This is a genomic window from Anoxybacillus flavithermus (assembly GCF_002742685.1).
GTDB classification, from domain to species: domain Bacteria; phylum Bacillota; class Bacilli; order Bacillales; family Anoxybacillaceae; genus Anoxybacillus; species Anoxybacillus flavithermus_E.
Genome location: NZ_PEDM01000008.1, coordinates 1 through 83,760, shown reverse-complemented (window position 1 = coordinate 83,760; position 83,760 = coordinate 1). Strand labels below are relative to the sequence as shown.

Here is an 83,760-nt window from a genome sequence, read left to right as displayed (position 1 = left end):
GCCTTCGCAGTTCGGGACTTTCACCCTATAGATTGCACCCATGCCGAGCACACCATAAAAAGCTAACGGAAAAACCGTTAGCTTTTTTAGTAAAGGCTCATATATTGCTCACGTTCCCACGGATGTACTGCCGTGCGGAACATATCCCATTCAATTTCTTTCGCTTCAACGAAGTGTTCGAATAAATGTTTACCAAGCGCATTGACAATCACTTCATCCGATTTTAAGTTTTCGAGCGCTTCTGCTAATGTTGCAGGCAAATCAACAATACCTTCTTCTAAGCGTTCCTCTTTTGTCATCACATAAATGTTGCGATCGACTGGTGCAGGCGGTGTTAGTTTATTTTTAATTCCATCTAGTCCGGCTGCCAATAATACAGCCATGGCCAAATATGGATTAGCTGCAGGATCCACACTGCGCACTTCAATTCGTGTGCTCATGCCGCGTGATGCCGGAATGCGGATGAGCGGGCTACGGTTACGTGCCGACCACGCAACGTAACAAGGTGCCTCATATCCTGGAACGAGACGTTTATATGAATTTACTGTTGGGTTCGTTACCGCTGTAAAGTTTGGCGCGTGTTTTAACACACCTGCAATAAACTGCAATGCTGTTTCGCTTAATTGCAATTGGCCGTTTGGATCAAAGAAGGCATTTTCACCATTTTTAAAGAGCGATAAATTACAATGCATACCCGAACCGTTCACACCAAAGAGTGGTTTTGGCATAAATGTTGCGTGTAAACCGTGTTTGCGCGCGACCGTTTTGACAACGAGTTTAAACGTTTGAATGTCGTCACACGCTTTTACCGCATTCGCATACTTAAAGTCAATTTCATGTTGCCCTGGCGCAACTTCATGATGAGATGCTTCAATTTCAAAGCCCATCTCTTCTAGCTCTAATACGATATCACGGCGGCAGTTTTCACCTAAATCCGTTGGTGCTAAGTCAAAGTAACCACCATTATCGTTTAATTCTAACGTCGGCTCTCCTTTTTCATCTAACTTAAATAAGAAAAACTCCGGCTCTGGACCTAAGTTAAACTCAGTAAATCCAAGCTCCTCCATTTCTTTCAATACACGTTTTAAGTTATAACGCGGACATCCTTCAAATGGTGTACCATCTGGGTTGTAAATGTCACAAATAAAACGTGCCACTTTTCCTTTTTCAGCTGTCCACGGGAAAATAACAAATGTATCTAAGTCTGGATATAAATACATATCCGATTCTTCGATGCGAACAAACCCCTCGATCGATGAACCATCGAACATCATTTTATTATCGAGCGCTTTTTGTAACTGACTTACTGGAATTTCCACGTTTTTAATGGTGCCGAGAATATCGGTAAACTGCAAGCGAATATACTTTACATTCTCTTCCTTTACAATACGAAAAATGTCTTCTTTTGTGTACTTACCCATACATATTCCTCCCCCAAAATGAAAAAGATCATTTATGTTAAAAAACATAAATTTTTAGTGAAAAAAGCGAGCGATATCTCCTTGACGAAGCGAGGCGCGATTAAAACGGCCTGCTTCCATTAACTCGGCACGCAGCAATTTACGCAACTCCTCTTCTGACAAATCTTGCTTCATTACTTTCGGTGCAACAGATGGCGTTGTTTCCGTATGCTGTTGTTGGCGTGCGGCAAAAATTTGTTTAATACCTGCCAAATTAACACCTTGCTCGATTAGATCTTTAATTTCAAGCAACCGATCCACGTCATTAAACGAGAACAACCGACGATTGCCTTCTGTTCGCGCAGGTGAAACGAGACCGTGTTCTTCATAGTAACGAATTTGTCGCGCTGATAAATCAGTTAACTGCATAACAATACCGATAGGAAATAGCGGCATGGAGCGACGAATGTGACTATTCATGTCGACCCCTCCTCACATAATACGTATTTTCATTTTATTCTATGTTATTTTATATGTCAATGATATGTTATATTTCATCACATATTTTTTTCTGAAATATTTTATAATTGAATCAAACGCTTTTCAAGTAACTGATCAATCGCCATACAAACAGCGATTTTGACGTGCGAATACGTTAATCCTCCTTGCACGTAAGCGACATACGGTGGGCGAATCGGTCCATCAGCAGATAACTCGATACTTGCCCCTTGCACAAACGTCCCTGCTGCCATAATGACATCATCTTCATATCCTGGCATGTAGTTTGGGTATGGGGTAAAGTGCGCATTGACTGGTGATGCAAATTGAATCGCCTGGCAAAATGCAATCATTTGTTCTGCATCATCGAATTGGACCGATTGAATTAAATCTGTACGTGTTGCGTTCCATGTCGGATACGTATTCATCCCGATACGTTCAAGCATGGCCGCGGTAAAAACCGCGCCTTTCAACGCTTGTCCAACAACATGTGGCGCTAAGAAAAAGCCTTGGTACATCTCCTGCAAACTGTACAGCGAAGCCCCCGCTTCCGCCCCAATTCCCGGCGATGTCATCCGATACGCACACATTTCGATATATTCGCGTTTACCGACGAGATATCCTCCCGTTTTCACCAATCCACCACCTGGATTTTTAATAAGCGAACCAGCGATGATATCTGCCCCGACATGGCACGGCTCTTTCTCTTCGACAAATTCCCCGTAACAGTTATCGACAAACACAACGACGTCTTGTTTGATCGCTTTGACAAAATCAATCATTTTTTTGATTTCCTCAATCGTAAACGACGGACGCGGGTCGTACCCTTTCGAGCGTTGAATGCCGATCATTTTCGTTCGTTCGTTAATCGCTTGTTTAACCGCTGCAAAATCGACTTTTCCTTCCGAGGTGAGCGACACGCTGTTATAGCCAATATGAAACTCTTTTAACGAGCCAATTCCTTTGCCGCGAATACCGACGATTTCTTCGAGCGTATCGTACGGTTTGCCGGTAATGTACAAAAGCTCATCACCTGGACGTAAAATGCCGAATAAAGCAATTGTAATGGCGTGCGTACCAGAAATAATTTGTGGACGAACGAGCGCCGCTTCCCCACCAAATACGTCCGCATACACTTTTTCAAGCGTGTCGCGTCCTAAGTCATCATAGCCATATCCTGTCGATGGAATAAAATGTGCGTCACTGACTTGATGACGACGAAAGCTTTGTAATACGCGATATTGATTATAGTCAATGCGCTCGTCAATCGCCCGATGAATCGGTGCAATTTGTGCTTCAATTTCTTTAACGAGTGCAGAAATCATTTCTCCATGTGTTAAATGTTGAAACATAAAAAAACCCTTTCTATTTTTGATATGTTGTTAGTTGTAACAAAAGTGGATGTTCTCGCAATAAATAGCCGCTGCATTCATACATGCCACTTTGTTCGTTGTAGTGCATGCGTCGCACAATCGTTTCTGCTTTTAGCTGTGCAAGCAATTTTCCTTCAAACGCTGGAATTGTCACGTTGTAATGCTCCATTGCTTCAGTTATTTTTTCTTCGATAAATTGGCACAAGTTTTGAACGTCTTGTTCATAGAACGCACTCACTAACATATAATCGGTTTTCGGGCTTGGGACAAAACTTGGAAGGACAATGTCACGTTTGTTATAAACCGTTGCAATCGGAATCGTTGTCGCCTCCAACTCCTCAAGCAAGCGATAAACGGTTTGTTCATGTTGAATATAATCCGGATTCGATGAATCGACAATATGCAAAATAAAATCAGCTTCTTTTACTTCTTCTAGCGTCGAGCGGAACGCTGCGACGAGCGTTGTCGGCAAGTCTTGAATAAAGCCGACCGTGTCCGTCAACAGCACGGTATAACCGCTTGGCAGCACAAGTTTTCTTGTGAGCGGATCTAGTGTAGCAAACAGTAAATTTTCTTCAAATGCATCCGCGTTCGTTAGACGGTTAAAAAGCGTTGATTTACCGGCGTTCGTATAGCCGACAAGCGCAATTTGAAACACCGCGTTTTTCTTCCTCCGCTCGCGGTATCGTTCGCGATGTTCAACAATGACTTTTAGTTGCGCTTTAATTTCATCGATACGACGGCGAATATGACGGCGGTCTGTTTCGAGCTTCGTTTCTCCCGGTCCTCTCGTTCCAATTCCACCGCCTAATCGAGAAAGTTCTGCGCCTTGTCCACTTAAGCGCGGCAAAATGTACTGCAGTTGGGCAAGTTCGACTTGCAATTTTCCCTCTTTGGAGCGCGCGCGGCTTGCGAAAATGTCTAAAATAAGCTGCGTTCGGTCAATGACGCGTACGTTTAACAACTTTGTTAAGTTACGGTTTTGGCTTGGCGAAAGTTCGTCATTAAAAATGACGACATCTGGCTCAAATTGTTCGACAAGACGCACTAGCTCGTCGACTTTTCCTTTTCCGATATATGTAGCCGGGTGAATCGTGTCCCGTTTTTGCGTAAGGGTAATGACTACCTCGCCATTTGCTGTATGAACGAGCGAAGCAAGCTCTTCTAGCGAATACGAAAATCGTTCATCATCCACATGTGGCAATTGGCATCCAACAATAATGACTCGTTCCTTTTCCATATTTCCCCTCTTTCCTATTGAACATCTGTTCTCATCATAACAAATCTAATTTAAAAGCGCTATGTCTGAAAAATGATCATTGATTTTTTTATATTTTATACATAAAATTTTAACGTAATGTTACATAACAGAAAGGATTGCGATGATGACTTGGGAAGTATTAAGTATGATCGGTACGATTGCTTTTGCGATTAGCGGAGCGATTGTCGCTATGGAAGAGGAGTACGATATTTTAGGTGTATACATTCTCGGAATTGTAACTGCATTCGGAGGCGGTGCTGTGCGAAACGTATTAATTGGTGTACCGGTATCTGTTCTTTGGCAACAACAAACTCTTTTTTTCATCGCGTTTCTAGCGATGACTATTGTCTATTTGTTCCCACACAAAATGCTACCACATTGGCAACGTTGGGGAAACTTTTTTGATGCTCTCGGGTTGTCAGCCTTCGCCATTCAAGGAGCATTATATGCTGTTCAAATGAATCGCCCGTTAAGTGCAGTCATTGTTGCTGCTGTATTGACTGGAAGTGGAGGCGGAATGATTCGCGATGTATTAGCAGGAAGAAAACCTCTCGTATTGCGTGATGAAATTTATGCCGTTTGGGCGATTTTAGCGGGCGTTGCGGTCGGAACCGGCATCGCACATTCTCCAATTAGCTTGTATGTATTGTTTATTGTCGTTGCGGCATTGCGCATTTTATCGTATACATACAACTGGAAATTGCCAAATAAATCGTTAAAAACAAACAACTAAAGCAGGAGACCTCAAAGGAGGTTCCTGCTTTTTATCCTTCCCCTCTTTCCACAATGGTCGCTGTTGCCATACCGTGTCCGATGCAAATGGTTAACAAGCCGTAGCGCCCCTTTCGTCGTTCGAGTTCGTGAACGAGCGATGTCATGAGTTTGACTCCCGTTGCGCCAAGCGGGTGACCTAAGGCGATGGCACCGCCGTTGACGTTTACTTTCGAAAGCGGTGCACCGATTTCTTTTTGCCAGGCGAGAACGACAGATGCGAACGCTTCGTTAATTTCGACAAGGTCGATATCGCCAATGGTGAGGTTCGCTTGTTGCAATACTTTTTTCGTCGCTGGAATGACGCCGTCCAACATGTATGTCGGGTCGGAGCCGACGACTGTTTGGGCGACGATTTTTGCTTTCGGCTTCAAGCCGAGGCGAAGAGCTGTTTTTCGCTCCATCAATAGCACCGCGGCCGCACCATCGCTCATTTGGCTCGCATTTCCAGCGGTAATTTTCCCATTTTGTTTAAAAACAGGCTTCAACGCCGCTAGCGCTTCAAGCGATGTATCTTGGCGCGGCCCTTCATCGGCTGTTACGATGATATCGTTGCCGTCTTTATCAAGCCCGTTGACGGGTATGATTTCTTCGGTGAAACGACCTTCCGCTTGCGCCCGAAGCGCCCGTTGATGGCTTTCATACGCATATTCATCTAACTGTTCTCTTGTCAATCCGTATTTTTCGGCAATCAGTTCGGCAGAAACGCCTTGGTGGACGAATTCGTATTTTTCATGGAGCGACGGTGGAATCGTTCGCTCGTTTCCGTCGCTTAAAATTGGCACTTTCGTCATGCTTTCGACACCAGCCGCAATCGTAATATTCATATCGCCTGATTTAATTTCTTGAGCGGCGAAATGGATCGCTTGCTGGCCCGAACCGCACATCCGGTTGATTTGCACCGCCGGCACTTCCACTGGAAAGCCTGCCTCTAATGCCGCTAATCTCCCGATATTGTAGCCTTGTTCGCCAATCGGCGTTACACATCCCATCACAATATCTTCGATCATCTGTTTTTCAATCCCCGCTCGTCTGACAACTTCATCGAGCACCACAGCTGCTAAGTGAACAGGATGTTTGTCGCGAAATACCCCGTTTCGCTTGCCGACAGGAGTGCGTACCGCTTCGACAATCACCACTTCGCGCATATCTTTCCCTTCTTTCATTGATATGTGTAAAATCCTTTGCCTGTTTTTCGTCCAAGATGCCCCGCCTCGACAAGTTTACGAAGCGTTTGCGGCGGACGGAATCGGTCGCCATATGCTTCTGTCATATTTTCACTGACAAATAGCATCGTATCTAACCCAACTAAATCGGCAAGTTCAAGCGGTCCCATCGGGTAATTCAGCCCGAGGCGAATCGCTTTGTCAATATGTTCAGCGGAAGCGACTCCTTCTTCATACATGCGAATGCATTCAATCATATGCGCCGCAATCGCTCTTGTTGTCACAAATCCTTGCATATCTTTTACGATAACCGTTTCTTTGCCAATTTCTTCGGACAGTTGCTGGATCGCTTCGATCGTTTGTTCGGATGTTGCCACTCCTTTGACGATCTCAATGAGCTTCATGACTGGCGCTGGGTTAAACCAATGCATGCCGACGACTTGGCTCGGACGTTTGGTCGCTGCAGCAATCGCCGTAACACTTAATTCCGACGTATTCGTTGCTAAAATGGCTTCTTGTTTCGCATAACGGTCAAGCTGTTCAAACACTTGTTTTTTGAGCGGCAAATGTTCTGGCACCGCTTCGATGACAACGTCCGCTTCTTTTACTGCTTCTTGCAAGTTCGTTTCGGTTTGAATGCGAGCAAGGACAGCCGTTGCCTCTTGTTCTTGTAGTTTGCCAGCCTTTACAAAACGAGAAAGGCTTTTTTGAATGGACTGCATTCCTTTTTCAAGCGCCGCTTCGGAAATATCGTATAAATAAACCGTTTTTCCGCCCATCGCTAGCGACTGGGCGATGCCGCTTCCCATTAAGCCAGCACCGATGACAGCCATTATTTGCATCGTTACTCCCCCTATTGAACGTTTGTAAAATAATCGCGCAATTGTTCACGTAATTTCATTTTCAAAAATTTTCCGACACTTGTTTTCGGAATTTCGTTCATAAAGACGATTTCATCTGGCAGCCACCATTTCGCAAATTGCGGACGTAAAAAGTCGTATAGTTCCTCTTTTGTCACATGTTTTCCTTCCTTCACTACCACGCAAGCGATCGGTCGCTCTTGCCATTGCGGGTGCGGCACGGCAACAACCGCCGCTTCAAACACCGCTTCATGCGCCATCAATGCATTTTCTAAGTCGACAGACGAAATCCATTCCCCGCCGCTTTTAATGACGTCTTTTGTCCGGTCGACGATTTTAATAAACCCTTCTTCGTCTACTGTCACGACATCGCCTGTATATAGCCATCCATCGCGAAACGCGTCTTTGCTTCGCTCGTCGTTATAATATTCATCGGCAATCCACGGGCCGCGCAAGCATAGTTCACCCATTTCCGTTCCGTCCCACGCCACTTCGCCGTCTTTGCCGATCACTTTCATTTCTACCCCTGGGACAAGAAAGCCTTGTTTCGCACGAATGTCCAATTTTTCTTCGTTCGATACGTGCTGCTGGTAGCTTTTTAGACGCGACAAGACGACAAGCGGGCTCGTTTCTGTCATGCCGTAGGCGTGCACGAACGGGATGCCGTATTTTTCTTCAAAGGCGCGAATCATTCCTTTCGGCGCTGCTGAACCGCCACATAAAATGCGCGTTACGCTGCGTAAATCGTACGTGCCTTTTTCCAACTGGTTCAATAAGCCAAGCCAAACGGTCGGCACACCAGCAGCAAGCGTCACTTTTTCTTGCTCCATCAGTTCGGCCAATATTTTCGGTGTAAATGCCGCCCCTGGCATGACAAGCGTCGTCCCGAACCAAACCGCCGCAAACGGCAAGCCCCACGCATTCGCATGAAACATCGGCACGACTGGCAGCGCCACATCCGATTCCGATAGCGCCGCACTATCGGCAAGCCCTAACGCCATGCTATGGAGAACGATGCCGCGATGGGAGTATAATACGCCCTTCGGATTCCCAGTTGTCGCGGACGTATAGCACATGCCAGCAGGATGATGCTCGTCGATATCTTTGACAAATGAAATCGGCTCGGCTTGTTGTAACAATTCCTCATAATGATAAACGGGCGCAAGCGTCGTCTTCGGAAGCGTCGGTTCATCGGTCATAATGATAAACGCCTCGACGTTTATTTCGTCTTTCACCCGTTCAATGAGCGGCAATAAGTCGTCGTCAATCAATAGCACCCGGTCGTTGGCGTGGTTAATAATATACGCGATATGTTGCGGCGACAGGCGAATGTTAATCGTATGCAACACCGCCCCAATGCCTGGAATGGCAAAATACGCTTCTAAATGGCGATGATGGTTCCACGCAAATGTACCGACTCGGTCTCCTGTATGGACGCCAAGCGTTCGTAGTGCACTCGCAAGCTTTCTCGTCCGTTCGCCAATTTCTTTATACGTATAGCGGACAAGCCCGTTCTTCATCCGCGAAATGACTTGTTTTTTCGGAAAAAACATTTCTGCCCGTTCAAGCATTGTCGCAATATTTAATGGAACGTTCATCATATGCATGCACTCCCCCATGTTCATTTAACTTTGGTGCTCGTGTACGTTTCGTAAAAAACTGCTCATCGTAACGGGTCGCTACTTCGATTTGGTCGTTATCGATATGAATCATGTTTCGGTGCGTATCACTTGCAAACCACGTTTTCGCTTCATCCGTTTCTAATACCGGCGTTAAGCAACAATCGACTTGTTGCGAAAAATCGATCCATTGTTGGAACGTTTTCGTGCGAAACAACTGCTTTATTTCTAGAAAGAGAGGATTGTCATCACAGGCTGCCGATAGATGTCCTTCATACCATTCTGGCTTTTCGACTGCGTCGCAAAAATTGCGCCAAAAATGCCCTTCCAGCGCGGCAAGCGCCATATACCGCCCGTCTTTCGTTTCATACAGATGATACGACACAACCGTGCCAGCTAATACAGGAATCCCGTTTTTTTGCCCCGTATAGTGTTCTACTACAAAATGGTTTGTCATCATCGAAAGCAAACCGTCAACAAGGGCAACGTCTATATAACGCCCTTTCCCCGTCCGTTCGCGTGCATACAAGGCAGCGGTAATTTGTTCGACGACATGCATGCTGCCGATAAGATCGGCGAACGTTATCGTCGGGTGAATCGGACGGTCGCCCGCTTTTAGCTGGGCTAAAACACCGGCAAGCGCCATATAATTTAAGTCATGGCTTCCGAACGGCGCATATCGGCTATGTTGGCCATACCCGCTAATCGAGCAATACACAATCGATGGATTCAGAGCCACTGCTTCTTCATAGCCAAGTCCAAGCTTTTTCATGACACCGGGGCGGAAACTTTCGATGATGACATCGGCTTGGCGGATGAGGTGTTGCGCTGTTTGAACATCTCGGGTATTTTTCAAATCTAGCGCGATGCTTTTTTTGTTTTTATTGTTCGCGTCAAAAAGGCAGCCAGCAGCTAGCCCCCGCATCCGGTCACCTGTTTTCGGCTCGATTTTAATTACTTCCGCTCCTAAATCCGCTAAGCGAAGGCTAGCAAACGGCCCGGGGAGATAATGGGAAAAATCAATCACTTTAATTCCATCCAGCAATAAAATCCCCCCTACAATCCAAGATGTTTGGCAATGATCATTTTCATTACTTCATTCGTTCCGGCATAAATGGCGCTTACCGGAATGTCGCGGTAACGTCTAGCAATTTCGTATTCTTCCATATAGCCATAGCCGCCATGAAGCTGCATTCCTTCCGCAGCGACACGCTTTGCCATTTCCGTCATCCACCATTTCGCCATTGATACGTTTGCCACGACGTCTTTGCCTGCGATATGTTGTTCGATGACATCATCAAGAAACGCACGCCCGATCGCAATTTCCGTCGCCATTTCTGCGAGCCGGAATTGAACCGTTTGAAATTGGCTAATCGTTTTCCCAAACGCCGTACGCTCTTTCACATACCGTTTCGTTAAGTCAAACATCACTTCTGCCGCTGTTTGCGCAGCAATCGCAACGATGAGCCGCTCTTGCTGCAATTTCTCCATTAAATAGTAAAACCCTTTTCCTTCTTCCCCAAGCAAGTTTTCCGCCGGGACTTTTGCATCGCTGAAAAATAGTTCGGTGGTATCTTGGGCATGCAATCCCACCTTTTCTAGCTTCCGGCCTCGTGTAAATCCTGGCGTTCCTCTTTCGACGACAAGGAGGCTCATGCCTTTATGCGGTGGGTTCGCACTCGGGTTCGTTTTGCAAACGACGATGACTAAATCGGCATGAATGCCGTTTGTAATAAACGTTTTTTGCCCGTTGACAATATAATGGTCGCCTTGTTTTACCGCTGTTGTTTGGATACTTGCTAAATCAGAACCTGCTCCTGGTTCGGTCATCGCAATGGCGGTAATGATTTCTCCAGATACACACTTTGGCAACCATTTTTTCTTCTGCTCTTCCGTTCCATATGAGGCGATATATGGAACGACAATATCGTTATGCAAGCCGATGCCGACAAGGCTTGACCCTACTTTTTCTAACTCTTCATTGATGACGACTGAATAGCCAAAATCGGCACCAAATCCACCATATGTTTCATCTACCCACGGACAAAGAAACCCGTTTGCCCCCATTTTCCACCAAAACTCGCGCGGGATAATCCCTTGTTTTTCCCAGTCGGCATAAAATGGATACGCTTCTTTTTGCAAAAACTTTCGGAACGCCTCACGAAAGATATGATGCTCTTCGTGCAAATACGTCGCTGCCATTTTCCCACCGTCCTATGATTGTGCCATTTTTTTCATTTGCTCTCGCAACAAAAACTTTTGAATTTTTCCGCTCGCATTGCGTGGCAGTGCTTCGACAAAATAGTACGCACGCGGTCGTTTGTACGGGGCGAGTTTGTCGCTTTGTTTGCAAAACGCCTCTAATTGTTCTGCGGTAAGCTGTTGGTCTTTTTTGACGATGAAAGCAACGACTTTTTCTCCCCATAGCGCATCCGGCTCGCCAAGCACCGCAACATCAAGTACTCCTTCATGCTCGTAAAGCACGTCTTCTACTTCGCGCGGATAGACGTTTTCGCCGCCGCTAATAATCATGTCGTCGACGCGGTCAGCTACGTATAAATAGCCGTCTTCATCCATGTAGCCTAGATCGCCAGAATGATACCAGCCTTTATACATCGCTTTTTCCGTCGCATCTTCGCGATTGTAGTAGCCGACCATCATGCATGGACCTTTGACGATAATTTCGCCAACTTGTCCCGGAGGTAAGATGTCGTCTGGATCGGATGGGCCGTCTTCGCGCGGTTTGACGATGCGAATTTCGTGGTTTAAGCATGCGCGTCCGGCAGATCCTGCTTTCGTTAACTGCTCATCTTCGTATAAAAACGTTACCGCTGGACCCATTTCCGTCATGCCGTACGCTTGGATGAAATCAATGCCTAACCGCTCTTTGCATTCTTTTACAAGCACTGGCGCCATCGGAGCGGCTCCATACAAACCGATGCGAAGTGAGGATAAATCGTAATCTGACAATTTTTCTTGCAAAAGCATATTCCACATCGTCGGTGCAGCAAATAACACGGTAATTCGTTCTTGTTCGATGACGGTTAATACTTGTTTCGGGTCGAAATGATGAACAATGACGTTCGTTGCGCCAGCATGGACGCGTGGGAGGAAACAACAATGCAATTCCGCGCAATGAAACATCGGTGCGGTGACAAGCCCCCGCTCTGTTTCGCGAATGCGCATCACCGAATTGCAAATTAAACTTTGTTCGATCATGTCGCGGTGTCGATGCATCACTCCTTTTGGCCGTCCTGTCGTTCCGCTTGTATACATGATCGCATACAAATCATTTTCGGAAACGTCGATGGCTGGAAGTTCATCGCTTGCACGCTCGATTTGTTCGTGATAAGAAACAGCATACGTTGGTGATTGTCCGTCAATCATCCAAAAAGAAATGTGTGGAAATTCATGATGAATGGCTGTGATTTGTGGTTCGACTGCTTGTTCAAACAACACGATTTTTGGGGTAGCATCCGTTAAAATGTAAGCGATTTCTTTTGGTCGTAAACGAAAATTAATCGGGTTGAAGACAGCGCCGATTTTTGCGCACGCAAAAAAAGCAGTCGCAAGCTCTGCCGTATTAAATAACACGGTCGATACACGATCTCCTTTTCGCACCCCTGCTGTTAAGAAAGCGTTTGCAAGTTTCCCCACTTCTTTTGCCCATTGTTCGTACGTATAGCGAAGTCCTGTACGAACATCAACGAGCGCTTCTTTTTTCGGGAACTTTCTTACTGTCTGTTCGAACACTTCACCAATCGCTAAATACAAAACAACCTCCTCCTTATCTATTTGTATTAATATAAATAATATTTTTTATTTTCAGATTATATTCTACAAATAAAAAAGAAACCCTTCCTTACTCACATAAAAAATAGGAAAGGTTCCCCTTCCCTATTCATTCAACAACTAAATCGCGTTCTCGTATAATCATCAATTCTTTTTTATCATAGCGCCCTTCATGCAACAAACGTACCGCTTGTTTCCGAATTGCTTTTTCAATCAAATTTCGAATGTAGCGACCGTTACTAAACTTTCTTTGATATCCCCCAGCTAGTAGTTGTTCAATATGTTCGCGCAACTTTCGCTCCGCTTCAGAAGTAAGTTCGTATTCTCTTATATGGAGCATTTGTTTTGCGATTTGTACAAGCTCTTCCGTTGTGTAATCAGGAAATTCGAGCATTAACGGAAAACGTGATGGCAAGCCTGGGTTCAATGATAAAAAATAGTCCATTTCAGCCGGATATCCTGCTAAAATAACGACTAAATCGTCAGAAAAATCTTCAATTCCTTTTACTAACGTATCAATTGCTTCTTTTCCAAAATCTTTTTCTCCTCCACGCGCCAACGAATATGCTTCATCAATAAATAAAATGCCTCCCCGTGCTTTTTTAATTAAATCGCGCGTTTTATTCGCCGTATGACCAATATATTCACCAACTAAATCAGCACGTTCTGCTTCAATAAAATGCCCTTTAGATAAAACGTTCATTTCTAAAAATAACTTTCCAAGAATACGAGCTACTGTCGTTTTTCCTGTGCCGGGATTCCCTTTAAAAATCATGTGAAGAGATTGTTTATTTCCTTTTAATCCGTTCGCTTGACGCGCTTTATTAATGTATAGCCACGCGTAAATTTCTTTAATTAATTTTTTCACTTCACTTAGTCCAACTAATTCATCTAGCTCTTTTTGAATCTCTTTCAACACCGCATGTTGATGATAATCAATTCGATTTGTCGTTTCTTCTTTTGGTAAGTAATTGACGTTTTTTGCGTTAAGGACGATGTTAATCTGACTTTTTGTTTGCTTCATTGTCAACTCTGACAAGGCTCCGTCACCTCTCCTTCGTCGTTGCTTCTTTTATCAATATACGCTGTTAGCGCCCATTTCGTGACAAATGCCTAACGAAAAAATCGCCCACCGACATGGTGAGCGATTTAGCTTACTCGATCTCGATTTTCACATTTTTTTGTGGTGCAAATGTGGAAATCGCATGTTTATAAATTAATTGTTGTCTTCCGTCCACTTCTAGTAACACTGTAAAGTTGTCAAATCCTTTCACTAGTCCTCGCAATTGAAATCCATTTAGTAAAAATACAGTAACCGTTGTTTCTTCCTTCCGCAATTGGTTTAAAAACTGGTCTTGAATGTTTATTGTGTTTTTCATTGCTCTGTCCTCCTCTTTTCTCTCTACATTACGTCTACATATTCGACTGAAAGTGAAACTTTCCTTCTATGTAATGCAAAATTTCATTTACTCGCCTTTCAAATATTGTATCATCGGTCATGTCAAACCATTGAACAGGCATTTGATTACGAAACCATGTAAACTGACGTTTTGCATAGCGACGAGAATTTTGCTTCAACTGCTCAATAGCTTCTTCAAGCGAAATTGCCCGAGCGAAGTACGCATATAATTCTTTATAACCGATCGCTTGAATAGATTGGCAGTTCCGCAAGCCTTGTTCATACAATCGCTTCACTTCTTCAATCAACCCTTGATCAATCATTTGATCTACTCGTTGGTTGATGCGTTCATACAGTTTCTCTCGTTCCATTGTCAGTCCAATGAGCGCTACGTTGTATACAAGTTGTCGTTTTTGTTCTTTTAGCCATTCTGTCATTGTTTTTCCTGTGCAATGGTAAATTTCTAACGCACGAATGACGCGACGAATGTTATTCGGATGAATACGTTCCGCACTTAAAGGATCAACACGTTTCAGTTGTTCATACAACTCATCAGACGAACAACGTTCAAGCGACTGACGATACACGTCATTAGAAGGTGCGTCGGAAAATTGGTAGTCGTAAATAACCGATTGGATATATAATCCTGTACCACCAACGATGATTGGAAGTTTTCCCCGTTTCGTTATATCTGTAATAAGTGAGCGAGCAAGCGTCTGAAACTCTGCAACAGAAAAAGATTCATGTGGCTCTTTTATGTCTAGTAAATGATGCGGGATACCTTCCATCTCTTCTTGACGAATTTTAGCCGTCCCGATATCTAATCCTTTATATACTTGCATCGAATCTCCATTAATGATTTCACCGTTTAAACGCTTGGCGAGCTCTATGCTCATCTTTGTTTTCCCTACAGCCGTTGGCCCAATTAACACAACGACTTTCTCTCCCATAAAACACCACTACTTTCTGCTCTAATTCACATTCATTTATTATAGACAAACGATGTACATTTTATCATCTCATTTTGAAAAATTTCATTTGAAAGCGGACAAAAAATACCCGCTTTCTACATGACGCGTTTAAACATTTTTTCTAATTCATAAGTAGAAAAATGAATAATAATTGGACGACCGTGCGGACATGTAAACGGATCACTTGTTTTACGCAACGACTCGAGCAACGCAAATATTTCATCGTTGCGCAAAAATTGATTCGCTTTAATCGACTGTTTACAACTCATCATAATTGCTGCTTTTTCCCGAAGTTGCTTGATATCTACTTTTTTCATCGTTAACACTTGCTTAATCATTTCCTCAATAATTTCTACTTCTTCCCCTTTCGGAAACCATTGAGGATGGGAGCGAACAATAAAACTGTTATGACCAAACGGCTCTAAAAACACGCCACACGCAGCTAATTGGTCGCGGTAACTCTCGATCAGTACATACTCACTTGATGAATAAGTAAGCGTCAGTGGAATAAGTAAGGGCTGTAACTCATTTGTAACGGTTGCTAGTTTGTCACGAAAGTATTCGTATTTAATTCGTTCTTGGGCAGCATGTTGATCAATAATATACAGCCCGTTTTCATTTTGAGCTAAAATATATGTCCCGTGCATTTGGCCAATCGGATATAATGGCGGAATGCGTTCTTGATCCATCTCTTCTATTACATGTTCACTTGGAACAACAGGTTCTACATTAAGCGGCTTGATTTCGTTACTTCTCTCTAACACGATTTGCTCTTCTGTTTTCTTTTCTTCATCACGATGTATCTCCATTACACGAGGTGACATCACATTCGATTCCTTCACGATATGTTCAAACGAAAACGTTTGTTGTTCTGTTTTCGGCTTTTCCAGTCGCGGTGCCGTTACCTCAGGAATTAACGTCTTTTTTTGAAATACTTGGCGAATTGTTTGTTGGACAAGCTCGTTTAACTCGGCTTCTTTACTAAAACGCACTTCCAATTTTGCTGGATGAACGTTCACATCTACAAGAAGCGGATCCATGACGATATTTAAAAATGCAATCGGATGCCGTCCAATCGGAAGAAGCGTATGGTATCCTTCTTCAATCGCTTTATATAGCGGATAGTTTTTAATATATCGTCCATTTACAATCGTTGTCATATAGTTACGGGAAGCACGCGTCACTTCAGGTAAAGCAACGTAGCCGTCAATCGTAAAATCAAGCGTTTCTGCACGAATCGCAACCATTTTTTTTGCAACATCAAATCCGTAAATAGCTGCTAATACTTGCCGCACATCCCCATTTCCGTTCGTATAAAACAGTTGTTTTCCATTATGTGTTAATCGAAACGAAATATGTGGATGAGCAAGCGCTAAACGATTCATCACATCCACAACATGTCCAAGTTCCGTATGAATCGTTTTCATATATTTTAAGCGAGCGGGCGTATTGAAAAATAAATGAGAAACGGTAATATCTGTTCCTTTTCGACTGCTCGTCCGACCATGTTGCACAAGTTCTCCGCCCTTTAAAACGAGCCACGTCCCTGGTCCTTCGCCGGTACTCGTCTTCAATTCTAAATGGGAAACGGAAGCAATGCTAGGCAACGCCTCTCCTCGAAAGCCGAGCGTACGAATGCGAAACAAATCTGTTTCTTCTTTAATTTTACTTGTTGCATGTCGTTCAAAAGCTAAAAAACAATCTTCCTCCTCTAAGCCATCACCATTATCCACGACGCGAATTTTCGCTAATCCCGCTTCTTCTAACGCTACTTCAATGATCGTGCTATGAGCATCAATCGCATTTTCCACAAGTTCCTTGACGACAGAAGCTGGACGCTCCACAACTTCCCCTGCTGCAATTTTATTCGCTAACGCATCATCAAGCTTACGAATTTTCCCCACGATCTCCCTCCTTTCATTTTATTAGCTTTTGAATTTCATATAATTTATTCATCGCCTCAAGCGGCGTCATATCAAGTAGATCGAGCGACTGAATACGCTTAATCACTTCTTTTTCTTTTTTCGATATATCCGAGCGCACTTTTTCATGTTGTTCTTCAAACATGCTTAACTGCTCAAATTTTTCTTTTCTCTCTTTTATGATTGGTGTCGAATTTGATTCAAATTCAAGTAAAATTTGTTCAGCCCGTCGAATCAAATCTGATGGCAACTTAGCTAATTGGGCTACATGAATGCCGTAACTTTTATCCGCTGGACCTTCTTTAATTTGATGCAAAAAGATAACTTTACCGTTTTCTTCAATTGCACTCACATGAACATTTTTTAGGCGCAGCAATTGTTGTTCAAGTGCTGTTAATTCGTGATAATGAGTACTAAATAGCGTTTTGGCACCGATGCGATCATGAATGTATTCGATCATGGCTTGAGCAAGCGCCATACCGTCGTATGTGGATGTTCCACGACCAATTTCATCAAATAAAATAAGGCTATTTTGCGTTGCGTGAACGATCGCATGACGTGCTTCTAGCATTTCTACCATAAATGTACTTTGACCTGCAACTAAATCGTCAGCCGCCCCAATGCGCGTAAATACTTGATCAAAGATCGGTAATATCGCTTCTTCCGCTGGAACAAAACAACCGATTTGTGCCATGATCGCCGTTAATGCGATTTGACGCATATATGTGCTTTTTCCAGACATATTCGGACCTGTAATAAGTAGCATTTCTCGTTCATCATCCATATAACAATCGTTTGGAACATAAACATTGGCTCCTAACACTTTTTCTACCACAGGATGTCGCCCCTGCCGCACTACAAGACGACGATCAGAAGAAAACTGCGGTTTACAGTAATTATATTTTTCGCTGACAGTAGCAAAACATTGTAAAACATCTAATTGGCTTATGTTCTTCGCTAATTTTTGTAAACGTACAATATATTGTTTTACTTGTTCACGTATAGAAACAAACAATTCATATTCTAGCTCTACGCTTTTTTCTTCTGCCTCTAAAATAAGTGCTTCTTTTTCTTTCAACTCTTTCGTCACAAAACGCTCAGCATTCGCTAGTGTTTGTTTACGCTCATACCGCCCTTCTGGTAATAAGTGTAAATTAGCTTTTGTTACTTCGATATAATATCCAAACACTCGATTATAACCAATCTTTAATGATTTAATTCCGGTTAATTCTCTCTCTTTCGCTTCTAACTGCGCAATCCATGTTTTTCCGTTTCGACTAGCATCTCGAAATCGATCTAACGTTTGGTTGTAACCATCTTTAATGATTCCACCCTCCTTCACAGAAAGCGGTGGATTTTCTTCAATTGCTTCTTCTAGCAATTGAACAAGTTCTTCGCATGCATCTAACTGTTGTGCAAATGATTGAATGTGATCATCATCAAATTGCATAAGAAGCGCGGAAATGAAAGGCACTTGTTTTAACGACTTTTTCAATTGAATTAAATCACGCGCGTTTACATTTCCAAACGCCACACGTCCAGCTAACCGCTCTAAATCATATACACTGCGAAGATATTCACGTAATTCTTGTCTTTCAAAATAATGTATCAAAAATTGTTCAACGAAATGCAATCGCTGTTCGATTGTTTCACGATCTAATAACGGACGATCAATCCATTGTTTGAGTAGACGCCCGCCCATTGCGGTCATCGTCTCATCCAGAAGCCAAAAAAGGGACCCTGCTTTTCCTTTTGTTCGCATCGTTTCCGTTAACTCTAAATTCCGTTTGGAATACATATCAATTTTCATATGTGAATTAACCTCGTACAGATCGACTGGCTGCAAATGAGTCAAATTTCGCTTCTGTGTTTTGATTAAGTAATTTAATAATCTTCCAAACGTCACAAGTAACTTTTCTTGTTTCAAATGTGAAACAACAGGTGCACAATTAGGTGGGATGGTCGTTTCATCCTCACATGAAATCGTAAGGGCATATCTTTCTTGTAAGGATTTCCATTGTTCTTTAGACGTCGTGGCAACAACAATTTCTTTCGTGCCAATGGAATAAATTTCATTGAACACATCTTCAAACGAATGAAGAATCGTGATGCGACTTTCTCCGGTTGTTAAATCTGTATACGCCAATCCGTACGTACCATCTTCAAATGACGTCAATGAGGCTAAATAGTTGTTTGCTTTCTCTTCAAGCTGCTTTCCCTCCATAACCGTTCCTGGTGTAATAAGCTGAACAACTTCTCGGCGCACTACCCCTTTAGCTGTTTTTGGATCTTCAACTTGTTCACAAATTGCAACTTTATATCCTTTCTCAATTAAACGTTCGATGTACATAGCAGCCGAATGATAAGGTACACCGCACATCGGTACGCGTTCTTCTCCTCCACCATCTCGGCTTGTAAGCGTAATTTCTAATTCTTGTGATGCTTTAATTGCATCTTCAAAAAACATTTCATAAAAATCACCGAGACGAAAAAATAAAAAAGCGTCTTTATATTGTGACTTGATCGCTAAATATTGTTGAATCATTGGTGTATAAGTCATAATCTTTCCTCCAACGCCCGAAATATTGACTTCAATTATTATAACAAAAATAAAAACTAGGAAGAACAAACTTCCTAGTTTTTATTGCTCCCTTCTTGAAGAAGCTCTTCATCTAACTGTTCTAATTCCGCTTCAATATCTTCCTCTACTTCATCTGATGATGTATCAACGACCGCAATCCGTACCTTTGTTTCCCCGATGACCTCGGCGATGAACTCCCGCTCTACTTCCACAGTTACCTTATTTCCAGTTGAAGCAATCGTACATTCTAAACAATTTGGCTGCTGAACAACACGCGCAATCACTTCTTGTTCTTCACTAATAAGCTCTTCGTTACGATACTTTAACGGGATGACATCTGTGTACGATACTGTCTCTGTGAGTACTTCTGTTTTTGTATTATCGTTGTACGAATACCAAACGTTCACATCATACTTACCATGAATTTCAACACTGCGATCTACCTTTTTTGCTTCGTACCGATGATTAATAATCCAACAACCGAGCACGCTCGTTGGACGATGTTGAGCGGAAACAGTATGCGTCGATTGGGTAAACTTTCGGCCTTTTCCCACAACCGCCTTTGTAATAATTTCTCTGTATTGGGACATAAAACAAACCCTCCTCAAAAATGCATTGTTCATTTTATCCTATGCGCGAAAAAACTAAAAGTGTACATAAAAAAACAATCATTCCGTATAGTTCATTGTATGCAGCTTCTTCGAAATATGTACGAAAAATAAAAAAGAGCCCATATGAAATGGACTCTTTAATGACAATGACCGCAATGGCTATGTTTCACTTGTGCACCTGTTTCTCCTCGCAACACATCTCCGCCCGTCGATGTAATAATTTCATCTGTGACTGTTTTTGAAATGGTGGATGCAACGAGTTGCAATAAATCATTAATTTCTACTTGAGATTGTTTAAATTGTTCCACAATCGGAATTTCTGATAGTTGTTCATAAATGTCATCAATTTCCGTTTCTACTTTTTTTAATGCTTCAACCTTGCCGTAATGTTGCAAGTTTACAGCTTGTTTTTGTAACGATTTAATTTTAGCAATCATCGTGCGCACTTTTTCATTTTCATGAATTTTTGCTTCTGCTTGTTTAAAAATTTCCACTTCTTCTGTTTCAGCAATCATTTTAGCTAATTCTTTTGCCTTCTGTACGATGTCATCTTTCGTATATTTCGCCACGTTATTTCACCTCGATCGTTTCTTCTACCATTTCTCCGTTTAACGTCCACGTTTTCGCCTCTGTAATTCGCACTTTCACAAGTTGACCGATCGCAGACTTTGGTCCGACGAAATTAACAAGCTTGTTTTTGCGTGTGTATCCAGCGAGAACATCCGGGTTGTTTTTACTTTCCCCTTCTACTAATACTTCGACAACTTGTCCCTCGTATTCCTTCATTTTTCTTGCAGAAAATTCGTTTACTAATGCATTTAATCGTTGTAAACGCTCTTTTTTCACTTCCATTGGCACGTTGTCAACCATTTTTGCTGCCGGCGTTCCTTCACGTGGCGAGTAAATGAACGTAAATGCTGAATCAAATTCGACTTCGCGATAAAGCGACAACGTTTCTTCAAATTGCTCATCTGTTTCATTTGGGAACCCGACAATGATGTCCGTTGTAAGCGCGACACCTGGAATGGCTTCTTTAATTTTACGAACAAGCTCCAAATATTGTTCACTCGTATATTTACGCGCCATCATTTTTAACACTTCACTACTTCCCGACTGTACAGGCAAGTGAATGTGCTCAACTAAATTTCCGCCTTTCGCCAACACTTCGATTAAACGGTCATCAAAATCACGTGGATGGCTTGTCGTAAAGCGAATGCGTGGAATATCAATTTTGCGCAATTCGTCCATTAAATCACCAAGACCATATTTCATATCATTAAAGTCTTTTCCATATGCATTCACGTTTTGTCCTAAAAGCGTAATTTCTTTATATCCTTGTGCGGCTAAGTGGCGTACTTCTTGAATGATATCTTCTGGACGGCGGCTGCGCTCTTTGCCACGCGTATACGGAACAATACAGTACGTACAAAACTTATCGCAACCGTACATAATATTAACCCATGCTTTAATATTTCCTTTGCGCACTTTCGGTAAGTTTTCGATGACATCGCCTTCTTTTGACCATACTTCAACAACCATTTCTTTTGACATGTAGGCTTCTTTCAAAATATACGGAAGACGATGAATATTGTGCGTGCCAAAGATCATATCAACGTATTGGAATTGCTTTAAAATTTTATTGACGACTGATTCTTCTTGCGACATACAGCCACATACACCAAGCAATAAATCAGGGTTGTTTTGCTTCAATGGCTTTAAGTGCCCAATTTCTCCAAACACTTTGTTCTCTGCATTTTCACGAATTGCACACGTATTTAACAAAATGACGTTCGCATCTTCGGGGCGATCTGTTGGTTCATAGCCGAGCGCCATAAAAATACCAGCCATCACTTCTGTATCGTGTTCATTCATTTGACAGCCGTACGTACGAATATAAAATTTACGACCGTTCCCCATACCACGAAACTCTTCAGGGATCGAGAAATCTTTATGATATTTCACTTCCTCTTTTCCACGTTTTTTCGCTTCTTTTAAAGATGGGGGAACAAATACAGTTGAAAAATATTTTTCATAGTCTTGACTCGTTTTTTGTTTGAGACGTTGCAAATTTTCATCCAAAGCGGATTTTTTGTCCGTTGGATGATCTGTTTCAATTTGTGCTGTGTACTGTAAACGTTGTTTTTCGTTCATCATGATTCTCCTTTCTTTTGTTCATAGACGCACACTAACATAGTATATTATTTTCTAGGCTTTTAAACAATGTTTTTTCCATGAAAAAGAGGATGGCCTCTACCACCCTCTTTTCTATCTTACATAAACTCTGCAACGAGTTGATCAAATTTTTCTTTACTAATTGTTAAATCCGCTTCAGTTAGTGGTTTTTCGCTATAACCAGGCACAAGATCTTGATATGATTTGCGCTCTTTATTTTGATAAATGAGCCCTGTAACAAGCCCTTTATGTTTCATTAATGTTTGCATCGCCATTTCGCGGTTAGATGGATCATATCCTTCAATGGTGCTTAAGCTCGTTAAATTGTCTTTAAACCAGTCGTATGTGTTTACTTTATTGTACGTAACACACGGGCTAAATACGTTAATGAGCGAGAATCCTTTATGCTTCATGCCCTCTTCAATTAATTGCGTCAACTCTTTTAAATCGCTAGAAAAGCTTTGAGCGACGAATGTTGCCCCTGCTGTTAATGCCATTTCCATGATCGACAACGCTGGCTCAACTGACCCTTGTGGCGTACTCTTCGTTTTAAATCCAACTTCACTGCGCGGTGATGTTTGACCTTTTGTCAATCCGTAAATTTGGTTATCCATGACGATGTACGTAATGTCGATGTTACGTCGAATAGCATGAATTGTATGTCCCATTCCGATCGCAAATCCGTCACCGTCACCACCAGCAGCAATAACCGTCAAATCGCGATTTGCCATTTTTACCCCTTGGGCAATTGGAAGCGCTCGGCCGTGAACACCATGGAAGCCATATGAGTTAATGTAACCAGAAATACGACCTGAACAACCAATTCCAGAGACAACAACAAGTTCATGTGGTTCAAGTCCAACGTTGGCAGCCGCGCGCTGAATGGCTGCTTGCACAGAAAAGTCGCCACAACCTGGACACCAGTTCGGTTTAATACTATTACGGAAATCTTTAAATGTCGCCATGTTTAAAACAACTCCTTGCATTTTGTATAAACTTCGTGCGGTAAGAACGGGTTGCCATCATACTTCAACACGTTAAATACTTTCTCAGCATGTCCAACGTTCATTTTTAAAATGTTGGCAAGTTGTCCTGTTGCGTTATTTTCAACAACAACAACTTTTTTCGCTGACTGCACAAGCGGCAACATTTCTTCCGTCGGGAACGGATGAATGAGACGAACGTGAGCATGGTTTACTTTAATACCATCGCGTTCTAATCGTTCCATCGCCTCTTCAATCGCCCCGCGCGTCGAGTTAAATCCGACAATTAATATATCTGCTTCTTCATGCTTCACATGTTTATGAACTGGTGTCGGGAATTGAATATGTTTTAACTTGCGTAAACGCTTATCCATTTGTGCAATACGGTTCGCTGCTACTTCAGAAGGACGGCCTGTTTCATCGTGCTCAACACCTGTCACATGGTGAATACCGTTTTTCATTCCCGGCAATACGCGTGGTGACACACCGTCTTCAGTCACCTCATATCGTTTGAAGCAACCTTTGTCTGGAATTTCAGGAAGTTCCCCTGTAACAAGCTTGCCGCGACGAATTTCAATTTTGTCATACTCTAGCGGCTCAACAGTTTGCTTTCCTAACGAAAGTTGCAAGTCTGTTAAAACGATGACTGGGCATTGATATTCTTCTGCAATATTAAACGCTTCAACCATATCGTAAAACGCTTCTTGTACAGTACTTGGCGCCATGACCACTTTCGGAATCTCTCCATGCGTACCGTAAATCATAGCCATTAAATCTGACTGCTCTTGTTTTGTTGGAAGACCTGTGCTTGGGCCACCGCGTTGCGTATCAACAATAACAATTGGTGTTTCTGTAATTCCGGCTAATCCGATCGCTTCCATCATAAGCGAAAGACCAGGTCCAGCGGAAGCTGTCAATGTGCGCACACCCGCATAGTTTGCGCCAATAGCCATCGTACAAGCTGCGATTTCATCTTCTGTTTGAATGACCGTGCCACCGAACTGTGGAAGCTTTTTAATTAAATATTCCATAATTTCGGATGCTGGCGTAATTGGGTAAGCCGCCATAAAACGAGCGCCACCAGCAAGTGCGCCAAGCGCAATTGCATCGTTTCCAATCATAAACATTCTCTTTTTGCCATCTGCCTTATCAAGTTGCATTAATTGAATGTTGTCACCAAGTTGTTCACGCATAAACTGAGCGCCCGCTCTGATCGCTTCCATGTTTTTAGCAACGACTTGTTCACCTTTGCGACCGAAAATCTCCTGAACGACCCCTTCATATACGCTAATATCGAGACCGAGTACTGCGCTAGAAGCTCCGACTGCAACCATGTTTTTCATTAATGCTGTTCCTAATTCTGTTGCAATATCCGTAAATGGAACCGCATACAACGTAGCTTTTGACTCATCTGGAATCGTCGGATTAAACTTCGCGTCTGCAATGACGATCCCACCCTGACGCAACTCGTGAAAGTTAAAATCAATCGTCTCTTGGTCAAAAGCTACTAATATATCAAGATCATCGGCAATCGAACGAACTTGTGTTGTGCTAACACGAATTTTATTGTTCGTGTGACCACCTTTAATTCGAGATGAAAAGTGGCGATAACCGTATAAATAGTAGCCTAGTCGGTTGAGCGCAATGGAGAATATCTCCCCCGTACTTTCAATACCTTCCCCTTGTTGTCCTCCAACTTTCCATGAAAGTTGACTAATCATGTCTTACACCCCTTTAAAGTTCCATCAATTGTGACGTAACATTGTACGATTATAAGTGTAGCACTTTTCCAAAAAAAGCTCTACCATTTCGCTTAATAAATTTTTTGAAAAATTTCATATACTAAACGCTTTCATTCTAGCCCTATTGAAAAAAAATTGCAACATATTTGTTACAAAAATGTGAATTTTTCTTCCGGTTTTTTATTGCGGGATTCGCTCGTAAAAATTACAAAACAAAAATTTTCTCACTTGTTCTTCTTTAAAATGTTTTAGCAACTCGTCAATAAAATGAGTATAATGAGAAACATTCGCCAATTGATCAACCGTTTCAAAAATACCATCAAAATCAGATCCGAAGCCAATATGATTTTCTCCGCCTAATGAACAAATATAGTCGATATGACTCAATACATCTGCTACCGTTGTCGTTTGTGCATCATGCCGTAAAAACTGGGGAACAAACGTCACACCAATGACCCCATTTTTCTTAATCAACGCTTCAATTTGATCATCACGCAAATTGCGAGGATGTGGACAAAGGGTATATGCATTCGAATGTGAAGCGATCGGATAGCGAGCTAATTCCATAACATCCCAAAACGCTCGTTCACTTAAATGAGATACATCCGTCCAACATTGTTGTTCGTTTAATAAGTGAACGACTTCTTTACCGAATTTTGTTAATCCTCCCCCGCGTTGCTCGAGTGCCCCATCCGCTACCATATTGGCGTCATTCCACGTTAAGCCAACAGAGCGAACACCGAGGCGAAGAAGTGTGCGCAATTGCGTTAAACTTTCTCCTATGGCTTCACATCCTTCTAATGTCAGCATCGCTCCAATTTCATGTGGTTGTAGTTGATCGATTTCTTTTTTTGAGCGAACAACTTTCATATTTGGCTGTGACACAACTTTCTCATAAAAATAATCAATCATCTCTAAAGCTACAAAAAAGCGCGACTCAGGTCTTACATGTTTCGGAATATAAATGGCAAATCCTTGTACAGTTACACCGGCCTGCTTTAATCCATCGTATGTTACATGTAGCGACGGACTGCGTTCAAACGATACATCTTGGTCACAAAATAGTTGATATAAAACATCACAATGAGCGTCAAATATACGCACAACGATCCCTCCGTTAAAAAAAATGAGGCTTCACTTTTTTATAACTGATAAATGCTCAAACTACAAAAATAACCTGTTTGCTTAACAAGCAAACAGGCTTATGTGTATTAACGCGGCTCAACAATGAGTTTAATTGCCGTCCGCTCTTCTCCATCAATTTGAATGTCCGTAAATGCAGGAATACAAATGAGATCAACTCCGCTTGGTGCTACGAATCCTCGCGCGATTGCTACTGCCTTAACGGCTTGATTTAATGCACCTGCGCCAATTGCTTGAATTTCGGCTGCACCGCGCTCTCTTAACACGCCTGCAAGTGCACCAGCTACGGAATTAGGATTAGACTTTGCTGAAACTTTTAATATTTCCATTTCTAGCTCCTCCTCGTTTCTAACAATTGCTTGTAAAAAAGTTGTACTGTTTATTATATATTCATCCCTGTTTTCCTGTATTCCTGCTACAATATATATTTTTTCTGAAAAATCTTAAAAGAGGAACTAGTCAAAATATGGGTGGTCGTCATTAATCATAATCCGTTGAATCGACTTTGTTTTTCCGCTTTTTTCATCTACCTCAATGAGCACAGCATTCAACTGCGCACGACCTGTCGTGACTTCAAAACGAACAGGTAAGCCCGTTAAAAATTTGCGCAATACCGCCTCACGATCCACTCCCAAAATCCCGTCATAAGGTCCTGTCATACCGACATCGGTAATATAACCCGTTCCATTTGGCAAAATACGAGAGTCAGCTGTTTGAACATGTGTATGCGTACCAACGACAGCGCTTACTCGTCCGTCTAAATACCATCCCATCGCTTGTTTTTCACTCGTTGCTTCCGCATGAAAATCTACAAGAATGACAGGAGTCCGTGCGAGCGCCGTTTCTACTAATTCATCTGCTTTTTTAAACGGACAATCAATCGCTGGCAAAAACGTTCTTCCTTGCAAACTAATTACCGCGGCTTCGTATCCCTCTATTTGAATAAATGCAATTCCTTTTCCAGGTGTACCTGCTGGAAAATTCCCTGGACGAATAAGTACTTTCGCTTGATCAATAAATTCAAAAATTTCCCGATTATCCCACGAGTGATTTCCAAGTGTTACTGCATGTACTCCCATCTCTAAAAAACGCCGATATATTTTTTCGGTAATTCCTTTCCCACCAGCGGCATTTTCACCGTTGACAACAATTACATGTGGCTTATATTTTGCTTTTAGCTTCGGTACGTATTCATCAACCATTTTTCTTCCCGGTTGCCCTACGACATCACCGATAAATAATATTTTCATCGTATTACCCTTTCTATACTCATGATTTCTATTTTTCAGTTTCGCATAAAATAAAGCGTTTATCAATACGAAAAAGCTACTCCAAACGAGGAGTAGCTTTACTTTGCATATTCAACAGCTCGCGTTTCACGAATGACTGTAACTTTAATATGACCTGGATAATCAAGTTCTTCTTCAATACGCTTGCGAATATCGCGTGCTAAACGATGTGCTTCCAAGTCATCGATCATATCTGGCTTCACCATAATACGAATCTCACGTCCAGCTTGAATCGCATACGATTTTTCAACACCTTCATACGACTCAGCGATTTCTTCCAGCTTTTCAAGGCGACGAATATAATTTTCCAATGTTTCGCTACGAGCACCTGGTCGAGCAGCAGATAAAGCGTCTGCAGCAGCGACAAGAACAGCGATAATCGACGTCGGTTCCGTATCGCCATGATGGGAAGCGATACTGTTAATGACAACTGGATGCTCTTTATATTTCGTTGCTAGCTCTACACCAATTTCAACATGGCTTCCTTCTACTTCATGGTCAACAGCTTTTCCAATGTCATGAAGAAGACCTGCTCGTCTTGCAAGCATCTCATCTTCTCCTAACTCAGCTGCCATTAAGCCAGCTAAGTATGCGACTTCCATCGAATGTTTAAGGACATTTTGTCCATAGCTTGTACGGAACTTCAATCGTCCTAAAATCTTAATTAAATCTGGATGCAATCCGTGAACACCAACTTCGAACGTTGTTTGTTCTCCCACTTCACGAATATGCTCATCTACTTCTCTTCTCGCTTTTTCGACCATTTCTTCAATTCGCGCCGGATGAATACGCCCGTCTTGAACAAGCTTATCTAACGCAATTCGTGCCGTCTCACGACGAATCGGATCAAAACCAGATAAAATGACTGCTTCCGGCGTGTCATCAATGATGAGATCAATACCTGTTAACGTTTCTAACGTACGGATGTTACGTCCTTCACGTCCGATAATTCGTCCCTTCATTTCGTCATTTGGCAAGTTCACAACAGATACAGTCGTTTCTGCTACATGATCAGCCGCACAGCGTTGAATAGCAAGCGACAAAATTTCTTTTGCTTTTTTATCAGCTTCTTCTTTCACTTTTGTCTCTGCTTCTTTGACCATGAGTGCGATTTCATGAGAAAGTTCTTTCTCTACACGCTCTAAAATGATTTGCCGTGCTTCTTCACGCGTCAAGCTAGAAATGCGCTCAAGTTCCGCTTGTTCTTTTCGAACGAGTTCTTCCACTTTGCTTTCCATCTCTTCAATATGCTGTTGTCTTTCATTGAGAGAATTCTCTTTCTTCTCAAGCAACGCTTCTCGCTTGTTTAAAGATTCGTCCTTTCGATCGAGATTCTCTTCCTTTTGTAACAAACGATTTTCCTGTTTTTGCAATTCACTTCTTCGTTCGCGAATTTCTCGCTCTGCTTCCACACGAAGTTTGTGAATTTCATCCTTTGCTTCAAGGAGAGCCTCTTTTTTCAATGCGTCTGCTTCTCGTTTCGCTTCTTCGATCATTTGCTTGGCAGCTGCTTGTGCACCACCAATTTTTGCCTCGGCAATGGATTTACGAACAAAAAAGCCAACAACTGCACCGACGACTAGGGCAAGCAAAGCGGAGATGATCGTTTCACCCATTATCCTCACCTCCTCTTGCTATAAATTCGTTACTTCATCAATGTCGGCATGTACATTGCAACCATTCAACATACACTTCAAAATTGTCAAATATACATGTACATTTTAAAGGTGACCTTCCATATTGTCAAGGCTTGTCATTGCGGGAAAGCGCTTCATATGGTTGAATTTTCTAAAACAAAGAGAAAAAGAGACACAACGTGCCTCTTTTTACTCTAAGAAGTCTAAATCATCTTCGCGCACAGATGTCGTCGATGCCCCTGCTGTAATGCCATAATGTTGGCGAATTTCACGCGCAATTTCTTCCATAATGTGTGGATTTTCCTTTAAAAATTGTTTGGCATTTTCTCGCCCTTGTCCTAATCGTTCATCTTTATATGAATACCAAGCGCCACTTTTTTGAATAATGTCGAGTTCAGCACCCATATCAATAATTTCGCCTTCTTTTGAAATTCCTTCGCCATACATAATATCTACATCCGCTGTTTTAAACGGAGGCGCCACTTTGTTTTTCACGACTTTAATTTTCGTCTTATTTCCAACCATGTCGTTGCCTTGTTTAATTTGTTCTGCACGACGCACTTCTAAACGAACAGACGCATAAAACTTCAATGCACGACCTCCAGGAGTTGTCTCTGGGTTCCCAAACATAACTCCCACTTTTTCCCTTATTTGGTTAATGAAGATAGCGATCGTTTTAGATTTGTTGATGGCGCCTGATAGTTTACGTAGCGCTTGGGACATGAGTCGTGCCTGCAATCCGACGTGAGCATCACCCATTTCCCCTTCAATTTCAGCCTTCGGAACAAGAGCTGCGACTGAGTCAATGACGATAATATCAACTGCCCCACTTCGCACAAGTGCTTCGGCAATTTCTAACGCTTGCTCCCCTGTATCTGGCTGTGAAAGCAACAATTCATCGATATTGACCCCTAATTTTTCAGCATAAATAGGGTCTAGCGCATGTTCCGCATCAATAAACGCTGCTTGGCCACCTTGCTTTTGTACTTCAGCAATGGCGTGAAGAGCAACCGTCGTTTTCCCTGAAGATTCCGGACCGTAAATTTCAATAATACGCCCCCGCGGATATCCCCCTACTCCAAGCGCAATATCAAGTGCAAGAGAGCCACTCGATACAGTCGAAATTTGACGATCTGTTTGCTCTCCTAGCTTCATAATGGAACCTTTTCCAAACTGTTTCTCAATTTGCTTTAACGCTTGTTCTAATGCTGCTTGACGATCGTTCAAAAAAACTCCTCCTTTTGCTTATGAGAAATAAAACAGTGGCTGCTACTTATTACTATACATGTTTTATGTTTATTTGCCAAGAAAAAACGAATAAATGTTCGTAAATCAATATAGCAATTGTAGTAAATAATAACAACCGTATTTCGCCGCACGCATCCGAATAGCTTGACGATCACCCGATAACGTAAGTGCAAATGTTTTTGTGCCTTGTTCTGTAGCAATCCCTATCCATACTGTTCCTACTGGTTTTCCTTCCAAATCGCCCGGTCCTGCGACACCTGTAAAACTAATACCGATATCGCTTCCGCAAAGCTTTCGAACATTTTCTGACATCAACTGCGCACATCGTTCACTAACTGCCCCCTCCGTTTGTAATATTTCTTTCGGCACATGGAGCACATTTTCCTTTATTTCATTTGTATAACAAACAACTCCCCCCGCGATGACTGTAGAAGCCGTTGGAAGTGCTGTCATTTCTTCTAAAAATAAACCTCCCGTTAAACTTTCAGCAACAGCAAGTGTCTTATTCTTTTCTTTTAATGTAGCTAACAGTTTGCTAAACAACGTTTCATCATTGTAACCGTAAAAATAAGGACGAACACGCGCTAAAATTTTTTGCTCTACTTCGTTAATCATTCGCTTCGCTTCTTCTTCACGTTCATGCTTCGCTGTTAAGCGGAGAGTCACTTCACCATCAGACGCAAGCGGAGCAATCGTTGGATTCGTTTGAGCGTCGATCAAATCTTCAATTTCCGCTTCTAGTTGTGATTCACCGATGTGAAAAAAACGAAGAACAAGCGAAACAATTTTTTCGTGAACATGACGTTTTTGCAATAAAAAAGGACGTCCATATTTGATGAACATCGGCTTCATTTCCTTTGGCGGTCCTGGTAGAAGCATATATGTGATATGATCAACAGTAAGTGCCATTCCTGGAGCCATCCCATGTTCATTTTTTAACACGCAACTTCCTTCTAACACAAGTGCCTGTTTTCGATTGTTAGGAGACATCGGACGATTTGTTTTCGAAAAATAATCACAAATAGAACGCCATGCTTCTTCATCTAAAACAAGTGATTTGTTTAGCATCTTTGCAATCGTTTCTTTTGTTAAATCATCTTTTGTTGGTCCAAGTCCCCCTGTAAAAATAATTAAATTTGAGCGTTGCTTTGCTACTTCAATCGCATGTGTAAGCCTTTGAGGATTATCCCCAACAACCGTATGGTAATATACATCTATCCCTATTTCAGCTAATTGTTGCGATAAAAATTGGGCATTTGTATTTGCAATTTGACCAAGTAAAAGCTCCGAGCCGACCGCAATGATTTCTGCCTTCATCTTTCTCCCATCCCCTTTTTATTTACTTTGAATGGCGAAATGCGTGTTTATTTTTCGCAAAGTAATCCCATCCTGACCAAATCGTAAAAATAAGGGCAATCCATAAAGAAATATCTGCAAACGGAAACGACAACAGGGAAAAAGGGATATTATGTAAAATAAGGGCAGCAATCGCTATAATTTGCGTCCACGTTTTAATTTTCCCAAGCATATTTGCTGCTACAACTTCCCCTTCTCCTGCTAACACAAGCCGCAATCCTGTTACTGCAAATTCACGACTAATAATAACAATGACCATCCACGCTGGAGCCAAATCCAATTGAACGAGCGCAATCAGCGCAGCAGACACAAGCAATTTATCTGCGAGCGGGTCAAGAAATTTCCCTAAATTCGTTACTAACCCATATTTTCGTGCATAGTATCCATCAATCCAGTCTGTTGTTGATGCAATAATAAAAATAAGCGCAGCAACAGCGTGTGTCATCGGCAATTGTTCCGCCCCAATTTGAATCATCCCTAAATCAATTGGCGCTAACAAGAAAATAAGGAAAAAAGGAATGAGTAACATTCGTGCAATCGTAATTTGATTCGGTATATTCACAACACTAACCTCCAACACGTCATACAACATTACTGTTTTTTATAAATAATTGTAATATCTTGGCGTACGTGATCACTTGGATTAACAGGGTATTGAAGTGTTTGTTCATTTATTTTCACTTCTGTATTTAATGTTTGTCCGATAACTAGCAACACTTCTGTTTCATTTGTCAAATCGAACGTTTCGGCTTGATTTGCATACATCATTTTGCGTGCAAATGCCTTTCCTTTCCCGTTTTTCACTTCAATCCAAGCATCACCCTTTGTTGCAATGTCAATGATCAACTGTTTTCCTGTCACTTCCAACATTGATTTTCGACCATTCGTTTCCACTACTTTGATCGTTGCTTCTGATGATTGTTCTTGCTGTTTTTTTTCTGTTTTTTGTTCATTTTGTTTTTCTGGTTGTTGCTCGACAGCTTGCTCAGACTGCTCAAATTCTGTCTTTTTATTAATCACTTGCTCTTGTGGCTGTTCGTTTACCGTTCTGTTTTGAAAGAAAAACCAAAGAACAACTGCTATTCCGACAGCTAACATACCGATTAAAATTTTCGGAAGGACATTAAGTACTTTTTCACCTTGTTCTGATAGTTGTCGCGATTTGACACGCGATAACTCGCCTGGGAGTTCTTCTTGTTGAGCATTCGGAATTTCATTTGCGTATTGCTCAAACAGCTCATCCGGATCAAGACCGACCGCTTCCGCATATTGGCGAATAAATGCGCGGACATAAAACTTTCCTGGCATAATGACATAATTTCCTTGTTCAATCGCGATCAAATATCGCTTTTGAATTTTAGTGATTTGTTGTAAATCATCTAAGCTCATATTGCGCTGTTCTCTCGCTTCTTTTAAACGCTTCCCTAACTCTGTCAACGGAAACACCTTCCATCTTTAAAAATCGATATTTGAAAAACCGTCGTTACCAAAGAAAGAGGATTGGTCAACGAGATCGTACGTAATTTCTTCATCTGCATCATGACGCAATTCAATAATATAATCAAAATCATCCAATTTATATTCCGTATGCCTTACAAAAATATCGGGATGTTCAATCACTTTTGTTGCTGGTAATCGCATCAACTCACGAATCAACTGCCAATGTCGCTCGTTTGACCGACGCGTCGAAACAATCCCGTCAATAATAAAAACATTATTTTCGCTATATTCGTCTTCGATTAATTGGCTACGAATCGTCTGTTTAATTAGTGTAGAAGAAACAAACAACCAACGCTTGTTTGCACACACGCTCGCAGCTACGATTGATTCCGTTTTTCCAACACGGGGCATACCGCGAATGCCAATTAACTTGTGGCCTTCTTGTTTAAATAACTCAGCCATAAAATCGACGAGCAAACCTAATTCATCCCGAACAAAACGGAACGTTTTTTTATCATCAGCATCGCGCTGAATATAACGCCCGTGCCGAACAGCAAGACGGTCTCGGAGCTTCGGTTCACGCAACTTTGTTACCGTGATATCTTCCATCGTCGCTAAAATCGATTGTAGCCGCTCAATTTGTTCATGACTTTTACATAACAAAAGCATACCTCTACGCGAATCATCCACTCCGTTAATCGTGACAATGTTAATGGACAACATGCCAAGAAGCGATGCAATATCCCCTAACAACCCCGGACGATTCATATGTATTTCATATTCTAAATACCATTCTTTTTTCTCCATATACCCCTTCTCCCCTTTACGTTACACGATACGATCATTGCAGCAACGCTTTGTCGAAACACGCATGTATGTTTATTTTACCATCTGAATGCGAGAATGAAAAGGACAGACAACTGTTTTTTGTGAACAGATAAACATAGTAAAACAAGCTGGCGAATATCACCAGCTTGCCTATATCGCTTATTTATTTTGCACAAGCTTAATCATCATGTTCGCAATCGCATGTTGCTCTTGCTCATTCGCCACATGCCACAAATCAGCAAGTACACGTTCTTCCGGATTTTTCGGATCGACTTGTTTTGCCAAGTAGTCTCCAATCTGATAAGCAATATCCGAAATAACTTGCTGGTTCATTCCTTGCGCTTCTGCTTGATGAAGACGATCAGCTAAAAAGCTTTTCCATTGCTCAAAATTATCAAGAACAGACATATGCAAACCTCCTTGAAATTCGTTTCAAGAACAGTTTGCCTCATGAAACAAAAAATTATGCTTGCTTAACAATACCAACCACCATTGACGGATAAAATTTGTCCCGTAACATACGATGCATGGTCAGAGATTAAAAATGACACCGCTTTGGCTACATCTTCTGGTTTCCCGATTCTCCCAAGTGGAATCTCGTCCGTTAACGCCTTTAACTCTTCTTCAGTAAACTCTTGAAGCATCGGTGTATCAATAGCTCCTGGAGCAATGGCGTTTACTCGTATGCCACTTGGCGCAACTTCTTTCGCTAACGCTTTGACAAACGTATTTTGCGCGCCTTTCACCATCGAATACAATACTTCGCATGACGCCCCTGTGAGTCCCCAAATGGATGAAATCACGACAATTTGCCCGCAACGTTGTCGAATCATTGACGGTAACAATCGTTTTGTCAGTAAAAACGGACTTGTCACATGCAACTGTACCATACGCTCGACTTGTTCGTCAGTCATGTCCGTCACCAGCCCATATGTACTCATTCCACTATTATGAACGAGCACGTCAATCGGATGGAAAATAGAAGACATTAACACATCTACCCCAGAAGGATGAGATAAATCAGCTTGAATCGCATATGTGTCTGTGGATAGTTCTTTCATTACACATCGAACAGATTGTTCATTTTTGTAGTAATGTAAGTATAAACCATACCCATCTTTAGCAAGCTGCCGAGCAATTTCTTGCCCAATTCCCCCGCTCGCTCCTGTAATTAACGCATATTTCATCTGCATTCACCTTTTTGGAACAACTTGACATACTGCGAACTGTTCAGCCATAAAACATTCGCGGGCAACTGCTTTTATATCATCCGATGTCAATGATTGTAGCGTCCTTACGACATCGAATAAACTCATTTCATCGAATGCGTAACGAGTAAACTGATTCGCAATATACTCAAGTGAGTTCAACGAGCGTAAAAATGATCCGATTTTTTTTCTTTTCATTCGCTCGACTTGTTCTTCATCAATATCAGAAAACTGCACAAGAATACGCTGAATTTCTTCTGCTAATTGATCAGGTTGTGATGTGTCGCCACCAATTAAACCAAATCCAAAATCACTTTCTTCTGTATAATCGACCATAAACGTTTCATCAATTAATCCTTGTTGGTATAATCGCTCATAATGCGGTGAACTTTTTCCAAATAAATGATCAAGCAATAATCCCATTGCACATTCATGTTTTAATTTTTCTTCCCTTTTTGCATATACATGTTTTGCTTTTATGCCGACGAGACATTTTGGCGTTTGCACGTTCATTTCAATGACATGTTTTTTACGCGCGACATGTGGTGGCTCTTCATACTGAAACCGCTCAATCTCTGTTGGTGAACGAAACGTTTTTTTTGTTTGATTAGCCCGTATTTGTTCGAGTGTGGTCAATGGATCAACTGGACCTGTAACAAACAATAACATATTGCTCGGGTGATAAAACGTCTCATAACATTCATACAATAAATCTTTCGTAATATGTGAAATCGACTCCACCGTTCCTGCAATATCAATTTTTACAGGATGATTGTGATACATACTTTCAATTGCCCCAAAATATAAACGCCAATCTGGATTATCGTCATACATCCGAATTTCTTGAGCGATAATCCCTTTTTCTTTTTCAACCGTTTGCTCTGTAAAATATGGTTCTTGGACAAAGTCGAGTAAAGTTTCTAAATTTTTCTCTACATTTGTTGTACTCGAAAATAAATAGGCCGTGCGTGTAAAGGACGTAAAAGCATTTGCTGAGGCTCCTTGTTTACTGAATGTTTGAAATACATCACCGTCTTCTTTTTCAAACAATTTATGTTCTAAAAAATGAGCAATGCCATCCGGCACTTGTTTCATCGTTGTTTTTCCGTATGGAGTAAAGCAGTTATCTACTGAACCGTACTTCGTTGTGAACGTTGCATATGCTTTATTAAATTCCTTTTTCGGTAAAATATAAACATCTAATCCGTTGTTTAGCCGCTCATAAAATAATTGTTCTTGTAACTGATCATAGCGAATGACCTTCATTTTTTCTCACCTTCCTTCTCCGTTAAAAAATAAATGGTATCTAATTCAATTTTTTTACCTACACGAACAACATCTTCACGCGTCACTTTTTCAATCCCTTCTAGCCACTCATTTAATGGACGTTGCCGTGTTGCAATGACGTTATGATAAGAGACCTCAATCATTCCCCGAGCTGTATCAACCGTTTCTAATAATTGATTACGAATGACTGCTTTTGTTTGAATGATTTCCTGATCACTAAATTGCCCGTTGCGCATCGCCTCTTCCTGAGCATGAATAATTTCAAGTGCACGCTCATAATTGCTTGGTTCAATTCCTGCCATAACCATCATCATTCCTTGATGACTTTCGATACGCGAAGCTGCATAATAGGCTAAACTCGCCTTTTCGCGCACATTCATAAACAATTTTGAATGTGCAAACCCACCGAAGATCCCATTCCACACTTGTAACGCATCATAATCTGGATCATTATATGTCGTGTTCGTTCGATAACCAAGATGAAGCTTTCCTTGTTTCACATCTTGTTTTTCAATAACTTCTTGCACATTTGTTCGTTTCGTTAGTGTTGTCGTTTCAGTTGAACGTAAAGGACGAGCTTCTAGTGAAAAACGTTCAGCAACATCATGTTCTACATCCGCTAACATCACATCTCCGACAATGTATAAATCTATTTCATCGTGTTTCAACATGTGTTCGTAATGTTTATATAAACGCTTAGCATCAATTGTATCAATATCATTCAATTTACCGTGAACATCGAGTGCATAAGGCGAACCTTTATACATCTCTTCGATGAGTCGATGTTGAGCATATCGCATTTTATCATCAAACAACGATTGAATTTTTTGTTTCAATGCCCGTTTCTCCTGCTCAACGATCGTAACGGAAAATCCACCTTGCTCAGTAAGCGGACGAAACAGCATGTCGCTAAAGAGCGTCAACGCTTTGCGTAATAATGGGGATGTGTCACCTAAAAATTTTTCGTTTGCCACATCCATTCGAATAGTAATAATATGGTTTTCTCCTTTTTTCGCTAAATCAACTTGTAACGTTGCACCATATAGTTCGTCTAAATATGTACGTAACGCTTTCATCGACGGATGTCGCTCAGTAGCGTTTTGTAGCACATACGGAACAAGAGCACGCATCGTTACATCTTGTTCACATAATGGAGCTTTCATCTTTAACACGAGCGTATTCGTTTTATATTTTTTTGTTGGAATGACATGAAGACGAAGACCGCCTATTGTTTTTACTTCTTCTCGAAACATACAATCACTTCCTTTTTATTTTATAGCCTCGACATTTTTATTCCCTCTTATCCGCTAAATAAATCGGATGATAAATATCGTTCTCCTGTATCTGGTGCCATACAAAGCACACGTGCATCTTTCGGGAGAGTTTGCGCCACTTGAACCGCACAAAAAGCAGCTGCTCCAGCTGAAGCGCCTACTAAAATTCCTTCTTCTGATGCCAATCGCCGCGCCATCGTTTGTGCCTCTTCATCTTTGACAAGCAAAATATCATCATATACATTCCGGTTTAAAATACGAGGAATAAATCCCGGCCCGGTACCTGGAATTTTATGTGATCCCGGTTGTCCACCTGAAAGTACGGGGGAGCCGTACGGTTCAACTACATAAATGCGTAAATAAGGAAACTTTTTCTTCAACTCTTCCCCTGTTCCTGTTACTGTTCCCCCTGTTCCTGCCGTAAGTACAAACGCATCAATTCCCTCTGGAAATGCTTCGATAATTTCAAGCGCCGTGCTAGTCCGATGAGCATCTGGATTTGCGCTATTTTCAAATTGCATGGGGATAAAGCTGTTTGGAATGTTCTCAGCAAGCCGATACGCTTCATCAATCGCCCCTTGCATGCGCAAAGTTGCAGGGGTTAAGTAAACTTCTGCCCCATATGCTTTTAATAAATTCACTCGCTCTTTTGTCGCATTATCTGGCATCGTGATGATGCAACGATAACCTTTCGCTGCGCATACCATCGCTAACCCAATTCCTGTATTCCCTGATGTCGGTTCAATAATCGTACTTTCATAAGGGACAATTTTCCCTTCTTGTTCTGCTCGCTCAATCATTCGTCTAGCTGCACGATCTTTTACACTTCCACCCGGATTAAACGATTCAAGTTTCATATATACACTTGCACCATTTGGAAAAACGACACGATTGAGCTTCACAATAGGCGTATTTCCAATTAAATCGATGACCGATTGATACATCATTTTCCCTTCTTTCCATGTAAACCTTTTTTTCATTGTACTACATATTAAAATAACAATGGTGTCGAAACGTTTGAATAAATCGAAAAAATAAGCTAAAATACACATATGGGTATTTGATTATATACGGAGGCGATAATTTCATGCGAAAATGGTTTTCTTTTTTATTTACATTTCTTTTCATCATAAGCGGGTGTGCACAAGACCGTTATACAAATATTTCTGTCGATGAAGCCGCACAAATGATGCAAAAAGAAGACGTTGTTGTGCTCGATGTCCGCACAGAAGAGGAATATGCTTCTGGTCATATTCCTAAAGCTATTTTATTACCTTTACAACAACTTCCAGATCGTGTAGATGAACTGAACAAAAACAAGACGTATATTGTCGTTTGTCGTTCAGGTAATCGCTCAGCGCAAGCAAGCGAATTGCTAGTAAAAGAAGGGTTCTCAAGTATATATAATATGACTGGCGGTATGAACGAGTGGAAAGGCGAAGTTGAAAAATAGGAGGGTAGCCTCCTATTTTTCAAACGAAAACGATATACGTTTTTCTTTTTCATCCCATATAACCGCAGCGTTAAATGTGTTTTCTCCCTTTTTAAACCCTTTGATAACATTCGTTTTTCCTTCTGCTAATAATTTTTTGACGTTTGCTTGTGAAATCGATTTGCCCAACATCGTTTTTGAAATAGTAAATGAGCACTTTGTTTTGGTATAGTTGACACAACCGTAAAATGAACCTTTATCAATGACCGAGCCCCCACAAAGCTTACAAACCCCAACATGTTTTCCGATCGTTGTTTTTTTCTTCCGCTGAATCGAAGCGGTATCTAGTCCTTCAAATGACCAATGATTTGCCGTTTGTGCCGCATCGGTCACAATTTTAGCCGCCAATTTTTTCACTTGTTCCATAAAATGTGTCGCCGATGCTTTCCGTTCACCAATTTCACTTAATCGTTGTTCCCATTTTGCTGTCATTTCAGGAGACGCCAAAAGGTGCGAGCCGATTGCGTCAATCAATACTTTTCCTTTATCAGTTACATATACTTGATTATTTTTTATCTCAATATAGTTTCTCTGTTTTAACGTTGTAATAATGGAGGCGCGGGTAGCTTCCGTCCCAAGTCCCTCTGTTTTCGCTAATACTTTCTCCAGTTGTTCGTCATCTAAAAACTTCCCTGCTGTCTTCATTAACGTGATCAGTTCGCCTTCTGTATATCGCTTTGGCGGCTGTGTTTTTCCTTCTTTCACATACACATCATATACCGTTCCTTTTTCCCCGCTTTGTACATTCGGTAAAAGTTGTACATCATCATCTTGTGACATAAGGACGTCCCGCCATCCTACTTGTATTTGTTTCTTTCCTTTTGAAATAAAGCGAGCTCTCCCATCGACAACGGTTACAATCGTTGTATAATCAAATATAGCTTCTTTACTATGAGCAGCAATTAATCTCCGAACGACCAGATCGTAAATATTTCGCTCATCCTGACTTAACTTTATCAAATTCGGCACTTGTTCAGTTGGAATAATGGCATAATGATCTGTTACCTTCTTTTCGTTTACATAACGTTTATTATGTAAAATTGATTCGTGAACGAGTGGAAAATAAGGAGCATACTCTTCCTTTTGTGAAAGTTGTTTTAAGATATGTGGAAATGTTTCCGCTTCTCCTTTAGTTACATATTGTGAATCGGAGCGTGGATACGATACATACCCCTTTTGATATAGTTTTTGTAATATATCCAGCGTTTTTTGTGGTGAATATTTAAACCGCTTGTTGGCTGTTGCTTGTAATGTTGATAAATTAAACAAAAGCGGTGGTAAAAATGTTTTTCGTTCACATGTCACTTCTTCTATCTCTACTTGTTTCCCTCGGCAAAATGCGCTCACCTTTTCAGCAAGTTGCTGATCATATGTTCTTGTTTCATTTTCATGCCACCACTTTCCTTCGTATCGGTTTCCATTCACATCAAACGTAGCAACAACTTCCCAAAACGGTTCGGGACGAAACTGTTCAATTTCTTTTTCTCGTCTCACAATTAATGCGAGTGTCGGCGTTTGTACACGTCCGACGGAAAAAACATCGTTCATCCCTTTTTGTTTCAATAAAATTGTATACACTCTCGATGCGTTTATACCAACAAGCCAATCGGCACAAGTTCGCGCATACGCTTCCTCGTATAAAGGACGCGTTTGTTTTTCATCCAACAACTGACGAAATCCTTGTTCAATCGCTTTCGGTGTTAAAGATGAGATCCAAAGCCGTTTGATCGGTTTTTTTACCCCGCTCATGTAAATAATGTTTCGAATGATTAATTCCCCTTCTCTCCCTGCATCACCAGCATGAATAATCTCAGTCACTTCCGGCTTACGAAGCAATTGTTTAATGATCGCAAACTGTTTCGCCTTTTTTCGATCAATCTCGTACTGAAAACGATCTGGAATGATCGGTAACGTATCAAGTGTCCACCGCTTCCAACTTGCTTCATACGTTTCCGGAGGAGCTAATTCAAATAAATGTCCAACTGCCCATGTCATATAAGCACCTTTCGGAAACATCTCATTCGGTAAAATTTCAATATATCCTTCTCGTTTTTTTGTTTGAAAAATCGATGCAAGCGTCATTCCTTGATCAGGTTTTTCAGCAATAATAACTTTCATTTTTTTCACCCCTTGACGAAAAGAAACCTGCTCAGCTAGCGAGCAGGTTATTTGGCAGTTTCTACTTGATGCTTCTTCCATTGCGCACGCATCACAAGCGACTGAATAATTGAAAAACATCCACCAACGACCCAATATAGCGATAAAGCGGAAGGGACAGAACTTGCCCCTATAAAAATCATCGCAGGCATAATGTATGACATGATTTTCATTTGTGTCGCCGCTTCTGTTGTTGTGGCAGATGGAGATAAACGCATTGAAATAAATGTCGTTAAACTTGCTAATATCGGCATGATGAAATACGGATCACGGTGACCAAGTTGCATCCATAAAAATGAATGTAGTTTAATTTCTTCTGTACGCGAAATGGCGTAATATAGAGCCATAAAAATAGGCATTTGAATAAAAATCGGCAAGCAACCGCTCATTGGATTGACACCATGTTTTTGATATAGTTGCATCATTTCTTGTTGCAGCTTTCGTTGTGTCTCCATATCTGTGCCTTTATATTTTTGTTGCAGCTTTTGTATTTCTGGGCGAATGCGTTGCATCGCAATATTCGTACGAAATTGTTTAATCATGAGCGGAAGCAATCCAAAACGGACAACAATTGTTAATGCAATAATCGCAAGCCCGTAATTTTCTTGAAATGTGTGTCCAAGCATCAGTAATAGCTTTGACATTGGGTAAACAAAATAATGATCCCATACACCTTGACTATGTTCTGTAATTGGTACATTTCGATTGCATGCACTTAATAAAAATACAAAAAACAAAATAATCCATTTTTTCATCATTTTACTCCTCCTTGTTTGTTATCATAAGCAAACAAGGAGTGTCCTTCCTTCTTCATCACTCGCATACGATCGTTCATCGATCGGAATTTTCCGCTGTTGAAATGTAACAAATCGCACGTGTAACGACATATATCTATACGCATCGCCCGTCTTCACACAGACGTTTACATCGTATGGAACGAATCGTTGAATAGAGATCGGATAATTCGCTTGTCGCGTCACATAGCACATCATCGCCACAACGAACATACTGAAGAGCGATACATACGTAAATACATCGAATGAAAACTCCATAAACATGGCCATTCTCCTTCCACTATCAATTATAACATGGAGAAGAGAAAATTACATGCGAGAACGAAAATGCGCGTTGATTTGTCCTTTTCTCATCGTTTCACGAATTTCTTTCATCATTTCATAACGAATTTCTCGTGTTTGCACTCCTTCCTCGCGTTTGTTTGCGATCTCAACAAGCCATTCAACATCAGCAAAGGAATACTTTCTCGTCCCTTTTGATCGATCAGGAAAAATAAGTTGGCGTTCTTCATAATACCGAATTTGTCTCGGTGACAAACCTGTTAACTCACTAACAATACCAATCGAAATGACTTTTTTATGTTTATACGATTCCATCCTCATCCTCCTCATGCACGTTACATTTCATAACATTAATATACTGTATTTTATGAATATTGAAATGAATTTTGTTATAAAAATTAACAAAATTCATTATTCATGTTATAAAAAGTAACAAAAATGCTGTTTACAATATAGAGAATAGATATAATGATTATCAAATAAATGACGGAAGGAGGAAAGAACATGGGAACCCTTCTGCAAATAACGATGAAACAAAAACAATTTTATATCGACAAACTGCATGAAGGAGGAGAAATACATCATTGGACATTAGCAGAACTGCGAAAAAAATATGAACAAATTCGAAAGGAGATTGCCAATGGAAAAGAAAGCGGTAGATTTAGCGAAACAAATTATTGAACTTGATTTACAACGAGACACCATGTTAGAGGAGCTCCTTGCACTTCTTGGCGATCGCGCCTATGAAATATTGCGGCATATGCAAAACAAGTATTAAAGGCTCTTAGCGATAAGAGCCTTTTACTCTTTTCTTATGCGTACTACTTAAGGACGCGTATTTGTTTGTTTACTGAAATCGTAATGTCACCTTCACCAATTTGCTCGCCATCTGCATGGAGAGGAAGAGACGTATTGCTGCAAATATGAATATATTTCCCTTGAAACGTATGTACTTCTTTCATCTTTATATGACCACCCCAAAACACCGTCGCAAATAAGGCGAGTAATTTGAAACGTGATATATTGTCGACAACAACGACATCAAAATGTTGATCATTTGACTGCGCAAATGGAGCAATCTTCATTCCACCACCGTAATATGGATGATTCGCAACGGTGACAAGCCATGCATTGGAAAACGTATATTGTTTTTCATCAACTGTTAATTGTATGACTGTTGGTTTATATAAAAAAATTTCCTTTAATAAATAAAAGACATAAACAAACTTTCCTAAGTACAAGCGATTTAAAATTTGTTTCCATTTTGACGCATTCACTTTTCTTGAAATATGTGCATCAAATCCACAACCGACACTGTTCACAAAAACACCTTGTTTCCCCCCTTTAAACGTCCCGATATCATACAGTTCAACATGCATATCCTTCACACGTAATAACATTTGACTAAGCGCTTTTCTCCACTTGATCGGGATGTTTATCCCTCGAGCAAAATCATTTCCTGTTCCAGCTGGGATGTATCCGACAGTGACATGATCATACATTTCAACACCGTTCATCACCTCATGGATCGTTCCGTCTCCACCAACTGCAATTAATATAAACGGTTCATGTGTTTGTCCAGCCATTTGTTTCGCTAGCTTCATTCCGTCTCCTTGTTTTTGTGTAAATACAACATGGTAACGAATGTGCTGATCTCGAAGTGTTCGTTCGATTTTTCTCCATATTTCTTTACATTTCTCATTTTTCGCTGAAGGATTTACAATAAAATATAGTACCAAACCTTCTCCCCCATTCTCTAACCCTTTCCTTTCATTTTACCATGGCATATACATGTATGACATCAATCTTTTCCCTTGACATACTTTTTAAAGCCTTATACAATTAAAAACAAATTGTTACACCGAACGATTAATAGCAAACTCGTTTCCTTGTTTTGTCTTAGCGTTTTTGACATGTCGGCATGGCGAAAACGAAAGGACGGACGCCGAAACGTGTTGAGCTAAAAATATATCGGTATGTTTCACTTCAATCTATATGTGAGGCATGCCGCTTTTTGTTTCTAAAGGGGGATCAACGTGAAAACAAAAGGAGAACTAGAAGATCAAATTAGTCGCGCGCTCACCCAATGGGAAAAAGAATATTTAGGCCGCGGTCCACTCTCTGTGAAAACAGATATTTTACGAAATATGGTCATCGTACAGTTGCGCGGCATTTTAACTCCTGCTGAAAAAGTATTGTGCGAAACAAAAGAAGGAATGTTGTCCATTAAACGTATTCGCGCAGATTTAATTGAATCAGGTAGCGAGCAATTAAAGCAAATAATTTATACATTAACAGGTAAGCAAGTAACAAGCATGCATACAGATATTAGCACAAAAACAGGGGAACGAATGATCGTCTTTTTATTACAAGAGCCAGTCGATATACAAGGTTGATCTTTTAAAGGCCGATTACGGTCAGTAAAAGATACGCCGGAAATATTTTTCGACCAAATCGAAAAATGTTTCCGGCTTTTTTGTTGAATATAAAAAAGAAATAGAAGGAGAGAATTGCTATGCAAGAAATGATTATCAACAATTTAACATCGCCAGCCATTTTATTTTTTATTCTCGGCATTATTGCTGCTCTCGTCAAATCAGATTTAAAATTACCTACCGGGTTAAATGAATCGTTAAGCATCTATTTGTTAATCGCAATCGGAATGAAAGGTGGCATTGAGCTTGCGGAACATTCTTTTCATGAACTCGTTCGCCCGTTAGTTGGAACGTTGTCGCTTGGTATCATTATTCCAATTATTACGTTCGCGATTTGCCGTCGTCTTGGCATTGATCGCAAAAATGCAACCGGCATTGCAGCAACTTACGGATCTGTTAGCATCGTTACATTTGGTGCCGCAATTGCTTTTGTTGAACAAGCAAATATGACGTACGAAAGTTACATGAACGCCTTTGTCGTGCTGTTAGAAAGTCCTGCAATTATCGTATCGCTTGTCATATTGAAATTGTTAGAAAGTCGCTCATATAAACAAGAAATGGTATATCGCTTCTCGGCTACATCGTTATATGGACCGATCATTAGAGAAGGACTATTTGGCAAAAGCGTCTTTTTAATGGTCGGTAGCCTTCTCGTTGGATTAATCAGCGGCGAACGCGCTCTTCCGATTGTGAAACCGTTGTTTATTGATTTATACCCAAGTATTCTCGTTCTCTTTTTACTCGGGATGGGATTAACAGCAGGAAATCAGCTTGCAGCCGTACGTAAATATGGGATCAAACTGCTCGCATTAGGTATTCTTTTACCTCCTGTATACGGGTTTTTAGGAGTGGTGATCGGTTATTATTCAGGGCTATCTTTAGGAGGAACCATTTTACTTAGCGTGCTTGCTGCAAGTGCTTCATATATTGCTGCTCCAGCAGCGATGCGCGCATCTGTTCCTGAAGCGAATCCTGCGATTTATCTTGGCATGGCACTCGGGCTTACATTTCCGTTTAACTTAACGATCGGCATGCCACTATATTATGAAATGGCTAAGTGGTTTTATTGAAAAAGCAAGGGGTTGCCCTTGCTTTTTCGTCGTCTTATGTTATTGTAATGGTACAAAACAACAAAAGAAAAGGTGTGAACAATGAATCGTTATATTGTCATCGGCGCTGGAATTGTTGGCGCTTCTGTTGTTTTTCATCTCGCAAAAGAAAAGGTAGAAGTTATGATTATTGACCGTGAAGACCGAGGGCAAGCAACAGACGCAGCAGCAGGAATCATTTGTCCGTGGACGTCACAACGGCGAAATAAAAAGTGGTATGCGCTTGCTAAAGGCGGTGCGGCATTTTATCCCCGTCTCATCGAACAATTACAAACATACGGCCACGAAACAGGATACAAACGTGTCGGAGCCATTTGTTTACATCATGATTCTGATAAATTGCAAAGTATGGAAGAGCGTGTGTATAAACGACGCGAAGAAGCTCCTGAAATCGGGGAAATTAATCGCTTGTCCCCACAAGAAGTAAAAACACGATTTCCTGTATTAAGTGACGAATACGAAGCGCTATATGTGAGCGGAGCGGCTCGGGTGGACGGACGTGCATTGCGACGTTCTCTTATTCATGCTGCTATTCAATTAGGGGCAACATATATAAAAGGAAGTGCCACCCTTTTGTATGAAAACGGGCGCATCATTGGTGCCATGGTGGCAAACGATCGTTATGAGGCGGATGCAGTCATTGTTGCAGCAGGTGTTTGGGCAAAATCATTACTTTTGCCACTAGGTATTGATTTTCTCATTACCCCACAGCGGGCACAAATCGTCCATCTACAAAACCTTGAGCACCATACTGATCATTGGCCTGTCGTCATGCCACCAAACAACCAATATATACTCGCTTTCCCAAAAGGAAAAATTGTCGTTGGAGCTACACATGAAGATGGTGTTGGCATCGATTGTCGCGTGACTGCTGGTGGAATATATGAAGTGTTACATAAAGCGTTAACCGTCGCCCCCCATCTTGCTGATTGGACTCACGTAGAAACACGTGTCGGCTTCCGACCTCACGCACCAAACTTTTTACCTGTATTCGGTGCCGTGCCACAGATCGAAGGGCTTTATGTTGCAAACGGTCTTGGGGCATCCGGTTTGACTGCAGGACCATACGTTGGTTTCGAACTAGCCAAAATGATTCTTGGACAATCTACCTCATTACAACGAAGCGACTATGATGTTGCCCAAGCCATTGAATTTCTTTAATAAATGCATATAATAACAGGAAAAACGGAGGTTCACGAATGAACAAATGGGCATTTGTTTCTGATTTTGACGGAACGATTTCGCATAAAGACTTTTACTGGATTGTTATTGAAAAATATTTTCCTGATGGTAAACAGTTGTTTCAACAATGGCGTGCCGGAAAAATAAAAGATATCGACTTTTTAAGCACCGTATTTACATCTATTCATCAAGATGAAGAAAAAATCATCGAAGATATTTATCAAATTCCGATTGATGAAACAGTGTTACCTTTTATCGAACGCGTCCAACAAAGCAAAGGTGATTTTTATGTATTAAGCGCCGGAACCGATTACTATATTCGCCACCTTTTAAAAAAGTACGATATACGTGGCGTTGACATTTTTTCTAACGAAGGATATTATCATGACAAAAATATTCATATGCGCATCGATCCGAATCATATTCATTATTCAGAACGATATGGCATCGATAAATCAAGCGTCGTTCGTACACTAAAAAAAACGTATGAAACGGTTTATTTTATCGGCGATAGCGAACCCGATGTTCACGCAGCAAAAGTAGCCGATGTAACGTTTGCAAAAGGCACTTTACAATCATTGTTACGCGAACAACATATTCCTTTTGTTCCTGTGGACACGTTTGCGGATGTTGAACGTTATTTACAAGAAAAAGGAGTATTGAAATGAACATCCCAATTCCATCCATTCTTGAAATTGGCGAAGGTGTCATTTGGCGCATAGACGAGCTAATGAAAACGTATCGTTTTTCCAAAGCTGTTATCTTATTTGATGATTTCACTTACCAAACGTACGAGAAAGAAATGAAGCGAGCCATTGCATCTGCTGCTGTTCATCCTGTCTGCTTACCACCACATCTTGATATCGTAGACATTATGAAAAGAGCGTTTGAACTTCCCCACTGTGATGTCATGATGGCAATGGGTGGTGGCGCAGTCATTGACTGCGGCAAATATATGGCATTTTTACGACAAGTGCCGTTTCTTAGCATACCGACATCTGCGTCAAATGACGGATTTGCAAGCACAAACTGCTCGTTACTTGTCAATGGTAAAAAAACAACCGTTCCCGCTAAAGTACCGTTCGGCATTTTAGCTGACTTAAACATCATTCAACAAGCTCCGGATCGTTTTATTTTAGCAGGAGTAGGCGATTTAATGTCGAACATTACAGCGTTATATGACTGGGAATTTGAACAAAATCAAGGCGCCAGTCGGGTAAACGCTTTTGCAGCGATGATTAGTAAAAAAGCGGTCAATAGCTTCATTCGTACGCCCATGCAAAATATTAAACATCCTATTTTTCTAAAGGAACTCATTAGCTCTTTAACGATGAGCGGCATTTCAACCGTCATTAGTGGGAATAGTTCGCCAATTAGCGGGTCTGAACATTTGATCTCTCATGCGCTTGATAAAATCAGCTCATCACCACATATGCATGGCATTCAAGTTGGGATCGCTACGTATATCATGGCGCGTGTCCAACAACATCGAGCTGAACGCATCACAAAAGTGTTTACACGTACCGGATTATTTGACTACGTCAAAACATTACAGTTAAATAAGGAAGAGTATCGCCAGGCCATCAACATTGCACCAACAATCAAGCCAAACCGTTATACGTATATTCATGATGAACAATACCGAAAGCGTGCAATCGAACTTCTTGATGAAGACCCTATTTTACAAGAGATTTTTACATAGCACACATATTTGATCAAAAAACCGCCCACCCTACTGTTTAAGGAGGTGGAACGGTTGAATCAAACGTTAGCTTATTTGCGTGAAGCATTAGCAAACTATGCTGACCGCCATCACGCGCTAGCCATTCATTTATATAAAAAACTAATAAGTAAACCGTACAAAAATGAAGAGCAATTCGTCCGCGACTTATCACAAAAAGAAGCAGCATTTTTAGATCGTATGCTGCGTCAAGAAATGAAATATGCAAAAGAAGAACAAGACGCTGTTCGTGTTTATCATTTAAACGAAGTGTATGAACAGCTGATTTAAGTAACAATGCCTAGCGCTTTGATAAGTGCTAGGTTTATTTCTTTTCATTCAAAAAAACGAAACAAATAGTCCATGTCAAACAAGTCGTCTGGATAATCAATCCCGATATCTTCTCCTTCATAAACGAGCGTTTGAATGAGATCGTGAAGCGCTTCAATATAAAACTCATATAAAAATTCATAACTAAACGGTTCGTCAGGCATATACGATTCGGCGCATACGTTTGGCGAGCAGTAGTTTAAGTACGTACGACATGGCATTGGTCTTACTTCGTAAATGAGACATGTATTTGTTTCTTGATTTAAAAATATACATGGCAATTGTTCTTTCATGTACGTTTCTTTAAAGCGACGATCTTCTGTAAAATCTAACATGTTCACTCTCTTTATTTTATCAGCATAATGTTTACCATACCATTGTATATGTTGATCAATCCGCTCCTGTTCCTGTTTAGGTAGCTCGGTGATTTTCATCATAATCCATTTCGCTTCTGCCTTCGTTGCAATAATCGGAAAGTAGCAACAATATGCACAACCTTTTGCGCAAGTTGAACGAATGTTTACCTTTCGCTCAATCTCACGAATATGTTCATCAACAAGAAAAAGCAATTGTTTAAAGGCTACAAACATAAACTCCTTCCCATTTTCTCCTTCGTACCGTTCCAACCACTTATCGACTGCGTCAACAAACGCTTGTCCATTCGGCATATGCTTTTCATTAATTTGTTTACAAACTCGTACAATTTGTTCATATGTTAAAGGCATGTTGATCCCCCTTACTGTCTTGGTGCCCAAAGCATGGCTGCCACACCGACTAAACATATAACGCCTCCAATCCAATCATACAAATCTGGCGTTTTTTTGTCGATCCCCCACCCCCATAGCAAAGATAAAATAATGAAAACTCCTCCATATGCTGCATATACTCGTCCGAACGATGGAAACGATTGAAACGTCGCAATGACACCGTATAACGCTAAACATATTCCCCCAGCAATTCCGTACATGACTTGTTTTCCTTCACGAAGCCAAAGCCATATAAGATACCCTCCACCAATTTCGGCAAGGCCTGCTAATAAAAACAAAATGATCGCGCTCATCCAACCACTTCTTTCTACATTTTGTATTAATGGCTGGATTGTATAACAATCTGTCACAAAATCGCAATACTTTTCGAAAACATTTCTCACAAAATAATCATTTGTACTTCAAAAACGGTTGCTATAGTGAAAACGAACAAAAAAACGAAGGGAGATGAATGAAAGTGGATTTTCCTATTGTAGAATTCCCATGGTTTGGAAACGGGAATATCGTTGCCCTCATTGCCATTATTCATGTTCTCATTAGCCATGGAGTGGCGATCGGTGCAACAGCTATCGTCGTATCGACCGAGTATTACGCTATGCAGACGAAAAATGCGAAGCTCGATCAGCTAGCAAAGCAACTAACGAAATGGATTGTGATCATTACAACAACAGTCGGGGCAATGACAGGAGTAGGTATTTGGCTATCGACCATGGTCATTCAACCAGACTCCATCGGGTCTTTATTGCGTATTTTTTTCTGGGCGTGGGTGACAGAATGGGTCATATTTATCGGTGAAGTTGTACTACTCCTTATTTACTATTACACGTGGGAGAAATGGAAAAAAGGAAAGGAAAAACAAAAACATTTGAACATCGGGATCACGCTTGCAGTATTTTCATGGCTTACGATGGCGATCATTACAGGAATTTTAGCAGCAAAGCTCACACCAGGTCGTTGGGTCGAAACGCTTTCGTTTTGGAACGCCTTTTTTAATCCAACGTATTTACCTTCTTTAGCATTTCGAACATTTTTAGCCGTTACGTTAGCGATTTCATTATTTACAATCTTTGTGCGCTTATTTGTTAAAGACAAAGACGTGCGCCTGCCGCTTTTTCGTATTTTCTCTATTTGGGGAGCGATTTCACTACCAGCAACGTTTATTTTTGGCATTTGGTATTTAAAATCAATTCCAGAACAAGCAGCGAAATTAATCGTTTGGTCAACCGGTTTACCTGAACAAACGTTTAACGTATTAAATCTCATCGCATTTGCTTTAATCGTCGTTTTTCTCATATGGCTTGTCATTCGTCCGAAAAAACTGCCGGCTGTCCTTGCTTTAGCGATGTTTATTTCAGCTATCGGTTTCATTGGAGAGTTTGAAGTTGTTCGCGAATCAATTCGCAAGCCGTACATTATTTACAACTATATGTACGTTAACGGCATTACTGCCGCTAAAGCGGAAGCGATGAATCGAGATGGCTATTTGGCTCACTCAACGATCGCCAAAGTGAAAACAATTACGGAGGAAAACAAAATCGAAGCTGGTCGTGAAATTTATGAAGGACAATGTTTAGCTTGTCATACAATCGATGGCTGGCGTTCGAAACGAGCGCTTGCTAACCGTCTACAAGGATGGCCACAAAAAAGCATCGAAGCATTTATTCCATCAATGCATCAAGTTCGTCCGATGATGCCGCCGTTCGTCGGAACGAAAGAAGAAGTAGAAGCGCTTGCAGCTTATTTATACAAAGTAGTTAACGAACAAAATTAGAAAGGAGTGGCGACACATATGCATATATTACAATTAGCCATCCCACCTGATTTTCCTTTACCAATACCGGGTAACTTATCATTACTTGAGTTTTTGATCGTATTGACGTTTATTCTTCACATTGTATTTGTTAATTTTACACTATCGTTTGCAACTGGAGCAGTCGCTCTTGAAGGTGCGGGAATTGTAAAAAAATCGAAACGGTTAGATGATATGGCGCGTATTTGTTCGTTTCACGCTTCCATCCATAAAAGTATTGCGGTCGTACTCGGCGTTGCCCCTCTTTTAATCGTTAGCGTCATTTATACGCAATATTTTTATACATCAACGTTGCTCATTGGAAAAGCATGGATCAGCATTATCGTCTTATTAATTACTGCCTTTCTTCTTTTGTATGTGTATAAATTTTCGTGGGAAAAATGGGAAAATAAAAAAGGATTGCACTTTTTCGTCGGTCTTGTTGCATCCGCTATTTTACTGTTTATTCCGTTGATTTTTATCGTCAATATCGTTTCGATGTTGTACCCAGAAAAATGGTCAAGTGCGAACGGATTTTTCCATAGTCTCTTTTATTACCCACAAATTTGGCAGCGATATGCGCATTTCGTTTTAGCTAGCTTAGCTGCTGGTGGATTTTATATGTATTTTTACTTCGCATGGAAGCAAAAGAAACAGCCGTTATCTGACGTCGAGCAATCGTTAAAAATGGGCGGAGTGAAAGTGACGTTTTGGATCACGTTGCTACAATTATTGTTCGGCTCTTTATTGCTCATATCGTTCCGCCGCGATATCGTGCTTCTATTTATGGGCGATGATTTGCTGTTAACAGTTTTATTACTCGTATCCATTTTATTGACGATCGTCCTATGTGGACTTTTATATATTGTGACGAAAAAAGATACACAAAATGTATTTTATGCATCAGTCATTTGTTTCGTTCTCATCGTTGCACTGATGGGTTGGATGCGTCATGAAGTGCGAGAATCATATTTGCAACCTTACATGGACGAACATCCGCGAACGTTAGACGTGCAAAAAGAAAACGTACAACCGATAAAGTAAAGAGGGCGGAAACAAGCGCCCTCTTTTTATTTCAACAACCCTTTTATTTCGTCAACAGATAACAGTTTTCCTGCCGATACAACTTTTTCATTTACTACAAGTGCCGGTGTGCTCATTACGCCATAACTCATAATTTTTGCGATGTCCTCTACTTTTTCTACTTGTGCATCCAATTGTAATTGCGTAAGCGCCATTCGAACGTTTTGTTCGAGCTCTTTGCATTTTTTACATCCTGTTCCTAACACTTTAATCACCATTTTTTCATCCTCCTACAATATCGCATTAAATATATAGCCAATGGCGATAATGCCAGTGGTTGCAATAAGAACAAATATGCCAATAAGTTGCGGTTTCATCACTTTGCGAAGCAACACCATCTCTGGGAACGATAGTGCTGTCATCGCCATCATAAAGGAAAGTGCCGTTCCCGGCGCCACTCCTTTCCCCATTAACGCTTCAATCATCGGAAGTGATCCAACTGCATTCGAATATAGTGGCACACCAAGAATGACCGCAACAGGAATGGCAAATATGCTTTCTTTTCCTGCATAATGAACGAGTAAATCTTCAGGAACATAACCGTGAATCCATGCCCCGATGCCGATTCCAATGAGCAAAAATAGCCATATTTTTTTTACAGTATCGATGACATTTGTTTTTGCATATATGAATCGCTCACGCATCGTCATTTCTTGGACAACAGATTCCCCTAATTGAATATTAAACACATATGGCTCGACATATTTCTCTAATTTTAGCTTTCCAATCACCCATCCAGCGATAATGGCTAATAATACGCCAAACAAGACGTACAACACCGCAATTTTCCATCCAAAAATCGAAAACAACATAACAAGCGAGACTTCATTGACAATCGGTGACGAAATTAAAAAGGTAAACGTCACCCCAAGCGGAATGCCTGCCTCGACAAATCCGATAAAAAGAGGAACGGTTGAACACGAACAAAATGGCGATACGACACCAAGCAAAGCTGCTAGTACGCTCGCAATTCCTTTTTTCTTCCCGCTAATCCATCGCTTTACTTTTTCAGGCGGAAAATAGCTACGTACAAACGAAATGGCAAACACCATAACAGACAATAAAAAAAGAATTTTTAACGTATCATAAATAAAAAAATGGAGCGCTCCTCCAAACTTTGAAGTGATCGACAGTCCGAATACATCTTCAACTAACCAATCCGCAAACATGTTAAACATGAATATCTCTTCTTTCTTCCATAAGTGGCATGACCACTTCTTGATTTAGTTGATAAATTGTAAATTTTCCTTGTTTATATACATGTACGACTTTTCCTCGCTCAAGCAATTTCAAATGATGCGTAACAGTCGATGGAGGTAGCTGCAAGGCAGCTGTAATCTCACACATACATAAATCGCTGTGCATTAACATACCAACAATGCGCAAACGTGTTTCATCTCCAAGTGCTTTAAACAATTGAGCGCGATGTTGTATGAGCTGATCATCTTGAAGAAAAGGAAACGTTTCCTTCGCCTTTTCAACTACATCGTTTATTTCTTGTTCATTTTTCAATTGCCAATCATTTTTCATCCGTCATTCACTCCCCTCACTTTTATAATAAAACTATTTTTCTAGTTTTGTAGTTGTAAATAATGAACATTTTTTGAACATCATTTTTAAATTCCCCCAGTCGTTTTTCGTAGTCTTTAAATGACTATTTACTCATGAAAACCCATGATGCTACGAGCACCATGGGTTTTGCCATTAAACCGCTTCATCTACTTCTTTAAGCGTTGTTGATAGACATTGATGTGCGGGATGGACATGATTACCTTCTCCCTCTTTCAAATACCCAAAAACGGCTTCCCGCAAAATTAACTGCCATGCCTGCAACCGTCGCCACGGCTTTACTGCTAAATAGCTGCATTTCTGCTAATTTATGCAGCAAATACAGCAAAACGATTGTCGTGCTTAACGATACAAGGTTGATGAAAATAAACTGAAGAAACTCTTGAACAGATGCTTTTTTTCGTACTTGAAACGTCCATGTGCGGTTCCAAACATAGCTATTCATCATACCTGCGGTATAAGAACATACTTGGGAAAAAACATACGGAACTCCTATCGAAGCAAGAAAGAAAAATACTACGAAGTCGACGAGTGTATTTCCTATCCCAACAACGGCAAAGCGAACAAGCATCATTTTTTCATTCCACATAATATGGTACCTTTTCATTTCCGCGTCTGATTCCCCAGCTTTCTTTTAAAATATAGAGCGGGCGATGCTTCACTTCATCGTAAATGCGACCGATATATTCTCCGATTACGCCAAGCATTATAAGGACAACACCGTTGAAAAAAAGAACCGTCATCACGAGCGATGACCAGCCCGTGACGGTAGAATGGGTAAACAATTTTAAATACAAGACAGCTATCATCCAAACGACACTAACAAACGAAAGCAAAAACCCTAACAAACTGGCAAGCTTTAGCGGTTTGTATGAAAAAGACGTAATGCCGTCAAGTGAAAAGCGAATCATTTTTTTGAGCGGGTATTTTGTTTCCCCCGCAAACCGCTCGTCGCGTTCATATTCAATCGCCGTTTGTTTAAAGCCAACCCAGCCCACGAGCCCGCGCACGAACCGGCTCCGCTCTCTCATTCCTACTAACTCGTCGCGCACTTTTCGGTCGATTAAACGGAAATCGCCCGTATCAAGCGGAATATCAATTTCCGTCGCTGCCTGTAATAACCGGTAAAAGGCGTAGGCAGTTGCTTTTTTAAAAAACGTTTCTCCTTTTCGTTTCGTTCGCTTTGCATAGACGACATCGTACCCTTCTTTCCACTTTTCAATCATTTCTAAAATTAACTCTGGCGGATCTTGCAAGTCTGCATCAATAATGACAATCGCTTCCCCAGAAGCATAATCCATCCCTGCTGTAATTGCAATTTGATGCCCAAAGTTGCGGGAAAAATCCAAATATTTCACTGTATCGTCTCTAACCGCAAGCTCTTTTAACATATCAAGCGTTTCATCTTTACTACCATCGTTGACAAATAATAGCTCATACGCTCCGTCCGTTTGTTCCATTACTCTTTTTAATCGCTTATACGTTTCACGAATCACAAGCGCTTCATTATAGACAGGAATCACGACCGAATATTTCACCACGTTTCTCTCCTCCTATCCTTCATATTTATACAGCTTTTCTGCACCGTCTCTCCCAAACGACTGTTGTGTATCGCTGGATTGTTTCCATTCGGATTGCGGTATTTCTTTGCAGTGTGTTTGAATCCACTCGACAATGTCATTATTGCTTTGACCGCCGCCGAATCCAGAAAGAAGAAAATATTTTACTTCCCCATTTTTCACTAAGTTCTCTAGCTTTTTAGCCGTCAATGCTGGGTCGTTTCCGGAGAATCCACCCATTGCCATGACCGCTTTATCGGTTTTTAACATGATTTGTGCCGCTTCTGTCGCACGGAACGTCGCTACTAAATAAGTTTCTCCATCATAGTTCTTTTCTAAATATTGAATGAGCTTCTCATTTGCTTCATTTCTTTCCACCCCCCTATCATCCGCCCATCTTGTCGGCCATCGAAGGTTGTTTGCGGACCTGCTGCTGGAATCATGCTATTGGCGCCGTACAATATAGGTGTGAGCGCCCAATAAAACGGCATGAGCAGAAGTCCAACTAAACTAGCTATTTTTACATAGTAGGCGATTCGCGTATGCTGCCGAAATGCAAGAAGCAAAACAAACGAAGCGAGCCCTAATAAGCCGACGAACCATATCCAGATAGTTGACATCACCGCTTTATTTTGATAAAGAATGTACGCTTCTAATGAAAATGTCGCCAAAAACGAACTTGGAAGCAGCCATTGTTGTTTGCCCTCTTTGTAAAATTCCCATAATAACACACTACCAATCGCCACAAGCGCTGCAATCGCTGGTGCCATCATGCTTAAATAATAGCGATGGAAAAAACCAGCAATACTGAAAAATCCCATCATCGGAATGAGCCATGCCAACCAAAATACCGCTACTTTATGCGAAATGGTAAACATCCGCTGTTTGCGGATCGATAACCCAACCGCAATCGTGCTAAAAAGAACAAACGGTAATAACCAGCTAATTTGTCCGGAAAGCTGTTGGTTAAACAGGCGAAAGATTCCGCGATTGCCTGTTTCTCCGATGCCGATCCCACCTTCACCTTTAAACTCCGGCAGTTGTGGTGGTGTATTCCCGCTGTTCTCGGATTGCCCCATACGTTGCATGCCGTTTGGTAGTTGTCCCGCACCATTTGGCGGCTGTGGCATCTCCCCTCTTTCCCCAACGTAATTGCAGCATACGATAGCGACGTCATCAGCAACACCACGGTTGCGAGGGTTAGCTGTTTCAATTTTCGTTTCCAAGTCTCATTTTTCGCCAACCAATAAAAATGGACGTGCGATCTCGACTTATCGACTCGGCACGTTTACGCTCTTCTTTCCGTTTTAAATAATTTAGTTGCCAATGCGGTAGAGGCGATTCCGTCATCGGGATGGATTCATCTTCGCGCCGAGCTTGATGGCGGCGATCTTGCCTTTACCGTCACCGATTCCGGTCCTGGAATCCCGGAAGACGAACGCGATTGGGTGTTTCAGCTCGGCTTTACGACGAAATACGATGAACACGGCAACCCGTCCACTGGCATTGGGCTGACGCACGCAAAAGAAATTGTTCATAGTTTCAACGGAAAAATCGCATTAACAACCGATGAACATGGTCGGACACAATTTCAAATCAACATTCCTAGCAAACAACTGTGAGGAGAGGATGCCATGCGCTTTTTTCTCATTGAAGATGACGCGGTTATAAGAAAAATGTTAGAGAAAATGATTCATGAAAGCGGACTTGGAGAAGTTGTGGGGCAAGCGGAAGATGGACTAGATGTATCGATCGATCAGCTATATGCTGTCGATGTCGTCCTTATCGATTTACTTATGCCTGGGCTTGACGGCATTCAAACGATGAAAAAGTTGCGCGCGCAAGGGTTTACGGGTCCGTTTGTCATGATTTCTCAAGTAGAAAATAAAGAAATGATCGGGCAAGCGTATCTGCACGGCATCGATACGTACATTCATAAGCCGATTAACCGTTACGAAGTCATTTCCGTTTTAAGACGGGTCGCCGCCTACCTTTCTGTCGCTTCATCGCTTGACTCGATCCGCCGCCTATTGCAAAAGCTAGAAAAAACGAAACAACCACTCGCCACCCACGAAGCGACGAGTGAACAAAAGGCACGGCAGCTCCTTCTCGTCTTAGGCATCGCTGGCGAATCAGGAGCGTCCGATTTATTAGCCATTATGCGCTGGCTTTCGGAACAAGAGCAACAAGGACGAGCAATTCACGACTTACCGCCATTGAAAGAGCTATATGCCCAAATGGTGCGACGTGTGTATAAAGAAGAGCAACTTGTGCAAAAAGAAATACGCGCGATGGAACAGCGCATCCGCCGTATGGTGCTACAAGCGTTTACACACTTATCGTCACTCGGGTTAGCCGATTACACCAACCCGACATTTGAGCATTTCGCCCCACGCCTGTTTGATTTTGAAGAAATTCGCCTGCGCATGCAAGAGTTAGAAGCTGTGGAAAAAGCAACAAAATGCCGAATTAACGTAAAAAAATTTTTAACTGCCTTCTATATGGAAATAAAAAATATATAGCAAAGGTGCCCGTAACGGACACCTCTTTTTCTTTCTCTTTCTACCGTCGAATGGGTAGCTTAATAACAAACGTCGTTCCTTGTTCCGAGCTGTCATGAAGCGCAATCGTTCCGCCATGATTTTCAATAATTCGTTTGACGATCGTTAATCCTAATCCTGTCCCTGACGATTTCGTTGTGATAAATGGTTCAAAAATCGCCTCCTTCATATGTGTCGGAATGCCGCTTCCAGAGTCGTACATGTACATGTTGTACGTTTCATCGACATCGGAATATATGCAAATCGTTCCGCCTTCTTCCATCGCTTCGATGCTGTTGTGAAGCAAATTGTATAACACTTGCATCATTTGTTTTGAATCAAGCTGTAACGGCACGTGATCAAGGCGCACGTGAACGCGTATACCTTTTGCCTCTAATGTTTGATGAAAAAGAGAAAGAACGTCTTGAACGATCGTTTCTATATACACCTCTTTCAATACCGGTGCGCTCGGTTTGGCGATCAGAAGCATATCTTCGACAATTGCGTTGATGCGATCAATTTCTTTTAATAAAAGGGGAATATGATATTGTTCACGATCGCGTTCATGTAAATTTTCGTTCATAAACGCTAAAAAGCCGTGAATGACCGCAAGCGGATTGCGAATTTCATGCGCTGCCTTCGCCGCCATTTCCCCCATTAACGCCAACTTTTCCGATTGATGTATTCGTCTAGAAATTTTCTCAGCTTCAGTAACATCGAGAAAGAAAACAATACGTCCAATTGGCTCTTTATGTGGAATAATTAAATCTGTTTTAGAGACCAAAAATTCCCTCTCCCCCTCATCTGAGTCGTATGATATTTTTACTTGTTGAAAAGAATCTTGAGATGTAAGTAGATTCCAAAACAAACGGTTTTCTTCCGATCCCTCTCTAATTTTCTCCTTTATTTTTCTTTGATCCAAGCATAGTAATAACATAGCTGATTTGTTAATAAAATAATCCGAACGAGTTTCATCCATTGTGATAATTCCAATCGGTAAAGAGTTAAGTAATTTTTCAATGTACGCCTTATCGTCTGCCAATCTCTCGTACAAATGGGAGTATTGCCTAAAAAATGCTGAAAGTAGCAACATAATAGACATATATAAAAGCAAACCGAATATGGTATCAAAAATGAAAAGAATGGCCAAGATAAATGAAAAGAATGGCCAAGATAAGTGAGGCTGTCAATTCTACCATATAAATATATATTAATTCTTTTATAGTATTTAACAAAATCAAACGAAACTCAGTAGATGAGCGCAATGAAAAATATATGGTCATAAGTAATACGTTTAAAACAAAAAAAGCAGCAAAGGAAGCGATATAGGATCCAAAATCGTAAATGGAAACCTTCCCGACAACGCCCCCAAAAACGATATAAGCATAATAACTCCCACAAATCATCATTGTATAAACAGAAAAATTAAATACACGGTTAAACCATGACGTTTTTCGTGGATACCAAAAGTACATTACAAAACTGCTTATTAAAAGTATGATTAAAGAAAAGTGCAATCCATGAGTAAAAAGCAAAGCAAGGTAAACAGACGACTCTAACGTAAAAGCATTTCCATTCGGCGGCAAATATATCGTATATCTACTAAGCAAAACAACAGCCCCAGCAAACAACAATAACAAAAACCATTCGTTTTGTACGTTCACGTCTGAAAACGGCCATGTATATAAAAATAATGCACATCCAAGAAAAGAGATGAGCGTCACATATACCGTAAATAATCGTTTCATAAAATGTATTCACCTATCATGTACAGTTTTGACTCTATCATTCTATTGCAGATAACGACAATAAGCAATAAAGGATTTTTTCTCTATTCAACAAAATCAACGATGCGATATAATAAAGAAAATAAAAAAGGAGTGACAGCGATGTTTAAGCTTCCTGATAGTCGTTCGAAATAGTGGTATGGCGTTGGCACTTTTTTGTTTTTTCTTTATTTTTGTACGCTTGCCGCATCTCGCTTATTGCTTAGCATCGAGTTGGACTTTAAGCAACTCATTGGCTTTGCGATTATATCCTTTATTTTATCATGTATCATCGGAATCGTTGGTTTTTTTGGAAAAGCAATATGGGCGATCATATCTTCTGCTTTTTCCGTAATCGGAATCATTTACGTCTTGTTTATTTCCATCACTCGTATGCACGATGGATGGAGTGATCTGACAAGCATCATTTCTTTTCTTGTTATTTCAGCATTCGGTATCATTGTTGGAATGATTGCTGAAGTGATTCGTGCAGCATTAAAACGAACATAACATTTCTCAACCATTCCCATCTTTAGTTTTGTGCATAAACGTAAAAACTAATCATGCAAAACAGATGGGAGGGATGCACAAATGATAACAAAACTAACGAAATCTATTGCCGCCTTAAGTTTACTTGCCATTGTTGGCTGTAACAACGCAATGGATATGAACAACCGTTCCAACATTTCCGCGTTGCATACGACGCTATCAAGTGATCAATATCCGCATACAAAAGCGATATTGATTCAAGAAGCTCGCTATAAATTTGTTCCAATAGATCCAAAGGATGCTGCAAATTTACGCACACAAATTGAACGATCGTTAACGGAACAACAAAGAATGTATGTGCAACCAAGACCTTACACGCCGTCACCAAATGCGTATCAACGTCCAAATCAGGTGACGCCGACACAACCGAACAGACAAACACAACAACCGACTCAGCAACAACCAAGACAAACAGCACCAACAACTGGAATTAGTCAATATGCCCAACAAGTAATTGACTTAACAAATAAAGAACGTGCTCGCGCAGGACTGCCAGCATTACGTGCTGATGCGCAGCTCAGCTCGGTCGCCCAGAAGAAATCGGAAGATATGCGAAAAAATAATTATTTCTCGCATACAAGCCCAACATACGGCTCTCCTTTCGATATGATGCGCGATTTTGGCGTTTCTTATCGAACGGCTGGGGAAAACATCGCGAAAGGGCAGCGAACACCTCAAGAAGTAGTTAATGCGTGGATGAATAGTGCTGGACACCGAGCGAACATTTTAAATCGCAACTTTACCCATATCGGTGTCGGATTCGACGGAAACGGGAACTATTGGACACAAATGTTTATCGGAAAGTAAGAATGTATTTTAAAGCTAAACATCGCCATAAAAATCGCCGTCTCCGTATGAGGCGGCGGTTCTATCTTACCGTTCAGACACTTTTTCTAATAACGCATCTCCTGTCTTACTTACACGTACATAGGCAAAGCGAGCATGGAGTTGGATCTCCCCTCCTGTTTTTTCAGGGACAAAATACGTTTCAATTCCATAAATGATTGTATTTCCATATATATGTCCGTTTACTAACACATCGCCTTCTTGATACACATCCGAATTGCGTTTTTTTCCATTTAGCGAATAAATGCCAACTAATCGATGGATTCCTGTTTCATCTTTTCGTAAAACGACTTGCACTTTCCCCCATTCATTGATCCCTTCAATCGTTGAAATTTCGTATTGAAGACGAACATAATCCCCTTGAATGAGTGAGCGTGGATCAATTGGCTCAAGTTGCAATTTAATTTGTTGACCATATTGAATATGTTGTTCTTTGTCAAACGTCACATAGACGATAAAAGCAAACTGCAAAATCATAACAACGAAAAGCGGCAACCATTTTTGCTTCGTAACAGAAAACGAAATCGCTTTTCTTTGTTGTACAAACGCTGCCAAGATAAACAAGCATACTCCAACAATTGCTAGAGTGATCGATTTATGCAGTAAGTCCCATACCCATTCATAATACTTTAACGCTAAAAATAAACATGTATATGCCCAAGCAACCCATTGTTCTCGCTCATTCGTACGGAAAAAGAGAACAAGGGCAACAAATCCAAGAAACAGTATATTCCATACAACATACGCCCAATCCACAACGACTAAATCAGCACTCGTTAATAAAAGAAGCGTAGCGAATGAAAAAACGAGGAAAACGAGTCGCTCATACGTATGTTTTGTCATCCAATAAATGATGCCGTAAAAAACAAATACAGTAAATAACGTAAAACGAATGTCACTCCACTCATCAATCATCATCATGGCGAAATAAAGCGAAACTGCCATATTCGTCATCGCTCGTACCCCTGCCGACATTCGCCATGAAACAATAAATAATATAGCGATATATACACTGATTACGATAAAGGAAACCTCTGTTACACTAAAAGCTCCAAGTATATATCCGATCGCAAGCAATGTGTAACGAACAACATCGTTCCATCTCTTCCATAACAATCCCGGAATAACAAACAAAAAAACAGATATACTGAACAACCAATAAGGGGAAAACACATCAAACCAAAACGACAACAACTGCATGATACTTCCAATCGCAATAACCGAAGCTACCCCTGTAACAATGATTTGAAAAGCGACAAGGAAAACTTTTTCTACTTTTCCGTTGCTTCGTTTTTTCATCCAACGAAGCGCATAAATCCCTATATAAACGATAACGGCAGCCAATACAAGCCCAAATATATACCAATTACCACTAAAATGCCGTTCAACAAAACGAAAATATTGCACAACCCAAAACATACCTGTAAACAACACCGTACATATAAAATACGGTTGTTTTTTTACATACATTAAAAACAAAACAAGAATAACAGCATATGCATATGACCAAAAATGAAACTGATCAGTGGAAATTCCTTGTACAAATATAACGAATAACCAACCGTGCATGGCTATATAAGCTAAATTAGAAACAATCGATGGGCGCCCAAGAAACGAAATGATTCCGTTGACTACGGCAAAAAGCAACAAAAGAAAAAATGATGTCCATTCCCCTCGTTCAATTTGATACGAAGACGGAAAGTAGTAAAACCAAAATGTCAATTGCAACAATCCGAAACTAAATACGGAAAGAAATCGATAGCGAGTAAACCATGCCAAAACGGCAGTAGGGATGAACCAAATGAAAAACAATAAAAAGCTATCGGCGTGTGAATTATACACTTGCCCAATTAATGCAACACAAATCCCAAACGTAATCGCCCCAAAAATAAACAACCATTTACTTAAAAAATGGCGACGAAAAACCGTTGCGCTCGTCGCGTAAAACAACACCATAAACCCGATACCAATACTGACTTTTGTCAATCTTCCAAGTTCAGGCCAATTTGAAGCAAAAAAATAAACGAGCGCGGCAACAAAAAACAAAAGTCCTAACAAATATGTTGTTTTCACAACACGTTGTGCCATAAAGTGGCCTCCTTAAACATCCTTTTTAACATTATACTATGACTAGAGGCCAAACGTATACATTATTCATCGACATCCAAGCCGTTCAGAAATTTGCTTGCCGATTTTTTTCATTTGTATGTGAAGTTGTTCAAGCCGCTCATCTGTCATACGAATCGTCGGTCCGGAAACACTTACTGCGGCAATAACTTGTTTTGTATGATCAAAAATGGGCACCGCTATGCAACGGATGCCGTACTCGTTCTCCTCTAAATCGAGCGCATAACCAAGCTCGCGAACACGCTCTAACTCATGAAAAAACATATGTTGATCTGTAATCGTATAGTCCGTATGTGGCGGCAATCCTTTTCTTTCTAAAATGTCCATAACAACATGTTTAGGCAAATGCGCTAAAATCGCTTTTCCAACAGCCGTACAATGCATCGGTGCTCGCTTTCCAACTTTCGAATGCATGCGCAATGTTTCGTTCCCATCCAATTTTTCAATATAAATGACTTCCCCTTGATCGTACACCACAAGATGCACGACTTCATTCGTGATTTGTTCTAACTCGCGTAAATACGGTTTTGCTTCTTTACGCAAATCAATTGATTCCAACAACTTTGAACTCATTTCTAGTAGCTTGTAGCCAAGTTTATAGCGCTCTGTTTCTTCGTCTTGTTCGACATACCCATACTCAACAAGCGTCGACAACAACCGGTACACCGAGCTTTTATGAATTCCTATTTGTTTTGCGATTTCGGTTACACCCATTCCATGACGTTCATTACTTAAAATATCCATGATTTGCAACGCTCTACTCACTGATTTCACAAACGAATCTTTTTCCATATGTTTCCCACCTTTAACATAATAACGAGGGCACCCGTATAGAATGCCCTCCATTTACTATTGTTTTACATGTGCATATTTTGTTTTTGCTTCTAAACGACGGCGATGTAAAATCGGCTCCGTATAGCCGTTTGGCTGTTCATATCCTTTGAAAACGAGATCACATGCCGCTTGAAAAGCAACGGATTGATCATAGTCAGCTGACATCGGTCGATACAATGGATCATTCGCATTTTGCTCATCCACAACTTTTGCCATTCGCTTCAATGTTTCCAGTACTTGTTCTTTTGTGCAAATTCCATGATGCAACCAGTTCGCAATATGTTGGCTCGAAATACGTAACGTTGCTCGATCTTCCATGAGACCAACGTTATGAATATCAGGAACCTTTGAACAACCAACACCTTGGTCAATCCAACGAACAACGTAGCCAAGAATACCTTGGGCATTGTTATCTAGTTCTTGTTGAATTTCCTCAGGCGTCCACGTTGGATGGATTGCGACAGGAATTTGTAATATGTCATCACGATAGTTTTTCACATTTTTCTTCAGCTCATCTTGCATCGCAAATACGTCAACTTTATGATAATGAAGCGCATGTAAAGTCGCTGCAGTCGGTGACGGCACCCACGCTGTGTTTGCCCCTGCTTGCGGATGAGCAATTTTTTGTTTTAGCATCTCCGCCATCATATCAGGCATCGCCCACATTCCTTTACCAATTTGAGCACGCCCTTGGAAACCAGCTGCTAACCCAATCGCTACATTTGATTTTTCATAGCTTTGCAACCATGTCGATGATTTCATTTCATTTTTCCGAATCATCGGTCCTGCTTCCATTGACGTATGAATTTCGTCACCTGTACGATCTAAAAAGCCTGTATTAATGAAAACGATTCGATTTCTTGCTTGATAAATGCAGTTTTTTAAATTAAGCGTCGTACGTCGTTCTTCATCCATCACGCCAATTTTAATCGTGTTGCGCTCAAGACCGAGCATGTCTTCAACCCGATCAAACAATTCGTTCGCAAATGCTACTTCTTCTGAACCGTGCATTTTCGGCTTTACGATGTAAATGGAACCTTTTCTTGAGTTCACATATTTTCCGTTACCGAGAAGCGAATGTTTCATAATTAAAGTCGTTACAACAGCATCTAAAATGCCCTCATACACTTCTTCCCCATTTTCAAGCAAAATCGTATTGTTTGTCATTAAATGCCCAACGTTTCGCACAAACATGAGTGAACGGCCTGGCAATGTGAGCGTTTCGCCATTTGGTGTCGTATACACACGATCCGGTTGAAGGGCACGAGTCACTATTTTATTCCCTTTTGTAAAATTCGCTGTTAAATCCCCACGAACTAAGCCGAGCAAATTACGATAAACAAGCACTTTATCTTCCGCATCCACCGCTGCAACGGAATCTTCGCAATCCATAATCGTTGTTAAAGCTGCTTCTAAATAAACGTCCTTTATCCCTGCTGGATCAGTCTGCCCGATCGGATGGTTACGATCCACTTGTATTTCAATATGTAGACCATTATTTTTTAACAAAATGGCAGACGGTTGCTTAGGCGAACCTTGATACCCAACAAATTTTCCCTCATCTCGTAACGTTGTCGTTTGCCCATCTTTTACCGTTACGGTTAACACGCCGTTTACGACAGCATATTGAACGGCATCTTTATGCGAATACCCGTGAAGTGGGACCGTTTCATCTAAAAAGGCACGAACGTAAGCGATGACTTTTTCACCGCGCACTGGATTGTATCCTTTTCCTCGCTGTGCACCGCCTTCTTCACTAATCACATCTGTCCCATATAGCGCATCGTACAAACTTCCCCAACGAGCATTGGCTGCATTCAGTGCATAGCGCGCATTTGTAATCGGAACAACTAATTGCGGTCCTGCCTGTTTAGCAATTTCATCGTCGACATTTTCTGTCGTAATTTCAAAATCCTCGACTTCTGGCTCTAAATATCCGATTTCTTGTAAAAACGATTGATATCGTTCAAAATCGAACTGCCCACGATGTTGCTTATGCCACTCATTTATTTTTTCTTGCAACTCATCACGCTTCGCAAGCAACGCTTTATTTTTCGGTGTCAACTCTTCAATCAGCTGCTCAAAATCGCTCCAAAACTTGCTTGCATCTACCCCGCTATTCGGTAATACTTCATTTGTTATAAAATCATAAAAAATGCTGGCTACTTGCAAACGTCCAACTTGTACATATTCTCCCATCATCATTCCCCTTCCCTTTTTTGTTGCGTATGACGAAACATAGTTTCAAATTTCTTAAGAATATCATACCATACAAAAACAGAAAATTTCAATAATTTTCTTGCAAATGAATAAAGGCGGGACTTTTCCCGCCTCACTTGTAAACTCCATATTTTATAATATTCACATATTCATCTAGCTCTTGCACGAGCAAATTCCCGTGTTGGATTGGATCATGTTGTTTATTTTTATACAATTGCATGTATTTATTCGACAGTTGTTCAATGATCATCATCATCATACGTACAACCGCATCAGCACATATACCGTCACGTAGTTTTTCTTTTTTAAGAAGTTCTTTCAAAAAAACATGCTGTAACAAAAAATCTTCACCATACGTTTCGTAATGTTTCGCAAGTAATTGTTCGATTTCTTGTTTTACTTCTTTCGGTGGATTTGTTACAGCATCTATCATTAATTGTGCTTCGTTCGGATATTGCGTAAATACTTGCTGTTTTACAATCAAAATTTGTTTCATCCGCTCAAAAAAATCTTCACATTGTAGTTCCTTAACTGCTTTCATCGTCTTTTCAGTCAACAGTTCTTTTGCATAATGAACAACATATACATATAAATTTTTTTTGCTTTTGAAATAATGAAACAACAATCCTTTCGATATGCCGACTCGGCTTGTCATGACATCAGTTGACGCTTTATCGTATCCATGTTCAGCAAATTCTTCAATTGCTACACGAATAATGAGTTTCTTTTTTTCTTCTGGTTGCCTCTCAAACACTTCGTACAATAAAATCACCCTTACACGACAATATCTTTCTTTTTATAAATGATATATGCTGAAACAATACTTATACTAATGATCACAATCATTAAGACCATATATAATGGATCAATTTCAAGCTCATTAATAATCGGTGCCGCATCGACATATTTAAACGGACTCACATATTTTAAAAACGATAAATCTTCAGAAATACTTGACATCATATTCATAAAATAAGTAACAAAGACAAGTCCAAGGGCAAATGATGATGCATTTCTCGTTTTACGCATCATCGTTGATAAGAAAAATGCTATGGACGCAAACGTAAAGTGAAGGAATACAGTTGCTAACGTCAATAAATAAATGGCTTTTAATGAAACATCGTATTCTTTAGCCATTTGAAAACCAATCAAACTAACGAGCAAAGAAACCGCATTTAAAATAAGGATATTCACCACCACAACAAGCCATTTATTCGTTAAAATTTCTCTCCTTGTTATCGGTTTAGCGAGTAAAAATTCAATCGTTTTATCGTTTTCCTCTTTTGCAACGATGTTGGCAGCTAACATCGCTGCATAAACACTACCGAGTAACGTCGTCATCATATATACACGAACACCGTAATACCCGGTTAAATCGCCCATGCTTAGTTGATCCATCCCAAACGCCTTAATCATCGCTGGCGGCAATGATTGAAGAAGTTTTGTTACTTCTTTTTGCTGCTCCGCAAACTGTGGGAAAATGCTTAATGTCAAAAACACAAGACCACCAAGTACGATACTCCAAATCATTAAAGATTTTGCGTTTCTCTTCCATTCACGTTTAAACATCGTCCATCCCTCACTTTTCGTAATAGTGCATAAACACATCTTCTAAAGATGGCTCGCTAATCGACACATCTTTTATGCGCAAGCTGTACAATAGGGCGATCAGTTCATTCATATCTCCTTTATATAGCATCGTCATCTCATTGCCTTTCACTTCTTTGTTTACAACACCCGCCAAATCAAAGGTCATATGTTGCCCTTCTTCAAACACGATCGTCACATGTTTCAAATGGTTTTTCGTTAAATGTTCAATCGTTTCCACTTGAATTAATTTTCCTTCTTTAATAATTGCTACACGATCGCAAAGTTTTTGTACTTCGGAAAGAATGTGCGAGGAGAAGAAAATCGTCACTCCTTTTTTCCGTTCTTCCAAAAGAAGTTCAAAAAATGTATGCTGCATAAGCGGATCTAATCCACCTGTTGGTTCATCTAAAATTAATAATTTCGGCTCGTGTAAAAGCGCCTGAACGATACCGACTTTTTTTCGATTTCCAAATGATAAATCTTCAATTTTTTTATACATATCTAAATCAAGTCGTTCGGCTAACTGTTTTAATCGTCGATCTGATACTTTGTAAAATGCTGCAGAATACGTCAGTAAATCAATTACTTTCATATCGTCATAATAATGCACTTCAGAAGGTAAGTAGCCGACATATCTCCGAATTTCTTTTGCATCTTTCACAATATCTTTTCCGAAAATTGTAGCACTACCGCTCGTTGGATAGATGAAGTTTAGTAATGTGCGAATCGTTGTGCTTTTTCCTGCTCCATTTGGGCCAATAAACCCAAAAATTTCTCCTTCCTCAATTGAAAATGTAACACCGTCAATCCCTCGATTGTTTTTGTACATTTTCGTTAATTGTTTAACATCAACAATGCCCATTATTCCGCCTCCCCGGCATCACTTATTTATTGACTAATAAGTCAATTCCATTATATAGAGCTTTGACTGGTTAGTCAATTAAAATACATTTACATATAATAGAAAATATGATATCATAAAAATATCTTTATGATGTTAGGAGGGAAAAACGTGAAAGAAACAAAAGCATGGTATGTAAATGGTTTTCTCGCTTTATTTTTCATCATCGTGTTGCTCGCAGGTGCTGTTTGGCGATTTTTTATGGAGCTGGAACTTGTTCTTCCGATTTCGTTTATTTTTCTTGCTTTCCTATTATCAACAGGGATGACAATGGTTCAGCCTAATCAAGCAAAAGTCGTCATCTTTTTCGGGAAATATATCGGGACTATTCGTGATAGCGGTTTATTTCTAACTGTCCCACTTAGCGTTCGCAAAACCGTTTCATTACGTGTTCGCAACTTTAATAGCGCAAAGCTAAAAGTAAATGACATTGAAGGAAACCCGATTGAAATTGCAGCTGTCGTCGTTTTTAAAGTCGTTGATTCAGCAAAGGCGATGTTTGATGTAGATCACTATGAACAATTCGTTGAAATTCAGAGTGAAACAGCCATTCGTCACGTCGCAACAAAATACCCATATGACACATTTGAAACTGAAGATATTTCACTTCGTGGAAATGCCGATATTGTTTCAGAAGTATTAGCAAAAGAGCTACAAGAGCGGTTGGGGGTTGCTGGTGTTGAAGTTATCGAAGCACGTCTAACACACTTGGCTTACTCAACAGAAATCGCAAGTGCCATGTTACAACGCCAACAAGCTGCCGCCATTTTAGCAGCACGGAAAAAAATTGTCGAAGGGGCTGTTTCAATGGCGAAAATGGCAATTGAACAACTTGACAAAGAGGCTCACTTACAATTAGATGAAGAAAGAAAGGCTAATATGGTTAATAATTTAATGGTAGCAATCATTTCTGATCGTGGAGCACAGCCTGTCATCAATGCTGGAACGTTATACTGACGGTGAATACGAAATGACAAAGAAAAAAAACTTCCCGCTACGAATTGATCCAAAGTTGTATGAAATCATCGAACGCTGGGCACAAGATGAATTTCGAAGCGTGAATGCTCATATCGAATTTTTACTTCGTGAAGCAGCAAAACGCGAAGGACGTTTGAAAGAAAATAAGAAGTAAAAAGGTGTCCCAAAAACTTTGGGGACACCTTTCGCTTCAATCATATGAAATAAACCTTTTATTTCGCAAATACATGATTTCCAATAATAACTGTCACTTGACGTGAACGGATCCATTCGCTTTTCGCCGTTTTTGGATTGTAAAAATATAATGAACCACTTCCTAAACCGCGAAAAGCAATGGCTTCTTCGACCGCTCGATATGCTTCACGATCTGCCGGCTTATTAATTTCACCATTTTGTACAGGAGTAAATGCGTAATATCCTCCGGAACGATCATAAATGACTTGGCGAATCGTATTTGGAAAACTCGGATGATCGACACGGTTCAAAACGACCGTTGCCACCGCCACTTTCCCTGCATATGGTTCCCCTTTTGCTTCTGCATGAACAAGACGGGCCAATAAATCTTTATCAGCTTGAGAAATAGGTTGCGGGATGCGTAGCGTTTCTCCAACAAATAAAACATCTGTTTGTTTTTGATTGATTCGTTGTAACTCTAGCAATGGAACATTGTAATGTTTTGCGATCGTCCAAAACGTCTCCCCTTGCTTGACATAATGAACTGTCGTTTGCGCAAAAGTTTCAGTTGTTGAGACAAAGATGGTAGCTACAAACAGAGAAGCAAGTGCTAGTAATTTCCTCATGTTATCCCTCCTAGTCTGTTGCTCGCTTACAAGACTAGCAGAGATTTATTAATCTATCATTATCTAATTGTTGGAAAATCTCTCAAACGATATGACGCTCAACATTCCAAAAGATATATGGAAAATGATTCATTCACACTCAATATCCTCTTACTGTTTGTCACAGCTTTTTCAAAATCACAATGATCATGTGACGATCATCACAACAATCAACTAAAAAAAGAGATATGATTACATTGTGATATAAATCCATTTCGGAGGGTGAAAACGATGAAAAAATTATTTACCGCACAATCAACAGTTGGTGAAATTGTAGCTATATTTCCAAAAGCGGGCGATTTGTTTAGAGCATATAAAATTGATTTTTGTTGTGGTGGAAATCGCTCTTTATCTGATGTGGTCACTGAAAAGCAATTAGATATAGAAACAATTTTAAACGAGCTACAATCAATGTATGAAAAATCGCTTGAAAAGGTAGAAAAAAATTGGTTAGAAGTTTCATACAAAGAGTTAATCGATCACATTATTCAAACACATCATCAATTTTTATTAGAAGAATTGCCTCAACTTACTCCATATGTAACAAAAGTAGCACGCGTTCATGGTCCGACACAGCCGCACTTAATTCAAGTGCACCGATTGTTTCATGAGTTAAAAATTGAGCTAGAGCAACATCTGATGAAGGAAGAAAAAGATGTATTTCCGCTTATTATACAATTTGAAACATCTCCGACAAAAGAAAACGAGCAAATAATGAGACTAGCAATTGAAGAGCTTACAGCTGAACATGAACGTGCGGGTGATATAATTAAACGTATTCGAGAAGTGACAAACGACTTTACTCTTCCCGTCGACGCTTGCGGAACGTATCGACTAGTGTACAATCGCCTTGAAGCATTGGAGAATGATTTATTTACTCATATTCATTTAGAAAATAACATTTTATTTCCACGTATTCTACGCGGAAAATGACATTTAACAAATATCTTAGAAAACCCCTCTTTATTTAGGTATAGTCATTTATCACAAAAAATTCAAGAAGGTGTCGGAATCACTGACACCTTCTTTCTCTTTGCATCCCGATGACATATTAATCGTTGACAACTTACTTTTCGTAAGTTTATAATTATCTTGAAATCAAGATAAAGGTTGATGCATATGAGCCAAAACGATCAAACATTATCATTAAAATTATTTATTGTCCTTTCTAGAGCACATAAGGCGGTGTCGGAACATGTAAAACATGACATTCAACGTTACGGACTAAATCCAACGGAGTTTGGCGTTCTTGATTTGTTGTATCATAAAGGAGCGCAGCCGATCCAGCAAATCGGTGATAAAATTTTGCTGACAAGCGGAAGCATGACATACGTCATCGACAAACTCGAAGAAAAAGGATATATCGTCCGGCAACGTTGTGAAAAGGACCGCCGCATTACGTACGCTGTCATTACAGAAGAAGGAAAAGCACTAATGGATCACATTTTCCCACAGCACGCACAGAAAATGACGGAGATTTTCCAATCTTTATCCACAGATGAAAAAGAAATGGCGATTCACTTGCTCAAAAAGATAGGTCTTTCATTAGCGCCTTTTTAAAGGCCTATCGCACAACTTTTATCTTGAAATCAAGATATACGAAAGGAGAAATGATTATGATGCACATCGGTATTTTACTTATTCGTCTAGCTGTCGGTTTAACTTTTATGGGTCACGGTGCTCAAAAATTATTCGGATGGTTTGGAGGATATGGCTTAAAAGGAACGGGAGGATGGCTTGAATCTATTGGACTAAAGCCCGGGGTGACAATGGCCCTCATTGCTGGATTAGCTGAGTTCGTTGGAGGGTTATTGTTTGCGCTTGGGTTGTTCACCCCATTTGCAGCTTTGTTAATCGCCGCAACGATGTTCGTTGCCATTGTAAAAGTACATGCACCAAATGGATTTTGGATTACACAAAATGGATTTGAGTACAATTTTATTTTAATTGTCGTTGTGATTGGCATTGCTCTTATCGGTGCAGGCGACTATTCACTTGATGCACTCATGAAATAAGGAAGGGGATTTTTCAATGATTCACGTATATCGTGCACATGAACGCTTTGAATCGAACCACGGTTGGTTACAAAGTTATTTTAGCTTTTCATTTGCTGAATATTTTGATCGAAAAAATATGAACTTTGGTCCATTACGCGTATTTAACGATGATATCATCGCGCCACAACGTGGCTTTGGCGCACATCCTCATCAGGAAATGGAAATTGTGACAGTCGTCTTAAAAGGACAGCTCGAACATCGCGATAATCTTGGTAATCATCGCATCATCTCATTTGGTGAAGTACAACGAATGACAGCTGGAACAGGCATTGTACATTCAGAAATGAATCCGTCTACTACCGACGAAGTCAACCTTCTACAGCTTTGGTTTTTACCTGAAACGTACGGTCTTACCCCAGCATACGAACAAGTTTCATATGATATTGCAAAAATGAAAAATCGCTTATTGCCTATTGTTTCAAAAAAACAAGCCGGTGAGCAAGTTGCCTACATTCACCAAGATCTAACCATGTATTTATCCGATTTAGAAAATAACAAACAACTTACATTTCACCAACAACAAGGACGTCGAATGTATGTGTTTGTGATTGAGGGAGAACTTGTGTTAAATGATGATACGATTTTACAACGTCGTGATGCCGCTCGTATAACAGATATCACACAATTGCACATAACAGCGAACATAAACAGCCGTTTTATGCTTATCGACTTACCGTAGTTGCCAGCTTGCCCATGAAAACGGGCAAGCTAGATTTTACTGAGCAACACGTACATCTTTCGGCAACCAAAATGTCAACACGCCAAACAAAGGAAGAAAGCTACACATGACCATAAGTGTTTTTAGCGTATACACATCTGCGATTTTGCCAAGTGCAACTGCTCCAAGCGCTCCCATTCCAAATGCGAGACCAACAATTAATCCAGAAGCCATCCCGACATTTCCTGGAAGTAACTCTTGTGCATAAACAACAAAAGTAGCGAAACTAGACGATAAAATGAAGCCTGTGACAAAAACAATTGGCAAAACAAAATGAAGCGGCACATATGGCAAAATGAGTGCAAACGGTGCCGTACCAAGCGTGGATGCAAAAATTAAATTTCGTCTCCCAAATCGATCAGCAAGCGGACCGCCAAAAACGGTACCGATTGCCCCTGCAATCATAAAAACAAACAAATAAAGCTGCGCTTCACGAATCGAAATATGATAATATTTCGTTAAATAAAATTGATAATAATTTGAAATTCCTGCATAATACCACGAACGTGCAAATACTAGCAACACGAGAAGAACGAGGGCAAATATAATTCGTTTGCTTGCATGCTTCTTTCCTTCTATTGTTCTGTTCGGACGATTTTTCAGTTGATGCAACTGAAGAGCGTACCATTTTGACACCCAAAATAAAACAGCCATTCCTAACGCCGCAACAATGACAAACCAACTTGCTCCCTTTTGACCAAATGGAACAAAAATCAGTGCTGTAAATAGCGGAGCAAGGGCATTCCCTGTATTGCCACCGAGTTGGTAAATGGATTGTGCGAATCCCCTTCTCGCCCGCGCAGCAAAATAAACGACACGCGAACCTTCTGGGTGAAATACAGCTGATCCTAATCCGATAAATAAAACGGACAATAAAACAAAGAAAAAATTAGGCGCAAACGCCAACCCGATCATCCCTAACATGCTCGCTCCCATGCCGAGCGGCAAAAAACTCGGCGATGGATAGCGGTCGGAAAACAATCCGACAACCGGCTGTAAAATAGAAGAAGTCATATTCAGCGTAAATGCAATCCAACCAATTTGTGTATAGGACAATTTCATTGACGACTCTAAAATCGGAAATAAAGCCGGAACAACAGCTTGCATCGCGTCATTCAATAAATGACCAATACTAATGGAAATTAAAATCGGATACACGACAGTTTGCATATTTGTACGTTGTTCAACATTTGCTTGCATCTTCCTCTCTCCCTATAAAAAACAAATGGAATATTTACATTATAATACCTTCTACCAATCTTTCAATTTTTTTGCTCATTTATAAAAAAAGCGTCCTATCGAACTGATAAGACGCTTTTTTACATCTCATTGCTTGCTTAAAAAAGTCCACGCGCGTTTCCGTAGTCATCAACATCCATCTGAAGCGCCGCTGGATGTTTCGGCAGCCCTAGCATCGTCATGACATCTCCTGTTAAGGCAACGAGAAAACCAGCGCCAATCGACGGTTTGAATTCGCGCACTGTAATCGTGAAATCCGTCGTCGGACGACCAAGTTTTGTTGGGTCGTCAGAAAGCGAATATTGCGTCTTTGCCATGCAAATCGGTAGCTTGTCCCAACCGAATGATGTAAATTGTTCGATTTGCTTTTTCGCCTTGGGCGTGTACGTGCTTTTTGTATTTTCGATTGCTTCTCATACTTTACGAGCTAAATGAAATGAAAAGAATATAGAATTTAAGTAATGAAAAAACACTTTTTCAGCAATCGCCAAAAAAGTGTTTTCGTCATTACGGCAACCGATGACCTGCCGCACGGTAGATTTCGTACCATTCTTGTCGAGAGAGTTGCACGTGACTTGCTTGGCAAATGTCTTTTAAGCGAGCAGAGTTTGTTGTGCCAACGATCACTTGCATGTTCGCTGGATGGCGCAAAATCCAAGCGACAGCAATCGCTGACTTGCTTACTCCTTTTTCCTCCGCTAGCCGTCCGAGTACTTCATTAACTTCCGGAAATTTCTCGTTGTCAATAAACACTCCTTCGAAAAAGCCGTATTGGAACGGAGACCACGCTTGGATGGTGATATTTTTTAGGCGACAATATTCTAAAATATGTCCGTCGCGGTTCGGCGCTCCGTCAAATAGCGTATTCGCTTGAATGCCGCTTGTCACTAAATTCGCATGCATAATACTGAACTGCATTTGATTCGCGATAATCGGCTGTTTAATGTATGCTTGCAATAGCTCGATTTGCATACTATTGAAGTTGCTCACCCCGAAATGACGAACTTTTCCGCTGGCATATAGACGGTCAAACGCCTCTGCTACTTCTTCCGGTTCCATCAGCGTATCCGGTCGGTGTAAAAGTAACATGTCTAAATAATCGGTTTGAAGTCGCTTCAATATGCCGTCGACAGATGTTAAAATATGCTCTTTTGACAAGTCATAATAGCCATCGCGAATCGAACATTTGCTTTGAATGTGGATGCGTTTGCGCAAATGTGGTCGAGAAGCAAGCACTTCACCAAACAACTCTTCACAACGTCCTTTTCCATAAATATCTGCATGGTCAAACATCGTAATTCCTGCTTCAAGCGCTTCGTCTATATACCGCGATAGCTCAGAAACAGACATTTCCGAAATTCGCATACACCCTAACACAATTTCTGAGGCTATTAGGCCAGAGTTACCAATGTTTATTTGTTTCATTTGTCCATCCTCCCTTTTTACTTCCGTTTCGAAATTACTTCTATGGCGAACTGCGCTCCGATTAACTCAACAGCGCACAACATGAAAATAAAAAAGATTCCCATCGTTTCTCCCTCCCTCATGCCTTTGACACGAGCATAAGGTATGAAACGCGTTTCGATGCAATATGTTTTTTAAAACTTTTTTAATGAAACTTTTCTGCTATCCGTTGAATGAAGACGAGCGAAGCGATTGCAATGAAAGCAAGAATCGTTTCTACAATCCAAACATTTGAAATAATTTTTACTTGATATAACGCAGGGACCACATCAATTAATGCATGAATGAAAATCGCATACATCACGTAACGAAATTGTCCTTTCCGAACTCCATATAAAACAAGAAGAGAAAGCGCAACATGGATCGCTATCGCAAATGTTCGCTCGATACCACCTAATACATACATCCAATCAGGCTGATTTAACATGGTTTTGAGCATCTCCACTTGTGTAGCAGGGAGAGAGGAAGCAATTTGCTCAAACTGACCTGTTTGCACGAGATGAGAAATGACCATCATATTTACGGCGCTAAAAGCACCAATAAGCACAGCTTCCATTCCTCCATGTCCTAAACCGAATGATAATCCATCCCCGTATGCCCGATTGTTTTTTAACATGAAACGAAACCCTACATATCTTCCTATCTCTTCAAACACTCCAGCTGCTAAAGCGCCGTAAGCGACAAACGCCCAAACGCTACTTATTCCTTTTAACGATGTGCCACTCGGATCTATTACAAGCATATGCATAACTTTCTCTAACACTTGTGAAAATAAAACAAAGATAAGCAAGCCGACACCGAACGCTTTCCATGAGAGCCATCCTTTTTTTCGCCCATATATGATGAGTGCGAAAGGAACAATCAAAGAAAGAAACAATTGAACAAACATCCCAACCAAATCGATCTCTCCTTTCATTTACGCGAAAATAAATACGACTGGATAAACAAATACATCGTGCCACCAAATACAATGATCATCAGAAAAATAAAGCGCCATACACTTGTTGCAAATACCATAAGCATAATGAATACACCCATCATAACAAACACTTTTCCTCCGACACGATGCGTTTTTTGCCAAACTTCTTCATTTTCTAGCGTCCAAGGGGTACGAATACCGAAAAAATAATTCGGTTTAATTTTCGGCATATAATTTCCAAGGGCAATGAACAACACTCCAACTCCAATCGGCACAACGACATCGACTTGCACAGGAATTCCGATATTATACGCAAGCGTCACCACATGTATGCTAAATAAAAATAAAACAAATACATGTAAAAAAATGCGATATACTTTTTCAAATTTCTCGTAGTTTTCTTTGCGTGGATCCACCTTCGGCAAGAAAAGAATAAGGGAGACAATTCCTGTTAAAAAGATCGGAAAAAGTAATGCGCCCCACCATTTGTTCGTAAAGCCGTCAGCTTCCCCAGCCACATTCCAATGAATCGCCACTTCATCCGGCAAAAAAGGGATGGCTAATAAACTCAATACATAGCTACATGCAATGAGAATGATAATAAATAAGTGCTTTTTCATGATTCATCACCTTCTTTTTGTAATATGTCATAAAACCAGCTCATTAAATCTTGGAACACCGTTGTGTTTAATGAGTAATAAATATGTTGTCCAACGCGCCGATCTTCCACTAAATCGGCTTGTTTTAATATTTTTAAATGATGAGACACACTCGGCTTTTGCATATCAAAATGTTCAGCAATTTCCCCTGCTGTTAAATCTCCTTTTTTTAATAGTGATAAAATTTTCCTGCGATTCGGATCAGCAATCGCTTTAAATGCTTCGTTAAATGACATCTTCTTTCACCCACTTTCTTTTAGATTTTTAGACAAACTTCTAAATATCATTCAAAAAAATAGATATTTAGATAAATTTCTAATTACATAATATACAAATTCACACTTCAAATCAAGCAAAAAGAAGAAGCCGATTTAGCTTCTTCTCACATCCCCCTATTCTTTCAACTTCACCGCTGTACCTGTCGCGATGCACATCATCATTCCATCGCGCAATGTTTCAAAGTCAAGATCGACACCAATGACTGCATTCGCTCCCATATTGCGCGCTTTCTTTACCATTTCTTCTACAGCCATGTCTCGACCTTCAGCTAACTTGCTTTCATATGTTCCGCTTCGGCCACCGATGATATCGGTAATGCTCGCTAAAAAGTCGCGGACAACGTTAGCTCCTAAAATGACCTCACCAGACACTAAGCCGAGATATTGTTCAATTTGTTTTCCTTCAATGCTGTTTGTTGTTATGACAATCATGTAAATGACTCCTTTCTATAAATAAAATTTGCCCCTTTATTATATTCTCGATCGTTTCAAATCATCCTTTTTTACAAACAAATCGGCCCCCAAAACGGGAAGCCGATTTGTTTAGTCATGAAAGTTTGTTCCATCTGTTACTTCTTTTACGATACCGACGCGAATGACAAAGTCGCCAAAACGTTCACCATCCAATCGCTCTTTCGCGTACCGAGAAAGGAGCGTACGAAGTTCAGATAAAATTTCTTTTTCTCCGATATTTTCCCGATACAATTTGCCGAGACGGCTGCCGTCAAATGCAGCCCCGAGATACATATTATATTTGCCAACGGATTTGCCGATAAATGCAATTTCTCCAAGCACATGACGGGCACAGCCATTCGGACAGCCGGTCATGCGAATCGTGATTTCTTCATCGCGAAGCCCGTTTTCCTCAACAATTTCTTCAATTTTATCAATGAGTGTCGGCAAATATCTCTCGGCTTCTGCCATCGCTAATCCACACGTTGGCAAAGCGACACAGGCTAGCGAGTTACGACGAAGGGCACTATAATGTTTCCCATCTGTTAATTTATATTGCTTAATAAGCGCATCCATTTCTTCTTTTTTCTCACTTGGCACGTTCGCAATGACTAAGTTTTGATTCGCAGTCAAGCGAAAATCGCCCGTATGCACTTTCGCAATTTCTCGCAATCCTGTCATCAGTAGATAATCATCCGTATCTCTCACCCGACCACCTTCGACAAATAGCGTAAAATGCCACGTTCCGTTTACCCCTTCGACCCAACCGTAGCGATCCCCATTATGCTCGAAATAGTAAGGGCGCGCTTCTTCTAAATTCCATCCAAGCCGACGTTCGAGTTCTGCTTTTACTGCATCCAAACCAAGCCGATCAATCGTATATTTAAAACGAGCATGTTTACGTACGGAGCGATTGCCGTAATCGCGCTGAATGGTAACGACTTTTTCTGCCACATCAATGACTTGTCCTGGTTTACAAAAACCGATCACTTTTGCGAGCTGCGGATATGTCGTGCGATCGCCGTGCGTCATTCCCATGCCGCCACCGATCGCTACATTAAATCCCATAAGCTTTCCTTGTTCAACAATCGCAATAAATCCAAGGTCTTGCGAAAACACGTCGACATCGTTTGACGGTGGAACAGCGATACCAATTTTAAATTTTCGTGGCAAGTAAAGCGGCCCATAAATCGGTTCTTGTTCTACCTCTGGTGTTCCAGCAACTTTTTCTTCATCTAACCAAATTTCGTAATACGCCCTTGTTTGCGGCAATAAATAATCGCTTAATCTTTTCGCCCATTCATACACTTCCGCATGTACTTCTGACTGGTACGGATTTGGGTTACACATGACGTTTCGATTCACATCACCACAAGCTGCCAGCGTTGTAAGCAGAGCATCGTTAATAGCTTGCAGCGTTTTTTTCATGTTCCATTTCAATACGCCGTGAAACTGAAACGCTTGCCGTGTTGTAAGCTTTAATGTCCCGTTGGCGTATTTTCTTGCTAGTTCATCCATCGCAAGCCACTGCTCAGGTGTGGCTACGCCGCCTGGGGTACGAACACGAATCATAAATTGATACGCTGGCTCTAACTTTTGTTTTTGCCGCTCTGCTCTTAAATCGCGATCATCTTGCAAATAGCTACCATGAAATTTCATTAACCGGTTATCGTCTTCTGGAATGCCGGCAGTGATGCGATCTTCCATCGTTTCTTTCAACGTTCCGCGCAAATAGTTGCTTTCTCGTTTAATCCGCTCAACATCGCTTGGCGGTCCATCTGGTGCTTTCAATACAATTTTTTTCATATCGATCCCCCTTAATACACGTCGCGTTGGTACCGTTTTTGTTTTTGCATGTCGGCAACATACGCTTCCGCTTGTTCGCTACTCATGTTTCCTTCTTTCGAAATAATATGGATAAGCGTCTCATGAACATCGCGCGCCATATTCTGTTTGTCACCGCAAACGTAAACGGCTGCCCCTTCTTCTAACCATCGGAACAACTCTTTTCTATGTTCAAGCATCCGATGTTGGACGTACACTTTTTCTTTTGTATCGCGCGAAAACGCGACATCCATTTTCGTTAATACGCCGTTTTTCAGCCACGTTTGCCATTCCGTTTGATAAAGGAAATCGGTCACGAAATGTTGATCGCCAAAAAATAGCCACGATTTCCCTTTCGCGCCAATTGCCTCCCGCTCTTGCATAAAGGCACGGAACGGCGCCACCCCCGTGCCTGGTCCGACCATAATAATTGGCGTATTCGAATCTTTTGGCAGTTTAAAGTTCGGGTTTTGATGAACGAATACCGAAAGCTTGTCGCCAATGTTCAGGCGTTCCGCACAAAACGTCGAACACACTCCTTTCCGTAACCGTCCGTGCGCTTCGTAGCGAACCGCACCAACGGTAATATGCACTTCCTCTGGATACGCTAATAAGCTGCTTGCAATGGAATAAAAGCGCGGCTGCAGCTTCCGTAGGGAAGAAACAAACTGCCCTGGCGTCATCTCCCACGGACCGAACTCGCGGAGAACATCCAATACATCGCGCCCCTTTATATAGTCTTTTCGCTTCGCCTCCTGTTCAGCGGAAAGAAGCGTGTGAAAATCTGAGCTATGCGAAAATGAAGCAAGCGATTGCAATAATTGCTCGGTTAGCACCGTAATTTCTAATCGGGAAAGTAGCACTTCGCGTAACGGTTCTTCTTTTCCTTCAACAGAAGCCGGTGTATCTGGATTCCATTTCATTTCTTGAATAATGAGATCGACAAGTTCTGGATCATTTTTCGGAAAAACACCAAGCGCATCGCCTGGTTCAAACACAAGCCCAGAACCTTCTAACGATAATTCAATATGTCGCGTTTCTTTGTTTGAGCCGCGTCCATTTAAGTTGATATTTTCTAATACTTCCGCTTCGAACGGATGTTTTCGTGAATAAAGCGCGGTTGGCTGTGCTTGTGTCGGCTGTGGAGCTACGACGGAAACTGCTCCTTGCTTATCTAACTCGCTAAGCACCCCATTAAGCCATTTCGCTGCTGCTTCTTCGTAATCGACGTCACAATCGATACGTTCGTATAAACGCTTGCCTCCTAACTCTTCTAACCGCTTATCAAAATCTTTTCCTGTTTTGCAAAAATGCTCATACGACGTATCGCCAAGCGCCAACACGGAAAAGCGAAGATGCTTGAGTTTTGGTGCGCGCTTGCTATGGAGAAATTCGTAAAACGATAGCGCATTGTCCGGTGGCTCTCCCTCACCATACGTACTGACGACAATCAGTAGCGTGTCGATTTTTTTTAACTCGCTCGGCTTAAAATCAAGCATCGAAGAAACAGTGACATGAAACCCGCGATGTTTAAGTACCTCCCCTGCTTTTTCCGCCAATTTTTGTGCGTTTCCTGTTTGCGACCCATAAAGAACGGTCACTTCCTTCGTTACAGGTGCTTCTTGTTGAAGCGCTCCGACCGATTCGGTTGCAGCTAAATACCCGCTTAGCCAAAGTTTTTGTGCTGGATTTAACGTTGGCCAAAGCCGATTGAGGAGCTCAACTTGTTCTTCATTAAATGGACTGTTTGTCACTTGAAATGGCAACCTTGTTCACCTCTCATTTTTCTACTATTCCTATAAATCAAGTATGTTTTATTTGACTTTACCGTAAAAAATAAAATTAGTAAAATAAATATAAATTATCAGAACTATTTATTTTTTTTATAATTAAGGGGGCGAGGGATATGTACGAACAATTAAAAACATTTATTACATTAGCCGAGGTGAAAAATTTCACAAAAACAGCAGACATTCTTCATTTATCTCAACCGAGTGTAAGCTTGCACATTAAAAATTTAGAAAAAGAGTTTCAAACAAAACTATTTATTCGTTCACCAAAAGAGCTACAAATGACACCAACGGGAGAATTGCTTTATGATCGAGCCAAAAAAATGATCACGTTATACGAACAAACGAAACAAGATATTTTAGAACATCACGACTGTGTGAAAGGAACATTAAAAATTGGGGCTAGTTTTACGATCGGGGAATATGTGCTACCTACCTTTTTATGCGCCTTACAAAACGATTATCCAGAATTACAATTGGAAGTCATCATCGGCAATACAAAAGAAATTGTAGAGCTCGTTCGTACGTATCAAACACATATCGGTTTAATTGAAGGTCAAACAAATGAAAAAGAGCTTGTGGTGTACCCATTCATGCAAGATGAGCTAGTCATCGTTGCATCTAATGATCATCCTCTCGCTCACAAACAGGAAGTATCGATAAACGATTTACAAAACCAACTATGGATTACACGCGAATTAGGGTCTGGCACACGTGAATATTTTAACCATTTTATTCGTTCAAATGGACTAAAAGTAAAATCACTGATGATTATTAGTAGCAATCAAGGAATAAAAGAGACGTTAATGCATGGAAACGGTTTAGCCCTCCTTTCGCGTCATGTCATCGAACAGGAATTGAATGATAAAAACCTATCGATTGTTTACGTCAAACATTCTCCTTTTTATCGAACATTTTCTTATCTTTACTCACCGACAATGGAAAACAACAAACTTGTACACTTACTAATTGATTTACTCCAACAAAAAAGGATGTGACGAACAATCACATCCTCCAGACTGTTGACAAAATGGTTGGAAGACACCCGTCTTCAAACCATTTTGTTCCAT

General features: G+C 40.7%; 86 protein-coding genes and 2 pseudogenes. 22 read left to right on the top strand and 66 right to left on the bottom strand.

Translation table 11 applies throughout. The annotated features are described in order from the left end of the window. Positions 1-86 precede the first annotated feature (86 nt). The 4 genes from glnA to hflX all read right to left on the bottom strand — a co-directional run bounded on the left by glnA (position 87) and on the right by hflX (position 4,511). Positions 87-1,421 (bottom strand): type I glutamate--ammonia ligase, encoded by a 1,335-nt coding sequence (gene glnA, locus CS060_RS06035; RefSeq protein ID WP_035048431.1) that lies wholly within the window; start codon positions 1,419-1,421, stop codon positions 87-89. Between the two features lie 54 nt (positions 1,422-1,475). After that, positions 1,476-1,880 (bottom strand): MerR family transcriptional regulator, encoded by a 405-nt coding sequence (locus CS060_RS06030; RefSeq protein WP_035048433.1) that lies wholly within the window; start codon positions 1,878-1,880, stop codon positions 1,476-1,478. Positions 1,881-1,981: 101 nt separating this feature from the next. Then, positions 1,982-3,250 carry a methionine gamma-lyase family protein gene (locus CS060_RS06025; RefSeq protein ID WP_035048435.1) on the bottom strand — a complete coding sequence of 423 codons (1,269 nt, stop codon included), beginning with the start codon at positions 3,248-3,250 and terminating at the stop codon, positions 1,982-1,984. A 13-nt stretch (positions 3,251-3,263) separates the two neighbouring features. Beyond that, positions 3,264-4,511 (bottom strand): GTPase HflX, encoded by a 1,248-nt coding sequence (gene hflX, locus CS060_RS06020; RefSeq protein WP_035048440.1) that lies wholly within the window; start codon positions 4,509-4,511, stop codon positions 3,264-3,266. 145 nt (positions 4,512-4,656) lie between these two features. Here hflX and CS060_RS06015 point away from each other — a divergent pair, with 145 nt between their 5' ends. Beyond that, positions 4,657-5,265, top strand: coding sequence for a trimeric intracellular cation channel family protein (locus tag CS060_RS06015; protein WP_035048444.1), 609 nt, complete (start codon positions 4,657-4,659; stop codon positions 5,263-5,265). Between the two features lie 31 nt (positions 5,266-5,296). Here the strand turns inward: CS060_RS06015 and CS060_RS06010 are convergent, their stop codons facing one another. The 30 genes from CS060_RS06010 to cysK all read right to left on the bottom strand — a co-directional run bounded on the left by CS060_RS06010 (position 5,297) and on the right by cysK (position 38,778). Next, on the bottom strand, positions 5,297-6,451 hold the full coding sequence (locus CS060_RS06010) for a thiolase family protein (RefSeq protein WP_035048464.1): 1,155 nt from the start codon (positions 6,449-6,451) through the stop codon (positions 5,297-5,299). A 14-nt stretch (positions 6,452-6,465) separates the two neighbouring features. After that, entirely contained in the window at positions 6,466-7,311 is an 846-nt protein-coding gene (locus CS060_RS06005) for a 3-hydroxyacyl-CoA dehydrogenase family protein (protein WP_035048447.1), read from the bottom strand. A gap of 11 nt (positions 7,312-7,322) precedes the next feature. Beyond that, positions 7,323-8,930: a long-chain fatty acid--CoA ligase gene (locus CS060_RS06000; RefSeq protein WP_035048449.1), complete on the bottom strand. Its 1,608-nt coding sequence runs from the start codon at positions 8,928-8,930 to the stop codon at positions 7,323-7,325. Beyond that, positions 8,893-9,993 (bottom strand): CaiB/BaiF CoA transferase family protein, encoded by a 1,101-nt coding sequence (locus CS060_RS05995; RefSeq protein WP_035048452.1) that lies wholly within the window; start codon positions 9,991-9,993, stop codon positions 8,893-8,895. Before CS060_RS05995 ends, CS060_RS06000 begins: the two co-directional genes overlap by 38 nt. Before the next feature lie 11 nt (positions 9,994-10,004). Continuing rightward, positions 10,005-11,150, bottom strand: a complete 1,146-nt coding sequence (locus tag CS060_RS05990; protein WP_035048454.1) for an acyl-CoA dehydrogenase family protein — start codon at positions 11,148-11,150, stop codon at positions 10,005-10,007. Between the two features lie 12 nt (positions 11,151-11,162). Beyond that, positions 11,163-12,722: a fatty acid--CoA ligase gene (locus CS060_RS05985; protein ID WP_099668779.1), complete on the bottom strand. Its 1,560-nt coding sequence runs from the start codon at positions 12,720-12,722 to the stop codon at positions 11,163-11,165. A gap of 127 nt (positions 12,723-12,849) precedes the next feature. Beyond that, the gene (gene spoVK, locus CS060_RS05980; RefSeq protein WP_099668778.1) at positions 12,850-13,779 is read right to left on the bottom strand and encodes a stage V sporulation protein K; all 930 of its coding nucleotides are present in this window, start codon (positions 13,777-13,779) and stop codon (positions 12,850-12,852) included. A gap of 115 nt (positions 13,780-13,894) precedes the next feature. Then, a complete protein-coding gene (gene hfq, locus CS060_RS05975) occupies positions 13,895-14,119 on the bottom strand; it encodes an RNA chaperone Hfq (RefSeq protein ID WP_012575112.1) in 225 nt (74 codons plus the stop codon). Between the two features lie 34 nt (positions 14,120-14,153). Beyond that, entirely contained in the window at positions 14,154-15,089 is a 936-nt protein-coding gene (gene miaA, locus CS060_RS05970) for a tRNA (adenosine(37)-N6)-dimethylallyltransferase MiaA (protein ID WP_035048460.1), read from the bottom strand. A 116-nt stretch (positions 15,090-15,205) separates the two neighbouring features. Further along, positions 15,206-17,014, bottom strand: a complete 1,809-nt coding sequence (gene mutL, locus CS060_RS05965; protein WP_035047395.1) for a DNA mismatch repair endonuclease MutL — start codon at positions 17,012-17,014, stop codon at positions 15,206-15,208. Between the two features lie 13 nt (positions 17,015-17,027). Then, positions 17,028-19,592: a DNA mismatch repair protein MutS gene (gene mutS / locus CS060_RS05960; RefSeq protein ID WP_099668777.1), complete on the bottom strand. Its 2,565-nt coding sequence runs from the start codon at positions 19,590-19,592 to the stop codon at positions 17,028-17,030. Positions 19,593-19,666: 74 nt separating this feature from the next. Further along, on the bottom strand, positions 19,667-20,203 hold the full coding sequence (locus CS060_RS05955; RefSeq protein ID WP_035047397.1) for an outer spore coat protein CotE: 537 nt from the start codon (positions 20,201-20,203) through the stop codon (positions 19,667-19,669). A gap of 158 nt (positions 20,204-20,361) precedes the next feature. Further along, complete coding sequence (locus tag CS060_RS05950; protein WP_099668776.1) at positions 20,362-20,793, bottom strand: YlbF/YmcA family competence regulator; 432 nt, start codon at positions 20,791-20,793, stop codon at positions 20,362-20,364. A gap of 1 nt (position 20,794) precedes the next feature. Next, positions 20,795-22,375, bottom strand: a complete 1,581-nt coding sequence (gene miaB, locus CS060_RS05945) for a tRNA (N6-isopentenyl adenosine(37)-C2)-methylthiotransferase MiaB (RefSeq protein ID WP_035047485.1) — start codon at positions 22,373-22,375, stop codon at positions 20,795-20,797. Positions 22,376-22,494: 119 nt separating this feature from the next. Then, a complete protein-coding gene (locus tag CS060_RS05940; RefSeq protein WP_035047487.1) occupies positions 22,495-23,361 on the bottom strand; it encodes a 2-oxoacid:ferredoxin oxidoreductase subunit beta in 867 nt (288 codons plus the stop codon). A gap of 2 nt (positions 23,362-23,363) precedes the next feature. Continuing rightward, entirely contained in the window at positions 23,364-25,100 is a 1,737-nt protein-coding gene (locus tag CS060_RS05935; RefSeq protein WP_035047399.1) for a 2-oxoacid:acceptor oxidoreductase subunit alpha, read from the bottom strand. A 201-nt stretch (positions 25,101-25,301) separates the two neighbouring features. Next, entirely contained in the window at positions 25,302-26,225 is a 924-nt protein-coding gene (locus CS060_RS05930) for a dipeptidase (protein ID WP_052025540.1), read from the bottom strand. A gap of 107 nt (positions 26,226-26,332) precedes the next feature. Next, positions 26,333-26,593 carry a stage V sporulation protein SpoVS gene (spoVS, locus tag CS060_RS05925; RefSeq protein WP_003181955.1) on the bottom strand — a complete coding sequence of 87 codons (261 nt, stop codon included), beginning with the start codon at positions 26,591-26,593 and terminating at the stop codon, positions 26,333-26,335. 126 nt (positions 26,594-26,719) lie between these two features. Beyond that, positions 26,720-27,514 (bottom strand): TIGR00282 family metallophosphoesterase, encoded by a 795-nt coding sequence (locus tag CS060_RS05920; protein WP_099668775.1) that lies wholly within the window; start codon positions 27,512-27,514, stop codon positions 26,720-26,722. A gap of 98 nt (positions 27,515-27,612) precedes the next feature. Further along, a complete protein-coding gene (rny, locus tag CS060_RS05915) occupies positions 27,613-29,169 on the bottom strand; it encodes a ribonuclease Y (protein ID WP_035047403.1) in 1,557 nt (518 codons plus the stop codon). 210 nt (positions 29,170-29,379) lie between these two features. Beyond that, a complete protein-coding gene (gene recA / locus CS060_RS05910) occupies positions 29,380-30,417 on the bottom strand; it encodes a recombinase RecA (protein WP_026011788.1) in 1,038 nt (345 codons plus the stop codon). Positions 30,418-30,522: 105 nt separating this feature from the next. After that, positions 30,523-31,755, bottom strand: a complete 1,233-nt coding sequence (locus CS060_RS05905) for a competence/damage-inducible protein A (RefSeq protein ID WP_035047407.1) — start codon at positions 31,753-31,755, stop codon at positions 30,523-30,525. A 22-nt stretch (positions 31,756-31,777) separates the two neighbouring features. After that, on the bottom strand, positions 31,778-32,356 hold the full coding sequence (gene pgsA / locus CS060_RS05900; RefSeq protein WP_035047409.1) for a CDP-diacylglycerol--glycerol-3-phosphate 3-phosphatidyltransferase: 579 nt from the start codon (positions 32,354-32,356) through the stop codon (positions 31,778-31,780). Positions 32,357-32,385: 29 nt separating this feature from the next. Continuing rightward, entirely contained in the window at positions 32,386-33,240 is an 855-nt protein-coding gene (locus CS060_RS05895; protein WP_052025542.1) for a helix-turn-helix domain-containing protein, read from the bottom strand. 9 nt (positions 33,241-33,249) lie between these two features. Continuing rightward, positions 33,250-34,041, bottom strand: a complete 792-nt coding sequence (locus CS060_RS05890) for a DUF3388 domain-containing protein (protein WP_009362682.1) — start codon at positions 34,039-34,041, stop codon at positions 33,250-33,252. A 180-nt stretch (positions 34,042-34,221) separates the two neighbouring features. After that, the gene (locus tag CS060_RS05885; RefSeq protein WP_004890680.1) at positions 34,222-34,470 is read right to left on the bottom strand and encodes a DUF3243 domain-containing protein; all 249 of its coding nucleotides are present in this window, start codon (positions 34,468-34,470) and stop codon (positions 34,222-34,224) included. A 65-nt stretch (positions 34,471-34,535) separates the two neighbouring features. Further along, positions 34,536-35,249, bottom strand: coding sequence for an elongation factor P 5-aminopentanone reductase (gene ymfI / locus CS060_RS05880; protein WP_035047413.1), 714 nt, complete (start codon positions 35,247-35,249; stop codon positions 34,536-34,538). 6 nt (positions 35,250-35,255) lie between these two features. After that, on the bottom strand, positions 35,256-36,536 hold the full coding sequence (gene yfmH / locus CS060_RS05875; protein ID WP_099668774.1) for an EF-P 5-aminopentanol modification-associated protein YfmH: 1,281 nt from the start codon (positions 36,534-36,536) through the stop codon (positions 35,256-35,258). Continuing rightward, on the bottom strand, positions 36,533-37,810 hold the full coding sequence (gene yfmF, locus CS060_RS05870) for an EF-P 5-aminopentanol modification-associated protein YfmF (protein ID WP_099668773.1): 1,278 nt from the start codon (positions 37,808-37,810) through the stop codon (positions 36,533-36,535). The genes yfmH and yfmF overlap by 4 nt, the downstream gene beginning before the upstream one ends. A gap of 47 nt (positions 37,811-37,857) precedes the next feature. Continuing rightward, entirely contained in the window at positions 37,858-38,778 is a 921-nt protein-coding gene (gene cysK / locus CS060_RS05865; RefSeq protein WP_035047416.1) for a cysteine synthase A, read from the bottom strand. Between the two features lie 140 nt (positions 38,779-38,918). Here cysK and CS060_RS05860 point away from each other — a divergent pair, with 140 nt between their 5' ends. Further along, on the top strand, positions 38,919-39,284 hold the full coding sequence (locus tag CS060_RS05860) for a rhodanese-like domain-containing protein (RefSeq protein ID WP_035047419.1): 366 nt from the start codon (positions 38,919-38,921) through the stop codon (positions 39,282-39,284). A 12-nt stretch (positions 39,285-39,296) separates the two neighbouring features. On the opposite strand, the gene CS060_RS05855 is transcribed toward CS060_RS05860, so the two are convergent. Genes CS060_RS05855 through CS060_RS05840 form a run of 4 tightly spaced genes read right to left on the bottom strand, consistent with a single transcriptional unit; the run spans position 39,297 to position 42,871 of the window. Next, positions 39,297-41,441, bottom strand: coding sequence for a DNA topoisomerase III (locus tag CS060_RS05855; RefSeq protein WP_035047422.1), 2,145 nt, complete (start codon positions 41,439-41,441; stop codon positions 39,297-39,299). A gap of 47 nt (positions 41,442-41,488) precedes the next feature. Continuing rightward, on the bottom strand, positions 41,489-42,235 hold the full coding sequence (yidC, locus tag CS060_RS05850; RefSeq protein ID WP_035047489.1) for a membrane protein insertase YidC: 747 nt from the start codon (positions 42,233-42,235) through the stop codon (positions 41,489-41,491). Positions 42,236-42,259: 24 nt separating this feature from the next. Next, positions 42,260-42,538, bottom strand: a complete 279-nt coding sequence (locus CS060_RS05845; protein WP_035047425.1) for a hypothetical protein — start codon at positions 42,536-42,538, stop codon at positions 42,260-42,262. Positions 42,539-42,583: 45 nt separating this feature from the next. After that, the gene (locus CS060_RS05840; RefSeq protein ID WP_006323413.1) at positions 42,584-42,871 is read right to left on the bottom strand and encodes a MerR family transcriptional regulator; all 288 of its coding nucleotides are present in this window, start codon (positions 42,869-42,871) and stop codon (positions 42,584-42,586) included. A 325-nt stretch (positions 42,872-43,196) separates the two neighbouring features. Here CS060_RS05840 and ykzB point away from each other — a divergent pair, with 325 nt between their 5' ends. Beyond that, the gene (ykzB, locus tag CS060_RS14115; protein WP_180271061.1) at positions 43,197-43,334 is read left to right on the top strand and encodes a protein YkzB; all 138 of its coding nucleotides are present in this window, start codon (positions 43,197-43,199) and stop codon (positions 43,332-43,334) included. Between the two features lie 43 nt (positions 43,335-43,377). On the opposite strand, the gene CS060_RS05835 is transcribed toward ykzB, so the two are convergent. After that, on the bottom strand, positions 43,378-44,295 hold the full coding sequence (locus CS060_RS05835) for a diacylglycerol/lipid kinase family protein (protein WP_035047428.1): 918 nt from the start codon (positions 44,293-44,295) through the stop codon (positions 43,378-43,380). A gap of 297 nt (positions 44,296-44,592) precedes the next feature. Between CS060_RS05835 and CS060_RS05830 the strand changes: the two genes are divergently transcribed. The 6 genes from CS060_RS05830 to CS060_RS05805 all read left to right on the top strand — a co-directional run bounded on the left by CS060_RS05830 (position 44,593) and on the right by CS060_RS05805 (position 49,293). After that, entirely contained in the window at positions 44,593-44,952 is a 360-nt protein-coding gene (locus tag CS060_RS05830; RefSeq protein ID WP_035047432.1) for a Na-translocating system protein MpsC family protein, read from the top strand. Between the two features lie 119 nt (positions 44,953-45,071). Beyond that, positions 45,072-46,061, top strand: a complete 990-nt coding sequence (locus tag CS060_RS05825) for a sodium-dependent bicarbonate transport family permease (RefSeq protein WP_035047435.1) — start codon at positions 45,072-45,074, stop codon at positions 46,059-46,061. 81 nt (positions 46,062-46,142) lie between these two features. Beyond that, entirely contained in the window at positions 46,143-47,261 is a 1,119-nt protein-coding gene (locus tag CS060_RS05820; RefSeq protein WP_035047438.1) for an NAD(P)/FAD-dependent oxidoreductase, read from the top strand. A 38-nt stretch (positions 47,262-47,299) separates the two neighbouring features. Further along, positions 47,300-47,950, top strand: coding sequence for an MtnX-like HAD-IB family phosphatase (locus tag CS060_RS05815; RefSeq protein ID WP_035047441.1), 651 nt, complete (start codon positions 47,300-47,302; stop codon positions 47,948-47,950). Then, positions 47,947-48,984 carry an iron-containing alcohol dehydrogenase family protein gene (locus CS060_RS05810; protein WP_035047443.1) on the top strand — a complete coding sequence of 346 codons (1,038 nt, stop codon included), beginning with the start codon at positions 47,947-47,949 and terminating at the stop codon, positions 48,982-48,984. The genes CS060_RS05815 and CS060_RS05810 overlap by 4 nt, the downstream gene beginning before the upstream one ends. Before the next feature lie 54 nt (positions 48,985-49,038). After that, the gene (locus CS060_RS05805; protein ID WP_099668772.1) at positions 49,039-49,293 is read left to right on the top strand and encodes a sigma-G-dependent sporulation-specific acid-soluble spore protein CsgA; all 255 of its coding nucleotides are present in this window, start codon (positions 49,039-49,041) and stop codon (positions 49,291-49,293) included. A 44-nt stretch (positions 49,294-49,337) separates the two neighbouring features. Here the strand turns inward: CS060_RS05805 and CS060_RS05800 are convergent, their stop codons facing one another. Beyond that, positions 49,338-50,057 (bottom strand): YkgJ family cysteine cluster protein, encoded by a 720-nt coding sequence (locus tag CS060_RS05800; RefSeq protein WP_035047445.1) that lies wholly within the window; start codon positions 50,055-50,057, stop codon positions 49,338-49,340. 11 nt (positions 50,058-50,068) lie between these two features. After that, complete coding sequence (locus tag CS060_RS05795) at positions 50,069-50,392, bottom strand: YnfA family protein (RefSeq protein WP_035047447.1); 324 nt, start codon at positions 50,390-50,392, stop codon at positions 50,069-50,071. A gap of 158 nt (positions 50,393-50,550) precedes the next feature. On the opposite strand from CS060_RS05795, the gene CS060_RS05790 reads away from it, so the two are divergent. Continuing rightward, positions 50,551-51,870 (top strand): c-type cytochrome, encoded by a 1,320-nt coding sequence (locus CS060_RS05790; RefSeq protein WP_231563564.1) that lies wholly within the window; start codon positions 50,551-50,553, stop codon positions 51,868-51,870. Positions 51,871-51,888: 18 nt separating this feature from the next. Continuing rightward, a complete protein-coding gene (locus CS060_RS05785) occupies positions 51,889-52,932 on the top strand; it encodes a cytochrome ubiquinol oxidase subunit I (RefSeq protein WP_099668771.1) in 1,044 nt (347 codons plus the stop codon). A gap of 26 nt (positions 52,933-52,958) precedes the next feature. On the opposite strand, the gene CS060_RS05780 is transcribed toward CS060_RS05785, so the two are convergent. The 7 genes from CS060_RS05780 to CS060_RS05755 all read right to left on the bottom strand — a co-directional run bounded on the left by CS060_RS05780 (position 52,959) and on the right by CS060_RS05755 (position 57,325). Beyond that, on the bottom strand, positions 52,959-53,189 hold the full coding sequence (locus tag CS060_RS05780) for a thioredoxin family protein (RefSeq protein ID WP_099668770.1): 231 nt from the start codon (positions 53,187-53,189) through the stop codon (positions 52,959-52,961). A gap of 12 nt (positions 53,190-53,201) precedes the next feature. Continuing rightward, positions 53,202-54,149 carry a permease gene (locus CS060_RS05775; protein WP_035047450.1) on the bottom strand — a complete coding sequence of 316 codons (948 nt, stop codon included), beginning with the start codon at positions 54,147-54,149 and terminating at the stop codon, positions 53,202-53,204. Next, positions 54,142-54,501: an ArsR/SmtB family transcription factor gene (locus CS060_RS05770; RefSeq protein WP_035047453.1), complete on the bottom strand. Its 360-nt coding sequence runs from the start codon at positions 54,499-54,501 to the stop codon at positions 54,142-54,144. The genes CS060_RS05775 and CS060_RS05770 overlap by 8 nt, the downstream gene beginning before the upstream one ends. 238 nt (positions 54,502-54,739) lie before the next feature. Continuing rightward, positions 54,740-55,129: a GtrA family protein gene (locus tag CS060_RS05765; protein ID WP_082180265.1), complete on the bottom strand. Its 390-nt coding sequence runs from the start codon at positions 55,127-55,129 to the stop codon at positions 54,740-54,742. Continuing rightward, positions 55,119-56,081, bottom strand: a complete 963-nt coding sequence (locus CS060_RS05760; protein ID WP_035047457.1) for a glycosyltransferase family 2 protein — start codon at positions 56,079-56,081, stop codon at positions 55,119-55,121. Before CS060_RS05760 ends, CS060_RS05765 begins: the two co-directional genes overlap by 11 nt. Before the next feature lie 12 nt (positions 56,082-56,093). Then, positions 56,094-56,477, bottom strand: a complete 384-nt coding sequence (locus tag CS060_RS14315) for a mannosyltransferase YkcB-related protein (RefSeq protein WP_231563568.1) — start codon at positions 56,475-56,477, stop codon at positions 56,094-56,096. Further along, positions 56,435-57,325, bottom strand: a complete 891-nt coding sequence (locus CS060_RS05755) for a hypothetical protein (protein WP_231563570.1) — start codon at positions 57,323-57,325, stop codon at positions 56,435-56,437. The genes CS060_RS14315 and CS060_RS05755 overlap by 43 nt, the downstream gene beginning before the upstream one ends. A 24-nt stretch (positions 57,326-57,349) precedes the next feature. Between CS060_RS05755 and CS060_RS05750 the strand changes: the two are divergent. Further along, positions 57,350-57,721: pseudogene (locus tag CS060_RS05750) on the top strand (ATP-binding protein); the annotation flags it as partial. Positions 57,722-57,733: 12 nt separating this feature from the next. Next, positions 57,734-58,621, top strand: a complete 888-nt coding sequence (locus tag CS060_RS05745) for a response regulator (protein WP_035047459.1) — start codon at positions 57,734-57,736, stop codon at positions 58,619-58,621. 40 nt (positions 58,622-58,661) lie between these two features. On the opposite strand, the gene CS060_RS14305 is transcribed toward CS060_RS05745, so the two are convergent. Both CS060_RS14305 and CS060_RS14300 read right to left on the bottom strand, forming a co-directional pair. Next, on the bottom strand, positions 58,662-59,423 hold the full coding sequence (locus tag CS060_RS14305) for a two-component system sensor histidine kinase NtrB (protein WP_231563572.1): 762 nt from the start codon (positions 59,421-59,423) through the stop codon (positions 58,662-58,664). A gap of 343 nt (positions 59,424-59,766) precedes the next feature. Beyond that, a complete protein-coding gene (locus CS060_RS14300; RefSeq protein WP_257211123.1) occupies positions 59,767-60,387 on the bottom strand; it encodes a hypothetical protein in 621 nt (206 codons plus the stop codon). A 195-nt stretch (positions 60,388-60,582) separates the two neighbouring features. Here CS060_RS14300 and CS060_RS05735 point away from each other — a divergent pair, with 195 nt between their 5' ends. Then, positions 60,583-60,915, top strand: coding sequence for a permease (locus CS060_RS05735; RefSeq protein WP_231563574.1), 333 nt, complete (start codon positions 60,583-60,585; stop codon positions 60,913-60,915). An 81-nt stretch (positions 60,916-60,996) separates the two neighbouring features. Continuing rightward, positions 60,997-61,761, top strand: coding sequence for a CAP domain-containing protein (locus CS060_RS05730; protein ID WP_035047461.1), 765 nt, complete (start codon positions 60,997-60,999; stop codon positions 61,759-61,761). A gap of 66 nt (positions 61,762-61,827) precedes the next feature. Here CS060_RS05730 and CS060_RS05725 read toward each other — a convergent pair whose 3' ends face one another. From CS060_RS05725 to CS060_RS05700, 6 genes are all read right to left on the bottom strand, one after another. Further along, positions 61,828-63,888, bottom strand: coding sequence for a GDYXXLXY domain-containing protein (locus CS060_RS05725; protein WP_099668769.1), 2,061 nt, complete (start codon positions 63,886-63,888; stop codon positions 61,828-61,830). Positions 63,889-63,954: 66 nt separating this feature from the next. Next, positions 63,955-64,719 carry an IclR family transcriptional regulator gene (locus CS060_RS05720; RefSeq protein WP_035047463.1) on the bottom strand — a complete coding sequence of 255 codons (765 nt, stop codon included), beginning with the start codon at positions 64,717-64,719 and terminating at the stop codon, positions 63,955-63,957. Positions 64,720-64,776: 57 nt separating this feature from the next. Then, positions 64,777-66,960, bottom strand: a complete 2,184-nt coding sequence (locus CS060_RS05715; RefSeq protein ID WP_035047465.1) for a malate synthase G — start codon at positions 66,958-66,960, stop codon at positions 64,777-64,779. A gap of 133 nt (positions 66,961-67,093) precedes the next feature. After that, a complete protein-coding gene (locus CS060_RS05710; RefSeq protein WP_099668768.1) occupies positions 67,094-67,744 on the bottom strand; it encodes a TetR/AcrR family transcriptional regulator in 651 nt (216 codons plus the stop codon). An 11-nt stretch (positions 67,745-67,755) separates the two neighbouring features. Further along, positions 67,756-68,550: an ABC transporter permease gene (locus tag CS060_RS05705; RefSeq protein ID WP_035047467.1), complete on the bottom strand. Its 795-nt coding sequence runs from the start codon at positions 68,548-68,550 to the stop codon at positions 67,756-67,758. Positions 68,551-68,560: 10 nt separating this feature from the next. Continuing rightward, complete coding sequence (locus CS060_RS05700) at positions 68,561-69,433, bottom strand: ABC transporter ATP-binding protein (RefSeq protein WP_035047469.1); 873 nt, start codon at positions 69,431-69,433, stop codon at positions 68,561-68,563. Between the two features lie 150 nt (positions 69,434-69,583). Between CS060_RS05700 and CS060_RS05695 the strand changes: the two genes are divergently transcribed. Together CS060_RS05695 and CS060_RS05690 are read left to right on the top strand one after the other, a co-directional pair. Beyond that, on the top strand, positions 69,584-70,429 hold the full coding sequence (locus CS060_RS05695) for an SPFH domain-containing protein (RefSeq protein WP_035047471.1): 846 nt from the start codon (positions 69,584-69,586) through the stop codon (positions 70,427-70,429). A gap of 13 nt (positions 70,430-70,442) precedes the next feature. After that, positions 70,443-70,604 (top strand): type II toxin-antitoxin system antitoxin, encoded by a 162-nt coding sequence (locus CS060_RS05690; RefSeq protein WP_003397421.1) that lies wholly within the window; start codon positions 70,443-70,445, stop codon positions 70,602-70,604. 58 nt (positions 70,605-70,662) lie between these two features. On the opposite strand, the gene CS060_RS05685 is transcribed toward CS060_RS05690, so the two are convergent. Continuing rightward, a complete protein-coding gene (locus tag CS060_RS05685; RefSeq protein WP_035047472.1) occupies positions 70,663-71,250 on the bottom strand; it encodes a cell wall hydrolase in 588 nt (195 codons plus the stop codon). A 270-nt stretch (positions 71,251-71,520) separates the two neighbouring features. Between CS060_RS05685 and ric the strand changes: the two genes are divergently transcribed. The 4 genes from ric to CS060_RS05665 all read left to right on the top strand — a co-directional run bounded on the left by ric (position 71,521) and on the right by CS060_RS05665 (position 74,025). Next, positions 71,521-72,222, top strand: coding sequence for an iron-sulfur cluster repair di-iron protein (gene ric, locus CS060_RS05680; protein ID WP_035047474.1), 702 nt, complete (start codon positions 71,521-71,523; stop codon positions 72,220-72,222). Positions 72,223-72,408: 186 nt separating this feature from the next. Next, positions 72,409-72,849, top strand: coding sequence for a MarR family winged helix-turn-helix transcriptional regulator (locus tag CS060_RS05675; RefSeq protein WP_035047476.1), 441 nt, complete (start codon positions 72,409-72,411; stop codon positions 72,847-72,849). Between the two features lie 56 nt (positions 72,850-72,905). Beyond that, entirely contained in the window at positions 72,906-73,304 is a 399-nt protein-coding gene (locus CS060_RS05670) for a DoxX family protein (RefSeq protein WP_035047478.1), read from the top strand. Between the two features lie 16 nt (positions 73,305-73,320). Beyond that, positions 73,321-74,025: a pirin family protein gene (locus CS060_RS05665; protein WP_035047480.1), complete on the top strand. Its 705-nt coding sequence runs from the start codon at positions 73,321-73,323 to the stop codon at positions 74,023-74,025. A 36-nt stretch (positions 74,026-74,061) separates the two neighbouring features. Here the strand turns inward: CS060_RS05665 and CS060_RS05660 are convergent, their stop codons facing one another. The 9 genes and pseudogenes from CS060_RS05660 to CS060_RS05620 form a co-directional block, all read right to left on the bottom strand. After that, on the bottom strand, positions 74,062-75,264 hold the full coding sequence (locus CS060_RS05660) for an MFS transporter (RefSeq protein ID WP_035047483.1): 1,203 nt from the start codon (positions 75,262-75,264) through the stop codon (positions 74,062-74,064). 137 nt (positions 75,265-75,401) lie between these two features. Continuing rightward, positions 75,402-75,689 (bottom strand): annotated as a pseudogene (locus tag CS060_RS05655) (formate--tetrahydrofolate ligase); the annotation flags it as partial. A gap of 121 nt (positions 75,690-75,810) precedes the next feature. Continuing rightward, the gene (locus tag CS060_RS05650) at positions 75,811-76,728 is read right to left on the bottom strand and encodes an aldo/keto reductase (protein ID WP_035046645.1); all 918 of its coding nucleotides are present in this window, start codon (positions 76,726-76,728) and stop codon (positions 75,811-75,813) included. A 184-nt stretch (positions 76,729-76,912) separates the two neighbouring features. Continuing rightward, the gene (locus CS060_RS05645; protein WP_035046644.1) at positions 76,913-77,683 is read right to left on the bottom strand and encodes a YhfC family intramembrane metalloprotease; all 771 of its coding nucleotides are present in this window, start codon (positions 77,681-77,683) and stop codon (positions 76,913-76,915) included. Continuing rightward, positions 77,680-78,306 (bottom strand): SdpI family protein, encoded by a 627-nt coding sequence (locus CS060_RS05640; RefSeq protein WP_099668767.1) that lies wholly within the window; start codon positions 78,304-78,306, stop codon positions 77,680-77,682. Before CS060_RS05640 ends, CS060_RS05645 begins: the two co-directional genes overlap by 4 nt. Next, the gene (locus CS060_RS05635; protein WP_003397448.1) at positions 78,303-78,581 is read right to left on the bottom strand and encodes an autorepressor SdpR family transcription factor; all 279 of its coding nucleotides are present in this window, start codon (positions 78,579-78,581) and stop codon (positions 78,303-78,305) included. The genes CS060_RS05640 and CS060_RS05635 overlap by 4 nt, the downstream gene beginning before the upstream one ends. A 156-nt stretch (positions 78,582-78,737) precedes the next feature. After that, positions 78,738-79,055: a YbjQ family protein gene (locus CS060_RS05630; protein WP_035046643.1), complete on the bottom strand. Its 318-nt coding sequence runs from the start codon at positions 79,053-79,055 to the stop codon at positions 78,738-78,740. A gap of 111 nt (positions 79,056-79,166) precedes the next feature. Continuing rightward, positions 79,167-80,882 carry an assimilatory sulfite reductase (NADPH) hemoprotein subunit gene (cysI, locus tag CS060_RS05625; RefSeq protein WP_099668766.1) on the bottom strand — a complete coding sequence of 572 codons (1,716 nt, stop codon included), beginning with the start codon at positions 80,880-80,882 and terminating at the stop codon, positions 79,167-79,169. An 11-nt stretch (positions 80,883-80,893) separates the two neighbouring features. Next, positions 80,894-82,666 (bottom strand): assimilatory sulfite reductase (NADPH) flavoprotein subunit, encoded by a 1,773-nt coding sequence (locus CS060_RS05620; RefSeq protein WP_035046642.1) that lies wholly within the window; start codon positions 82,664-82,666, stop codon positions 80,894-80,896. 140 nt (positions 82,667-82,806) lie between these two features. Between CS060_RS05620 and CS060_RS05615 the strand changes: the two genes are divergently transcribed. Next, on the top strand, positions 82,807-83,688 hold the full coding sequence (locus CS060_RS05615) for a LysR family transcriptional regulator (protein ID WP_099668765.1): 882 nt from the start codon (positions 82,807-82,809) through the stop codon (positions 83,686-83,688). Positions 83,689-83,760 lie beyond the last annotated feature (72 nt).

What these genes read in the sequence shown, in the direction of transcription:
- CS060_RS05810 (WP_035047443.1), top strand. Translation starts at nt 47,947, where the DNA reads ATGAACATCCCAATTCCATCCATTCTTGAAATTGGCGAAGGTGTCATT.
- CS060_RS05885 (WP_004890680.1), bottom strand. Translation starts at nt 34,470, where the DNA reads ATGTCTGTTCTTGATAATTTTGAGCAATGGAAAAGCTTTTTAGCTGAT.
- CS060_RS06025 (WP_035048435.1), bottom strand. Translation starts at nt 3,250, where the DNA reads ATGTTTCAACATTTAACACATGGAGAAATGATTTCTGCACTCGTTAAA.
- cysI (WP_099668766.1), bottom strand. Translation starts at nt 80,882, where the DNA reads ATGAAAAAAATTGTATTGAAAGCACCAGATGGACCGCCAAGCGATGTT.
- ykzB (WP_180271061.1), top strand. Translation starts at nt 43,197, where the DNA reads ATGGAAAAGAAAGCGGTAGATTTAGCGAAACAAATTATTGAACTTGAT.
- CS060_RS06000 (WP_035048449.1), bottom strand. Translation starts at nt 8,930, where the DNA reads ATGATGAACGTTCCATTAAATATTGCGACAATGCTTGAACGGGCAGAA.
- CS060_RS05675 (WP_035047476.1), top strand. Translation starts at nt 72,409, where the DNA reads ATGAGCCAAAACGATCAAACATTATCATTAAAATTATTTATTGTCCTT.
- ymfI (WP_035047413.1), bottom strand. Translation starts at nt 35,249, where the DNA reads ATGAAATATGCGTTAATTACAGGAGCGAGCGGGGGAATTGGGCAAGAA.
- CS060_RS05840 (WP_006323413.1), bottom strand. Translation starts at nt 42,871, where the DNA reads ATGGAATCGTATAAACATAAAAAAGTCATTTCGATTGGTATTGTTAGT.
- CS060_RS05855 (WP_035047422.1), bottom strand. Translation starts at nt 41,441, where the DNA reads ATGAAAGTTATTATTGCTGAAAAACCTGATCAAGGAATGACGCTTGCA.
- CS060_RS05935 (WP_035047399.1), bottom strand. Translation starts at nt 25,100, where the DNA reads ATGATTAGTCAACTTTCATGGAAAGTTGGAGGACAACAAGGGGAAGGT.
- CS060_RS05640 (WP_099668767.1), bottom strand. Translation starts at nt 78,306, where the DNA reads ATGAAAAAGCACTTATTTATTATCATTCTCATTGCATGTAGCTATGTA.
- CS060_RS05785 (WP_099668771.1), top strand. Translation starts at nt 51,889, where the DNA reads ATGCATATATTACAATTAGCCATCCCACCTGATTTTCCTTTACCAATA.
- CS060_RS05700 (WP_035047469.1), bottom strand. Translation starts at nt 69,433, where the DNA reads ATGGGCATTGTTGATGTTAAACAATTAACGAAAATGTACAAAAACAAT.
- CS060_RS05690 (WP_003397421.1), top strand. Translation starts at nt 70,443, where the DNA reads ATGACAAAGAAAAAAAACTTCCCGCTACGAATTGATCCAAAGTTGTAT.
- mutS (WP_099668777.1), bottom strand. Translation starts at nt 19,592, where the DNA reads ATGACTTATACACCAATGATTCAACAATATTTAGCGATCAAGTCACAA.
- CS060_RS05725 (WP_099668769.1), bottom strand. Translation starts at nt 63,888, where the DNA reads ATGGCACAACGTGTTGTGAAAACAACATATTTGTTAGGACTTTTGTTT.
- CS060_RS05815 (WP_035047441.1), top strand. Translation starts at nt 47,300, where the DNA reads ATGAACAAATGGGCATTTGTTTCTGATTTTGACGGAACGATTTCGCAT.
- CS060_RS05660 (WP_035047483.1), bottom strand. Translation starts at nt 75,264, where the DNA reads ATGCAAGCAAATGTTGAACAACGTACAAATATGCAAACTGTCGTGTAT.
- CS060_RS05905 (WP_035047407.1), bottom strand. Translation starts at nt 31,755, where the DNA reads ATGAAGGCAGAAATCATTGCGGTCGGCTCGGAGCTTTTACTTGGTCAA.
- spoVS (WP_003181955.1), bottom strand. Translation starts at nt 26,593, where the DNA reads ATGGAAATATTAAAAGTTTCAGCAAAGTCTAATCCTAATTCCGTAGCT.
- CS060_RS05825 (WP_035047435.1), top strand. Translation starts at nt 45,072, where the DNA reads ATGCAAGAAATGATTATCAACAATTTAACATCGCCAGCCATTTTATTT.
- CS060_RS05860 (WP_035047419.1), top strand. Translation starts at nt 38,919, where the DNA reads ATGCGAAAATGGTTTTCTTTTTTATTTACATTTCTTTTCATCATAAGC.
- hfq (WP_012575112.1), bottom strand. Translation starts at nt 14,119, where the DNA reads ATGAAAAACACAATAAACATTCAAGACCAGTTTTTAAACCAATTGCGG.
- CS060_RS05715 (WP_035047465.1), bottom strand. Translation starts at nt 66,960, where the DNA reads ATGGGAGAATATGTACAAGTTGGACGTTTGCAAGTAGCCAGCATTTTT.
- CS060_RS05650 (WP_035046645.1), bottom strand. Translation starts at nt 76,728, where the DNA reads ATGAAACAAATAAACATTGGTAACTCTGGCCTAATAGCCTCAGAAATT.
- CS060_RS05845 (WP_035047425.1), bottom strand. Translation starts at nt 42,538, where the DNA reads ATGTTTATGGAGTTTTCATTCGATGTATTTACGTATGTATCGCTCTTC.
- CS060_RS05770 (WP_035047453.1), bottom strand. Translation starts at nt 54,501, where the DNA reads ATGAAAAATGATTGGCAATTGAAAAATGAACAAGAAATAAACGATGTA.
- CS060_RS05615 (WP_099668765.1), top strand. Translation starts at nt 82,807, where the DNA reads ATGTACGAACAATTAAAAACATTTATTACATTAGCCGAGGTGAAAAAT.
- cysK (WP_035047416.1), bottom strand. Translation starts at nt 38,778, where the DNA reads ATGATGTATCAATCGGTCATCGATTTAATTGGAAATACGCCTATTGTG.
- CS060_RS06005 (WP_035048447.1), bottom strand. Translation starts at nt 7,311, where the DNA reads ATGCAAATAATGGCTGTCATCGGTGCTGGCTTAATGGGAAGCGGCATC.
- CS060_RS06030 (WP_035048433.1), bottom strand. Translation starts at nt 1,880, where the DNA reads ATGAATAGTCACATTCGTCGCTCCATGCCGCTATTTCCTATCGGTATT.
- CS060_RS05630 (WP_035046643.1), bottom strand. Translation starts at nt 79,055, where the DNA reads ATGATTGTCATAACAACAAACAGCATTGAAGGAAAACAAATTGAACAA.
- yfmF (WP_099668773.1), bottom strand. Translation starts at nt 37,810, where the DNA reads ATGTTTCGAGAAGAAGTAAAAACAATAGGCGGTCTTCGTCTTCATGTC.
- CS060_RS05990 (WP_035048454.1), bottom strand. Translation starts at nt 11,150, where the DNA reads ATGGCAGCGACGTATTTGCACGAAGAGCATCATATCTTTCGTGAGGCG.
- CS060_RS05665 (WP_035047480.1), top strand. Translation starts at nt 73,321, where the DNA reads ATGATTCACGTATATCGTGCACATGAACGCTTTGAATCGAACCACGGT.
- hflX (WP_035048440.1), bottom strand. Translation starts at nt 4,511, where the DNA reads ATGGAAAAGGAACGAGTCATTATTGTTGGATGCCAATTGCCACATGTG.
- CS060_RS05955 (WP_035047397.1), bottom strand. Translation starts at nt 20,203, where the DNA reads ATGTCCCAATACAGAGAAATTATTACAAAGGCGGTTGTGGGAAAAGGC.
- yfmH (WP_099668774.1), bottom strand. Translation starts at nt 36,536, where the DNA reads ATGAAGGTCATTCGCTATGATCAGTTACAAGAACAATTATTTTATGAG.
- CS060_RS05775 (WP_035047450.1), bottom strand. Translation starts at nt 54,149, where the DNA reads ATGTTTAACATGTTTGCGGATTGGTTAGTTGAAGATGTATTCGGACTG.
- CS060_RS05795 (WP_035047447.1), bottom strand. Translation starts at nt 50,392, where the DNA reads ATGAGCGCGATCATTTTGTTTTTATTAGCAGGCCTTGCCGAAATTGGT.
- miaB (WP_035047485.1), bottom strand. Translation starts at nt 22,375, where the DNA reads ATGAACGAAAAACAACGTTTACAGTACACAGCACAAATTGAAACAGAT.
- CS060_RS05730 (WP_035047461.1), top strand. Translation starts at nt 60,997, where the DNA reads ATGATAACAAAACTAACGAAATCTATTGCCGCCTTAAGTTTACTTGCC.
- CS060_RS05705 (WP_035047467.1), bottom strand. Translation starts at nt 68,550, where the DNA reads ATGTTTAAACGTGAATGGAAGAGAAACGCAAAATCTTTAATGATTTGG.
- CS060_RS05745 (WP_035047459.1), top strand. Translation starts at nt 57,734, where the DNA reads ATGCGCTTTTTTCTCATTGAAGATGACGCGGTTATAAGAAAAATGTTA.
- glnA (WP_035048431.1), bottom strand. Translation starts at nt 1,421, where the DNA reads ATGGGTAAGTACACAAAAGAAGACATTTTTCGTATTGTAAAGGAAGAG.
- yidC (WP_035047489.1), bottom strand. Translation starts at nt 42,235, where the DNA reads ATGAAAAAATGGATTATTTTGTTTTTTGTATTTTTATTAAGTGCATGC.
- CS060_RS05820 (WP_035047438.1), top strand. Translation starts at nt 46,143, where the DNA reads ATGAATCGTTATATTGTCATCGGCGCTGGAATTGTTGGCGCTTCTGTT.
- CS060_RS06010 (WP_035048464.1), bottom strand. Translation starts at nt 6,451, where the DNA reads ATGCGCGAAGTGGTGATTGTCGAAGCGGTACGCACTCCTGTCGGCAAG.
- CS060_RS05685 (WP_035047472.1), bottom strand. Translation starts at nt 71,250, where the DNA reads ATGAGGAAATTACTAGCACTTGCTTCTCTGTTTGTAGCTACCATCTTT.
- CS060_RS05890 (WP_009362682.1), bottom strand. Translation starts at nt 34,041, where the DNA reads ATGGAGAAAAAAGAATGGTATTTAGAATATGAAATACATATGAATCGT.
- miaA (WP_035048460.1), bottom strand. Translation starts at nt 15,089, where the DNA reads ATGGGAGAGAAAGTCGTTGTGTTAATTGGGCCAACGGCTGTAGGGAAA.
- CS060_RS05720 (WP_035047463.1), bottom strand. Translation starts at nt 64,719, where the DNA reads ATGGAAAAAGATTCGTTTGTGAAATCAGTGAGTAGAGCGTTGCAAATC.
- ric (WP_035047474.1), top strand. Translation starts at nt 71,521, where the DNA reads ATGAAAAAATTATTTACCGCACAATCAACAGTTGGTGAAATTGTAGCT.
- CS060_RS05800 (WP_035047445.1), bottom strand. Translation starts at nt 50,057, where the DNA reads ATGCCTTTAACATATGAACAAATTGTACGAGTTTGTAAACAAATTAAT.
- CS060_RS05670 (WP_035047478.1), top strand. Translation starts at nt 72,906, where the DNA reads ATGATGCACATCGGTATTTTACTTATTCGTCTAGCTGTCGGTTTAACT.
- CS060_RS05765 (WP_082180265.1), bottom strand. Translation starts at nt 55,129, where the DNA reads ATGTGGAATGAAAAAATGATGCTTGTTCGCTTTGCCGTTGTTGGGATA.
- CS060_RS05780 (WP_099668770.1), bottom strand. Translation starts at nt 53,189, where the DNA reads ATGGTGATTAAAGTGTTAGGAACAGGATGTAAAAAATGCAAAGAGCTC.
- CS060_RS06015 (WP_035048444.1), top strand. Translation starts at nt 4,657, where the DNA reads ATGACTTGGGAAGTATTAAGTATGATCGGTACGATTGCTTTTGCGATT.
- CS060_RS05790 (WP_231563564.1), top strand. Translation starts at nt 50,551, where the DNA reads ATGAAAGTGGATTTTCCTATTGTAGAATTCCCATGGTTTGGAAACGGG.
- CS060_RS05635 (WP_003397448.1), bottom strand. Translation starts at nt 78,581, where the DNA reads ATGTCATTTAACGAAGCATTTAAAGCGATTGCTGATCCGAATCGCAGG.
- CS060_RS05645 (WP_035046644.1), bottom strand. Translation starts at nt 77,683, where the DNA reads ATGAAAGGAGAGATCGATTTGGTTGGGATGTTTGTTCAATTGTTTCTT.
- rny (WP_035047403.1), bottom strand. Translation starts at nt 29,169, where the DNA reads ATGGGTGAAACGATCATCTCCGCTTTGCTTGCCCTAGTCGTCGGTGCA.
- CS060_RS14300 (WP_257211123.1), bottom strand. Translation starts at nt 60,387, where the DNA reads ATGAAACGATTATTTACGGTATATGTGACGCTCATCTCTTTTCTTGGA.
- CS060_RS05940 (WP_035047487.1), bottom strand. Translation starts at nt 23,361, where the DNA reads ATGGCGACATTTAAAGATTTCCGTAATAGTATTAAACCGAACTGGTGT.
- CS060_RS05920 (WP_099668775.1), bottom strand. Translation starts at nt 27,514, where the DNA reads ATGAAAATATTATTTATCGGTGATGTCGTAGGGCAACCGGGAAGAAAA.